Annotated in this window: 89 protein-coding genes (2 of these 89 running past the window's edge); 51 read left to right on the top strand and 38 right to left on the bottom strand. The window is 73.6% G+C overall.

Annotated elements, in window-relative coordinates:
- The 4 genes from FGE12_RS01220 to FGE12_RS01205 form a co-directional block, all read right to left on the bottom strand.
- Positions 1-375: the start of a sigma 54-interacting transcriptional regulator gene (locus FGE12_RS01220; protein ID WP_153864363.1), read on the bottom strand. Its footprint begins 1,554 nt before the window's first position; only the first 375 of its 1,929 coding nucleotides appear in the window; the start codon lies at positions 373-375; its stop codon lies beyond the left edge, outside the window.
- A gap of 19 nt (positions 376-394) precedes the next feature.
- A complete protein-coding gene (locus FGE12_RS01215) occupies positions 395-1,363 on the bottom strand; it encodes a hypothetical protein (RefSeq protein ID WP_153864362.1) in 969 nt (322 codons plus the stop codon).
- Positions 1,360-3,147, bottom strand: coding sequence for a serine/threonine-protein kinase (locus FGE12_RS01210; protein WP_153864361.1), 1,788 nt, complete (start codon positions 3,145-3,147; stop codon positions 1,360-1,362). Before FGE12_RS01210 ends, FGE12_RS01215 begins: the two co-directional genes overlap by 4 nt.
- A 270-nt stretch (positions 3,148-3,417) precedes the next feature.
- The gene (locus FGE12_RS01205; protein ID WP_153864360.1) at positions 3,418-3,897 is read right to left on the bottom strand and encodes a tetratricopeptide repeat protein; all 480 of its coding nucleotides are present in this window, start codon (positions 3,895-3,897) and stop codon (positions 3,418-3,420) included.
- Between the two features lie 125 nt (positions 3,898-4,022).
- Between FGE12_RS01205 and FGE12_RS01200 the strand changes: the two genes are divergently transcribed.
- Both FGE12_RS01200 and FGE12_RS30830 read left to right on the top strand, forming a co-directional pair.
- On the top strand, positions 4,023-5,273 hold the full coding sequence (locus FGE12_RS01200) for a putative DNA modification/repair radical SAM protein (RefSeq protein ID WP_153864809.1): 1,251 nt from the start codon (positions 4,023-4,025) through the stop codon (positions 5,271-5,273).
- Positions 5,270-6,682: a UdgX family uracil-DNA binding protein gene (locus FGE12_RS30830; protein ID WP_194797448.1), complete on the top strand. Its 1,413-nt coding sequence runs from the start codon at positions 5,270-5,272 to the stop codon at positions 6,680-6,682. Before FGE12_RS01200 ends, FGE12_RS30830 begins: the two co-directional genes overlap by 4 nt.
- A gap of 4 nt (positions 6,683-6,686) precedes the next feature.
- Here the strand turns inward: FGE12_RS30830 and FGE12_RS01190 are convergent, their stop codons facing one another.
- Positions 6,687-7,700 carry a glutaredoxin family protein gene (locus tag FGE12_RS01190; RefSeq protein ID WP_153864359.1) on the bottom strand — a complete coding sequence of 338 codons (1,014 nt, stop codon included), beginning with the start codon at positions 7,698-7,700 and terminating at the stop codon, positions 6,687-6,689.
- A 206-nt stretch (positions 7,701-7,906) separates the two neighbouring features.
- Between FGE12_RS01190 and FGE12_RS01185 the strand changes: the two genes are divergently transcribed.
- Genes FGE12_RS01185 through FGE12_RS01175 form a run of 3 tightly spaced genes read left to right on the top strand, consistent with a single transcriptional unit; the run spans position 7,907 to position 12,107 of the window.
- Positions 7,907-9,838, top strand: coding sequence for a VWA domain-containing protein (locus FGE12_RS01185; protein ID WP_153864358.1), 1,932 nt, complete (start codon positions 7,907-7,909; stop codon positions 9,836-9,838).
- Between the two features lie 18 nt (positions 9,839-9,856).
- Positions 9,857-11,677, top strand: coding sequence for a DNA primase (gene dnaG, locus FGE12_RS01180; protein ID WP_153864357.1), 1,821 nt, complete (start codon positions 9,857-9,859; stop codon positions 11,675-11,677).
- Positions 11,678-11,711: 34 nt separating this feature from the next.
- Positions 11,712-12,107 carry a RidA family protein gene (locus tag FGE12_RS01175; RefSeq protein WP_153864356.1) on the top strand — a complete coding sequence of 132 codons (396 nt, stop codon included), beginning with the start codon at positions 11,712-11,714 and terminating at the stop codon, positions 12,105-12,107.
- A 62-nt stretch (positions 12,108-12,169) separates the two neighbouring features.
- Here FGE12_RS01175 and lon read toward each other — a convergent pair whose 3' ends face one another.
- Positions 12,170-14,662: an endopeptidase La gene (lon, locus tag FGE12_RS01170; RefSeq protein WP_153864355.1), complete on the bottom strand. Its 2,493-nt coding sequence runs from the start codon at positions 14,660-14,662 to the stop codon at positions 12,170-12,172.
- Between the two features lie 353 nt (positions 14,663-15,015).
- Between lon and FGE12_RS01165 the strand changes: the two genes are divergently transcribed.
- The 10 genes from FGE12_RS01165 to FGE12_RS01120 all read left to right on the top strand — a co-directional run bounded on the left by FGE12_RS01165 (position 15,016) and on the right by FGE12_RS01120 (position 28,055).
- Positions 15,016-16,188: a VWA domain-containing protein gene (locus tag FGE12_RS01165; RefSeq protein WP_370458843.1), complete on the top strand. Its 1,173-nt coding sequence runs from the start codon at positions 15,016-15,018 to the stop codon at positions 16,186-16,188.
- A gap of 104 nt (positions 16,189-16,292) precedes the next feature.
- Entirely contained in the window at positions 16,293-17,162 is an 870-nt protein-coding gene (locus FGE12_RS01160; protein WP_153864353.1) for an ImuA family protein, read from the top strand.
- A gap of 3 nt (positions 17,163-17,165) precedes the next feature.
- Positions 17,166-18,674 carry a DNA polymerase Y family protein gene (locus tag FGE12_RS01155; RefSeq protein WP_153864352.1) on the top strand — a complete coding sequence of 503 codons (1,509 nt, stop codon included), beginning with the start codon at positions 17,166-17,168 and terminating at the stop codon, positions 18,672-18,674.
- A gap of 80 nt (positions 18,675-18,754) precedes the next feature.
- A complete protein-coding gene (locus FGE12_RS01150) occupies positions 18,755-19,690 on the top strand; it encodes a bestrophin family protein (RefSeq protein ID WP_153864351.1) in 936 nt (311 codons plus the stop codon).
- 166 nt (positions 19,691-19,856) lie between these two features.
- A complete protein-coding gene (locus FGE12_RS01145) occupies positions 19,857-21,524 on the top strand; it encodes a L,D-transpeptidase family protein (protein ID WP_228530495.1) in 1,668 nt (555 codons plus the stop codon).
- A 239-nt stretch (positions 21,525-21,763) separates the two neighbouring features.
- Positions 21,764-23,260 carry an ATP-binding cassette domain-containing protein gene (locus FGE12_RS01140; protein WP_153864350.1) on the top strand — a complete coding sequence of 499 codons (1,497 nt, stop codon included), beginning with the start codon at positions 21,764-21,766 and terminating at the stop codon, positions 23,258-23,260.
- A 100-nt stretch (positions 23,261-23,360) separates the two neighbouring features.
- Entirely contained in the window at positions 23,361-25,907 is a 2,547-nt protein-coding gene (locus FGE12_RS01135) for a spermidine synthase (RefSeq protein ID WP_153864349.1), read from the top strand.
- Positions 25,904-26,470 carry a DUF1697 domain-containing protein gene (locus FGE12_RS01130; RefSeq protein WP_153864348.1) on the top strand — a complete coding sequence of 189 codons (567 nt, stop codon included), beginning with the start codon at positions 25,904-25,906 and terminating at the stop codon, positions 26,468-26,470. The genes FGE12_RS01135 and FGE12_RS01130 overlap by 4 nt, the downstream gene beginning before the upstream one ends.
- Positions 26,471-26,478: 8 nt before the next feature.
- Positions 26,479-27,351 carry a DUF4922 domain-containing protein gene (locus FGE12_RS01125; RefSeq protein ID WP_153864347.1) on the top strand — a complete coding sequence of 291 codons (873 nt, stop codon included), beginning with the start codon at positions 26,479-26,481 and terminating at the stop codon, positions 27,349-27,351.
- A 44-nt stretch (positions 27,352-27,395) separates the two neighbouring features.
- On the top strand, positions 27,396-28,055 hold the full coding sequence (locus tag FGE12_RS01120) for an NADPH-dependent F420 reductase (protein ID WP_153864346.1): 660 nt from the start codon (positions 27,396-27,398) through the stop codon (positions 28,053-28,055).
- Between the two features lies 1 nt (position 28,056).
- Here the strand turns inward: FGE12_RS01120 and FGE12_RS01115 are convergent, their stop codons facing one another.
- Together FGE12_RS01115 and FGE12_RS01110 are read right to left on the bottom strand one after the other, a co-directional pair.
- The gene (locus FGE12_RS01115) at positions 28,057-28,596 is read right to left on the bottom strand and encodes a DoxX family protein (RefSeq protein WP_370458842.1); all 540 of its coding nucleotides are present in this window, start codon (positions 28,594-28,596) and stop codon (positions 28,057-28,059) included.
- Between the two features lie 140 nt (positions 28,597-28,736).
- Positions 28,737-29,309, bottom strand: coding sequence for a hypothetical protein (locus tag FGE12_RS01110; RefSeq protein WP_153864345.1), 573 nt, complete (start codon positions 29,307-29,309; stop codon positions 28,737-28,739).
- A gap of 143 nt (positions 29,310-29,452) precedes the next feature.
- On the opposite strand from FGE12_RS01110, the gene FGE12_RS01105 reads away from it, so the two are divergent.
- Together FGE12_RS01105 and FGE12_RS01100 are read left to right on the top strand one after the other, a co-directional pair.
- A complete protein-coding gene (locus FGE12_RS01105; protein WP_153864344.1) occupies positions 29,453-30,331 on the top strand; it encodes an NHL repeat-containing protein in 879 nt (292 codons plus the stop codon).
- 4 nt (positions 30,332-30,335) lie between these two features.
- Positions 30,336-30,632 carry a hypothetical protein gene (locus FGE12_RS01100; protein ID WP_153864343.1) on the top strand — a complete coding sequence of 99 codons (297 nt, stop codon included), beginning with the start codon at positions 30,336-30,338 and terminating at the stop codon, positions 30,630-30,632.
- On the opposite strand, the gene FGE12_RS01095 is transcribed toward FGE12_RS01100, so the two are convergent.
- From FGE12_RS01095 to FGE12_RS01075, 5 genes are read right to left on the bottom strand one after another with little or no spacing between them, the layout of a single operon-like run.
- Positions 30,625-31,110 carry a GNAT family N-acetyltransferase gene (locus tag FGE12_RS01095; RefSeq protein WP_153864342.1) on the bottom strand — a complete coding sequence of 162 codons (486 nt, stop codon included), beginning with the start codon at positions 31,108-31,110 and terminating at the stop codon, positions 30,625-30,627. The two genes, FGE12_RS01100 and FGE12_RS01095, sit on opposite strands and share 8 nt — an antisense overlap.
- Positions 31,111-31,121: 11 nt before the next feature.
- Positions 31,122-31,655, bottom strand: a complete 534-nt coding sequence (locus FGE12_RS01090) for a phage tail protein (RefSeq protein ID WP_153864341.1) — start codon at positions 31,653-31,655, stop codon at positions 31,122-31,124.
- Between the two features lie 9 nt (positions 31,656-31,664).
- The gene (locus FGE12_RS01085) at positions 31,665-32,165 is read right to left on the bottom strand and encodes a phage tail protein (RefSeq protein ID WP_153864340.1); all 501 of its coding nucleotides are present in this window, start codon (positions 32,163-32,165) and stop codon (positions 31,665-31,667) included.
- Between the two features lie 12 nt (positions 32,166-32,177).
- Positions 32,178-32,681 (bottom strand): phage tail protein, encoded by a 504-nt coding sequence (locus tag FGE12_RS01080; RefSeq protein WP_153864339.1) that lies wholly within the window; start codon positions 32,679-32,681, stop codon positions 32,178-32,180.
- A gap of 32 nt (positions 32,682-32,713) precedes the next feature.
- The gene (locus FGE12_RS01075; protein ID WP_153864338.1) at positions 32,714-39,571 is read right to left on the bottom strand and encodes a tandem-95 repeat protein; all 6,858 of its coding nucleotides are present in this window, start codon (positions 39,569-39,571) and stop codon (positions 32,714-32,716) included.
- Between the two features lie 358 nt (positions 39,572-39,929).
- Between FGE12_RS01075 and FGE12_RS30825 the strand changes: the two genes are divergently transcribed.
- Entirely contained in the window at positions 39,930-41,369 is a 1,440-nt protein-coding gene (locus FGE12_RS30825; protein ID WP_153864337.1) for an OmpA family protein, read from the top strand.
- Positions 41,370-41,451: 82 nt separating this feature from the next.
- Entirely contained in the window at positions 41,452-44,511 is a 3,060-nt protein-coding gene (locus tag FGE12_RS01065) for an error-prone DNA polymerase (protein ID WP_194797447.1), read from the top strand.
- 5 nt (positions 44,512-44,516) lie between these two features.
- Here the strand turns inward: FGE12_RS01065 and FGE12_RS01060 are convergent, their stop codons facing one another.
- From FGE12_RS01060 to FGE12_RS01050, 3 genes are all read right to left on the bottom strand, one after another.
- Positions 44,517-46,703: a molybdopterin oxidoreductase family protein gene (locus FGE12_RS01060; RefSeq protein ID WP_153864336.1), complete on the bottom strand. Its 2,187-nt coding sequence runs from the start codon at positions 46,701-46,703 to the stop codon at positions 44,517-44,519.
- Positions 46,704-46,725: 22 nt separating this feature from the next.
- Entirely contained in the window at positions 46,726-48,597 is a 1,872-nt protein-coding gene (locus tag FGE12_RS01055) for a diguanylate cyclase domain-containing protein (RefSeq protein ID WP_153864335.1), read from the bottom strand.
- Between the two features lie 100 nt (positions 48,598-48,697).
- Positions 48,698-50,152 (bottom strand): phospholipase D-like domain-containing protein, encoded by a 1,455-nt coding sequence (locus tag FGE12_RS01050; RefSeq protein ID WP_153864334.1) that lies wholly within the window; start codon positions 50,150-50,152, stop codon positions 48,698-48,700.
- 183 nt (positions 50,153-50,335) lie between these two features.
- On the opposite strand from FGE12_RS01050, the gene FGE12_RS01045 reads away from it, so the two are divergent.
- Positions 50,336-50,794 (top strand): DUF2267 domain-containing protein, encoded by a 459-nt coding sequence (locus tag FGE12_RS01045; RefSeq protein ID WP_194797446.1) that lies wholly within the window; start codon positions 50,336-50,338, stop codon positions 50,792-50,794.
- Here the strand turns inward: FGE12_RS01045 and FGE12_RS01040 are convergent.
- Positions 50,784-51,602, bottom strand: a complete 819-nt coding sequence (locus FGE12_RS01040; protein WP_153864332.1) for a phytanoyl-CoA dioxygenase family protein — start codon at positions 51,600-51,602, stop codon at positions 50,784-50,786. The genes FGE12_RS01045 and FGE12_RS01040 overlap by 11 nt on opposite strands.
- 95 nt (positions 51,603-51,697) lie before the next feature.
- Between FGE12_RS01040 and FGE12_RS01035 the strand changes: the two genes are divergently transcribed.
- On the top strand, positions 51,698-52,612 hold the full coding sequence (locus FGE12_RS01035; protein ID WP_153864331.1) for an alpha/beta fold hydrolase: 915 nt from the start codon (positions 51,698-51,700) through the stop codon (positions 52,610-52,612).
- A gap of 4 nt (positions 52,613-52,616) precedes the next feature.
- Here FGE12_RS01035 and FGE12_RS01030 read toward each other — a convergent pair whose 3' ends face one another.
- Positions 52,617-53,012 carry a hypothetical protein gene (locus FGE12_RS01030; protein ID WP_153864330.1) on the bottom strand — a complete coding sequence of 132 codons (396 nt, stop codon included), beginning with the start codon at positions 53,010-53,012 and terminating at the stop codon, positions 52,617-52,619.
- A gap of 197 nt (positions 53,013-53,209) precedes the next feature.
- Here FGE12_RS01030 and treZ point away from each other — a divergent pair, with 197 nt between their 5' ends.
- Complete coding sequence (gene treZ, locus FGE12_RS01025; protein WP_370458841.1) at positions 53,210-55,075, top strand: malto-oligosyltrehalose trehalohydrolase; 1,866 nt, start codon at positions 53,210-53,212, stop codon at positions 55,073-55,075.
- 99 nt (positions 55,076-55,174) lie between these two features.
- On the opposite strand, the gene FGE12_RS01020 is transcribed toward treZ, so the two are convergent.
- From FGE12_RS01020 to truD, 5 genes are all read right to left on the bottom strand, one after another.
- Positions 55,175-56,506: a (2Fe-2S)-binding protein gene (locus tag FGE12_RS01020; RefSeq protein WP_153864329.1), complete on the bottom strand. Its 1,332-nt coding sequence runs from the start codon at positions 56,504-56,506 to the stop codon at positions 55,175-55,177.
- Between the two features lie 173 nt (positions 56,507-56,679).
- Positions 56,680-58,125 carry a polymer-forming cytoskeletal protein gene (locus tag FGE12_RS01015; RefSeq protein WP_153864328.1) on the bottom strand — a complete coding sequence of 482 codons (1,446 nt, stop codon included), beginning with the start codon at positions 58,123-58,125 and terminating at the stop codon, positions 56,680-56,682.
- Between the two features lie 8 nt (positions 58,126-58,133).
- On the bottom strand, positions 58,134-58,643 hold the full coding sequence (locus FGE12_RS01010; RefSeq protein ID WP_153864327.1) for a hypothetical protein: 510 nt from the start codon (positions 58,641-58,643) through the stop codon (positions 58,134-58,136).
- Positions 58,640-59,221 carry a sigma-70 family RNA polymerase sigma factor gene (locus FGE12_RS01005; RefSeq protein ID WP_153864803.1) on the bottom strand — a complete coding sequence of 194 codons (582 nt, stop codon included), beginning with the start codon at positions 59,219-59,221 and terminating at the stop codon, positions 58,640-58,642. Before FGE12_RS01005 ends, FGE12_RS01010 begins: the two co-directional genes overlap by 4 nt.
- Before the next feature lie 97 nt (positions 59,222-59,318).
- Positions 59,319-60,896 (bottom strand): tRNA pseudouridine(13) synthase TruD, encoded by a 1,578-nt coding sequence (gene truD / locus FGE12_RS01000; RefSeq protein WP_194797445.1) that lies wholly within the window; start codon positions 60,894-60,896, stop codon positions 59,319-59,321.
- A 92-nt stretch (positions 60,897-60,988) separates the two neighbouring features.
- On the opposite strand from truD, the gene FGE12_RS00995 reads away from it, so the two are divergent.
- The 4 genes from FGE12_RS00995 (at position 60,989) to FGE12_RS00980 (ending at position 66,707) form a co-directional block, all read left to right on the top strand.
- Positions 60,989-61,921 (top strand): hypothetical protein, encoded by a 933-nt coding sequence (locus FGE12_RS00995; RefSeq protein WP_153864326.1) that lies wholly within the window; start codon positions 60,989-60,991, stop codon positions 61,919-61,921.
- An 89-nt stretch (positions 61,922-62,010) separates the two neighbouring features.
- Entirely contained in the window at positions 62,011-63,648 is a 1,638-nt protein-coding gene (locus tag FGE12_RS00990; RefSeq protein WP_153864325.1) for an adenylate/guanylate cyclase domain-containing protein, read from the top strand.
- The gene (locus FGE12_RS00985) at positions 63,645-65,702 is read left to right on the top strand and encodes a serine/threonine-protein kinase (protein WP_153864324.1); all 2,058 of its coding nucleotides are present in this window, start codon (positions 63,645-63,647) and stop codon (positions 65,700-65,702) included. The genes FGE12_RS00990 and FGE12_RS00985 overlap by 4 nt, the downstream gene beginning before the upstream one ends.
- A 159-nt stretch (positions 65,703-65,861) precedes the next feature.
- A complete protein-coding gene (locus FGE12_RS00980) occupies positions 65,862-66,707 on the top strand; it encodes a hypothetical protein (RefSeq protein WP_153864323.1) in 846 nt (281 codons plus the stop codon).
- Here FGE12_RS00980 and FGE12_RS00975 read toward each other — a convergent pair.
- Positions 66,704-67,021, bottom strand: a complete 318-nt coding sequence (locus FGE12_RS00975; RefSeq protein WP_153864322.1) for a hypothetical protein — start codon at positions 67,019-67,021, stop codon at positions 66,704-66,706. The genes FGE12_RS00980 and FGE12_RS00975 overlap by 4 nt on opposite strands.
- A 213-nt stretch (positions 67,022-67,234) precedes the next feature.
- On the opposite strand from FGE12_RS00975, the gene FGE12_RS00970 reads away from it, so the two are divergent.
- Positions 67,235-68,131 carry a dienelactone hydrolase gene (locus FGE12_RS00970; protein WP_194797444.1) on the top strand — a complete coding sequence of 299 codons (897 nt, stop codon included), beginning with the start codon at positions 67,235-67,237 and terminating at the stop codon, positions 68,129-68,131.
- A gap of 19 nt (positions 68,132-68,150) precedes the next feature.
- Here the strand turns inward: FGE12_RS00970 and FGE12_RS00965 are convergent, their stop codons facing one another.
- The 8 genes from FGE12_RS00965 to FGE12_RS00930 form a co-directional block, all read right to left on the bottom strand.
- A complete protein-coding gene (locus tag FGE12_RS00965; RefSeq protein ID WP_153864320.1) occupies positions 68,151-68,660 on the bottom strand; it encodes a YcxB family protein in 510 nt (169 codons plus the stop codon).
- A gap of 12 nt (positions 68,661-68,672) precedes the next feature.
- The gene (locus tag FGE12_RS00960; RefSeq protein ID WP_228530494.1) at positions 68,673-70,193 is read right to left on the bottom strand and encodes a sigma-54-dependent Fis family transcriptional regulator; all 1,521 of its coding nucleotides are present in this window, start codon (positions 70,191-70,193) and stop codon (positions 68,673-68,675) included.
- Positions 70,194-70,221: 28 nt separating this feature from the next.
- Positions 70,222-71,061 carry an MBL fold metallo-hydrolase gene (locus tag FGE12_RS00955; protein ID WP_304503080.1) on the bottom strand — a complete coding sequence of 280 codons (840 nt, stop codon included), beginning with the start codon at positions 71,059-71,061 and terminating at the stop codon, positions 70,222-70,224.
- 149 nt (positions 71,062-71,210) lie between these two features.
- Complete coding sequence (locus FGE12_RS00950; RefSeq protein ID WP_153864318.1) at positions 71,211-72,224, bottom strand: MlaD family protein; 1,014 nt, start codon at positions 72,222-72,224, stop codon at positions 71,211-71,213.
- A complete protein-coding gene (locus FGE12_RS00945; RefSeq protein WP_194797443.1) occupies positions 72,217-72,945 on the bottom strand; it encodes an ATP-binding cassette domain-containing protein in 729 nt (242 codons plus the stop codon). The genes FGE12_RS00950 and FGE12_RS00945 overlap by 8 nt, the downstream gene beginning before the upstream one ends.
- Complete coding sequence (locus tag FGE12_RS00940; protein ID WP_153864317.1) at positions 72,942-73,685, bottom strand: ABC transporter permease; 744 nt, start codon at positions 73,683-73,685, stop codon at positions 72,942-72,944. Before FGE12_RS00940 ends, FGE12_RS00945 begins: the two co-directional genes overlap by 4 nt.
- Positions 73,682-74,458 carry an MlaE family ABC transporter permease gene (locus FGE12_RS00935; protein WP_370458840.1) on the bottom strand — a complete coding sequence of 259 codons (777 nt, stop codon included), beginning with the start codon at positions 74,456-74,458 and terminating at the stop codon, positions 73,682-73,684. Before FGE12_RS00935 ends, FGE12_RS00940 begins: the two co-directional genes overlap by 4 nt.
- Complete coding sequence (locus FGE12_RS00930) at positions 74,455-75,150, bottom strand: ATP-binding cassette domain-containing protein (protein WP_153864316.1); 696 nt, start codon at positions 75,148-75,150, stop codon at positions 74,455-74,457. Before FGE12_RS00930 ends, FGE12_RS00935 begins: the two co-directional genes overlap by 4 nt.
- Positions 75,151-75,351: 201 nt before the next feature.
- Between FGE12_RS00930 and FGE12_RS00925 the strand changes: the two genes are divergently transcribed.
- The 4 genes from FGE12_RS00925 to FGE12_RS00910 all read left to right on the top strand — a co-directional run bounded on the left by FGE12_RS00925 (position 75,352) and on the right by FGE12_RS00910 (position 83,028).
- On the top strand, positions 75,352-76,698 hold the full coding sequence (locus tag FGE12_RS00925; protein ID WP_153864315.1) for a TolC family protein: 1,347 nt from the start codon (positions 75,352-75,354) through the stop codon (positions 76,696-76,698).
- Positions 76,699-76,702: 4 nt separating this feature from the next.
- On the top strand, positions 76,703-77,932 hold the full coding sequence (locus FGE12_RS00920; protein WP_153864314.1) for an efflux RND transporter periplasmic adaptor subunit: 1,230 nt from the start codon (positions 76,703-76,705) through the stop codon (positions 77,930-77,932).
- Complete coding sequence (locus FGE12_RS00915; RefSeq protein WP_153864313.1) at positions 77,929-81,018, top strand: efflux RND transporter permease subunit; 3,090 nt, start codon at positions 77,929-77,931, stop codon at positions 81,016-81,018. Before FGE12_RS00920 ends, FGE12_RS00915 begins: the two co-directional genes overlap by 4 nt.
- 180 nt (positions 81,019-81,198) lie before the next feature.
- Positions 81,199-83,028: a S8 family serine peptidase gene (locus FGE12_RS00910; protein ID WP_153864312.1), complete on the top strand. Its 1,830-nt coding sequence runs from the start codon at positions 81,199-81,201 to the stop codon at positions 83,026-83,028.
- 52 nt (positions 83,029-83,080) lie between these two features.
- Here the strand turns inward: FGE12_RS00910 and FGE12_RS00905 are convergent, their stop codons facing one another.
- On the bottom strand, positions 83,081-84,763 hold the full coding sequence (locus FGE12_RS00905; RefSeq protein WP_194797442.1) for an AarF/ABC1/UbiB kinase family protein: 1,683 nt from the start codon (positions 84,761-84,763) through the stop codon (positions 83,081-83,083).
- A gap of 58 nt (positions 84,764-84,821) precedes the next feature.
- Positions 84,822-86,156 carry a Na+/H+ antiporter NhaA gene (nhaA, locus tag FGE12_RS00900; RefSeq protein WP_153864310.1) on the bottom strand — a complete coding sequence of 445 codons (1,335 nt, stop codon included), beginning with the start codon at positions 86,154-86,156 and terminating at the stop codon, positions 84,822-84,824.
- A 135-nt stretch (positions 86,157-86,291) separates the two neighbouring features.
- Between nhaA and mutS the strand changes: the two genes are divergently transcribed.
- Together mutS and FGE12_RS00890 are read left to right on the top strand one after the other, a co-directional pair.
- Entirely contained in the window at positions 86,292-89,036 is a 2,745-nt protein-coding gene (gene mutS, locus FGE12_RS00895; protein ID WP_153864309.1) for a DNA mismatch repair protein MutS, read from the top strand.
- A 106-nt stretch (positions 89,037-89,142) separates the two neighbouring features.
- Positions 89,143-90,876: an N-acetylmuramoyl-L-alanine amidase gene (locus tag FGE12_RS00890; protein WP_194797441.1), complete on the top strand. Its 1,734-nt coding sequence runs from the start codon at positions 89,143-89,145 to the stop codon at positions 90,874-90,876.
- Between the two features lie 39 nt (positions 90,877-90,915).
- On the opposite strand, the gene FGE12_RS00885 is transcribed toward FGE12_RS00890, so the two are convergent.
- Positions 90,916-91,674, bottom strand: coding sequence for a TVP38/TMEM64 family protein (locus FGE12_RS00885; RefSeq protein ID WP_370458839.1), 759 nt, complete (start codon positions 91,672-91,674; stop codon positions 90,916-90,918).
- Positions 91,675-91,962: 288 nt separating this feature from the next.
- On the opposite strand from FGE12_RS00885, the gene FGE12_RS00880 reads away from it, so the two are divergent.
- From FGE12_RS00880 to xerD, 6 genes are all read left to right on the top strand, one after another.
- On the top strand, positions 91,963-92,388 hold the full coding sequence (locus tag FGE12_RS00880) for a general stress protein (RefSeq protein ID WP_153864307.1): 426 nt from the start codon (positions 91,963-91,965) through the stop codon (positions 92,386-92,388).
- A 40-nt stretch (positions 92,389-92,428) separates the two neighbouring features.
- A complete protein-coding gene (locus FGE12_RS00875) occupies positions 92,429-92,767 on the top strand; it encodes a hypothetical protein (RefSeq protein WP_194797440.1) in 339 nt (112 codons plus the stop codon).
- Between the two features lie 82 nt (positions 92,768-92,849).
- A complete protein-coding gene (locus tag FGE12_RS00870) occupies positions 92,850-94,064 on the top strand; it encodes a sodium:proton exchanger (RefSeq protein ID WP_194797439.1) in 1,215 nt (404 codons plus the stop codon).
- On the top strand, positions 94,061-95,359 hold the full coding sequence (locus FGE12_RS00865; RefSeq protein ID WP_194797438.1) for a cation:proton antiporter: 1,299 nt from the start codon (positions 94,061-94,063) through the stop codon (positions 95,357-95,359). The genes FGE12_RS00870 and FGE12_RS00865 overlap by 4 nt, the downstream gene beginning before the upstream one ends.
- A gap of 10 nt (positions 95,360-95,369) precedes the next feature.
- On the top strand, positions 95,370-95,978 hold the full coding sequence (locus FGE12_RS00860; protein WP_153864306.1) for an L-threonylcarbamoyladenylate synthase: 609 nt from the start codon (positions 95,370-95,372) through the stop codon (positions 95,976-95,978).
- 47 nt (positions 95,979-96,025) lie between these two features.
- Positions 96,026-96,916, top strand: a complete 891-nt coding sequence (xerD, locus tag FGE12_RS00855; RefSeq protein ID WP_153864305.1) for a site-specific tyrosine recombinase XerD — start codon at positions 96,026-96,028, stop codon at positions 96,914-96,916.
- Between the two features lie 49 nt (positions 96,917-96,965).
- On the opposite strand, the gene FGE12_RS00850 is transcribed toward xerD, so the two are convergent.
- Positions 96,966-98,129: a DUF4388 domain-containing protein gene (locus tag FGE12_RS00850; protein ID WP_153864304.1), complete on the bottom strand. Its 1,164-nt coding sequence runs from the start codon at positions 98,127-98,129 to the stop codon at positions 96,966-96,968.
- A 120-nt stretch (positions 98,130-98,249) separates the two neighbouring features.
- Here FGE12_RS00850 and trpS point away from each other — a divergent pair, with 120 nt between their 5' ends.
- From trpS to FGE12_RS00820, 6 genes are all read left to right on the top strand, one after another.
- Complete coding sequence (trpS, locus tag FGE12_RS00845; RefSeq protein ID WP_153864303.1) at positions 98,250-99,260, top strand: tryptophan--tRNA ligase; 1,011 nt, start codon at positions 98,250-98,252, stop codon at positions 99,258-99,260.
- 170 nt (positions 99,261-99,430) lie between these two features.
- Entirely contained in the window at positions 99,431-100,294 is an 864-nt protein-coding gene (locus FGE12_RS00840; protein WP_194797437.1) for a segregation/condensation protein A, read from the top strand.
- Positions 100,281-101,225 carry an SMC-Scp complex subunit ScpB gene (gene scpB, locus FGE12_RS00835; protein WP_194797436.1) on the top strand — a complete coding sequence of 315 codons (945 nt, stop codon included), beginning with the start codon at positions 100,281-100,283 and terminating at the stop codon, positions 101,223-101,225. The genes FGE12_RS00840 and scpB overlap by 14 nt, the downstream gene beginning before the upstream one ends.
- A 54-nt stretch (positions 101,226-101,279) precedes the next feature.
- Positions 101,280-103,337: a pseudouridine synthase gene (locus FGE12_RS00830; protein ID WP_153864301.1), complete on the top strand. Its 2,058-nt coding sequence runs from the start codon at positions 101,280-101,282 to the stop codon at positions 103,335-103,337.
- A gap of 81 nt (positions 103,338-103,418) precedes the next feature.
- Positions 103,419-105,539: a HEAT repeat domain-containing protein gene (locus tag FGE12_RS00825; RefSeq protein ID WP_153864300.1), complete on the top strand. Its 2,121-nt coding sequence runs from the start codon at positions 103,419-103,421 to the stop codon at positions 105,537-105,539.
- Positions 105,539-107,176: a cyclic nucleotide-binding domain-containing protein gene (locus tag FGE12_RS00820; RefSeq protein WP_153864299.1), complete on the top strand. Its 1,638-nt coding sequence runs from the start codon at positions 105,539-105,541 to the stop codon at positions 107,174-107,176. Before FGE12_RS00825 ends, FGE12_RS00820 begins: the two co-directional genes overlap by 1 nt.
- On the opposite strand, the gene FGE12_RS00815 is transcribed toward FGE12_RS00820, so the two are convergent.
- Positions 107,177-107,884 carry a general secretion pathway protein GspE gene (locus FGE12_RS00815; RefSeq protein ID WP_153864298.1) on the bottom strand — a complete coding sequence of 236 codons (708 nt, stop codon included), beginning with the start codon at positions 107,882-107,884 and terminating at the stop codon, positions 107,177-107,179.
- Between the two features lie 145 nt (positions 107,885-108,029).
- Between FGE12_RS00815 and FGE12_RS00810 the strand changes: the two genes are divergently transcribed.
- A complete protein-coding gene (locus FGE12_RS00810; RefSeq protein ID WP_194797435.1) occupies positions 108,030-108,926 on the top strand; it encodes a hypothetical protein in 897 nt (298 codons plus the stop codon).
- A 39-nt stretch (positions 108,927-108,965) separates the two neighbouring features.
- The gene (locus tag FGE12_RS00805) at positions 108,966-109,274 is read left to right on the top strand and encodes a hypothetical protein (protein WP_153864297.1); all 309 of its coding nucleotides are present in this window, start codon (positions 108,966-108,968) and stop codon (positions 109,272-109,274) included.
- A 21-nt stretch (positions 109,275-109,295) separates the two neighbouring features.
- Here FGE12_RS00805 and FGE12_RS00800 read toward each other — a convergent pair whose 3' ends face one another.
- Positions 109,296-110,543 (bottom strand): SLC13 family permease, encoded by a 1,248-nt coding sequence (locus tag FGE12_RS00800; protein ID WP_370458838.1) that lies wholly within the window; start codon positions 110,541-110,543, stop codon positions 109,296-109,298.
- Positions 110,544-110,607: 64 nt separating this feature from the next.
- Between FGE12_RS00800 and rtcA the strand changes: the two genes are divergently transcribed.
- The 4 genes from rtcA to FGE12_RS00780 form a co-directional block, all read left to right on the top strand.
- Complete coding sequence (gene rtcA / locus FGE12_RS00795; protein ID WP_153864295.1) at positions 110,608-111,708, top strand: RNA 3'-terminal phosphate cyclase; 1,101 nt, start codon at positions 110,608-110,610, stop codon at positions 111,706-111,708.
- An 88-nt stretch (positions 111,709-111,796) separates the two neighbouring features.
- A complete protein-coding gene (sppA, locus tag FGE12_RS00790; RefSeq protein WP_153864294.1) occupies positions 111,797-113,503 on the top strand; it encodes a signal peptide peptidase SppA in 1,707 nt (568 codons plus the stop codon).
- A 10-nt stretch (positions 113,504-113,513) separates the two neighbouring features.
- The gene (locus FGE12_RS00785) at positions 113,514-114,233 is read left to right on the top strand and encodes a zf-TFIIB domain-containing protein (RefSeq protein ID WP_194797551.1); all 720 of its coding nucleotides are present in this window, start codon (positions 113,514-113,516) and stop codon (positions 114,231-114,233) included.
- A 60-nt stretch (positions 114,234-114,293) separates the two neighbouring features.
- Positions 114,294-114,503, top strand: partial view of a hypothetical protein gene (locus FGE12_RS00780; protein ID WP_370458837.1) — the 5' end (the start) only. 408 nt of this gene lie beyond the right edge of the window; 210 of the gene's 618 nt are visible here — the first part of the coding sequence; it begins with the start codon at positions 114,294-114,296; the stop codon falls past the right edge of the window.

The raw sequence follows: 114,503 nt of genomic DNA, 5'->3' as shown, positions 1-114,503 counted from the left end.
GGTGTGCGAGTCCGGATCCACCGACGCGGAGTCGGACGCGGCGGCCGCCGGCGCCGCAGGGCGCAGCGGCGCGGGCGTGGCGCCGGGTGCATCGTCGCGCGAGAAGGTGAGCTCGGTGGCGCCCACGCGCACCACGTCCCCGCTGGAGAGCGGGTGGCGCTCCTTCTGCCTCTTGCCGTTCACCTGGAAGGCGGCGCCCAGGCTGCCCACCTCGTAGCGGCTGCCGTCCGAGGTGAGGTGCAGCGCGCTGTCGGGCACGGCGGGGTCGTCCAGGCGCACGTCGTTGTCGGCCCCGCGGCCCACCGAGGTGAGGCGCTTGAGCAGGCGCACGGTGCGGACCTGGCCGTCGGGAGTGCGGACGATGAGGCTGGCCATGACGTCTCGGAAGCTCGGGTTAGAAGCGCAGCGAGAGGGCGGCCCCGGCGCCGCCCTGCAGGGGGTAGATGCTCAGCCCGCCGGTGACGCCGGGCGCGGGGGCGGGGAGGGTCTCGATGCCGGTGCGCACCACCTCGTCCTGGTGGTGGTAGAGCGCGTCCGCCACGCCCGCCGCGTACATCGCGTAGAAGCCCACGGCGGCGCCGTACTTCACGCGGCGCCAGTTGTCGCGCTGCGCGGCCTTGCTGGTGGGGATGTAGCGCACGTGCACCTTCTGCTGGGTGTTGGTGCCCTTCAGGTCCGGCAGGGGCACCTCGCTCTCCTCGTAGAGACCCTCGTAGGCGAAGAAGGCGAGCGCGCTGCTCACCGCGAAGGCGCCCTCGGTGGCGGCGAAGATGACCCCCAGGGAGGTGCGGCCCTGCTGGAACTGGCCCGCGCCGAAGGGGACGAAGTTCACGAGGAAGCTGCGCTTCTCCACCGTGCGCACGGTCACCTGGCGCGAGAGCTCCTCCACGCGGCGGCGGCGCTCCTCGTTCGCCGCGCGCTCGCGCTCGCGCTGCGCGGCCTCGGCGCGCTCGCGCTCGGCGCGCAGGCGCTTCTCCTGGCGGATCAGGTCCAGCTCGGCGCGCAGCTCGCGGCGCAGCTCCTCGAAGTAGGCGATGGCGGGCGGCGGCACCACGAAGGGGTCCAGGCCGTAGTCCGGCTCCAGGCGCAGCAGCGCGCGCAGGTGCCGCCCCGCCTCGTCGCGCCGCCCGAGGTTGAAGGCCGCGAGCCCCGCGAGCTTGTGCAGCTCCACGAGGCTGGGCTCGTCCAGGTTGCCGCGGTCGATGCGGGCGGCCGCGCGCTCGAGCACCTCGGCGTACTTGCCGAACTCGAAGGCGGCGCGGATGCCGCCCAGCTCGCCCTCGTCCGGGGCCTGCGCGTGGGCGAGCGCGGGCGCGAGCAGCAGCAGCAGGAGCAGAAGCAGGGAGCGCAGGCGCGAGGTCATCGGGGCTCGAGCGCTCCGCGCAGCGTCTCGGCCTTGCCCGGCTCGACCATGGTGCTGCCCTGCTCGGTCGCGTAGCCGGGGCGGGAGATCTCGTAGTCCACCCGGTGCTGGAAGCTCGCGGGGCCGCGCGGCGAGCGCAGCTCGAAGGGGTGGGAGAGGCTGTCGTGGGCGGTGCGCTGCACGTCGCCAATCTTGACCACCGCGTCCGCCGGCTTCCAGTCGAAAGCGAGCGTGCTCGGCTTGAGCTGCGCGCGCAGGCGGAAGATGTTGTCCGCGCCCGCGCGCACCTCGATGGTCTCCACCACCGGCTCGCACCAGGTGCAGCTCACGCGCACCCGGTGGGGGCCGGGCAGGGCGCTCAGGTTGTGCTGCGCGAGCGCCTCCGCGCTGGGGGGCTCTTCGTCCAGCTGCACGACGCCATAGGGGCGCACCAGCACCGAGACGGGCACGCGCGCGAGCGGGCGCGGCGGCTCCGCGCGCACCGGAGGCGCCGCGGGGAGCGGGGAGGGCGGCGGCGCCGAGGCGAGGGGCGCAGACGCGGCCGGGCCCTCTGCAGCGGGCGTGGCGGAGGGAGGCGCCTCGGCCCGGGCCGGCGGCCTCGCTGCGACGTGGGCGGAGGGAGCGGGCGCGGCCGGGTGCCGTGTCCACAGGGCCCGGGCGCCCACCGTGAGCAGCAGCAGGGCGAGCAGCGCAGCGCCCACCCGCCCCGTGCGCGCGAGGCGGCGGCGCAGGCGGCGCGCGCGGTCCAGCCCCTCGAGGAGCGCGAGCGCGCGCGGCTGCTCGGGGTCGAGCGCGAGCACCTGGTTCAGGTCCGCGAGCGCGCGCGCGGGCCGCTCGCGCAGCAGCCGCTCGCTGCGCTCGAGCAGCTGCGCCACCAGGCGCTGGCGCAGCTGCCGGCGGTAGGTGGGTGGATCGGCGAAGAAGGCGCTCAGCTCCTCGCTGGGCCGGCCGAGCCCGAGGCGCCCGAGGTAGTCCGCGAGCGCGTCGCGCAGGCGCCCGGCGTGCGGGTAGCGATCCTGCGGCTGGCGCGCGAGGCAGGTGGTGATGATCTCCGCGAGCTCGTCCGAGATCGCAGGCGCGAGCTGGCGCGGGTCCTCGTAGTGCCCGTCCAGGATGCGCTTGAGGGTGGCGGTGGTGTTCGAGGCGCTGAAGGGCAGCTTCCCGGTGGCGAAGGCGTAGAGCATCGTGCCCAGCGAGAAGATGTCCGCCGCGGCGCCCGCCTCCTGCCCCTCGATGATCTCCGGCGCCATGTGGGCGGGCGAGCCCACCAGCGAGCCGGTGATGGTCATCCGCTCGTCGCGGTCCAGGATCTTCGCGATGCCGAAGTCCATGAGCTTGAGGACGCCGTCCTCGCGCACCATGACGTTCTCCGGCTTGAGGTCGCGGTGGATCACTCCGGCCTCGTGCGCGTGGGCGAGCGCCGCGGCGAGCTCGTGGATGATCAGCGCCGCGACCTCCGGCGGCTCGAAGCCCAGCGTCTCCATGCACACGCGCAGCGTCTGGCCGCGGATGTACTCGGTGACGATGTACGCCTCCTCGGCGCCCGCGGGCGAGAAGTCGAAGACCTCGAGGATGTTGGGGTGGTGCAGCTTGGCGACCGCCTTCGCCTCGCGCGCGAGCCGCCGGCGGCTCTCGTCCTTGCCGGCCAGGTGCGGGTGCAGCACCTTCACCGCCACCTCGCGGTCCAGTGCGGTGTCGAGCCCCTTGTAGACGACGCTCATGCCCCCCGAGCCCAGCTGCTCGAGGATGCGGTAGCGACCGATCTGCTGGCCCAGGTGGCTCATCGCGCGTGCACAGCCCCGGCGTCCCGCGGATCCGGGCTCCCGTCGGAGCACGCCCCGCCCCGCGCGATGCCAGTGGGAACGCCAGGTCGCAGGGGGGAGGGCATGGTCGGGCGTGACTGTCAGAGGGGGAGACGCAGCTATGACAGCCGCGTCGGGCCCCGGAGTGTAGAGGCCCCACCCAGAGGGCGCAATCACCACGACCGGGCTGACGAGCGTTTTCCCAGTTGTCCGGGATGGCGGGACCCGGAGGCCCGGCACGCCCGGAGCCTGCTAGGAGCGGGGCAGCCGCCGGCGAGCGGCGAGCCGGTCCAGCAGGGCCTCCAGCTTCGCCGCCGGCTCGCGCGGCAGCGCCTGGTCCGTGGGCGAGTGCTTGGGGGCGGCCTGCGCGAGGCGGAACAGCTCGAGCAGCCGCTCCTTGAGCAGCTCGCTGTCCGGGCGCTCGGCCAGGGCGCGCCGGTAGGCCGCCGCAGCGCCCGCGTAGTCGCCGAGCGCGAAGAGCCGCTCGCCCTCCTGGGCGGGCGTGGAGGGACGCCGGGCGTGGCCCGCGGGCTCGCGGAAGCTCGCCTTGGGGCTCTGCAGCTCCATGGGCTGCAGGCTCTCGCGCAGCTGCGCGAGCCGGCCTGCGAGCGCGGCGTCGGCGGGGAAGGCGGCCACGAGGGACTCGTAGAGGCTCACGGCCTCGGAGAGGTCGCCGCGGCGCAGGGCGCGCTCGGCGCGGGACTCGGTCTCGGCCCGGACGTCAGGGGTCATCGCGCGCGCGAGGCTAGCACGCGCCGCGCGCCGCGGAAGGTGTCAGGGCGGACCGGTAGAGTGCTGCGGCTGCGCGCGGCCCTGGGAGGGGGATCGGCGCGCGCCCGGGAGCCGTGGCCGTGGCGATGGACGTGCGCGCGAAGCTGGAGATCCTGGCGGACGCGGCGAAGTACGACGCCTCCTGCTCGAGCAGCGGGGCGAAGCGGCGCACGCCGAAGGGCGGCGTGGGCAACGCCGAGGGGATGGGCATCTGCCACAGCTACACGCCGGACGGGCGCTGCGTTTCGCTGCTGAAGATCCTCCTCACCAACCTCTGCATCTACGACTGCCAGTACTGCATCAACCGCATCTCGAGCGACGTGCCGCGTGCGCGCTTCACGCCCGAGGAGGTGGTGCAGCTCACCCTGGACTTCTACCGGCGCAACTACATCGAGGGGCTGTTCCTCAGCTCCGGGGTGATCAAGAGCCCCGACTTCACGATGGAGCAGCTGGTGCGCGTGGCGCAGCTCTTGCGCGAGGTGCACGGCTTCGGCGGCTACATCCACCTCAAGGCGGTGCCCGGGGCCTCGCCGGAGCTGCTCGCCCAGGCGGGGCGCTGGGCGGACCGGCTCAGCGCGAACATCGAGCTGCCCACGGATGGAGACCTGCAGAAGCTCGCGCCGCAGAAGAGCTTCGCCGAAACGGGCGCGACCATGGGGGCCATCCATGCGCGCGTGGCGCAGGCGAAGGCCGAGCGCGAGGAGAGCCCGCGCGCCCCCGTCTTCGCCCCCGCGGGACAGAGCACGCAGATGATCGTCGGGGCCACCCCCAGCCCGGATGCGGCCGTCCTCGACACGGCGAACCGCCTCTACCGCCGCTTCGCGCTCAAGCGCGTCTACTACTCGGCCTACAGCCCCATCCCCGCCGGCGACGTGCGCCTGCCCGCGAAGGCTCCGCCGCTGGTGCGCGAGCACCGGCTCTACCAGGCGGACTGGCTCATGCGCTTCTACGGCTTCGCGCCCGCGGAGCTCACCCCCGCCGAGGCGCCGCAGCTCTCGCTGGACCTCGACCCGAAGCTCGCCTGGGCGCTGCGCTCGCGGGCGCTGTTCCCCGTGGACGTGAACCGCGCCCCGCGCGAGCTGCTCCTGCGGGTGCCGGGGCTGGGCGCACGCACCGTGCAGCGGCTCCTGCGCATCCGGCGCTGGCACGCGGTGACGCTCGCGGACCTCGCGCGCCTCAAGGTGCCGCTCTCGCGGGTGCGCCCCTTCGTGGTGACCGCGGACCACCGTCCCACCCTGCTGCTGGATGACGCGCGGCTGGCCGAGCGGCTGCGCGCTCCGGCCTCCCAGCTCTCGCTCTTCGCGAGCGCGGAGGCGGCGCGCACGGGGGAGCTGTGAGGCGGGTCTGCGCGGGGCCCGGCTTCGCGGACTTCCGGCGCGAGGCGCGCGCGCTGCTCGCCGAGGACGTCCCGCCCGATGCAGTCGTGCTCGAGGACGCAGCCGTGGGGCAGGCGCCGCTCGCGGGCCTCTTCGCGGCGCCGCACGCGCCCGAGCAGCCGGCGCGCCCGACGCTCGCCGTGCCCAGCGCCTTCCTGCGCCTGGGCGAGCAGGTGGCGTGCCATCGCGACGGCGAGCGCTGGGGTCACCTGTACCGCGTGCTGTGGCGGCTCACCCACGGCGAGCGCCACCTGCTGGAGGTGGAGAGCGATCCGGACGTGCGCAGGTTGCAGTTGATGGCGAAGGCGGTGGAGCGCGACGTGCACAAGCTGCATGCGTTCGTGCGCTTCCGGCGCGTGGAGCAGGGCGGGCAGGAGCACTACGTCGCGTGGCACCGGCCGGACCACCTCATCGTCGAGCGCGCCGCGCCCTTCTTTGCCCGGCGCTTTCCCTCCATGCGCTGGAGCCTGCTCACGCCGGACGCGTGCGCGTACTGGGATCTCTCCGAGCTGCGCTTCGGCGAGGGGGTGCCGCGCTCGGCCGCCCCCGAGGGCGATGCGCTCGAGGCGCTGTGGCGCACCTACTACGCGGCGGTGTTCAACCCCGCGCGCCTCAACCCCCGCGCGATGCGCGCGCAGCTGCCCGTGCGGCACTGGGCCACGCTGCCCGAGGCGCCCCTCATCCGGGGCCTCGTGCGCAGCGCACCCACGCGGGTCGAGCGCATGGTGCGGCCCCCGAGCGCGCCCTCCGCCTCCGCGGCGCTGCTGCCACCGGCGCGCGACCTCGGCTCGCTCGCGGCCGCGGCGCGTGGCTGCACGGCGTGCCCGCTGCACGCGCGCGCCACCCAGACGGTGTTCGGCGAGGGGCCGGGCGAGCCGCGCCTCATGCTGGTGGGCGAGCAGCCCGGAGACACCGAGGACCGGGTGGGGCGCCCCTTCCAGGGACCGGCCGGCCAGCTCCTCGACGAGGTGCTCGCGCAGGTGGGAATCGCCCGCGAGCAGCTGTACGTCACCAACGCGGTGAAGCACTTCGGGTGGACCGGCGAGCCCACCCGCAGGCTCCACCAGAAGCCCGGGCGCGCAGAGGTGCTCGCGTGCCGCGGCTGGCTCGAGGCGGAGGTCGCGGCGGTGCGCCCCCGGATGATCCTCGCGCTCGGGGCCACGGCGGCGCAGTCCTTCCTCGGACCGGGCTTCAAGCTCACCCACAGCCGGGGCCAGGTGTTCGAGACGCCGTGGGCGCCGTGGTGGCTCGCCACGTACCACCCGTCCGCGCTCTTGCGGATGCCGGACCCGCGCACCCGCGCCCAGGCTCACGCCCACTTCGTGGAGGACCTGCAGCGCACCGCCGAGGCGCTGCGCCGGGTGGCGTGAGCCCTCAGCGCCGCTCGCTCTCCGTGCGCTCGGCCCGCTCACAGTCCGCCGCGTAGCCGGCCTCGGCGAGCGCGGTGCGCAGCTCGGCCGGGTCCAACCCGCGCAGCACGCGCTGGCCCACCACGGTCACCGGCACGCCGCGGCCGTCCAGCTCGGCCCACTCGGCCTCGGCGCGGGGCGAGTGGTCCACGTCCTTGTCCTCGAAGGGCACGTTCGCGCGCTGCAGGCAGGTGCGCAGCCGCGCGCATACCGGACACCAGTCCGTGCCGTAGACGATGACGTGGTCTGCGGGGTTGCCCCGCCGGGGATCATCGAGCGCGTGCAGGGTGCGGTCGCGAACGAGGAGCAGCGCCGCGCCGACGAGCAGCGCGAGCAGGGAAGGGTGCACGCGGCGCGCAGCGCGCGGTGCCGCGGGCAGGGGCACCAGCGTACCGCGCTCCACGTCCACCTCGCGGGCGCGCTGGCCGCTCAGCTGCTCCACGCGCTCGCGCAGGGAGGCGAAGGCAGCTGCGTCCGGGAGCGCCCGGCGGGGAAGGAGCAGGACCTGGCGGCCGTCATCGATGCGCACGGTGAGCAGCTGCGGGGAGAACAGCAGATCCTTCACGCGGGCCCATGCGACGTGCAATTCGCCGCTCGCGTTGCGCCGCACCAGCTGCGCCTCGGAGAGCTGGAGCGAGACGGGGCCGAAGGTGGAGCGGCGCGCCGCGGCGCGGGCCATCCGGCGGGCGTAGCGCGCGTCCAGGCGGCGCGAGCCGCGCACGTGCAGGAACAGCGGCCTCAGGACGTAGACCAGCGCGCCCATGCTCGCCATGCGCAGCCCGTAGTCCAGCGCGCCGCGCAGCGTCCACTCGAACCGGGGCTCCAGCAGCCGCACCACGGGGGCAAGCGCGAGGGCGAGGAGCACCGTCAGCACGGGGATCAGCAGCGGGAGGCGGATCAGCCGGTCTCGCCGCAGCGCGGTGAGCTGCAGCTGCGCGTCCGCCAGGTCCTGCTCCTCGAGTACGTAGGAGAGCTCCATGGGCGGCCACTCTAGCGCAGGCTCCTGTGTCGCCGCGCCGAGCGCTGCGAGCAGGCAGGCCGCGACCGCCTGCGCCGTGCCCACTCGCCGGACCCTGCCGCGGCATGACCGCGAGCGCCGCGCCCGGATTGGCCCGGACGCTCTCGTGCGGACGTCGTGAAGATGCCGTGAAGCTCCGGCCCGCCGGCGCATGAGACGGTGGATGCATGGTCCTCGCCCCGCTCTGCATTGCCGTGCTGCTCGCCGCCGCCCCTGCGCGGGTGGAGTCCTCGCCGGAGGTGCGCGCGACGCACTACACCGCCGAGGTGACGGTGGACGGCGGCCTCGCGACGCTGGCGGTGTCGCTCACGCTGCAGAACCAGGGGAGCAAGGCGACCGAGGTGGACGTCCTGCTCGAGCTGCCCAACGAGGGCAGCGCGAGCGAGTTCTACTTCACGCACCCCGGCTCGCGGACCTGGCAGTACGGCGCGATGATGGAGGAGGGCTTCGCCGAGCAGCGCTTTGCGCAGCTGCGCCAGCGCAACAAGGCCACGGCCTCACCCTCCGCGATGATGACCCACGTGGAGCCGGGCGTGGTGCGGCTGCGGATCCACCCCGCGCGCGTGGGCGTCCCGCTGCAGGTGCGCTTCCGGGTCCAGGCGCCGCTGCGCTACGAGGACGGCCACTGGGGCGTGAGCGCGGACTACCGCGGCGGCGAGGGGGCGCGGGACGGCGCGTACGCGTACACCTCGGTGACGCCGGGCATGCGGATGACGCTCGCATCCACCCAGGCGGGCGTGCAGGTGAGCGCCGACGGGCGCAGGCTCTGGCTGAAGGCGCCCGCTTTCGTCGGCGTGCAGGGACGCGAGGCCTCGACCGCGCTGCCCTCGGGAGGGTGGGCGCTGCGCGTGGGGCTGGGCGTCGCCCCGCAGCTCTCCGAGCTTCCCCATGCGGCCAGCGTCGTCTTCGTCCTCGACGCGTCGCGCAGCGAGGACGCCGAAGGGATCGAGGGACAGCTGCAGGTGCTGCGCCGCTACCTGCAGCGCGTGCCGGATGCGCAGGTGGAGCTCGTCGTCTTCCGCCGCCACGCGGAGCGGCTCTTCGGCGAGTGGGTCCCGGCGGCAGACGTCGAGGCGCGGCTCGCGCGGCTCGAGCGCGAGCGGCTCGCTCCAGGCAACGGCTCGGCGCTGGACGAGGCGCTCGCGCTGGCGGCCCGCGTGCTCGAGGGGCGCACCGGCACGCTGCGGGTGGTGGCCCTCACGGATGGCCTCGTCGCCTCGCGCGCCAGCACCACCGCGCCCGCGTGGCCCACGGGCAGCGTGCTCAACGTGGGCCTGATGCGCGTGAGCTGGTCGGTGCTCCCGGTGCGCTGGGGCTACGTGGACGGCCCGCAGCCGGCGCACGCGCTCGCGCCCCTCGCCGAGGCCACCGGCGGCAGGGTGCTCGCGCTCTCGCCCCCGGGAGAGGGTGCCGCGCCGCTCGGGGAGGAGCTGGTGCGTCCCACGCGCCTCGAGGCCCCGCGCCTGCTCGCCGCCGGGGTCCCGGTGCCCTGGCCCACCGCGCCGCCCTTCCTGGCCGAGGGCGCGGGCGTGAGTGACTGGCTGCGGCTCCCGGAGCGGCCGGAGGCGTTGGTGCTGGAGGGGCGGCTGTGGGCCCGCACCGTGCGCTGGCCGCTCGCATACGAGGCGCGGGTCTCCTCGGCGCTGCGCGCCCTGATGGGCAACGCGCCGCAGGGCGCGCCCCTCACCGATGCGGAGCGCGTCTGGGCGACGAAGGAGTCGCAGGTGGTGGGGCCGGAGCCGTACTCGCTCGCGCACGCGGGGAGCGTGGGGCCGCGGGTGGAGCTGGCCGGAGAGGGGGAGGTGCAGGGGGCTGTCGCGGGCGGCGCGATGGTGGACCCGCCCGACAGGCCGACGCCCGGGGCGGGCGCCTGGCTCGAAGCCCTGCTCGCCTCCGGTGCCCGGCGCTGCGGCGCGAGCGGGGCGACGGTGGAGCTGGAGACCACGTTTCACGAGATCGTGGACGTGCGGGTGACGCCGGCGAACTCCTGCCTCGAGGAGGCCGCGTGGGCGCTGCGGCTGGGGCGCCGCTTCACCCAGCAGCGCGGCCACTTCACGGTGCGCCCGGGAGAGGGGGCGCCGCGGGCCGGGCCGCGCTAGAGTGGCCGGTCCGAGCCCATGGCCCCGCGTTCCTTCTCCCCCCAGACCCTCGAGGAGCTGCGCCGCCGGGTGGACCTGGTGGGGCTGGTGGCGCGCCACGTGGAGCTGAAGCCCAGCGGCCGCGAGTTCCGCGGGCTCTGCCCCTTCCACGAGGAGCGCACGCCCTCGTTCTACGTGGTGCCGCTCAAGGGCTTCTACTTCTGCCACGGCTGCCGCGCGCGCGGCGACGCGGTGGACTTCGTGCAGCGCGTGCTGGGGCGCTCCTTCGTCGAGGCCGTGCAGGAGCTGGCCTCGGAGGTGGGCCTCGCACTCGAGCAGCCCGCAGGGCCCGTGCTCGAGGAGCGCCAGCGGCTGCGCGAGGTGACGCAGGCTGCGCACGAGCACTTCCAGGCCCTGCTCTGGGGCGAGGAGGGCGCGGAGGCGCGCGCCTACCTCGAGGGGCGCGGCATCACGGCGGAGACGGCGCAGCTGTTCGGGCTGGGCTGGGCCCCGGCGGGCTGGGACCGGCTCGCCGGGCGGCTCGCGCGCACGGCGCAGACGGAGGCAGGCGTCGCCGCGGGGCTCTTGCAGCCGCGCGCGAGGGGAGGGGGCTGCTTCGACTTCTTCCGCAGCCGCGTGGTGGTGCCCATCCGCACGCTGGACGGGCGCACGGTGGGCTTCGGGGGAAGGCTCGTGGGCAGCGCGGAGGGGCCCGAGTACCTCAACTCGAAGGAGAGCGCGCTCTTCCACAAGGGCGACCTGCTGTTCGGCATGGACCGCGCGCGCGAGGAGGTCCGCCGCCTGCGGCGCGCCGTGCTCGTGGAGGGCTACTTCGACTGCCTCGCGCTGCACCAGGTGGGCGTGCGCAACGCCGTGGCGCTGTGCTCCACGCACCTCGCGCCGGGGCACCTGCAGGCGCTCGCGCGTGCGGAGGCGCGGGAGCTGGTGCTGCTGCTGGACGGTGACGCCGCGGGGCTCGCGGCCGTGGAGCGGCTCGCCGGGACGCTGCTCGCGGCGGGCGCCTCGGCGCAGGTGGCGCAGCTGCCGGCGGGGGAGGATCCGGACACCTTCGCGCTGCGCGAGGGCGAGGCCGGTGTACGCCGCCTCCTCGCCGAGGCGCGCCCGCTCACCCTGCACCTCTTCTCCACCGTGCTGCCCGAGGGGCGCGAGGCCACCTTCGAGGCGAAGATGCTCGCGCTGGGGCGCCTGCGCGGCGTGGCGGCGCAGCTGCCCGAGGGGCTCACGCGCTCGGCCTTCTTCGAGGCGCTCGCCGCGCACGTGGGGCTGCCGGCGGCGCAGCTGGAGGCGGCGAGTGCGACGGCTGCATCCCGCGCTGCCGGTGCGGCCGGCACTGCCGCTGCGTCGAGTGCGGCCGCCGCTTCAGCCGCCGCCGACTCGCCGGGCGCGGCTGCTGCTCCGGGCGCACCGCCGCCCGCCCCGACCGCCGAGCGCAGCGTGGACGCGCTCGAGGCGCACGTGGTGGCGTGCGTGCTGCGTGCGCCCGAGCTCCGGGCGCACGATGCCTTCGGCGCGCTGGGCCACCTCTCCGAGGCGGGCCTGCGCGCGGCGCTGCACGTGGCTGCGGACCCGGGCTCGAGCGTCTCGGCGACGGGCGCGGTGGCGCGGGCGCTCGCGCGCGCGAGCCGGGCGCTGCCGGCGGACGAGGAGGCCCTGGGCGAGAGCTTCCGCGCGGCCTGCCTCGAGCTCACGCTGCGGCGCGTGGACGGGGCGCTCGAGGCCCTGGCGCAGGCGCTGGTGGGCGCCGGGGCGGGGGAGTCGCTCGCGCTGCAATCGCAGCGTACCGAACTGCTCGCGCTGCGCCGGCGCGTGGCGTCCGCCCGCGCGCTGCAGGAGGGCTAGACTCGGGGCCCACAGCACACGCTGGGAGGTCCGCATGAGCCTGGAGCGCAAGAATCCCGCGGGCGTGGCTCCGCCGCTGGGGCCCTACACGCACGTGACCGTGGTGCCCGCCGGCAGCGAGCTGCTGGTGTTCGCCGGGCAGGTGGGAATGGACCGCGAGGGCCGCCTGCCCACGGAGCCGGAGGAGCAGCTGCGCAACGCGCTCGCGAACGTGGCGGCGCTGCTCGCCTCCGAGGGGCTGGGCCCGCAGGACCTGGTGAAGGTGAACCTCTGGCTGAGCGAGCGCATGGACCGCGACCGGCTCCTCGCCATCTGGCACGACTTCCGCGGGGGCGCCGAGCCGCCGCCCACCACGCTGGTGTACGTGGCCGGGCTGGTGCGCCCCGAGTACTACGTGGAGGTGGAGGCCTGGGCCGCGCGCCGCAAATGACGACGGGCAGGCTCCGGTGAGGAGCCTGCCCGCCTGGGTGCTTCAGCGCTGAGCCGTGCGCCTTACGCGCGCACGGCGGCCGGGGTCTCCGCGGGCTTCGCGGGGATGCCGGCCTCGGTCTTGGGCTCACCGGCCGGCGGCGTGGCGCCGCCCGCCTTGAAGGGGCTCTCCTCGAGCGCCGCCTTGAGCACCTCGTCCATCTGGCTGACGAAGATGAACTCGATGTCGTTCTTGGCCTGATCCGGCACGTCGATCAGGTCCTTGCGGCAGCGCTCCGGCAGGATGACGCGCTTGATGCCGGCGCGGTGCGCCGCGAGCACCTTCTCCTTGATGCCGCCCACCGGCAGCACCAGGCCGCGCAGCGTGGCCTCGCCGGTCATCGCCGTGTCGCCGCGCACCCGGATGCCCGTCATCAGGCTGGTGAGCGCGGTGAGGATGGTGACGCCTGCGCTGGGGCCATCCTTGGGGATGGAGCCCGCGGGGAAGTGCAGGTGGATGTCCGTCTTCTCGAGGAAGGTGGGGCTGATGCCCAGCTGGTCCGCCTTGCTGCGCAGGTAGCTGAGGGCCGCAGTCGCGCTCTCCTTCATCACGTCACCCAGCTGGCCGGTGAGCGTCATGCCGCCCTTGCCGGCCATCTTGGTGGCCTCGATGAAGAGCAGGTCGCCGCCCGCCGCCGTCCAGGCGAGGCCGGTGGCCACGCCGGGCACCTCGGTGCGCTCGGCCACCTCGGAGTAGAAGATCTCGGGCCCGAGGATCTCCTTCACGCGCTCGGCGTTGACCTCCTGCTTCTCGGTCTTGCCGCCGGCGACCTCCACGGCGATGGCGCGGCACACGTCCGCGATCCGGCGCTCGAGGCTGCGCACGCCTGCCTCACGGGTGTAGGCCGTGGTGAGGGTGAGCAGCGCGTCGTCGGTGATGGAGATGTGATCCGGGCTGAGGCCGTGCTCCTTGAGCTGCTTCGGCACCAGGTGGATGCGGGCGATGTTCTGCTTCTCCTCGAAGGTGTAGCCGGACAGCTCGATGATCTCCATGCGGTCGCGCAGCGGCCCGGGGATGGGATCCAGCTGGTTCGCGGTCGCGATGAAGAGCACCTTGGAGAGGTCGAACGCCACGTCCAGGTAGTGGTCGCTGAAGGTGTTGTTCTGCTCGGGGTCGAGCACCTCCAGGAGCGCCGCGGACGGGTCGCCGCGGAAGTCCGCACCCAGCTTGTCGATCTCGTCCAGCATCATGACCGGGTTCTTCGTCCCGGCCTTCTTCATGCTCTGGATGAAGCGGCCCGGCAGCGCGCCCACGTAGGTGCGGCGGTGGCCGCGGATCTCGGCCTCGTCGCGCACGCCGCCCAAGCTGAGGCGCACGAACTTGCGGCCCACTGCCTTGGCAATGGACTGGCCGAGCGAGGTCTTGCCGACGCCGGGGGGACCGACGAGGCAGAGGATGGGCCCGCGCATGTCGTTCTTCAGCTTGCGCACGGCGAGGTACTCGAGGATGCGCTTCTTCACCTTCTTGATGCCGAAGTGATCCTTGTCCAGCTGCGTGCGGGCGTTCTCGATGTCGAGGTTGTCCTCGCTGAGCTTGGCCCACGGCAGGTCCGCGATCCAATCCAGGTAGGTGCGCGCGACGGTGTACTCGCTGCTCGCGGCGGGGATGGTCTTGAGCCGGTTGAGCTCCTTCTGCGCGACCTTCTCCACCTCGGGGGGCAGGGCGGCCTTCTTCAGGCGCTCCTGCAGCTCGTCGAGCTCCTCCTCCTCCTCGCCCATCTCGCCGAGCTCTTCCTTGATCGCCTTGAGCTGCTGGCGCAGGTAGTACTCGCGCTGGGTCTTCGACATCTCGCCCTTCACGGCGCTGTCGATCTTGTTGGAGAGCTTGAGGATCTCGCGCTTGCGGTTGAGCAGCTCGAGCACGAGCTTCATGCGCGCCTTGAGGTCCACGGTCTCCAGGACCGCCTGCTTCTCCTCGATGGGCACGTCCACGTTGGCGGCGATGAGGTCCGCGAGGTGGCCCGGGTGGGTGATGCTCTCCACCAGCTCGGTGGCGGCCGCGGGCAGCTCGGGCATCAGCTCGATGACCTCGCGCGCGAGCTTCTTGAGGTTGATGCCCAGCGCCTCGACCTCGACGTTCTCGGAGGCGGTGCGGTCCTCGACGGCCTCGACGCGGGCCTTGAGGTAGGGGGCCTCCTGCACCAGGTCCATCACGCGGAAGCGCGCGAGGCCCTGGACGACGAGGGAGTAGTTGTCCTCGCCCATCTTGAGCAGCTTCACGATGCGCGCGACGGTGCCCATGGAGTACAGGTCGCTGGCGCCCGGGTCCTCCTCTTCGGCGCGGCGCTGGGTGACCACGCCGATCACCTGGTCGTCGCGCACCGCGTCCTTGATGAGCGCGATGGTCTTCTGGCGCCCCACCGCGAGCGGCAGCACGCCGCCCGGGAAGAACACCGAGTTGCGCAGGGGCAGGATCGGCAGGACGGCGGGGATGTCGTCCTTGTTGATGAGGCCCGGAGGCGCCATCGCGGTAGGCAGCGCCGTCGCCGACTGACCCTTCTTCTTTTCGTCAGACATGAAGTTCGTGCCTCGTTCCCTCGGATGCCCGGTCCCACAGTGGAACCGGGTCGGTGAACACCTGTCCGTCTTCTGCGGCAGTTGACCCAACGTAACAACCAAAACGTACCTGGCAAACGCGCCCTGTACTTTTCCAGGACCCCGTCGAATGTCCGACGCTTCCTTCGCGTGCGGACCGTTGCTGGGGCATGCTGGGCGTGTTCTTCCCCGGCGCCGCGCGGCGCTTCCCGCCGCGTCCGCCGGGTGCCTTTGCCGGAGACACGCCGATGGCTTCACCGTTCGTTCGCCCCTACGTCCTCCTGGCCGCCCTGTGCGGCGCAGGTGCAGGGCTCTGGGCTGGCTGTAGCTCGCCCGTGGATGAGCCGGGCTCCACCGTGCCGGGCGTGTGCCAGGCCGAGGCGCCGGTGGTGGCGCCGCAGAAGACGGACATCCTCTTCGTCATCGACAACAGCGGCTCGATGCTGGAGGAACAGGGAGGTATAGCGAGGCAGCTGCCGGATTTCATCGCGCGCTTGCAGCAGGGCGTGGACGGGGTGGTGCAGGACTTCCGCGTGGGGGTCGTCACCACCAGCGTGTACGAGCGGGCGGACCGCAACGGGGACGGGGTGCCCGAGCCGACGACCCAGTACCCCAGCCAGGCGGGCCGGCTGCAGCCCGTGCGCCTGGCGGATGGCACGCAGACCGGCGAGCGCTTCCTGGAGGGGAGCGACCCGCAGCTGGTGGATAAGTTCGGGCGCCTGGTGGTCCAGGGCACCGACGGCAGCGGCCAGGAGACCCCCTTCGAGGCGGTGCGGCGCGCGGTGACCCCGCCGCTCTCGGACACGCCGCTCGCGCAGGGCGGCAACGGCGGCTTCCTGCGCGACGGCGCCCGGCTCCTGGTGGTGGTGGTGACGGACGAGGACGACTGCAGCTCCACCGAGGCCGAGCCCCCGGTGTTCGTCACGCCGCTCAACCCCCAGGCCCCGCGCGACGACTGCTCGGAGCAGGCCGCGAAGCTCACGCCCGTGTCGGACTACTTCCAGCGCTTCAACGCGCTGCGCGACTCGACGGGCGCCCGGCGCGAGGTGCTCTGGGCCACGATCGGCCCGGTGGGGCTCGCGGACAAGACGGCGCAGGCGGTGGTGGCGGACGGGCGCGTGAAGAACGTGGACTGCCCCAACTCCTACGGCCCCGGCCTGCGCCAGCGCGAGATGGCGAGCCTCTTCGACAGCCAGCTGGTGAACCTGGACTCCATCTGCCGGGTGGATGCGCAGGGCCAGCCCAGCTACGGCGAGGCGCTCACGCGCATCGCGAGCCTCGCGGTGACCTCGCAGAGCATCGAGGTGATGAACCTGCCGGACCCCGCGCTCGCGCAGGTGCGGCTCACGCGCGCAGACGGCCAGGTGCAGATCTGCACCACCTCGAGCGGCCAGCTCGCCTACGAGCCGTCCGCGGTGGGCCGCCCCGCACGCCTGTACTTCCAGGGCAGCTGCCTGCGGCGCGACACCGACAAGGGCGTGAGCGTGCGCCTGCTCTGCGCGGGCTAGCGCGCCCAGACCCGCGCGCCGGGCCGGCGCATTTCTGGCCCTTGTCAGATCCTCCTGCATACTGAACGTGCGTATAGCACTCGGTCCTGGAGGGGACGCGACACATGAGCGGCGTGGCGGAGCGGAGCCTGGGAGCCCAGGCAGCGGGAGCGGTGGGAGCGGGGACGGTGGAGCAGCTGCGCGAGCGCATCCGGCAGCTGCAGGCGGCGCCGCGCAGCTATCTGGCCACCCTGCGCACGGGGGTGGCCGCCTTCGATGCGCTGCTGCCCGCGGGGGGCCTGCCGCTGGGGCAGGCCGTGGAGCTGTGCGGCGAGGCGGCCAGCGGCCGTACGGGGCTCGCGCTGCGGGCGGTGGGCGCGGCGCACCGCGAGCGGCGGCTGTGCGCGTACGTGGACGGGCCGGGTGAGCTCTACCCGCCGGCGGCCGCCAGCATGGGGGTGGACCTCTCGCGGCTGCTCATCGCGCGGCCTCGGGAGCGCGCCCAGCTCGGGTGGACGGCGCTGCAGCTGGCGCGCAGCGGTGCCTTCGCGTGCGTGGTGCTGGATCTCACCCACACCGGGGTGCGCCTCTCGCTCGCGGAGGGCAAGAAGCTCGCGGACGCGGCCTTCCGCGGCGGCGGGCTGCTGCTCTTGCTCACCAGCCCGGAGGCCCCGGGCGAGGGCATGCTGCGGGTGCGCACCCGGGCGCGCGGCGCCGAGGGCTTCGCGGTGGAGCTCCTGCGCAGCCGCCAGGGCGGCATGGGGGTGCAGCGCTCCGTGCCCTGGGCGGCGCTCTATCCCGCGCTCGTGCAGGACCCGCTGCCGGGCGCCCGCGCGCGCGCCCTGCCGCCCCAGGCGCAGAGCGTGCCCAGCCTGCGCCGCGAGCGCGCGAGCGCGCGGCGCAACGGCCACGACGGCATCCTCGGGCAGCGCCCGGGACGCGATGCGCACATGCCCCGGCTGCACGCAGGCCTGGGCGTGTCCTCGCGGCACTGACGCATGCGCCGCGCCTACCTGCACCTGCCGCGCTTCGCCGCCCAGCGCCGCGTGCTGGAGCAGCCCGCCCTGGGCGGCCAGCCCTTCGCGCTCACCGAGGAGGTGCGCGGGCAGCGGCGCATCGCGTGCGCCTCGAGCGCGGCGCTGCGCGCCGGGGTGCAGCCGGGGATGACGCTCACGGCGGCGAGCGCGCTCTTGCCCACGCTGCAGCCCTTCACCCTGTGTGAGGAGGACGAGTGGCGGGCGCTGCGCGCGCTGGGCGAGGCGCTGCTGGTGCTGGCCCCGGGCTTCCAGCTGTGCCCGCCAGACGGAATGTGGCTGGACGCGAGCGCGGCGCCGCTCGCGGGCGGGGAGGCGGGGCTCGCCGAGCGCGTGCTGCAGCTGTGCGCGGAGCGCGGCTACCGCGGAGGGGTGGCGGTGGCCTCCGAGGCCTTCACCGCGCGTGCGCTCGCGCGCCACGGCGGGCGCGTGCAGACCGTGGAGGCGGGGCAGGGGGGAAGGGCACTCGCGCCGCTGCCGCTCTCGGCGCTGGAGGAGCACCCCGCGCGCGCCGCCTTCGTGGCGCTGGGGCTCAGCACGCTGGGCGAGGTGGCGGCGCTGCCCGCGGGCGCGGTGGCGGCGCGCGGCGGCGCCCAGGCCCTGCGCGCGCACGCGCTGTGCCGCGGCGCGGACGACACGCCCTTCGTCGCGGAGGCGCTGGAGGAGGTGGTGGAGGAGCGGCTCTCGCTGGACTTCCCGGCGGAGTCCTTCGAGCCGGTGCAGTTCGCGCTCAAGACGCTGTTGGATCGCCTGTGCGCGCGGCTGGGCGGGCGCCGGCGCGCGGCGGTGCGGCTGCGCTTCGAGCTGCTGCTGGACCCTTCCGGGCGCGCGGTGCTCCCGCTCACGCTCGCGCGCCCCAGCGCCCAGGCGCGCCTGCTGCTGGACCTGGCGCGCCACCGCTTCGAGAACCTGCGCCTGGAGCGCCCGGTGGCCGGGCTGGTGGCCCGGGTGGAGGAGGACTGCGAGGACCCGGGACAGCAGCTGTCCCTGGGGGATGGGCCGCAGGGCGACGCGGCGCTCGAGGTGGTGCTGTCCCGGCTCGCGAGCACGCTGGGCGAAGGGGCGCTGTTCTCCGCCGCGGTGCAGCCGGTGCACCGGCCCGAGCAGGCCTACTCGCCGTGCGCCTTCCGCCCGCCGCGCGCCGCGCGCGGGCTGCTCGCGGACCTGCTGCCCACGTCCCCTCTCCCCCTGGGAGAGGGTGGGGTGCAGGAGCGCCCGAGCCGGCTGGTGGCGAGCCCCACGCCGCTGGACGCGGAGCTGGGCCCGGACGGAGAGCTGCGCTCGGCGCGGCTGCAGGGAGCGCGAAGGCGCGTGGTGGCGCTCACCGGCCCCGAGCGCCTGAGCGGCGAGTGGTGGGCCCCCGCACCCTACAGCCGCGACTACTACCGGCTGCACCTCGAGGGGCTGGGGCCGGTGTGGGTGTTCCGCGATGCCGCCGATGGACGCTTCTATCTGCAGGGCTTCTTCGACTGAGGGCCGGTGCTCGGGCGGCGCTGGACAGCCCGCGACGTCCGTGAGCAGGAGGGCCGCGCGCACGCCGTCGCGCCCTCCCCATGATCGTCCGTCCCCGTCCCAGCCCCCTGAAGCTGCTCTTCGCCTGGCGCGGCACCATCCTGCCGCGCCTCCTTCCCCAGGTCCTGGGAGTGGCGGCCCTCTCCTGCTGCGTGGTGTGGGCCTTCCGGCACACGGGGCTGCAGATGCCCCACGCCTCGCCTCCGGCCATGTCGCTGCTGGGGATCGCGCTCTCCATCTTCCTCGGGTTCCGCAACAGCGCCTGCTACGACCGCTGGTGGGAGGCGCGCAAGCAGTGGGGGACGATGATCGTGGAGCTGCGCTCGTTCTCGCGCGATGCCATCGCCCTGCTGGACGACGGACGCGGGCCCCTCCCCGAGCTGGGGCGCGACGCCGCCCGCGCGCTGGTGCACCGCAACATCGCCTTCGGGCACGCGCTCGCCGCACACCTGCGCGGCCACGACGAGTCGGCGGACATGGCGCGCCTGCTCCCGGGCGACGAGTGCGCGCGGGTGCTGGCGAGCGCGCACCGGCCGGAGGCGCTGCTGCGCGAGCACGCGCTGGAGCTCGCGCGGCTGCGGCGCGCGGGCCAGCTCTCCGACTTCGCCTGGGGCGCGCTGGATGATCGGGTGAACGCCCTGTGCGCCGTGCTCACCGCCTGCGAGCGCCTGCGCTCGACGCCCTTGCCCTTCTCGTACACGGTGCTGCTGCACCGCACGGCGTACCTCTTCTGCCTGCTGCTGCCCTTCGGGCTCGCGGACTCGGTGGGCTGGTTCACCCCGGTGGTCGCGACGCTGGTGGCCTACACCTTCTTCGGGCTGGACCGCCTCGGCGACGAGCTGGAGGAGCCCTTCGGCACGGACCCGAACGATCTGCCGCTGCTCGCGCTCGCGCGCACCGCGGAGCGCAACCTCCTCGAGGCGCTCGGAGAGCCGATGCCCGAGCCGCTGCAGCCGCGCGGCTACGTGCTCTCGTGAGCGGGCCCGCCGCGCTCGCCAAGGCCCGCGCGGTGCGCTCACGCACAGAAGCGTTCCGCTGATCCTGCCATCCGCCGCTGGCGCGAGAAGCGCGCAGCGCCCTCAGGCGCCTGCGCACCTGCGCCGACGTTGAGCCCGCGCGGGCCCCGTCTCTAGACTCCCCGCGATGCGACGATGGTTCGTGCTGGGGCTGATGGCCCTCCCGCTGGGCTGCGGTGCCCCGACACCCGATGCGCCGAGCGCCGCTGCGCCGGCTCCGGACGCCGCCGTCGCGATGCTGCCAGCAGCGCCGCGCGCCCCTATGGCACCCGCGCGCCCTGCACCCGTGGTGCGCCGCGAGCCCACGCTCGCGATGGATCCGGCGCTGGAGGAGGAGTCCTCCGCGGAGAGCCACGTCTCCATGGAGCAGGAGGCACCGCTCACGGACGGAGAGCTCGCGGCGAGCGGGCTCTCGTCCGCCGTGGGGGCAGAGGGCGAGGAGGAGCCCGCCGAGGTGAGCGAGCCCGCGCCCGGGCAGCCGGCCGAGGCTCTCGCGCAGGACGGCGGCGCCGCGCCCGAGCTCCTGGCCGAAGCCCCCGCGCCAGACGGCGGCACGGCGCCCGAGGCGCTGCCGCTCGAGACGATCGAGCTCGAGCCCAACAGCCGCTCGCTGCGGGCGCGCCGCTCCATCGCCATCCGCGCCGAGCCGCGCGAGGACGCGGCGCCCATCGGCACGCTCGCGCAGGACGTGCGGGTGAGCTGGGTGCAGGCAGTGAAGGGCCCCGGCTGCGACGCGTGGGTGCAGATCGCGCCGCGCGGGTGGATCTGCGAGCGCTACCTGGAAGGCAACTTCCGCGAGCCGCGCGCCCGCGAGCTGCCGCGCCTCGCCCCCGGCGCCTTCACGCCTGGGCTCTACGCGCGCGTGGTGGGCAAGGGCGCGCGCGCCTACCCCAGCCTCGCCGCGGCGCGCCTGCACCAGAAGGGGCGCAAGCTGCAGGGCTCGCTCACCGTGCGCCTGCAGGTGGAGCGGCGCGTGGGCAAGCACCGCATCTGGCGCACCTCGGATGGCGAGTACATCGAGGCGCGCTTCCTGCGCCGCTACCGGCCGAGCCAGTTCGCCGGGCTGGATCGCACGCAGCTCGACGTGGCGCTGATGCCGCTCGCCTGGGCGCAGTCGCACGCGCACCCGCGCGCCCCGGTCACCGTGCGCAAGGCCGCCGCGGACGACGCGCCCAAGGCCCGCGCGCTGCCGCCGCGCAGCATCGTCTCGGTGCTGCAGACCTCGGCAGACGGGCGCTGGGCCCTGGTGGCCGACGGCCGTTGGGTGCTGCGCGAGGACCTGCACGTGGTGCAGCCCTCGCCGCCTCCGGCCGAGGCCGGGCCCACCGAGCGCTGGCTGGACGTGGACCTGCAGGAGCAGGTGCTGGTCGCCTACGAGGGCGCGCAGCCGGTGTACGCGACGCTCATCTCCTCGGGGGCGAGCGGACACGAGACGCCCGAGGGGCTCTACCGCATCTGGATCAAGTTCGGCGAGGTGGACATGAAGGGCCAGGCGGCAGGGCAGGGGCCCTACCGCGTGGCCACCGTGCCCTGGGTGATGTTCTTCGAGGGCGACTTCGCGCTGCACTCCTCCTACTGGCACGACCGCTTCGGCGAGCCGGTGAGCCACGGCTGCGTCAACCTCTCACCGCGCGATGCGCGCGCGCTCTACGCCTGGAGCGCGCCCGAGGTGCCCGCGGGCTGGTCCATGGCCTACGCGAGTGCGGAGCAGGCGGGCTCCCTCGTGCGCATCCACCGCGGCGCGGCGAGCGAGGCCCCCACGCCGCTCATCTCCAGCGCGGCCAGCGCGCCCTGAGCCGCTGAGCCAAGCCCCATGGGTAGGCGCAGGGAAGAGCGGCACACCCTTGCGCGTTGGCTCCCCCGGGGATAATTCTCCCGCCGTTCCCGAAGCGCCGCCTGGCAACCGGTGCGCTCCCTGAGGTGACCCTGCCTTGATGCTGAACGCCTGAATCGACGGCCCCTCTGCCCTCAACGTGCCGGTGTGCACGCGCCCTCTCGCGGCGCGAGCGCCTGGCCGGATTCAGGAGTTCCATCATGCCCTCCGTTCGCGCCCAAGGCGTGGCGTACGCCCATACTGACGCCGTTCCCCTGCTCACCGACGTGCACTTCCAGCTGGTCCCCGGGTGGACCGGGCTGGTGGGGGCCAACGGCGCGGGAAAGAGCACCCTCCTGCGCCTCATCGCGGGCGAGCTCCGCCCCACCGAGGGCTCGCTCGCGCTCGAGCCGCGCGCGCCCCTGCTGCGGCTGTGCCCGCAGCAGGTGGACGCACTGACCCCGGACGTAGAGGCCTTCGCCGAGGCGCAGGACGGCCTCTCGCGGCGGCTGCTCGGCCGGCTGCAGCTCAACCCCTGGGAGCTCACGCGCTGGCCCACGCTGTCCCCGGGCGAGCGCAAGCGCTGGCAGGTGGGGGCGGCGCTCGCGGCCGAGCCGGAGCTGCTGCTGCTCGACGAGCCCACGAACCACCTGGATGCCGAGGGGCGGGCGCTGCTCGTGGGGGCGCTGGAGCGCTTTCGCGGCGTGGGGCTGCTCGTCTCGCACGATCGCACGCTGTTGGACGCGCTCACCTCGCACACCTTGCGCGTGCACGGCGGCAGCGCGCGCTTGTGGAGCGGCGGCTACAGCCAGGCGCGCGCGGAGTGGGAGGCCGAGGCGCAGGGCGTGCTGCAGGCGCGCGCCCAGGCGAAGGAGGCGCACCGGCGCGCGGAGCAGCAGCTCGCACAGGCGCGTCGCGACCGCGAGGCGGCGAACCGCGCGCGCAGCGGGCGCCACCTCGACAAGCACGACAGCGACTCGCGCACGCTCGGGGCGAAGACGCTGGTGGCCTGGGCGGAGGCGGGCCTGGGCCGGCGCGTGGGCATCCTGCGGCGGCAGACGGAGCGCACGGCCGAGGCGCTCGAGTCGGTGGAGGTGGAGAAGAGCCTCGGCCGCTCCATCTTCGTGGACTACGCGCGCGCGCCCAAGCCCACGCTCTTCGCACTGGATGCGCCGGTGCTCGAGGCGGGCGGTGCGCCGCTGCTGCACGACGTGCACCTGTCGCTGGGCCGCGAGGACCGCGTGTGGCTGCGCGGGCCCAACGGCGCGGGCAAGAGCACGCTGCTGCAGGCGCTGCTCGCAGACGCGCGCGTGCCGCGGGAGCGGGTGCTCTATCTGCCGCAGGATCTCTCCCCGGAGGCGGCCGCGGAGGCGCTCGCGCGGGTGCGGGCGCTGCCCGAGACCGAGCGCGGCCGGGTGCTCTCCCTGGTGGCGGCGCTGGGGGTGGATCCCCAGCGGCTGCTCGCCTCCGAGCGCCCCTCGCCGGGCGAGGCGCGCAAGCTGCTGCTCGCGCTCGGGCTGGGCGAGCACGCGTGGGCGCTGGTGCTCGACGAGCCGACGAACCACCTGGACCTGCCCTCCATCGAGCGGCTGGAGGAGGCGCTGCAGGGCTTTCCCGGCACGCTGCTCCTGGTCACCCACGACGAGGCCTTCGCGCGCCGCTGCACCACCCTGACGTGGACCCTGCGGGAGGGGAGGATCGAACAGGCATCGGGCTGAGCCCTGCGACCGCTGTCCCATGGCCCGCCTGCGCTCTGCGCGCGCAGCCTCGGGGACGTGCCGCGGCCGGCTCGGGCCGCGGCACTTCCGGGAGAGTCCCATGCTCCAGCGCCGTCCCGAACCCGCCGTCGTCGTGCACGCCCCGCCCGCCGCTCCCGCACCGGTGTCCCGGGCGGGCAGCCGCCACGCGGGCATCTTCCTGCTCTCCTGCGCCACGCTGTTGCTGGAGCTGGGGCTCACGCGCGTCCTGTCGGTGTCGCTCTGGTACCACTTCGGCTTCCTGGTCATCTCCACCGCGCTGCTGGGCTTCGGGGCGGCCGGGGTGCTGCTCGCGCTCTGGCCCTGGCTGCGCGAGCGCGCGCCGCTCGCGCCGGCGCTCGCCCTCCTCTCGCTGGGCTTCGGAGCGGTGACGGTGGCGAGCTTCTGGGGGCTGCAGCGCGTGCCCTTCGATCCCTTCGCGCTGCTGGTGGACGGGCGCCAGTGGGCCTTCATGCCGCTGTACTACGTGACGATCGCAGCGCCCTTCTTCTGCGCGGGGCTCGCCGTGGCGCTGCTGCTCACGCGCGGGGGCGCGGACGTGAACCGGCTCTACGCCTTCGACCTCGCCGGAGCGGCGCTGGGTTGCGCGGCGATCGCCTGGGTGATTCCGAGGGTGGGCGGCTCGGGCACGGTGGTCGTGGCGGCCGGGGTGGGCTTCGCCGCGGCGGCGGCGTTCGCGTCCGGGGGACGGGGCCCCCGCACGGGCGCGCTCGCGCTCGCGGGCCTCACGCTCGCGCTGGTGGCCGGGGTGTTCGCCCCGCGGGCCGAGGCGCTGCTGCCGGTCGCCGTCACTCCGAACAAGGGCTGGCCGCCGCGCGTCCCCATCCTCGCCACCGGCTGGAACACCTTCTCCCGGGTGGACCTGGTGGAGGCTCCGGCGGACCCGAAGACGGGAGCGCCGTCGTCGCGGATCTTCATCATCGACTCCGGCACGGCCTCCACCGGCATCGACGACCTGCGGCCGGACGTGCAGCGCGCGCTGCAGGCCCATCCACCCGAGCCGGACCCCGCGGCCGCGGACCTCGCCTTCCTCGGCAAGCGGGGCGCGCGGGTGCTGGTGATCGGCTCGGGGGCGGGCAACGAGGTGGTGCAGGGCCTGCGCGCAGGGGCCTCCTCCATCACCGCGGTGGAGATCAACCCGCTCATCACCGCGATGCAGACCGGGCCGCGGGCCGACTTCTGGGGCGGGCTCTTCGACCAGCCTCAGGTGCACCTCGTCACGGACGAGGGGCGCAGCTTCGTGCGCCGCTCGACCGAGCACTACGACGCCATCCTCTCGCACCACACCATCAGCAACGCGGCCGTGGCCTCGGGGGCGCTCAGCCTCGCGGAGAACTACGTGCTGACGCTCGAGGCCTTCGAGGACTACCTGGACCACCTCGCACCGGACGGGACCCTGTTCTTCACCCGCCCGGAGGCGCAGCTGGGCCGGCTCCTCGCCACGGCGCGCGAGCTCTTCGAGCGGCGCGGGCTGGGCAGCCCCGCGCAGCACCTCGTGCTCTGGCGCATCGTGGGCGATGCGCGCCTTCCGCCCGGAGCGCCCGCCTTCGTCGCGGGCTTCCTGCTCAAGCGCTCGCCCTTCACGCCCGAGGAGCTGAAGGCGATCGAGGCACGCGCGACCCTCGCCGCGCCCGACGGCACACGCGGTGAGCTGCTCTACGCTCCGGACCACGTGCAGCCGGGCAGCCTCTACCAGCGGCTGCTCGAGGCGCCCGACGTGCGCGCCGTGTACGCGGCGGAGCCCGCGCAGCTGGCCCCGGCCACCGACGACCGCCCCTTCTTCAACCAGCGCTCGCGCTGGAGCAGCCTCGGGCCATCCACGCTGAAGGACCTGTTCGCCCAGAAGAGGGGAGACCGCCTCGCCCGGAGGCTCGCGCTCGAGAACAAGCCGGTGGCGGAGCTCACGCTGGCCGCGCTGCTCGTGCAGGCCTGCGTCGTCGCGGCGGTGCTCATCCTGCTGCCGCTGGTGCGCTGGCAGCGCGCCGGGCTGCGGGTGGCAGGGCGCGGAGCGCTCCTGGTGTACTTCGCCGGGCTGGGGCTCGGCTTCATCATGGTGGAGATCGCGCTGCTGCAGCGCTTCACGCTCTTCCTCGGGCAGCCCGTCTACACGCTGGCGGTGGTGCTCGCGAGCCTGCTGGCCTTCACCGGGGTGGGCTCGGCGCTCGCCGAGCGCGCGCTCGTGCGCAGTGGAGGAGATCCGCTGCGCACCCTGCGCACGGCGATCCCGGTGCTGCTCGCGCTGCTGCTGCTCACGGCCCTGGCCACGCCGCTCGTCTTCCGCGCCGCCCTGGGACTCGACCTGCCCTGGCGCGTGGTGCTCTCGGCGCTGATGGTGGCGCCGCTGGGCATCGCGCTCGGCGTGCCCTTCCCCACCGGCCTGCGCGAGGTGGCTGCGCGCGCCCCGGAGCTCATCCCCTGGGCCTGGGGCGTGAACGGCTTCTTCACCGTCATCGGCTCGGTGGCCGCGCTGATGCTGGGCATGGGGCTCGGCTTCCGGGTGGTGCTGGGGCTCGCGGCGGCCTGCTACGGGGGCGCGCTGCTCGCGCTCGCCTCCGGGCGCACGAAGGCTCCCTCCGGGGCAGGGACGGCGGTAGAACGCGGCGTATGAACCGGTACGTGGCGCTGCTGCGTGGCATCAATGTAGGAGGACACAAGAAGGTGCCCATGGCGCAGCTGCGCGCGCTGCTCGAGGCGCAGGGCTTCGAGGACGTGGTGACGCTGCTGCAGAGCGGAAATGCCGTGTTCGGCAGCAAGAAGAAGCTGCCGCCGGCGCGGCTCGAGCGCCAGCTGGAAGAGGCGCTCGAGGCGGCGCTGGGCTTCGAGGTCGAGGTGCTGGTGCGCACCCGCGACGAGCTGGCGGCGGCCATCGCGGCCAATCCGCTGCCGGGGGCGGACGAGGACCCGTCGCGCTTCGCCGTCACCTTCCTGTCCGCGGCGCCCGAGCCGAAGAGGCTCGCGGCGCTGGACCCTGCCGCCTACGCGCCGGACGAGTTCCGCGTCGTGGGCCGTGAGCTCTACGCCCGCTTTCCGCAGGGCATGGGGCGCTCGAAGCTGGCCGCGGTGCTGAGCAGCACGCGCCTCGGCGTCACCGCCACCGCGCGCAACTGGGGCACCGTGACGAAGCTGCTCGCGCTCGCGGACGCAGCCCCTGCCACCCAGGCCGACGACTGAGGACACAGATGGCCGAGACGCCGCAGCAGCAGTGGCCGCAGCTGGAGCCGGGGACCCTGTGGCGGCGGGCGCTCGAGGCCAACGCGCACGCGCTCGCCACCGGGGACCTCGAGCCGCTCACCACCGAGGCGCAGGGGGTGGAGCAGGGCGGCGTGGCCTACCAGCTGCGCGTGCTCGGCCGCATCCAGCGCAAGGTGCGCCGCAGCGGGGTGCTGAAGGGGGGAAGCCCCTTCCTCGCGCCGCCGCTGCCGCTGGTGGTGGGCACGCTCGGCCGCACGCACGCGCTGCTGCTCAACAAGTTCCCCGTGGTGCAGCCGCACCTGCTGATCGTCACCCGCGCCTTCGAGGAGCAGGAGGCGCTGCTCGGCGCCGCGGACTTCCACGCGCTCTCGCGCTGCCTCGGCGAGCTGGACGGGCTCGCCTTCTACAACGCGGGCCCCGGCGCGGGCGCGAGCCAGCGGCACAAGCACCTGCAGCTCATCGCGCCCCTGGGCCCCGGCGGGCTGCGGGCGCCCATCGAGCGCGTGCTGGGCCCGCTTGCCCCGTGGCGGGTGGCACGCGAGCCCGCGCTGCCCTTCGCCCACGCGGCCATGGGGCTGGGGCTGCCCAGCGGGAGCCTCGCGGTGGACGGGGTGGCGCTGCACGAAGCCTACGGGGCGCTGCGCCGGGCGCTGGGCTTCAGCGAGGCGCCACGGCCCTACAACCTTCTCGTCACCCGCCGCTGGATGATCCTGGTGCCGCGGCGCGCGGCAGCCTGGGAGGGGATCGAGCTCAACGCGATGGGCTTCGCAGGCTCGCTGCTCGTGCGTACCCATCAGCAGCTCGCCCGCGTGCGCGAGGCTGGCCCCGCCGCCGTGTTGCGCGCGGTGGCCGGGGACTGAGGCCGGACGCGCGCGCGGACGCTGCCACCCTGGGAGGCACTCGCATGCGGATCGGAATCATCGGCGCAGGGCACATCGGAGGCGCGCTCACCCGGCGCCTGCGCGCACTGGGACACGACGTGGCGGTGGCGAACTCGCGGGGGCCGCAGACGCTCTCGGCGCTCGCCGCGGAGACCGGGGCGCGCGCGGTGCCTGTCACCGAGGCGGCGCGCGGCGCCGAGCTGGTGGTGGTGACCATCCCGGAGAAGAACGTCCCGCAGCTGCCCGCCGGAGTCTTCGACGGGGCGGCGCCGGGGGCGGTCATCGTGGACACGGGCAACTACTACCCGAAGCAGCGCGACGGCCGCATCGCAGAGATCGAGGCCGGGATGACCGAGAGCCGCTGGGTGTCGCGCCAGCTGGGGCGGCCCGTCATCAAGGCCTTCAACAACATCTATGCCCAGCACCTGCAGGACAAGGGCAAGCCTCGCGGCAGCGCCGGACGCATCGCGCTGCCGGTGGCCGGCGACGACGCGGCCGCGAAGGCGGTGGTGATGCGGCTCGTGGACGAGCTGGGCTTCGACCCGGTGGACGCCGGCACGCTGGACGAGTCCTGGCGCCAGCAGCCGGACAGCCCCGTGTACGCGAAGGACTACGATGCGGCCGGCGTGAAGCGGGCGCTCGCGGAGGCAAAGCCCGAGCGCCCCGCCTCCTTCAAGGCCTGAGCTACTTCACGAGCTTCAGCGCCCGCAGCACCGGGCTGGGCCGCGCGCGCCTCAGCCAGCGCCGCGCCCCGCGCCCCTCGGCCAGGTGCTCGAGCCCCTCGTGCACCGAGAGCTTCCCGGGCCCGCGCAGCAGCAGCCCGAGTGCGATGGCCATGAGTGCGACGTTGTACTCGTAGCCGCCCTTCGTGACGTCGAAGCCCTTGGGCGCATGCACCTTGCTCACGGCCACGAGCTGGGTGGCGAGCACGGTGAGCGCCGCGAGCCGGGTGCCCACGCCCAGCAGCGAGAGCGCGCCGGCGAGCACCTCGGCCCAGCCGGTGACGCGGGCAAGCGCCTCGCCGGGCTTGATGCCCACCGCCTCGAAGAACTGCCCCGTCTGCGCGGGCCCCTCACCGCGCAGCTTCGAGGCGCCGTGGTAGACCAGCGCCCCGCCGAGCGCGAGGCGCGGCGGCAGCGCCGCGACGTCCGTCAGCAGCCCACCGGCGGCGGCACTGCGGGGCCTTCCCGGCCACATTCCTGCGACGTTTCCTGCGAGGTCCATCGGTCCTCCCTCTCGCGCCCTCGGCGCACACGGGGCCGGACGCCGGCCCGCGCTGAGGATCGGCACGGTGGAGGGCGCTGACAGCCGCCCCGCTCACGCCCGCACGGCCGCCGCTCGGCCCGGGAGGAGAGGGCCCGCCGTCATCGGCGCGTCGCCTTCTTCGCCGCCTTCGGGCGCGCCTTGACGGCAGGGCGCTTTGCCGCGGGACGCTTCGCAGCCGGGCGCTTGCTCGCGGCCTTGGCCGCACGCCCCCGCGCCGGAGCGTCCCAGACCTCGAGCGCGGCGCGCGCTTGGGCGGCCAGCGCCTTGCTGCCGAGCGCCTCGTGCAGCAGCGCGATGCCCTCCATCGCGTGGCGCACCTGCGCGTCCGAGAGCTCCTCGTGCTGGAAGAGGTTGCGGTAGGCCTTGGCGAGGCGCGCGAGCGCGACGAGCGGCTCGCTCACCGCGCCGCCGCCCGGTGCTCCGGCCTGGGGCGCGCGGAAGTGGCCGAGGCGGTAGCTGATGCTGCCCCAGTCCCAGCGGTCGCTCGCGCCGCGGACGGGGGAGGCCGCGCGGTCGCGCTCGAGCGAGGCCTGCCAGCCCGCGCCGAACTGGGCGACGAGCGCCTTCTCCAGGAAGCGCTGCAGGGCATCGCGCGCGCCGCTCAGGGCGGGGTCGAGCATGGCGCTCACGGCTGCGTTGCGGGTGCTGGCATTCGTCGGACGGGTGGCCACCGGTGGGTTCTCCTCCAGCGCAAGGAAGGCTGCGCGCGGGGAGCGTGTGTACAGGCGCGCTGCGCCCCGGGGCAACGCGGAACCCGCCCGAGCCGGGCGCCCCCTTCCCCTCGGAAGGCTTTGAGCAGTACAGTACATTTCCAATGTCACTGCCCCGCCGGAACTTCCTTCGCCTCTCGGCTTTTGGCGCCGTCTCGCTCGTCCTGCCGCTCGCCAGCGTGGGCTGCGGGTCGCCTGCCGTGGGCATCCTCCCGGACGTGCACGCGGGCGGCGACGCAGACCTGCTCTTCTTCGACACGCGCGGCCGCCGGGTGCAGCTGCAGCCGCTGGCGAACCGGGTGCTGGTGCACGCCGCCGAAGGGGGCGAGCCCGTGGTGCTGGGCCGCTTCGGGATGGGGGCGGGGCAGCTCAACGGCCCCACGTCGCTCGCGCTGGGGCCGGACGAGCGCGTCTACGTCGTCGACCGCGGCAACGCGCGGGTGCAGGTGTTCACGCGCTCGGGCGCATACCTCGGCCAGCTGGGCCGCTCCGGCACGGGGGAGGGCGAGCTGGCCTTCCCGTACGGCGTCGCCGTGGCCGCAGATGGGAGCGTCTGGGTGAGCGACACCCTGAACCACCGCCTGCAGCGCTTCGAGGCGGACGGGCGCGCGCTGGGCGCCTTCGCGCAGGGCCTCCTGGAGACCCCGCGCGGGCTGGCGATTGCGCCGGACGGCTACCTGCACGTGGTGGAGGGGGGCAGCGGCCGCATCGCCGTCGTCTCGCCGGAGGGCGTGGTGGTGAGCCGCTACGGAGGCCGCGAGGACGGGCTGCTCTCGCCCCGCAGCATCGTGGCGGCCGCGGATGGGTGCACCTACGTGACGGACGTGACGGCGGCGGTGATCTTCGCCTTCGCGGCGGACGGGCGGCTGCGCGAGCGCATCCAGCTCACGCGCGACGGGCTGCCGGCCGCGCCGGTGCACGCGGCGCTCACGCCCTCGGGCGTGCTCGAGGTTGCCACCGTGCCGGCCGCTGCGGCAGCGTAGGGCCATGCACCTGCCGCCCGAGCTGAGCCTGGAGAGCTTCGCGCCCCACGCGGGCACCGCCTTCCGCCTGCGCGCTCCCGGCGCGCCGGTGGCGCTCGAGCTGGTGAAGGCGGTGGCGCTGGGACACGGGCGCGTCGGCGCGCGCACACCTTTCTCGCTGCAGTTCCTCGGGCCGGAGGGGCACCGCATGGAGCAGGGCACCCGGACGCTCGAGCATCCCGCCATGGGCCCGCTGGACATCTTCCTCGTGCCGCTGGGCCCGCTGCAGGGCCGCATGCGCTACGAGGCGATCTTCAGCTGACGCCGGGTGACCACTCCATGCGCAGGTACACGCCGCCGTCGTCCGCGGCGACCTGGAAGCCGAGGCGCCGGTAGAGCGAGAGCGCGGGGTTGGTGCGCTCCACGTGGATGCTGAGGATGCGCCCGCCTGCACGCGCCTCCTCCTGCAGCTCCTGCAGCAGTGCGGTGCCGAGCCCCGTGCCGCGCTGCTCGGGCAGCAGCGAGATGTCCACGATGCGGATCTCGCTCGCACGGCGGTGCACGTAGAGGCGGCCCACGGGCTGCTCGCCGCGCATCACGACGTGGAACGCGGCGTCAGCGTAGTGCAGCTGGTAGTGCGCGTGCTGTGCCTCGAACTGCATCCGCAAGAAGGCGTCCTTCTGGGCCTGCGGCCACGGCACCTGCGCGAGCTCCTCGGTGCGCGTGCTCGCGTAGATGCGGCACAGCAGCTCCGCATCCTCGCGCGCGATGGGGCGCAGGCTGACGCCAGGGGGCGGCATGGAGGTGCGCGCTAGGTGCGGGGCGGGTAGACGCCCTGCAGCGCGATGCAGAAGTTCACGGTGAGGTAGGGCATCATGTTGTTGTGCGGCTGGTCGCCGCCCGCGGGCGTGAGGGCCTGCGGTGCGAGCGTCGTCGGCTGCACGGGGCCCGGGCTGCCCACGTTGTAGAGCGGCACGGCGCCGGGACTCGCGAGCACCACGCTGGGGCCGGGGTCGTTTCCCTCGCCCGGCAAGCTGCTCCCCATCAGGGCATGGGTATGCGCGGGGATCTCCGACTGCAGCAGGCTGACGGTCTGCGAGCCGCCCGTCTCGCCCAGGTTGTGCAGGCTCAGGCCGGGCCCCTGCCCGGGGTGCATGGGGACGTTGCCCTGCAGGTTGGGCAGCGCGAAGTTGCTCTTGCCGTCCCCACCGTAGGTGGTGCCCAGCAGGCTGAAGAGGGCGGTGTTCTGCGAGAGGGGCAGGATCTGCCCGTCACAGAAGGCCCAGCCCTTCGGGGCGAAGTTGAAGGGCATCATGCGGATCTCTGCGACGAAGGGATCAGCCATGGCGGGACCTCAGGTGGGAGACGGGAAGATCCCGAAGAGCGAGATGATGTAGTTGATGCAGAGGTAGGGCTGGAAGTTGGTGTGCGGCTGGCTGCCGCCCACCGGCGTCATCGAGGTGGCGTGCAGCGCGATGTTCGCGCTCGCCTGCACGTACACGTCCTCGTCTGCCTCCGCGAGCACGCCCCCCGCCGGGTAGGACGTCTCCGACGGCTGCGTGTCGGCGAGCAGCGCGTGGGTGTGCGCCGGGATCTGGCTCGTGGTGAGGGTGACCTGCTCGGCGCCGCCCGTCTCGGCGAGGATGAAGCCGTTGCCCTGGTGCAGAGGCACGCGGCCGCGCAGGTCCGGCAGCCAGAAAGTGTTCTGGCCGTCTCCGCCGTAGGTGGTCCCGATGAGGTTGAACAGCGTCTCGTACTCCGAGATGGGCAGCTCCTGCCCCTCACAGAACATCCAGCCGGCAGGGGCGAAGTTGCCGGCAAAGAGGCGGATCTCTCCGACGTAGGGTTGGGCCATGGGGCGGGCTCCTCAGGTCTGCGAGGGGAAGATGCCCTGCAGCGCGATGCAGAAGCTGAGGGTGAGGAAGGGCTGCATGTTCAGGTGCGCCTGGCTCCCGCCCACGTTGCTCACGGACGAGGGGTGCAGCGAGGTCAGCTGCTGGGGCGCCTTGAACAGCGGCACGCGCGGCCGGGCCAGCGCCTCGTTCGAAGCAGGCGAGGCCTGGTCCGCCGGAGCGTTGGACACCTGGAACTGGTGGGCGTGCGTGGGCATCTCGGACTGCGTCAGCGTGTGCGCCTGTTCGCCCGCGCGCTCGCCGAGCGTGTGCCCCGCGCCCATGTGGATGGGGACGCGGCCGCGGAAGTCCGGCAGCGCGAAGTTCGTCTGCCCGTTGCCGCCGTAGGTGGTGCCCAGGAGCGAGAAGAGCGCCTGGTTCTGGTTGATGGGCAAGAGCTGCCCGTTGCACAGCGCCCAGCCCACGGGGGCGAAGACGAAGGACATCAACCGGATTTCACTGAGGAAGGGTTCGGCCATGGGAGCAGTCTCTCAGAGCGGTGGAGGGCCTTCTAGGGCACGTTGCAGTTGGCGGTGGCCGCGGCGAAGGTGCCGGAGGCCGTGGGGAACGGAGACACCGTGGGGTTGTTGCCCGTCAGGTAGCTCTGCACGCCGGCGACGGTGGCCGTGGCGAGCCCCTGCACGGTGAAGCTGCCCGAGGTGGTCTGCTGGAACAGGGCTCCGAAGCTCGCCCCGTTGAGCGTGTTGCCGGTCACGGAGGTGCACAGCGTGCTGCCGGCGCCCGTGGCGCGCACCGCGAGCGCATTGCCGTTGGCCGGGTCCACCGCGCTGCGGGCGTCGATGTTGTTGTTGCGCACCAGCAGGTCCAGGCGGTTGTTGGCCGCGGAGCTGAGCGACTGGCGCACGGTGGCGTCGATGCCCGAGAGGCCCGTCATCTGGATGGTGTTGTTGGCGAGCAGCACGCGGCCGCTCAGGGCGGTGTTCGCAGGGTCCGGGTCCATCAGCACGCGGATGCCGTTGCCCAGCGAGCGGCTCGTCGCGGCGAAGGCCGTGTCGCCCACGATGGTGTTGCCATCCACCGTGGCGCGCAGGTCCACGGACTGATCGCCACCCTGGAGCAGCAGGCTGTGGCCCACCCAGTTGCGCATCGTGTTGCGCAGCACGTTGGCGGTGAGGGCGGCGCTGGCGCCGTCCGCGCTGAAGCGCATCGCGCTGTTGCCCAGCATGCTCGCGTTGTCGAAGTTGCTGTCCTGCACCGTCGCCGTGAGGATTGCCCGGCCGCCGTCGGTGGCCACGTCCAGGCCGTTGCTGCCCGAGGGCATGCCATTCACCTGGCAGCGGTCCACGAGCAGGGTCAGCTGCGGGAGTCCACCGTTGGTCGCGTCCGTGCGCACCAGGATGCCCGGGCCCGCGATCGTCCCCTTCACCAGCAGGCGCAGCAGGGTGAGCGAGAGCGTTCCGCTGCCGTTCTCGAGCAGGAGCCCGCCGCTGCCCCAGTTGGTCAGCGTGACGTCCGTCATGGACGAGGTGCCGTCCAGCTGCGCGTTGCGGCCCGCGGCCCCGCGCCCCAGGTTCAGGCCCCAGTTCGACAGGGTGGGAGCGGCGCTGCCGGTGTTGGTGAAGGTGCTGTCGCTGAGGATGAGGCCCGTCACCTTGGCGCCGTCGGGGATGCGCAGGCCGTCCCCGTTGGCGGTGCTCACCAGGATGCGGCGCAGGGTGACGCCGCTCGCGTTGCCCAGGGTGATGCCGGACAGGTACGTGTTCTGGATGTTCGCGCCCGCGCCCGCGACGCCCGTGGTGGGCGCGAGCGAGAGGGTGCCGCTGAAGCCGTCCACCACCAGGCCCTGCTGGCCGCCGGTGATGACGAGCTGCGGCAGCACGAGCGTGCCGGCGAAGGTCCTCACCAGCATGCCCTGCTGCGCACCTGCGCCCGCACCCACCGCGCTGCTGATGGAGATCGGCTGCTTCACCGTGAGCGAGCCCGTGGTGATGCCCTCCAGGTGCACGCCCTGTGCGAGGCTGTTCGTGGACTTCAGGCTGTTCACGCTCACGTCCGCGGTGCCGACGGTGACCAGCTCCAGCGCCGCGCCCTTCGTGGCGACGAGGTCCACGTTCCGCTGCGGGACGGTGACGCTGGAGAAGCCGGTGAGCGAGAGCGCCCGGCCGTTGGTGCTCGTCACCGGCACGGTGTCCAGCGTGGCCGCGCCGCTGCCGGACACCACCACGCCCTCGCTGGCCGCGGTGACGGGCACGTTGAGCAGGCTGAAGCCGCTCACGCCGGAGCCGACCAGGCCGTTGCCCGTGGAGCTCACGATGACGTTCTTCACCACCGTGCCCGAGGCCAGGGTCACCGACTGCCCGATGACTGGCATGTTGGCGGCGCTCGCCACGGCGGCCGGGATGGAGACGTTCGGGGCGAGGGTGAGACCCGTGGGCTCACCGAGCAGCTGCTGGTTCGGGTCCAGCGTCACGGCGGTGTAGGCCGCGCCGGCGTTCGCGCTGTTGCCGCGGTAGACGAAGATGATCGACGCCACGGAGGCGGACGAGGCGGTGCCGGCGGCCGTGAGGCTCTTGAAGGGCGACTGCGAGCGGCCATCCGCCACCGCGTTCGTGCTCGCGCTGTTCACGTACCAGACGACCGGGCCCACCACGCTCACCGTGACGGTGCCCACCACCGTCTGCGTGTTGTCGCTCTCCTTGGCGGTGTACGTGAACGTGTCGGTGCCGACGAAGCCCGCCTTGGGGCGGAAGAAGAAGGTGCCGTCCGCGTTCACCCCCACGTTGCCGCCCTGGGTGCTCGTCGCGGAGAAGGCGCTGACCACGAGCGTGGACTCGCGGTCGGAGTCGTTGGCGAGCACGCCGCTCGCCGCCGTGGAGACCAGCAGCTCGGTGTTGCCGACGGTGCTGTAGCTGTCCGCCCCCACCACCGGCAGCTTGTTCACCTTGTTCACCGTCACGGTGACGGTGAAGGTGGGGCTGCTGAGGCTGCCGTCGCTCACGGTGACCGGGACGCTCAGGGTGCCCCAGAAGTTCGAGACCGGCGTGATGCTGTTGCCCGAGCGGGTGTAGTTGGCTCCGTCACCCACGGTGAGCGTGAAGGTGCTGCTGTCCGGGTCCACGATGGTGAGATCGCTCACGGCGAGCGGCAGCGTCACGTCCTCGTTGATGGCGAGCGCGCGCTGGCTCGTCACCTTGGGCGCATCGTTCACCGGCGTCACGGTGATGCTCACGGAGAAGGGTGCGGAGCTCGCCACGCCGTCGCTCACGCGCACGGACACGGAGAGGGTGCCGTTGAAGTCCTGCGGGGGCGTGACGCTGTTGCCCGCGTGGGTGTAGCCCGCGCCGTCCTCCACGCTGAGCGTGAGGCTGCCGGGGTCGCTGTCCACGTCCGTCACGCTGACGGCGGAGAGGGGCAGCTCGAGCGAGCCGTCCTCGGGCATGGAGAGGGTGGCCACCTGGGTGGTGATGACCGGGGCGTCGTTCACCGGCGTGACGCTGACCTCGAAGTCGAAGGGCGCGCTGCTCGCCGTCCCGTCGCTCACGGTGACGCGCACCTTGAGCGCTCCGAAGAAGTCCTGCGCCGGCGTGACGCTGTTGCCCACGTGCGTGTAGCCCGTGCCGTCCTGCACCGCGAGCGTGAGCGTCTGCAGGGGCAGGTCCACGTCCGTGACGTCGACGTCGCCGAGCACCAGGGTGAGGGCCGTGTCCTCCGCGGTGAAGCGGGCGTTGTGCTGGCTCACGATGACCGGGGCGTCATTCACCGGGGTCACGGTGAGGTCCAGCTCGAAGGGCGCGCTCGAGGCCTCGCCGTCCGTCACCGCCACGCGCACCTTGAGCGCGCCGAAGAAGTCCTGCACCGGGGTGACGCTGTTGCCTGCGTGGCTGTAGCCCGCGCCATCGAGCACCACCAGGGTGAGCGCATCGCCGTCCGCGTCCGTCGCCACCACATCGGAGAGCACCAGGGTGGTCGCGATGTCCTCCGGCGTGGAGAGCGCGCGGGCCTGCTGGAGGATCTCCGGCGCGTTGTTCACCGAGATGACCGTCACCGCGAGCGCGAAGGGCGCGCTCTGTGCCGCGCCGTCCGAGACGGCCACGTCGACCGTGAGCGGGCCGTGGTAGTGCGACGCCGGGGTGATCTGCGTGCCGGACACCGTGTACTGGCTGCCCGGGAGCACCACGAGCGAGAAGGAGGCCGGGGGGCTGTCCACGTCCGCCGCGACCACGTCCGCGAGGGTGAGCGTGAGGGGCGCATCCTCCAGCGTCGAGAGGCCATGCGCCTGCGAGGCGATGACCGGCGCGTCGTTCACCGGGCGCACCGTCACGTCGAGCGCGAAGGGGAGGCTCGTGTCCGTGCCGTCGCTCACCGCCACGCGCACCTGCAGCGGTCCGTTCGCGTCCTGCGCGGGGGTCACGCTGTTGCCCACGTGGCTGTAGCCCTGGCCATCCAGCACCGAGAGCGAGAAGGAGGCGGGCGCGCTGTCCACGTCCGTGACCGTCACGTCGGTGAGCGCCACCGCGAACGCGGTGTCCTCGTCCGTGGCGAGGGGGCGCGCCTGGGAGACGATGACGGGCGCGTCGTTCACCGGGGTGACGCTCACCTGCAGCTGGAAGACGGCGCTCAGGTCGGTGCCGTCACTCACCCGCACACCCACCTGCAGGGCGCCGTTGCTGTCCTGCGCCGGCGTCACGGTGTTGCCCACGTGGCCGTAGCCGGGCCCGTCCTGCACCACGAGCGAGAGCTCGGCCTGGGTGTTGTCCGGGTCCACGACCGTCACGTCCGCGAGCGAGAGCGCGAAGGCGGTGTCCTCGGGCGTGCTCACGGCGCGCGCCTGGCGGGTGATGACCGGGGCGTCGTTGACCTCGCCCACCGTGACGGCGAGCTCGAAGACGGCGCTCTGGGCGGCGCCGTCGCTCACCACCACCGGCACCCGCAGCGTGCCGCTGAAGTTGCTCGGCGGCGTCACCGTGTTGCCCACGTGGCTGTAGCCCGGGTCGTCCTGCACCGCGAGCGTGAAGCTGCTGCTGTCCACGTCCGTGATGCTCACGTCGTCCACGCCGAGGGTGAGCGGCACGTCCTCCTGGGTGGAGAGTGCGTGGGCCTGGGAGACGATGACCGGCGCGTCGTTCACCGGGCGCACCGTGGCATCGAGGAGGAAGAGGGCGCTCTCGGCGGTCCCGTCGCTCACGCGCACCCCCACCTGGAGGGGGCCGCTCGCGTCGCGCACGGGCGTCACCACGTTGCCCGCGTGGGTGTAGCCCGCGCCGTCCTGCACCGCGAGCGTGAGGGGGCTGCCCTCGAGGTCGTTGGCGGAGACGTCCGCGAGCGACACGGTGAACGCCGTGTCCTCGTCCGTGGAGAGCGCCCGGGCCTGGGCGGTGATGACGGGCGGGTCGTTCACCGGCGTGACGCTGATGCTCAGCGAGAAGGGGGCCGAGTCCAGCTGCCCGTCGCTCACGCGCACCGACACGGACAGCGTGCCGTTGAAGTCCGCCGCGGGCGTGACTGTGTTGCCCACGTGTGAGTAGCCCGCCCCGTCCTGCACCGCGAGCGACAGCTCGGCCTGCGTGTTGTCCACGTCCGTGGCGCTCACGTCCGCGAGCGACAGCGAGAGCGCGGTGTCCTCCGCGGTGGAGAGCGCGTGCGCCTGGGAGGCGATGACCGGCGCGTCGTTCACCGGCGTCACGCTGACGGCGAGAGAGAAGGGCGCGCTCTGGGCTTGCCCGTCACTCACGGCCACCTGCACCGTGAGCGGGCCGTTCGCGTCCTGGGCGGGGGTGATCTGCGCCCCGGTGTGCGCGTAGCCCGCGCCATCCAGCACGACGAGGGAGAGCGCCGCAGGTGCGCTGTCCACGTCCGTGAGGTCCAGGTCCGCGAGGGAGAGGGTGAGGGCAGTGTCCTCGAGCGTGGACAGCGCGTGCGCCTGGGCGTCGATGACCGGCGCGTCGTTCACCGGCGTGACGCCGACCTGCAGGGCGAAGGTCGCGCTCTGGGCACTGCCATCGCGCACCGCCACCTGCACGGCGAGGGGCGCGGTGGCATCCTGCGCAGGCGTCACGGTGTTGCCCACGTGGCTGTAGCCCGCGCCATCGAGCACCACGAGCGAGAGCGCGCTCGCGGCGCTGTCCACGTCCGTGACGTTGAGGTCCGCGAGCACGAGCGTGATCGCGGTGTCCTCGGCCGTGGTGAGCGCGTGGGCCTGCCCCTGGATGACGGGCGCGTCGTTCACCGGGGTGACGGCGACCGAGAGGGTGAAGGCAGTGCTCTGGACACTTTCGTCCGAGACCGTCACCGGGACGAGCAGCGTGCCGTTGAAGTCCGGCTCGGGGATCAGCGTGTTGCCCTGCAGGCTGTAGTGGCTGCCCGGCGCGGCGGTGAGGGTGAAGGCGGCCGGGGCGCTGTCCACGTCCGTGACGGTGACGTCCGCGAGCGAGAGTGCGAGCGCGGTGTCCTCGGCCGTGGTGAGCAGAGCCGCCTGTGCGCGGATGACGGGCGCGTCGTTCACCGGCGCGAGCGTGACGGAGAGCGCGAAGGGGGCGCTCTGCACGCTGCCGTCCGAGACGGCCACCTGCACCGCGAGCGCGCCATTGAGGTCCTGCGCGGGCGTGACGGTGTTGCCCACGTGGGTGTAGCCCGGGCCGTCGAGCACCGAGAGCGAGAGCTCGGCCGCGGCGTTGTCCACGTCGCTCGCCACCACGTCCGCGAGGGACACGCTGAACGCCGAGTCCTCGGTGCCGGCGAGCGCGCCAGCTTGCGCCGAGATGACGGGCGCGTCGTTCACCGGCGTGACGGTGACGGAGAGGTGCACCGGCACCTGCGCCTTGCCGTCGCTCACCTGCGCGTCCAGCTCGAGCGTGCCGTGGAAGTCCTGCGCGGGCACGAGGCGCCCGCTGGAGAAGGTGTAGTTCGCCCCCGGGCTCACGCTCAGGGTGAGGCTCGAGAGGGCGTCGTCCACGTCGGCGGCGACCAGGTCCGCGGCGCTCAGCGCGAGCGCCGTGTCCTCCGGGGTGCTCAGCGCGGGCAGCGTGCCCTTGAGCACCGGCGCGTCGTTCACCGGGCTCACCGTGATCGTCACCTCGGCGGGAGGGAAGGTGCTCTCGCCGCGGCGCAGCTCCACGCTGAAGTGGTCCTCGCCGGCGAAGTCCTGCGCGGGCGTGTAGACGAAGGCGCCGTCCGCCTGCAGCGCCAGCGTGCCGTGCGAAGGCGCGCTCGTGGTGGCGAAGCTCAGCGCGCTGCTCCCGCCGGTGTCCGCGGGCCGCAGGTTGCCCCGCAGCACCGTGTCCTCGGGGGTGGTGAAGGACGCCGCGCTCATGGACGGCGTGAGGACGCGCAGCGCCGAGTCCCCACAGGCGCTGAGTGCGAGCGCAGCGGCGACGGCGAGGAGGGGGCGGCAGCTCGGGGGGAGGGACACCAGGGACTCCTCGGCCTGACGGGAAGCGCAGGCGGGGCAGCAGGGAAGGGAGCACCCGCGGCTTCCGCCCGGCGCAGGTGAGGAATATTTCACAGTCCGCAAAGAATTGTCGATAGGCTGTAATTGTGCGCTCAGGTGGTAGTTCCGCGGCTCCCCGCGCACGGTCGAGCACCGGACAGCGCAATCCCGCGTCCACGCGCCGCTTTTTGCCGGACTGCCCTTGTTCCCCTCCGCCGGCTCCCGCTACGGTGTGGAAAATTTCGCTCGTGTCGGACGCGAGTGAGGGGCTCTCGTGGATCGATTCGAGCGGACGTGGCGCAGGGCAGCGTGCGGGGTGTGGGCGGCAGCGGTGGGGGCCGTGGCCCTTCCCCTGGGGGCCTCGGCCCAGACGGCGACCCTGCCTGCGCTGAGCGTGGAGAGGCTGACCCTCAACCCCGGCGCGGCCGACTCGCTCGTCGCGGACGGCGCGGCCCTGCTGGCGCCGCGCGCGCTGCGGCTCGGTCTCACCGGGCACTACGAGCGCACGCCCATCGAGTACGCGCGCGACGGCGAGCTGCGCGGCGCCGTGCTGGGCAGCCGCTTCACCACGCACCTCACGGCGGCGTGGGCGGCGACCCCGTGGCTGGAGCTGGGTGCGCAGCTGCCGCTGGTGGTGCACCAGCAGGGCGATGCGCTGGAGGCCTTCGGGGTGGCGCAGCCGGCGGCCACGGCGGTGGGCGACCCGCGGCTGCAGGTGCGCGTGGCCGCGCTGCGCGAGGCGGCCGGTGCTCCGCTGGATCTCGCCGTGGGGCTCGGCGCGCAGCTGCCCCTGAGCAACCGCAGCGCGCTCACCCGCGAGAGCGAGCTGAGGCCCACGCTGAGCGTGGGGCGCACGCTCGGCTCGCTGCTGCGCGCGGGCGCCGAGGTGGGCTTCTCGCTGCGCCGCACCGTGGACTTCCAGGGCACCCCCATCACGCGCAGTGAGCTGGAGGCGGCGGCGCTCCTGCACACGCAGGGCGAGGGGCTGCGCGGGGAGCTCGCGCTGCGGGCCTCGCTGCCCACCGACGGCGCGCGCCTCTCGAGCGAGCTGCTGGGAGGCGCGCGCTACCGCTTCGCGCAGCGCGTGGAGGCCTACGCACTCGCGGGCGCGGGGCTCTCGCGCAGCTTCGGCACGCCCACCTTCCGCGGCCTCGCAGGGCTCGCGTTCACCCTGGACACGGCCACGGCCTCTTCCTCGCGCACTTCTGCGCCCGCTCCGTCGAGCCGTGCGCCCGAGGTGAGCGCCGACCGCGACGGCGACGGCGTCGCGGACGCCCGGGATGCGTGCCCCACCGAGCCCGGGCCCGCCCCGCAGGGCTGTCCCGCTCCGGCGCCGGCGCCTCAGGCCCCGGTCGCAGCGGCGCCGCAGGCGGAGGCGCAGCGGGCGCGCGCCGAGGCCGTGAAGCACGTCGAAGCCCAGGTGTGCCTCTTCGCCTGGAACAGCAGCGCGCTCTCGCAGGCCTGCCCCGCCACGCTCGATGACGTCGCCCGCACGCTGCAGGCGCACGAGGAGCTGGAGCTCGTGGTGGTGGAGGGCCACGCGGACAGCGAGGGCCCGCCCGCGTACAACCGCCGCCTCTCGCAGGCGCGCGCCGAGGCGGTGCGCCATTACCTCCTGCAGCGCGGTGTCGCGCCCGAGCGCCTGCAGACGCGCGGACGCGGCTCCGAGCAGCCGGAGGCCGCGGAGTCCACCCGCGCCGGCCGCCGGGCGAACCGCCGCGTGCGCCTCGTCGTCCAGGTGCAGCCCGGGGAGCAGACCTCGCAGTCCGAGGCGTACTGAGCGATGGGCGGCCCACACTTCGAGTGTGGGCAGGCGAACAAACGAGCGGTCATCTGAACGTGCGTGCAGTATATGGGCAGGCGTGCACGCCGAGCTCGTCTGCCGCTCCAGCTTCTCGTTCCTGCGGGGGGCCTCCCATCCCGAGGAGCTGGTGGCCGCAGCCCACGCCCTGGGGCTGAGTGCGCTCGCGCTCACGGACGGGGACGGGCTGTACGGCGCGGTGAAGGCGCACCTCGCGGCGAAGGAGGCGGGGCTGCGCTTCCTGCTCGCCAGCGAGCTCACGCTCACGGACGGGCCCCCGGTGGTGGTGTACGCCCAGGATGCCGCGGGCTACGCGCAGCTGTGCCGGCTGCTCAGCCGCAGCCGCCTGAGCCACCCCAAGGGGGAGGCGGGGCTCGCCTGGCGCGAGCTGGCGGAGGCCTCCGAGGGGCTCCTCGCGCTGCTGCCCGCGCCCGCGCCGCTCGCGCAGGTGGGGCGGCTCGCGGAGGCCTTCCCGGGGCGCTTCTACGTGGGCGTGTGCCGCACGCTGTCTGCTGGAGACGCGGCGCGCTGCGCCCAGGCGCAGGCGCTCGCGGCAGCGCTGCGAGCGCCCCTGCTCGCGCACAACGACGTGCACACCCACTCGCGCGCGCGCCAGCCGCTGCAGGACGTGCTCACCGCCATCCGCCACAAGACGCGCGTGGCGCAGGCCGGCGCGCGCCTCTTCCCCAACGCGGAGCGCACGCTCAAGGGGCCCGAGGAGATGCGGCGGCTCTTCGCGGACCTGCCGGACGCGCTCGCGCGCACGCAGGAGCTCGCGGGCCGCTGCAGCGCGAGCCTCGAGGATCTGCGCTACCACTTCTCCGAGGAGGACCTGCCGCCCGGCCACACCCCCATGAGCTACCTGCGCGAGCTCACGCGCGCGGGGCTGCACGGGCGCTACCCCGCGGGCGTCCCCGCGCCGGTGGCGAAGCAGGTGGAGCACGAGCTGAAGCTCATCGAGGCGCTGGACTTTCCCGGCTACTTCCTCGCGCTCTGGGACATCGTCCGCTTCGCGCGCGAGCGCGGCATCCTCTGCCAGGGCCGCGGCAGCGCCGCCAACTCCGCCGTCTGCTACGCGCTGCACCTCACGGCGATAGACCCCGTGCGCATGGGGCTGCTCTTCGAGCGCTTCCTCAGCATGGAGCGCCGGGAGCCGCCGGACATCGACGTGGACTTCGAGCACGAGCGGCGCGAGGAAGTGCTGCAGTACGTGTACGAGAAGCACGGGCGGCAGCGCGCCGGCATGGTGTGCGAGGTCATCTGCTACCGCGGCCGGCTCGCGCTGCGCGAGGTGGGCAAGGCGCTGGGGCTCTCGCTGGACCAGGTGGACCGGCTCGCGAAGGTGGCGGGCAGCCACGCGCACGAGAGCGTCACCCCGGAGCTGCTGGTGGAGGCGGGCCTCGACCCGCGCGATGGGCGCGTGCAGCAGACGGTGGCGCTCGCGGCGCAGCTGGAGGGCTTCCCGCGCCACCTCTCCATCCACGTGGGCGGCTTCGTCATCACCCGCGAGCCGCTCGTGGACCTCATCCCCGTGGAGAACGCGGCGATGAAGGGTCGCACCGTCATCCAGTGGGAGAAGGACGACATCAACGCGCTGGGCGTGCTCAAGGTGGACCTGCTGGGCCTGGGCATGCTCACCGTGCTCAGCAAGTGCATGGCACTGGTGCGCGAGCACTTCGGGAGGGCGCTCAGCCTCGCCACCATCCCGGCGGAGGACCCGCGCGTCTACGACATGCTGTGCGACGCGGACTCGGTGGGCGTGTTCCAGATCGAGAGCCGCGCGCAGATGAACATGCTGCCGCGGCTCAAGCCGCGCACCTTCTACGATCTCGTCATCGAGATCGCCCTCATCCGCCCCGGCCCCATCGTGGGGGACATGGTGCACCCCTACCTGCGCCGCCGCGAGGGGCTGGAGGTGCCCGACTACCCGTCCGAGGAGGTGCGCGCCATCCTGGAGAAGACGCTGGGCATCCCGCTCTTCCAGGAGCAGGCGATGAAGCTCGCCATGGTGGCCGCGGGCTTCAGCCCCGGCGAGGCGGACGGCCTGCGCCGCACCCTGGGCCACAAGCGCGCCGAGAGCCTGCTGGGGCCCTACCACCGCCGCTTCGTGGACGGGTGCGTCCAGCGCGGCTACCCGCGCGAGTTCGCGGAAGGCCTCTTCGAGCAGTTCCGCGGCTTCGCGCACTACGGCTTCCCGGAGAGCCACTCGGCCTCCTTCGCGCTCATCGCGTACGCCTCGGCCTGGCTCAAGTGCTACTACCCGCAGGCCTTCACTGCGGCGCTGCTCAACTCGCAGCCCATGGGCTTCTACGCGGCGCACACCCTGGTCTCGGACGCGCAGCGCCACGGGGTGCGCGTGCGCGCGGTGGACGCGAACGCGAGCGGCTGGGACTGCACGCTGGAGGAGGGCGGGGCGCTCAGGCTCGGCCTGCGGCTGGTGAAGGGGCTGCGCGAGGAGACGGGCCGGGCGCTGGAGCGCGCGCGCCTGCGCGGGGGGCCCTACCCGAGCATCGGGGAGCTGGCGCGCAGGGCCCGGGTGCCGCGCCACGAGCTCACCCGGCTCGCGCTCGCGGGGGCCCTGGGCTCGTTGGCCAGCGCGCGGCGCGAGGCGCTGTGGGAGATCCAGGCCCTGGGCCCGCTCGAGGAGGACGACCTCTTCTTCGGCCTGCCCATGGACTCGACGCGCGTGGCGCTGCCCGCCATGGGCGTCGCCGAGCGGGTGAGCCAGGACTACGACACGGTGGGGCTCTCGCTCGAGCGCCACCCGCTCGCGCTGCTGCGCCCGATGCTGCAGCGGCGCGGCGCGGTGACGGCCGAGGGGCTCGCGCGGGTGAGCGGCGGGCGGCGCGTGGCGGTGGGCGGCATGCTCATCTGCCGCCAGAAGCCCCCCACCGCGAAGGGCTTCTGCTTCCTCTCGCTCGAGGACGAGACGGGAATCGCCAACCTCGTCGTGCCGCCGGACCTCTACGAGCGCTACCGCCGCGACATCCACGGCGCGCTCTTCCTCGTGGGCGAGGGGCTGCTCGAGCGCAACGGGAAGGTGAGCAACGTGAAGGTGCAGCACCTGGAGCCGATCGCGCTCGGGGCGGAGCCCGCGCCGCAGCGCGCCCTCGCGCGCTGAGCCGCTCAGGCGGGCTGCACGTGGACGGGGACGCCGCTGAACGCGGCATTGCCGCTCAGGGCGTCCACGGCCTGGTCGTCGGTGAGATCGTTGACGCTCACCCCCGCGTGCTGCACGGCCACCCCGGCCTTCACGCCCGGGCGCGTGTGGCCGTAGCCGTGGGGCAGGCTCACCACGCCGCGCATCACCTCGTCCGTCACCTGCACCGGGACGGTGACCTCGCCCACGCGCGAGCGCACCCGGGCGAGCGCGCCCTCCGCGAGCCCGCGCGCCTGCGCATCCTTCGGGTGCAGCATGAGCGTGCAGCGCGCCTTGCCGCTCACCAGCTTGGGCACGTTGTGCATCCACGAGTTGTTGTCCCGCACGTGCCGCCGGCCGATGAGCAGCAGCTGTCCGTCCAGCGGGTCGCCGGCCGTCTCGGGGAAGGCCGCGCGCAGCCGCGCCACGTCCTGCAGGAAGGGCTCGGGGGCGAGCTGCACGCGGCGATCGCGCGTGGCGAGGCGGCCTGGAAGACAGGGCTGCAAGGGCCCGAGGTCCACGCCGTGCGGCGCCTTGCGCAGCGTGGAGAGGCCCAGGCCCCGCTTGAGCGGGTTGCGGCCGGCGCCGTAGGGCCCGAAGCGCAGCCCCACGGCGAGGATGCCCTCGGGCCCCAGCCGCCGCAGCGCGCGGTGCTTCGCCGCGCGCGCGAGGCTCCGGCCGTGGCGCAGCCGCTCGAGACGCTCCTGCAGGCCGAGCAGAATCTCCCAGTCGTGCATCGCCCCCGCGGGCTTCTCGAAGAGGGGCGGCGAGTACTTCGCCGTGTTGCGCACCGCGAGCGCGTGGAAGGCGATGTCGTAGTGGCCGCGCTCGAGCGGCGTCGTGGGCGGCAGGATGAGGTGCGCGTGGCGCGTGGTCTCGTTGAGGTACGGGTCCACGCTCACCATGAAGTCGAGCGCGCCCAGCGCCCGCTCCAGCTGGCCGCCGTTGGGCGTGGAGAGCACGGGGTTGCCCGCGAAGGTGAGGAGCGCACGGATTCGCCCCTCGCCCGGGGTGAGGACCTCCTCGGCGAGCGCCGCCACCGGCAGCTCTCCGCCGAACTCGGGCAGCCCCCGCACCCGGCTCTTCCAGCGCCCGAAGCCGCCGCGGCTGGAGGCGAGCGCGCGCGGGCCTCCGACGATGTCGAAGGCGGGCCGCGTGAACATCGCCCCGCCCGGGCGGTCCATGTTCCCGCTCACCACGTTGAGCGCGTTGATGAGCCAGTGGCAGAGGCTGCCGAACGCCTGGGTGGAGGTGCCCACGCGCCCATAGACCACGGCGCTGGGCGCGGCGAGCAGCTCGCTCGCGATGCGGCGCACCTGCTCGGGCGGGATGCCGGTGTACGGCGCCACGCGCTCGGGCGTGAACTCGCTCGCAGCTGCGCGCAGCGCGTCCAGCCCCACCACCGCGCCCTCCAGGTGGTGCAGGCGCGGGCCGCTCGCGAGCACCTCGCGCAGCAGCGCGAAGAGGAAGAGCGCGTCGGTGCCGGGGCGGATGAAGAGGTGCTCGTCCGCGGCGTGCGCCGTCTCGGTGCGCCGCGGGTCCACCACCACCACCTTGCCGCCGCGCGCCTGCACGCCGCGCAGCCGCCCCTTCACGTCCGGCGCCGTCATCAGGCTGCCGTTGGAGGCGAGCGGGTTTGCCCCGAGCGCGAGGAAGTAGTGGGTGCGGTCGATGTCCGGGATGGGGATGAGCAGCTGGTGGCCCAGCATCAGGTGCGCCGCGAGCATGTGCGGCAGCTGATCCACGGACGTCGCCGAGAAGCCGTTGCGGGTGCGCAGGGTGCGCAGGAGCAGCGGGCCGAAGAGCATGGCGCCGTGGTTGTGCACCGTGGGGTTGCCCAGGTAGGTGGCCACCGCGTCGCGGCCGTGCTGCTGCTGCACCGCGTGCAGGCGCGAGGCGGCCTCGTCGAGCGCCGCCTCCCAGCCGAGCTCCTCCCAGCCGGTGGCGGTGCGCCGCAGCGGGCGGTGCTGCCGGTCCGGGTCCTCGTGCAGGTCCTTGAGCGCCACGGCCTTGGGACAGATGTGCCCGCGGCTGAAGGGGTCCGCGTCGTCGCCGCGGATGGACTTCACGCGCTCGGCTCCGTCCACTTCCTCCACGTCGATGCGCACCCCGCACATCGCCTCGCAGAGGTTGCAGGTCCTGAAGTGCGTGCGCGCCGCGCGGGAAGGAGCCATGACGCGCACTATAACGGCGGGGCTAGCGCACGGTGTTGCCGCCCACGCTCTTCGCCTCGTAGAGGCGGGTGTCTGCGCGCAGCAGCAGGGCCTGCAGGTCGTCCTCCGGGCGCAGCTCGGCGAGGCCGGCCGAGAGCGTGAGCGGCGTCTCGGCCCCCACGTCCACGGCCGCCACGGCCGCCTGCAGCCGCTTCAGGAACTCGCGGCCACCCTGGAGCCCCACGCCGGGCAGGAGGGCGACGAACTCCTCGCCTCCCCAGCGGATGAGCACGTCCGTGTTGCGCGCGGTGCGCTTGAGCACGTCCGAGACTTCCTTGAGCGCGCGGTCTCCTGCGGAGCGCCCCAGCTGCTCGTTCACGCGCCTGAGGTGGTCCACGTCGAGCAGGGCGATGGCCAGGGGCGAGCCGTAACGCCGGGCGCGCGAGAACTCGCGCGCGAGCGCGTCCTCGGCGCCCGCACCGGCCCACAAGCCCGTGAGCGGATCCGTGGAGGCGAGCCGCGCATGCTCCTCCTGCAGGCGCCGCTCCACGGTGATGTCCGTGAAGATGGCGATCTGCCCGTCGCTGCCGTCCGGCAGCCGCACCGGCCGCGCCACCCAGCGCAGCGTGCGGCGCTCGGGGCGCAGCAGCTCGAGCTCGTCGCGCGCGGCGAAGGGCCCGCTGGGCAGGACATGCATGCGCCGGCGCAGGTCCGCAGGGTCCACGGCGAGAGCGGCGATCGTCTCCACCAGCCCCTCGCGCGTGAGCCCCGTGAGCCCCTGCGGCTCGGCGCCGATGAAGCGCCCCGCGGAGCGGTTCGCGAGGATGACCTGGCGGCGCCCGTCGTAGAGCACCATGCCCACGTCCAGCGCGTCGAACACCTCGCGCACGTAGGAGAGCGCCCCGGTGAGCGGCTCGCCCGCGCCGCTCGTGCGCAGCGCCTGCATCAGCGCGGCAAGTGTGCGATCCAGCGGGTCTGCGCCGGGCGAGCGCGAGCGCAGCTCCAGCTCGCCTCCGACGCGCCGGGCGATGCCCTGCAGCGCGTCCACCTGCTCGGCGCCGAGCGCGAGCGGGCGCTGGTCCAGCACGCACAGGGTGCCCAGCACCGCGCCGCTCGGAGTGACGAGCGGCGCGCCTGCGTAGGAGCGCACGCCGAAGTCGCGCACCAGCGGGTTGTCGCGGAACACCGGGCTCTGCGCCGCATCCGGCACCACCAGGGGCTCGGCCACGTCCGCGTCCACCACGTGGCGGCAGAAGGCCCACTCCACGGGCGTGCCGCGCTGCTCGGCGAGCGGCGCCGGCAGCCCGAAGTGCCCCTCGAAGTACTGGCGGTCTCGCGCCACGAGCGAGATGAGCGCCATGGAGGTGCCCATGGCGGCGGCCGTCTCGCGCAGGATCCGCTCGAGCCCCGCGTCCTGCGGCGCGCCGCTCATCAGGCCGGCCTCCTTCATTGCCACCTCGCGCCGCGGGTCCTGGCTCGCGCGGGGGGCCGTGGGAGGGGCAGGCGGCGAGGCCGGGGCGGCGGGGCGCACGCTCTTGGGGCGCACCAGCGCGCGCACGATCGCCTTGTTCACGCTGTCCGCCGGCGCGCTCTTGGCCAGCAGCTCCGAGATGCCGAGCTCCGTGCGGCGCTGGAAGGCGGCGTTGCGCAGCTCCAGGAAGGCGGACACCACCACGGCCGGGGCCTTGTCCTCGGGCGCGAGCTTGCGCAGCTCGGAGAGGAGCGCGAAGCCGTCACAGCGCGGGAGCGAGAGATCCGTCACCAGCAGCGCGGGCGCCCCGTGCTTGCGCAGGGCCAGGCGCGCGGCGTCTCCGTCGCGCACCAGCACGGGCTGCAACCCCTGCTGCTGCACGATTCCGGAGTAGAGCTCGAGGCGGCGGGGATCGGAGTCGGCGATGAGGGCGTAGGCGTCCATGGATGACCTTTGACCTACCCTATACGGCGTGGATCGCGCTTCGGGATCGGGCTTCGGCTTTCGGCCCCGAACCCGGGCAAAACGCGCAAAGCGCCCGCGCCTACAGATAGGGCGAGAGCAGCCGGGCGAGCCCGTCGCGCAGCTTGGCGGGCAGCGAGCGGGCGTCGACCTCGGCGAGCGTGAGCGGGCGCGCGGCGCGCAGCCGGGCGTCCACCATCGCGTCCAGCTCGCGGGCGAAGGCGGGATCGTAGAGCTCCACGTTGAACTCGAAGTTCAGCCGCAGGCTGCGCGGGTCCCAGTTCGCCGAGCCCACCAGGCCCCAGGTGGAGTCCACCACCATCAGCTTCGTGTGATCGAAGGGCGGCGGGCTGAGGAAGACGCGGCAGCCGGGCTCGAGCACCTGCCACAGCTGCGCGCGCGAGGCCCACTGCACCACCGGCAGGTTTCCCTTCTCCGGCAGGACGATCTCCACCCGCACGCCGCGCAGCGCCGCCACGTTGAGCGCGGTGTTGAGCGCGGCGTCCGGCAGGAAGTAGGGCGTCACGATGCGCACGCTCTCGCGCGCGCACGCGAGCGCGCCCAGCAGCAGCGTGCGCAGCGTCTCGAAGTCCTCGTCCGGCCCGTCGCTGATGCCGCGCGCGAGCATCGGGCCCACGGCCCCGAGCTGCGGGAACCAGGCCTCGCCCTCGAGCACCTCGCGGGTGGTGAAGGCCCAGTCCTCGGCGAAGGACTCCTGCAGGTGCGCCACCACCGGCCCCTCCATGCGGAAGTGCAGGTCGCGCCCGCGCGGCGGGCGGCCCGGCTGCGTGGTGAAGCTCGCCCGGATGTTCATCCCGCCGGTGAAGCCCACCCGGCCGTCCACCACCAGGATCTTGCGGTGGTTGCGCAGGTTGAGGAACGCGATGCGGAAGGAGAGCAGCGAGCGCAGGAACAGCCCGTGCCGAAGCCGCGCCCGCCGCAACTTCCACGCGATGGAGGGCCACGAGTAGCGCATTCCCACCGAGTCGATGAGGATGCGCACCTGCACGCCCCTCGCCTGGGCGCGCGCGAGGGCGTCCACGAAGCGCCGGCCCATGGCGTCGTTGTCGAAGATGTACGTGCACAGCGAAATGGACTGCTGGGCCTCCTCGATCGCCTGCAGCATCGCCCCGTACGCCGCATCCCCTCCATCCAGCGGCGTCATCCGGTTGCCGGGCAAGAGCGGGCGGCGCACCACGGCGCCCGCGAGCCGGGCGAGCGGCGCGAGGTGGGCCGCGGCCGGCACCGAGCGTGCGAGGTGCTCGGGCGCGCAGGCGCACACCGGGGGTGGGTGGGCGAGCGTGCCGCGCCCCAGGCCCAGCGTCTTGCCGCGCCGGCGGATGCGGTTCACCCCCAGCAGCACGTAGAGCAGCGCGCCCACCAGCGGGACGAGCCAGATGAGCCCCACCCAGCCCACCGCCGCGCGCGAGTCGCGCTTGTGCAGCACGGCGTGCCCGGAGCTCAGCAGGCTGCTGAGCACGGTGAGGCCGGCGAGCACGTGGGGCCAGAGCTCGGTGAGGACGGGGGGCAGCGACATGAGGGGGGCGCGGCAGGGGGCGCGACGGCGAGCGGAGGACCACCGTAGCCCGGGGCCGCGGCCGCGCGACCTCCCGTTACACCAGAGCGTCCAGCACGCGAAGGAAGGATCGCACGAGGGGCCGGTCGGGGACTGGCGCATGCCCCCGCGATGCCCATCGTTGCCCGCGGGCAGGAGAACGACATGCACCACGCTCCGGATCCGGCGTTCGCCGCGCAGCGAAAGCTGCAGCGCCACCTCTCGCACACCCGCTCCACGTACGCGCGCTTCCTCAAGCACGTGTGCGCCGTGGGCGAGCTTCCGCAAGCGCTCGCGGAGGCCGCCTCCATCTCCGTGCTCTGCGCGCTCGAGCGCCGCATCCTGCCCGGGCAGGCGCGCCACCTGGAGGCGCAGCTGCCGCGCCGGCTCGTCGCCTTCCTGCCCTCCGGGCGCGAGCTGTCCTCCGGCGAGCGCCGGCGCTACGGCCGCGAGGCCTTCCTGCAGAGCGTGGCGCAGGACCTGCGCCTGCCCCAGGACGAGGTGGAGCCCATCGTGCGCGCGGTGATCATGGCGCTGCGCGACCGCATCAGCGAGGGCGAGGCCGACGACGTGGCGAACAACCTCCCGGAGGACCTGCGCGCGCTCTGGCGACTCAGCCAGTAGGCGCGCGGAACACCGGGAAGAAGACGCGCGGGGCCTTCTTCGTGCGCAGGCAGCGCGTGCTCGCGCTCATGTAGCAGGCGCTGAAGGCGCGCCGCCGCTGCCCCGGGCGCCCGCGTCCCGAGCGGTGCCACACGTGGTTGTGCACGAGCAGCGCCTCGCCGGCCCGCACCGGTACCGCGACGGCCCGGGCCTCGGCGCGAGCCTCCTGCACGCGGTCCTCCGGGATGACGCCGCCGATGGGCGTCACCAGCCCCGCGCGGTGGCTGCCTGGCACCACCTCGAGGCAGCCGCCCCCCTCCGGCGCGTCGTCCAGCGCGGTCCAGATCTGCAGCTCCGGCTCTGCGCTCAGGCCCCACAGCTTCCCGCCGTCCTGGTGCCAGGGCAGGTTGCTGCCGCCCGACGCGCCCTTGGAGAAGACGATGGCGCGGTAGAGCACCGCGTCCCCCGCGATGCGCTCACGCACCACGCGCTCGAAGAGCGGGTTCTGCAGCCAGGCGAGGAAGAGCGGATCCTTCTCCAGCTTCTCGAGCTTGCGGTAGCCCAGCGAGGGCCCCTGGTAGCCGAGCCCCAGGGGCGCGTCCTCGTAGCGGCCACTCTCCGCGTCCAGCTGGAAGAAGAGGCCGGGGTAGCTCACCCGGCCGAGCATCAGGTCGTCCACGCGCGTGCGCAGCGCCTCGAGGCCCGCCTCGCTCAGCACCGGCCCCAGCCGCGCGTAGCCGTGCTCAGCGTAGTGGGCGAGCGGCGCGCGCAGATCCACTGCACCCGGGTCGACGCCGAGCAGGGCGGGAGGCGGGGAGGGGGAGGCCATGCGCCCCACTGTCCACGGCCAGCGCCTCCGCGTCCAGCGCCCCGAGAGCAGCGTTGCGCCCGGGCCCCTGCGCCCCCAAGCTTGGCCCACTCCCCATGCCCACCCGCAGCGCCCGCCACTACGTCCTCGCCCGCGACGGCACGCCGCTCGCCTCCCACATCCACCTGGGCGACGCCCCCGACCCGAGCGCGCTCGGCGCGCGGCGCACCGTGCTGCTGACCAACGGCATCGGCACCACGGAGAACTTCTGGCGCTTCATCGTCGGGGCGCTGCAGGAGGACTACCGGGTGGTGCACTGGGACTACCGCGGGCATGGCGCGAGCGGCGTCGCCGTGAGCGGCGCGTACGACGTGCCCACCCAGGTGGACGACCTGGCGCGCGTCACCGAGGACGCCATGCGCCGCTCGGATGGCCGCCCTCCGCACCACGTGGCCTTCTCGATGGGCGTGCGCGTGCTGCTCGAGCTGTTCCGCACGCGCCCCGAGCTGGTGCCCTCCATGACGCTCATCGCCGGCGCCCCCGGCATCCCCGGCTCCTGGAGCCGGGCGCCGCTGCGCCGCGGCGCCCGGGCGCTCACCCGCGGGGTGCTGCGCGCGCTCACGCCCCTGGTGCCGGTGGCCGCGCCGCTCGCGCAGGCGGCGCTCGCCTCGCCTGCGACCTACCCGGTGGGCCGCGCGCTCGGCGTGCTGCAGCCGGGCGCGCCGCGCGAGGACATCGACACCTTCATGCAGGCCCTCAAGCGCATGGACCCGCTCGCCTACTGGCAGACGCTGCGCGGGCTGCTGGAGGGCCACGCCTCGGACGTGCTGCCCCGGGTGAAGGTGCCCACGCAGATCATCGCCGCGGCCAACGATCGCTTCGTCCCGATGGCCGAGCTGGAGCGCATGCGCCAGGCGCTGCCCCACGCCCGCTGGCGGCGCATCGAGAACGCAGGCCACGCGGGGCTGCTCGAGGCAGGGCCCGAGCACGCGGCCGAGGTGAAGGACTTCGTGGACGGCCTTCCTGCCTGACGGGCTAGCGGGACGCGGACGCGAAGCCCCACTCGAACTGCATGGGGCGGGTGCTCGAGGTGCTGCTGCCGCTCGTCACGTGCGCGGAGCGGCAGCTGCGGCACCAGGACTGCGGGCGGCGCTGGCCGCGGATGACGCGGGTGCCGAAGTCCTCGTCCGTGCGGCCCATGAGGCCGCAGCGCGGGCAGCGGGTCATCGAGGGGACCGCCTCGTTGGCCTCCTGGCGCCCGTGGCCCACCACCAGGGCGAGCGCCGCCGCGAAGCCCACCTTCCAGCGCCCATCCACGTGGAGGGTGCGCTGCTCGGTGCGCTTGCCGCGGGTGATCTGCGTCACCAGATCAGCCCCACCGAGGAGGTTGCGCTGCTCGAGGACCCGGGTCGTGTGCGAGGAGTGGCTCACGGGAATCTTTATAAGCACCCCCTCTGACACTGAACGGGCGTGCCCCTCGGGCCCTCGGTCCACTGCCCGGTCCCCGACGGTGAGCGGAGCAGGCGAGCGCTCGGCCGGACGGCTCCTGGGCGTGGGCGGCCGGGCACGCAGCCCCGGGAAGGCTTAACTCCCTGAAAAGCTTCGACGAAATTCGGTCAGGAGGTCGGGTGCAGAAGGCGACGGCAGAGAGGGCGCGCGCGGCGGTGCCCGCGCTGGGCGGGTGGAGCGAGCCGGGGCGGCTGTGCTGGCGCGTGTGGGCGCCCGGGCACCAGAAGGTCGAGGTGGTGCTGCACGGGGCGGACGGCAAGGCAGTGCTGAAGCTGCCCATGCGGCCCGAAGGCACCAAAGACGCCGGAGCCGGGGCGGCCGGCTACTTCTACGCGGAGCTCGCCGGCGGACAGCCCGGGCAGCTGTACAAGCTGGAGGTGGACGGGCTGGGGCCCTTTCCGGACCCGTGGTCGCGCTCGCAGCCGATGGGGGTGCACGGCCCCTCCCAGGTGGTGACGGCGGACTTCGCGTGGACGGATGCGGGCTGGAAGGGGCTGCCGGCGGACGCGCTCGTCATCTACGAGGTGCACGTGGGCACCGCGACGCCCGAGGGCACCTTCCAGGCGCTCATCCCGCGGCTCGCGGCCCTGCGCTCGCTGGGCGTGAACACGCTCGAGCTGATGCCGCTCGCGAGCTTCCCGGGGAAGCACAACTGGGGCTACGACGGGGTGGAGCTCTTCGCGCCGCTCGCGGCGTACGGGGGGCCGGAGGGCCTGCGGAGGCTCGTGGATGCAGCGCACGCGGCGGGGCTCGCGGTGCTGATCGACGCCGTCTACAACCACTTCGGTCCGGACGGGAACTACCTCAGCTGCTACTCGCCGCACTACTTCACCGGGCGCCACCACACGCCGTGGGGCGACGCGGTGAACTACGACGGCGAGCAGAGCGCGCCGGTGCGCGAGCTCGTGCTGCGCAACGTGGAGATGTGGATCCGCGACTTCCATGCGGATGGGCTGCGGCTCGACGCCGCGCACGCGATCATCGACGACGGCAAGCCCCACCTGCTGGAGGAGATCGTCGAGCGCGCGCGCCGGGCAGGGGAGGGGCGCGAGGTGGTGATCATCGCGGAGGACGAGCGCAACGAGCAGCGGCTCGTCACCCCGCGCGAGCGCGGCGGCCTGGGGCTGGACGGAGTCTGGGCGGATGACTTCCACCACCAGATGCGCCGGCTCTTCGCGGGCGACAGCGAGGGCTACTACCAGGACTACACGGGCAGCACCGAGGACCTCGCGGCCACCCTGCGCAAGGGCTGGTTCTACGAGGGGCAGCAGTCGAAGAACCTGGGCCATGCGCGCGGCACGCCGGCCTCGGGGCTCGAGCCCTACCACTTCGTGCACTGCATCCAGAACCACGACCAGGTGGGCAACCGCGCGGACGGGGCGCGCCTCGGCGAGCACGTGTCGCCCGCGGCCTACCGCGCGATGAGCGGCGTGCTCCTGCTCAGCCCCTACACGCCCCTGCTCTTCATGGGGCAGGAGTGGAACGCGAGCACGCCCTTCCTCTACTTCACGGACCACAACGAGGAGCTGGGGCGGCTCGTCACCGAGGGGCGGCGCAAGGAGTTCGCGGGGTTCAAGAACTTCGTCGGGACCGAGGTGCCGGACCCGCAGTCGCTGGAGACCTTCCGCCGCTCGGTGCTGCGCTGGGACGAAGCGAAGGAGCCCCCGCACGCGGGCGTGCTCGCGCTCTACCGGGAGCTCTTGAGCCTGCGCGCCGAGGAGCCCGCGCTGCAGCGCCGCACGCGCGACAGCTTCGACGCGAAGGCGCTCGGCCCCACGGCCTTCCTGCTCGAGCGGCACGCGGGAGACGCGCGCCTCACGCTCGTCGTGAACGTGCGCGGGCCGCTCGACTGGGCGGCGCCCCCAGGCGCACGGCTCGTCCTGCACACGGAGGAGCCGCGCTTCGGAGGCACCACCGAGGCCTCACCCCTGCGCGACGGCCGCCTTCAGCTCGAAGGCCCCGCGGCCGTGCTCCTGCGAGGCTGAGCTCCCCGGGGAGGTGTGACGGAGGGGATGAGCCCCTCCGTCTTGCGTCCTGCTGCGCAGGTTGGATGGGGGAAGGCACCTTGGCGGCGGGCCGCTGCCTCAGCGCAGGTCCCGGAGAATACCCTCGGCTGCACGTTCGCCGCCGTGCGCTGCTTCGAGGGTGCTCACGCAACCCACCATGTCTCCGGCCACGCGCACGTCCGCGGCGGCAGTTCGTCCCTCGTCGTCCGCTTCGATGGCGCGTGGGCGCCCTTCGCCTTCGGAGCGCACGCGCGCCCCTCCCTGGACCGCGAGCTCGAGCGCGGGCAGGGGCGGCACCGCGACCCCGACGGTGCCGCACGGGAACCTCTGCCGACCCGCGCCCTCGGCCGTGAACGCGAAGGCTTCGACCGCCTCGGCGCCGAGCGCCTCCGGCTCGCGTCCGATGCGGGACCTGAAAGGAGCATCCGGTGGAGGCGGCCCGCGGAGGTCCACCACCGCGCGAACCTCGGTGCCGTGCTCGGCGCACAGCCGCGCCGCGCCGTAGAGCTCCGGCCCCCAGCCGACGAAGGCCGCGGTCTCGGGCACCAGTCCGTGCAGGCGCACGAGCCGGCTCAGCGCACGCGCCGCGTACACCCCGGGCAGCGTGCTCCCGGGGAAGTCGAGCCGCGCCGGCGGACCTCCCACCGCAAGCAGGAAGCGCTCCGCGTACACCTTCGTCACGCGCACCCCCATGGGCTCGAGCCCGAGCACCAGCAGGTAGCGCCCCGCCGCATCCTGCTGCAGCGCGAGCACCGCGGAGCTGCGCCGCAGGGCAGAGGTGGGCAGCTCTCCCGGGTCGATGATGCGGGGGGCCCCCGGCTCGGGCGGGCCGTGGCGAAGCCGGCCCCCCACGTGCGGCTCGCGCTCGAAGAGGAGGAAGGGGACGCCGTGCGCTCCCAGCACGGCCGCGGCGGCGAGCCCCGCTGCACCACCTCCGGCCACCGCCACGCGCGTGCGCAGTTCGCGCGCGGGCAGCAGCGGCGGAGGCTCGCGGTCGGGCCGCAACCCGAGGCTCGCGAGCTCCGTCACCACGCTGGCCAGCGCCGCGTCGGTGAGCGGCGCACCGGCGAGCAGCCCCTGCGGCATGAGCCAGTCAAAGGCACCGAGCAGCGCCTCGCGCGTCGGCGCGCACTGCAGCTGCCACTCCAGGCGCATCCCCAACCGCGCGGGGGTGCGGCAGGCGAAGACGTTCGGCACGCCATCCACCCGCAGGAGGCACTGCGCGCACGTCGCGCTGAAGCAGAAGGCGCCGCGGCGAGCTCCAGCACCGGGCCCACAGGTGAAGGCGCCTCGGCCGGCGGCGGCGAGCGCGCACGCCAGGGGTTCTCCCTCCACGGCGGGCACCGCCTCGCCCTCGAGCTCGAGGGTGATGGCCCGGCCCTGCACGGTGGCATCGGAGAGGCGGCGCATGGGTGACCGCGAACGTCCCGCAGCGCTCCCGAGCGGTCAAAGCCTGCGCGCGCAGTGCGCGCAACCTCCACGCCTCCCCGCTTCCGAAGCAACCCGCCGGGCACCCCCAAACGCAGCGAGGGCCGGCCCCACGCGGGAGCCGGCCCTCACGAAACTGCCCGCGTTCTCCTGCGCTACAGCGCGCTGGGCGAGGGGATGATGGGCTCCGGAATCCCGCGGCCTCCTCCGCGGTGGCCGAGCCGGGTGCGGATGACCGCGCCGGCCGAGATGAAGGCGACCAGGGCGAAGGCGATGGCGCCGAGCACCGGAATCTTGAAGAGCAGCATCATCGGCAGCAGCCCCAGGGCGAGCACCGCAGCCTGGGTCTTGCGGCCGCGCAGCACCGGGATGCGCAGGCCGATCTCGTTGGCGAAGGCGGTGACCCCCATGAGCAGCCCGAGGAAGGCGAGCACCCAGAGCGCGAAGGCGACCGGGATGCCGATGAGCGTGATGCACAGCACCACCGTCAGCGGGATGAGGGCGATGACCCCGAGCAGGCCGACGAGGCCGTTCTTCACCGGGTCGCGCTTGATCTCCGCCTCGATCTCCTTCATCCGCGCCGGGGCGAAGAGCATCAGGAGCAGGCCGAGCCCGAACATCACCGCGAAGGAGAGCAGGAAGCCGGCGAAGCTGCCCATCGGGTGGCGGTCCGAGTCGTGCTCCTCGTGCTCGTCGGAGTCCGCGTCGTCGTGCCGCTCGACCTTGTGGTCACCCAGCGCCTCCTTGATGCCGAGCGCCACCTCCTTGCCGATGCGGTTGCCGCCGAAGGACTCGCTGCTGCCGCCGACGTTGGCACCCTCGCTGCGCGTCACCGTGCCACCGAAGGAGGCCACGTCGCCGTCCACCGTGGCGCCCGGCTTGAGGATGATGTTGCCGCCGAAGGCCGTGGCATCGCCCTCGATGTGCCCGGTGACCTCCATGTTCCCGCCGAAGACGACCGCGTCGTCCTCCACGGTGCCGTCCACGGTGAGCGTGCCGTTGTAGACGACGGCGCTGTTGACCGCCTGGTCCTTGTTCACGGTGAGCGACTGACCGCGCGCCACCACGTCGTTGTCGTCGCGGCCGTGGCGGCGCACGCGCTTCGCCTGCTCGCGCACCCGCTCGCGCACCTCCTCGGGGCTGACCGCCTCGTCACCCACGTTGCCCGCCTCCGCAGTGGCCTCGGGCGGCTGCGGAGCCTTGGGCGCCTCGGGGGCCGCCGGCGCGGCCGGGGGCACGGGGGCGGCAGGGCGGGCGGCGATCTCCGCGTCCGTCATGGGACGCAGCGTGTAGATGCCCTCGTCCGCGTCCATCTTGAGGTTGTAGGCGCGGGCCACCGTGCGCAGCGCCTGCTCGGCGCTCACGTTCTTGAGGTGGACCTCGGCCGGGCGGTCCAGGTCCCCGGTGACGACCAGGTTGAGGCCGCCCGTCTCGGCGATCTTCTTGAGGGCATCGCGCAGCGAGCCCCGGAAGCTCACCTCGATCTTGGGGCTGGAGGCCGCGGCCGCCGCAGGGGCGGCCGGGGGCGGGGCGCTCTGGGCGAGCGCACCGGTGGAGGAGAGGACGAGAGCAGCAGAGAGGACGCGAGCTCGGATGTTCATGGCAGCACTCACGCTTCGGAAGTGGTGGGAAGGGGGCCCGCGAGGCGCTTCAGCCCGAGCAGGGGAAGGACGAGGACGAGGAAGGCGCCGATGGCGACCGGGACGGCGGCGGTGGCCCAGAGGGCATCCATGCCGGTGTTGAGCGCCCCGAGGAAGGTGCCGGCCTTCGTGAAGACGGCGGCGACGCTCACGCTCACCCGGGACAGCAGCGCGTCGTTGCTCAGGATGAGGCCGAGCCCGGCGACGAGCGTGACCAGCAGGATGGGCAGCGCCGTCCACAGCTCGCGGTGGACGGGGGCCGGCTCCTGCGCCACCCGGGCCATCACGTTCATCACGAGCGAGGGCGGGGGGAGCGGGTCTGCGAGCCGGTACAGGTCCTTCTCCAGCTGGCGGTGCTCCTCGAGCACCATGCGGCAGGCCTCGCAGCCGTAGGCGTGCTGCAGGGCGGGACCTTCTCCCTGCTCCAGCTCGGTGAACAGCTGCTCGAGCTCCGGGCACTGATCGAAGTCGTGGGTCATGACAGCTCCTCCGGAGTCATCTTCTTGCGCAGCTTCTCGCGGGCCCGGAAGAGCCGCGCCATGATGGTGCCGGGGGCAACGCCCAGCACCTGCGCGATCTCCTTCGTGGTGCGCTTCTGCACGTAGTAGAGGGCGAGCACCTCGCGGTCGTCCGCGGACAGCGTCGCCATGGCGCTCTCGAGCGAGCGGCGCTCCTCGCGGTCGATGGCGCCCTGCTCGAGCGAGGGCTCGCCGCTGCCGAGCACCTCCTTCATGGGCTCCAGCTCCTCGGTGCGCACCTTGGTGCGGCGGCGCAGCAGGTCGAGGCAGAGGTTGCGGACGATGGCCATGACCCAGAGATCGAAGGGCCGCGCATCGTCGTAGCGGTGCAGGTTCTGGTAGGCCCGCAGGAAGGCCTCCTGCGCCACCTCCGCCGCCTCGGCCTCGTTGCTCAGCAGCCGCAGCGCCAGGCCGTAGACCGGGCGCTGCACGCTGCGGACGAGGGACTCGAAGGCCGACGAGTCGCCCCGGCGCGCTGCCCGGACGTCTGCCTGCCAGGGGAGCGAGGGGGCAGCCTCAGACATGAGCATCCCCAGCATCGGGAAGGGCCCATCTCCAATCGCCGCGTTGAGGGTTAGAGCGTTCACGCCTCTGGATACGCGTCACTGTCCCCTCCATTGCTTCACGACAGCGCGCCTACTTTTTCCGGCGTGATTCCAGACGCTTGGCCGTCTCCTGCTGGGCCTGGCGCTTCGCCGCCTTCTTCGTCCGCATCACGTCCCGGAAGCCCTTGGGCTCCTCGCGGGCCGGCGTCTCGGCAGGCGCTGCGGGGGCCCGGGCCGCGAGCGCCGCGGTCTGGGCGCTGGCTGCGGCGCGGGGGGCGGCGGAGGTGCGGGAAGGTGCGCCCGAGCGCACGGAGGGCGCCGCCCCGCGGGTGGGAGAGAGGCGCGCGGAGCTCCCCCGTGCAGGGGCGCTGCGTCCGCCCTCGGCGGCGGCACGGGCCGCGGCGAAGGCGGCGGCCTCCTCGGGCGGGAGGAAGTCCTCGCGCTTCACGATGCCGCGCGAGGTGTTGCGGATCTCCTCCGGGGTGTCGTCGCGGTAGCCGAAGTGGAAGAGCCGCTTCACGACCAGCGTGGCGTAGGCGCCGGGGGGCAGGGTGAAGGCCACGTTGACCTTCGTCTGCCCGCGGTTCACCTCGTCCGCCTGGGGGCGGCCCAGCACCAGCTTGTGCGGGAAGGAGAGGATGGGGCGCTCCTCGTGCTTGAAGTACAGGAGCTTGGGCGCGTCCTTCACCACCAGGTCCTGCAGCTTGAGCTTCTCCTTGCCCAGGCTCCACTCCACCGCCTCGCGCATCTGCGGGCTGAGCTTGCTCAGGTCCGAGGTGGGCGAGAGCAGGGGGAAGGTCGCGTCGCGCAGCATGCGCAGCGTGTCCGCGTCCGCGTCGCGGTGGAAGAGCAGGGTGCCCGCCTGGTAGCGCAGGGGGAAGAGCTTCTCGCGCGGCAGGGTGAGCTGCAGCAGCCGGCGCACGCCCTCGTTCCAGAGGAAGCTCTGGTAGGTGAAGAGCAGCATCGCCCGGTACGCCGAGTCGATCTGCAGGAAGGCCTTGAGGTAGTCGTTGGGCTTGTCGCGCAGCGACTTGAGGACGCGGAAGTACTTGCCGCTGCCCTCGAAGGGCACGCGCGCCGTCCACTTGCCCCAGTTGTCGCGCCAGAACTGCTTCACCTTCGCGTCCTCGCTGCGGTCCAGCTCACTGGGCTTGGCGAGGTAGTTCTTGAGCGCCGTCTCGTAGTCGCCGCGGATGAGATCCTTGGCGATGAAGCCCTGGCCGTGCTTGAGCGAGCCGAAGCGCTGGCTGTCGAAGTAGTTCACCACGCCCAGGCGGTTGACCTCGGCGGCCGCCACGTTGAGCGGGCCCAGGTCCTCGGGGGACAGGTCGCGCACGGTGACGGAGAAGCGGTTGGACGTGATGTTGCGCGCGCTGAGGGCGGCGTCGGTGCGGCCCAGGTACTTCAGGCGCAGATCCGGCTCCTGGATGTCCACGTCCGCGCCGTCCACGGCGATGAGCTGCTCGGTGCGCCCCTGCTTGTCCTTGAGGCCGCAGTAGCTGATGACGCCCGGCTTGAGCCCGAAGCGCTCGCGGATGCGGTCCGCCGCATCGAAGGTGGACAGCTTCTGCTTGTCCATGAGGTAGACGCGGAAGCGGCCGCCGGCCACCTCGTCGAAACGGTAGGACTCCTTGACGCTGAAGTCCTCGGGCTTTTGCTTGATTCGCACGGATGCTCCCTTACCAGCGCGGGCCCCTCCGATAAAGGCGCGAATCCACTTTGCCTGACAGCTCCCCCGGCGAGCGCATAGTCTGGGAAGACATGCTCTCCCCGCGTCTGCCTCTCCTCGTCCTGCTCACCCTCGCCTCCGGCTGCGCGAGCACCCTCTCCACCCTGCAGACCGCCGTCCCGCTCGAGCGGGGGCAGGTGCAGGTGAGCGCGGGCCTCGGCGCCTACGCGCCGCTGGGCACCATCCTGGACGTGGGCAAGCTGGGCAAGGACCAGGCGCGCCGCATCAAGGACCACCTGGTGAACGGCGAGGACTACAGCCTCACCGAGGAGGACCAGCAGGCGCTGCTCGGCGCGGGCATCGCGCTCGCCGTGGAGCCGCCCGGCGTGAACTACGAGTTCATGGCCCGCACCGGTGTCGCCCGCAACCTGGACGCGGGCATCCGCTACAGCAGCACCAGCCTGCGCCTGGACGCGAAGTACCGCCTGCTGCACGGCGGGGAAGAGTCCCCGGAGCTGAACCGGCTCGCGCGCACCTCGAAGGACCTGGCCATCGGGCTCGCGGTCTCGAAGCAGGTCTTCAGCGGCCCGCTCGTGGAGGCGCTCTCCTTCGTGCACCTGGACGACTTCTCCCGCTGGGACGTGGAGGTGCCGGTGTACGCGAGCTTCGACGTGGGGGACGCGTTCAAGGTCTACGCCGCGCCCAAGTACGTCTACAGCCACACCACCATCGAGCAGACGCTGCAGCAGGCCGAGGAGCAGGCGGGGAAGATCGTGAACCTGCCTGGCACCGTCCCCTCGAAGGTGACGGGGCACTTTTGGGGCTCCACCTTCGGCGTCGCGGTGGGCTACCGGTACGTGCACCTCTTCGCGGAGCTCACCGGCGGCTACACCTCGTCGAAGGCGAACGTGCTCGGCCGCGAGCGCAACCTGGGCGGCGTGACGCTGTACCCGGCGTTCGGCCTGGCCATCAAGACCGACCCGCCGAGCGTGCGCGCCGCCCCGGCGGCGGCCCCCGGGACCTAGAGCCCGCCTGCCCCCTGGTGGGGCGGGCGCCGCCACTCCCCGCTCCAGGGGGGCTCTGCTAGTCTCCCGCCGGTGAGGTCTCCCACCTGATGCCGCAGCCTGCCAGCACTCCCGCAGACCGCGGCGCCCCTGCGTCCGGACCCCGGCTCACGGGCACCTTCGCGGACGGACAGCGCGGCGACTTCGCGCTGGATCAGCCCCGGGTGACGCTGGGGCGCCACCCGTCCAACACCCTGCGCCTGGTGGACCGCGAGGTCTCCAAGGAGCACGCGCTCATCGAGCGCGAGGGCGCGGACTTCGTGCTGCGCGACCTGAACTCCTCCAACGGCACCTTCGTCAACGGCCGGCGCGTGGTGCGCGAGCTGCGGCTGCGCGACGGAGACGAGATCTCCCTGGGCAGCTGCCGGCTCGTGTTCCGCGCCGGCGAGGAGCGCCCCGGGCGCGCCGCCCCCGGCGTCACGGTGGTGGCCTCGGCCGCGAGCGCGCCCGCCTTCCTCGCGCAGATGGACCCGGTGCCGCAGAACTTCCGCCCCGCCGAGGAGCTGACGGACGTGGCGGCGCTGCGGCGCGACTACGAGAAGCTGCGCATCGCGCACGAGTTCCACCGCCAGGTGAGCCTGCGCGGCAAGCAGGACGATCTCTTCGAGCAGATCCTCGCCGTGGCCTTCCAGCTGCTCGCCGCGGACAACGGCGTCATCTTCACCCTGGAAGGGGCGGAGGGCGAGCCGCGCTTCCGCCCCGTGGTGGCGCGCAACCGCCAGGGCGGCCAGGCCGAGGTGGTGCTCAGCGACACCGTGCTGCGGCGCGTGGCGGAGAGCCGCCGCGCGGTGCTCACCGCGGACGCCATCCTGGACGAGCGCTTCAGCGCCGCCGAGAGCATCGTCGCGCAGGGCATCCGCTCCGCCATGGCGGTGCCGCTGCTGTCGAACGGCAGCGTGAAGGCGGTGCTCTTCCTCGACACGCGCCAGCGCATCAACGCCTTCAGCGAGAAGGACCTCGCCATCCTCTCGGGCATCGCCGCGCAGGCGGGCATCGCGCTGGAGAATACGGCGCTCGCCGAGCAGGTGCGCGCCGAGGCGCTCACCCGCGCCGAGCTCAGCCGCTTCCTCTCGCGCGCGGTCGCGGACGCGGTCATCCAGGGGAAGATCGAGGACCTGCGCCAGAGCCGGCTCGCGGAGGTGAGCTGCCTCTTCGCGGACATCCGCAGCTTCACCACGCTCGCGGAGGACGAGTCGCCCCAGGACACGGTGGAGATGCTCAACGACTTCTTCACCGCCATGGCCCAGGTGGTGTTCCGCCACGAGGGCAACCTGGACAAGTTCATCGGCGACTGCGTGATGGCCGTGTGGGGGCCGCCCTCGAGCCACCCGGACGACGCCTCGCGCGCGCTGCGCGCCGCGCTGGAGATGCAGGACGCGGTGGAGGAGCTGAACCAGCGCCGCGTGGCCCAGGGCAAGAAGCCCATCGGCGTGGGTATCGGCGTGAACACCGGTCAGGCGGTCGTGGGCTACATGGGTAGCGCCGAGCGCCACGAGTTCACGGCCATTGGCGACACCGTCAACACCGCGAGCCGCCTGTGCGGGCTCGCCGCCGCGGGCGAGGTGCTCGCGGCCGAGTCCACCGTGGACAGGGCCGGCGCGGGCTTCCGGACCGAGGCGCTGCCGGTGCTGCAGGTGAAGGGCAAGGGCAGGGGCGTCCCCACCTTCCGCATCCGCGGGCTCGCATGAGCACCCAGGCCTGCCCGCACTGTCAGGCGCCGCACGACGTGGCGCACGCGCCTCGCGGCCAGCGCCTGCTGTGCAGCTGCGGGACGGCCTTCGAGGTGAGCTCCGCGAGCACGAATGAACGGGCTCCGCGCAACGTGGTGCGGGCCGCCGTGAGCACGGTGCACGATCGCAACACGGTGGTGCCCGAGGGCAGCGTCGCCCGCGCGCCCCGCGTGACGCCCCGGCCCGTGGGCCCGGCTCCGGGGCCCGCGGCTGCGGCGGCGGTGCACGGGGTGGACGGCGCCTCGTTCGACGGCACCTTCGTGCCGGGCAGTGCGCCGGTGCTCCCCGGCTACCAGCTGCTCCAGGTGCTGGGGCGCGGCGGGATGGGCGAGGTGTGGCTCGCGCGCCAGGAGTCGCTCGGGCGCACGGTGGCGGTGAAGCTCCTGCCGCCCAAGCTCGCGCAGGACCCCGAGTTCGTCACCCGCTTCGACAAGGAGGCCACGGCGCTCGCGGCGCTCAGCCACCCGCACATCGTGCAGATCATCGACCGCGGCCGCGCGGGCGAGCACTACTACTTCGTCATGGAGTACGTGGAGGGCCGCTCGCTGCGCGAGGTGATGGGCCGGCTCGCTCCGCTCGAGGCGCTGCGCATCGTGCTGCAGGTGGCGCGCGCGGTGCAGTGCGCGCACGAGGAGGGGATCGTCCACCGCGACCTCAAGCCGGAGAACATCCTCCTCGACTCGCGCGGCCACGCGAAGGTGGCGGACTTCGGGCTCGCCGGCATCCAGCTGCCCGGCGCGCGCCTGCAGGTCACCGCGACCTCGGTGGCCATGGGCACGCTCAACTACATGGCGCCCGAGCAGCGCCGCGACGCGAAGCACGTGGACGGGCGCGCGGACCTGTTCTCGCTCGGCGTGGTGCTCTACGAGCTGCTCACCGGGGAGCTCCCCGTGGGCCGCTTCCGCCTGCCCTCCGAGCGCAACCCCGAGCTGGACCCGCGCGTGGACGCGGTGGTCGCGCGCATGCTCGAGAACGAGCCCGAGGCGCGCTACCCGAGCGCTGCCGAGGCCTGCGCCGCGCTGGAGGTCCTCACGGGGAGCAGCCCCTCCGGCGCGGTGGTGCTGCATGTGGCCAGCGGCGCGGCCGTTCCTGCCGCGGGCTCCTCCGTCGCCGCGGGGCTTCGCGTGGGCTGGCGCGGGGTGCGGCGCGGCCTCTCGGTCGTCGGTGGGCTCGTGGTGCTCGGGCTCATCGTGCGCGCGGTGGTCGGGCCGGTCAGCCTCCACGTGGATGGCAAGGACGGCAAGCAGGTGGTCATCGGGGCGCAGGGCGTGCACGTGAAGCCCGGCCCCAAGGGCTTTCCCCCCAACACCAACGCCGAGCTCTTCGTCGCGGCGGACGCGAAGGCGCTCGAGGCGGGGCGCTCGCAGCTGGGCCTGCGCTTCGATGCGCAGGGCACCGAGGAGCTCAACCTCTGGGCGGGCAGCTGGAAGGTGCAGGGCGGGCAGCTCAGCGTGCAGCAGGCGGGCAGCGAGAGCGACGGCGGGCGCCTGGTGCCGCGCGCCTACCTCGCGCACCGCTACTACAGCAGCGACGACTTCAGCGCCCAGGTGCTGATGGACGTGCAGCCCCTGGGGCCCCAGTTCGCGGTCGAGGAGGATGCCCAGCACTTCGGCGAGCTGGCCTTCCGCATCAAGGATCTGCAGGTCTCCGCCTTCGCCATCCCCGGCGTGGGCATGCGCCTGTCGTGGCGCTACCTCGGCCCGGACGGCGAGGAGATCGTGGGCAACAGCGCGCAGGATCTCGAGGACCTCGTCGAGGACGAGATGCCCGTGCCTCGCGAGGGGCCCTACCTCGTGCGCCTGCAGCTCGAGCGGCGCAAGAACGGGGTCGAGGCCCAGGCCTTCCTCAACAACCAGCGCTACGCCCGCAAGTTCCTCCCCGGGCTCCAGGGGCGCGTGGCGAAGGTCGCGCTGGGCTGCCGCAACCAGGCCTGCACCTTCGACGATCTACAGATCAAGGGAACCGAGCTTCCCCGCCCGCGGAAGAAGATCTCCGACGCGCCCGCGGAGTGAGCGCTGCGCGACACTGCGCGCCGGCTCGCCGCGCGCGGCACTCTGCTTGCATCACCCGACCCGCGTCCCCACCTTGACGGGGACTGGCGGGAGGGGGAGCGGATGGGGGCAGCGGCAGCGGGAGTACCGGCGTTCGCAGCGGGGCTGGCAGGCCTGGGGATGACGGCGTACTGGCTCGCGCGCCGCCAGGCGTGGATGCCCTCGGCGCTGGCGCCGCGCCTCACGTTCGCGCTCTTCGCGCTGGGCTGCCTGTGCTGTGCGACGAGCCTGGGGCCCGTCCCTCTCTCCCTGGAGCCCATTCTCGGCCCGCTCCTGAGCGCCGTGCTGCTGGCGGTGGCGGCGCAGTTCGTGGTGCGCGGCCTGCGCGAACACCGCCGCGCCGAGGCCCTGCGTGCGCTTGCGCCCCGGGACGTGGACGAGGCGGTGGGGGAGGCGCTGCGCGGCGAGAGGGGCGTGGGCGTGTTCCGCGGGCGCCTCGGCGCGCGCGGCACGGTGACCTCGCCCGCGGGCCTGGTGTGCGCCTTCTACGAGTCCGAGCTGCGCGCGAACGAAGAGGGTGGGAGCGACGGCGGGCGCGGCGCGCTGCTCACCCAGGAGCGGGGCCACGCGTCGTTGGTGACGCTGCGGGGCGAGCGCCACGAGGTGGCGGTGACCTTCGCGCCCTCGCAGGTGATTGCTCCGCTGGAGCCGCGCCGTTGCCGCGCGGGCGTCTCGGTGGCCTCGCTGGACCCGCGGCTGCCGGCAGGCCCGGAGCCCGTGGAGGCCGCGATGTCCTGGGAGCGGGTGGGGCGCATCGGGGAGCCCTGCCTCGTGGTGGGCGCGCTGGTGCGCGGCGCGGTGCCCGGGCGCTGCGCGCTCAAGGGGTTGCAGGGCGGACCCGCGCTGCTGGTGCTGGGCAGCGACGGGGAAGCGGCCGGAGCGCAGCTGCTGCGCCGCGCGTGGACGCTGCTCGGATCGGCGGCGGCGCTGGTGGTCTGCGCGGCCTTCGTCCTCTCCCGCCTCTAGCGCGCCTCCGGCTCGCCCGCGGGCGCGTACCAGTCCTCATGCGGCGAGAACTCGTGGCAGCGCAGGCACTGCGTGTTCTGCCACTGGTAGTCGCACTGCGGGCAGCGGCCGCGGGTGTCGAAGGTGTTCCAGGAGTGCCCGCAGCGGCAGCCCCAGCGATCCGAGGCCCGCGGCTTCCAGCGGCAGCGCGGGCAGCGGATGCGGCCCCCGTCGCCGCCCCCGAGCTCGCGCAGCAGACGCTGGCGCAGCTGCTCCTTCACGGGCAGAGGCGGCGGGGCGTCGTGCTTCGCGCGGTGGCTGGGGAGGGGCACCATGGCGCGCGCGATGATAGCGCCCAGCGGCTCTCGACTGGGGACCTCGCGCCGAGGAGGGGCTCGCCCTGCGGTCGTAGCCACCTGCGGTAGAGCGGTGACGGTGGCATGGTGCCGCGCATGCTCGCCACCCGGCTGACTGCGTGCCTCATCCTATGCCTGACGCTGTGCGCTGCGCCCGCGAGCGCGGCAGGCGCAGGGTTTCGTGCCCTCTCCGTGAAGGATCCCGTGGGCGGCGGCGAGATGAAGGCCATCGCCTTCTATCCTGCTGCGACCGCGGGGCCTCCCACGGCCCTGGGCCCCTACCGGGTGGACGCCTCCGACGGTGCGCCCATCGCGCCTGGGCGCTTCGCCCTCGTGGTCCTCTCGCACGGTCATGGCGGCACGCGGCTCGGTCACCACGATCTCGCAACCGCGCTCGCCTCACACGGCTTCGTCGTGGCCTCGTTGGATCACCCGCTGGACAACGCGCAGGACACCTCGGGCGCCGGCTCTGATGCCGTGCTGCTCGGCCGGCCCCTCCAGATGTCGGCACTGGTGGACGCCGTGCTCGCGGCCCCGGGGCTCGGCGAGCACGTGGACCCGCGGCGCATCGGCGCCGCCGGCTTCTCCGCGGGCGGCTACACCACCCTCGTCCTGGGAGGCGCGCGGCCCGACTTTCGCCTGTGGCAGCGCTACTGCCGCGCCCACCCCACCGACGCCGAGCTGTGTGGGGGAGGGCGCTTCGAGCTTCGGGTACTGCATCCGAAGCTACGGGCGCGCGCCGACCCGCGCGTGCGGGCGCTCGCCGTCATGGCCCCGCTGGCGCTCCCCTTCGACCGGGCCGCCTTGAAGGGCGTGAAGGTGCCGGTGCGGCTCTACGCCGCCGGAAAGGACGAGGTGCTCCCCCTCGCGGACAATGCCGAGCGGGTGCGCGGCGGACTGCCCCGCCCGCCCGAGTACCGGCTGTTCCCGGAGGCCGGCCACTACGTCTTCCTCGCTCCCTGTGGGCCGGAGCAACGCCAGCGGGTTCCGATGATCTGCGAGGACCCGCCCGGAGTGGACCGCGGGGCCCTGCACCGCGAGCTCGCCGACGAGCTCGTCGCCTTCTTCGGCCGCACGCTCGCGCCCTGAGCGCGCCCGCGCAGCCGCCTCAGGCGACGCGGCTGCGCACGCGCACGAACAGGTCCGTGGGCGCCACGTCCGGAGGAAGGGCACGACGCGGCACGGCGACGAGATCCTCCCGGCCGGTGAGCACGAGCACCAGGGTCTCGGTCGCGATCACCTGCTGCACCCGCTCCCAACCCCAGCTGCGGTCGGCGCCCGGGCTGCGCAGGCGGAGGCCCTGCGGCGTGATGCTCAGGCTGCAGGCGCCGAGGCGTCCCTCGCGGTCCGCCTGACGCAGCTGGCTCGCTGCGTGCCGCTCGGCGCGCCGGCGGATCTCTTCCGGGTAACGCCACCAGAAGAGCGCGGGGACGGCCGCCACCGCGAGCCAGGCGGGGAGGGGCGCCTCGAGCCCGATGGCGAGCGAGGCGCCCATGAGCGCGAGCCAGGCGCTGCCCGCCCAGCGGTGCAGCCGCTGCCTGCGCGCGAGCTCGGGCCCCTGGTACCAGCCGAGCAGCGCCTTCAGGTCCTCGAGGGTGAACTCGTAGTGGATCTCCATGCGCGCGCGATCCTACTCCTCCCCGAGCCCATACTCCTTGAGCTTGCGGCCAAGTGTGTTGCGTCCAATGTCCAGGGTTCGTGCGGCGGCGGTGCGATTTCCGCCTACCGCCTCGAGCACCCGCAGGATGTGCCGGCGCTCCACCTCGGCGAGCGGGAGCAGCACATCCCCGCCCTCGGCCGCGGGCGCCCCACGCGGCGCGGGCGAGGGCAGGGGCAGGTGCTCGGCCTGGATCTCCCCCTCGGAGAGCACGGCGGCGCTCTCGATGCAGTTCTCCAGCTCGCGCACGTTGCCGGGCCAGCGGTAGGCCTTGAGCCGCTCGAGCGCGGCGGCCGAGAGCCGCGGCGCGGGCCGCAGGCGGTGGCGGCGGGTGGCCTCGGCGAGGAAGTGGCGCGCGAGCCGCTCGATGTCTTCCGGGCCACGCTCGCGCAGCGGTGGCAAGAGCAGCTCCACCACCTTGATGCGGTAATAGAGGTCCTCCCGGAAGCTGCCCTCGGCCACCTTGCGTGGGAGATCCTGGTGCGTCGCCGCCACGATGCGCACGTCCACGCGCACCGTCTGCGTGCCGCCCACACGCTCGAACTCGCGGTCCTGCAGCACGCGAAGCAGCTTTCCCTGCACCGCGAGCGGCAGCTCTCCGAGCTCGTCGAGGAAGACGGTGCCGCCCTGGGCCGCCTCGAACTTGCCCTCCACGCGGCCGTCCGCACCGGTGAAGGCCCCCTTCTCGTGGCCGAACAGCTCGTTCTCGATCAGCGCCGCGGGCAGCGCCGCGCAGTCCACCTTCACGAAGGGGCGCTCGCGCCGCGGGCCGTTCACGTGCACCGCGCGCGCGAACAGCTCCTTGCCGCAGCCGCTCTCTCCGCGGATGAGCACCGTCGCGTCCGTGGGCGCGGCTTTCTGCACCACCCGGTAGAGCGCCCGCAGCGCGGGCGATTCACCGATGATGCGGTTGTAGAAGTAGGCGACCGGGGCACCCGGCTGTTCGCGCGCCCGCTGCAGCTCCCGGTAGAGGCTGGTGTGCTGCAGCGCCGCGCCCAGCTGCGCGGCGATCGCCTCGAGCCGCGCCTGGTCCTCCGCGTCGAAGCGCTCCGCGCCGCGGCGGTTGAGCACCTGCAGGACGCCGTAGAGCTGCGCGCCCTCGTCGCGCAGCGGCACCGCGAGCAGGCTCGTGGTGCGGTAGCCCGTCATGCGGTCGATGTCCGGGAAGAAGCGGCGCTCGCCCTGGGGGTCGGGCACGTTCACCGCTTCGCCCGTCTGCGCCACGTGCCCGGCCACGCCCTGGCCCAGCTTGAGGCGCAGCTGGGAGACCTCGGGCAGGTGCGCGGCGCGCGTGAAGAGCTCGCCGCGCGCCGGGTCCAGGAGCCAGAGCGTGCCGCGGTCCGCCTGCAGCGTGGTGGCGATGCGGTCCACCAGCGTCTGCAGCACCGCGTCCAGGTCCACCTCTTGCCCCAGCAGGCTTCCGACGGAGAGGAGCACCTGGGCGGCATCGGGAGAGCGGGTCATGGCGGAGAGCAGCGGAGTATACCAGTCCATCGCCGAGTCCATCGTCGCGGCACGCGGCTCAGGCGCCCAGGCGCAGCACCTTGCCCTCGCGCGCGGGCTCCGCCGCGGCGAAGTGGGTGCGCGCGGCCTCCGCCATCTCCTCGGCCTGCTCGTCCGTGCGGGCGGGGTCGTGGTGGAAGAGCAGCAGCCGCTGCGCCTGCACGTGCGCGGCGATCTGCGCGGCATCCATCATGGTGCTGTGCCCCCAGCCGCGGCGCGCAGGGCCGCTGCGGCCCGCGTACTCGTCCGGGGTGTACTGCGCATCGAGGCAGAGCACGTCCGCGCCCTCCATCCAGCGCCCGAGCGCGGGCGTTACCCCAGCGCGCGAGAGCTCCACGTCCGTCGCGTAGACGAAGGCGCGGCCCCCCTCCTCGATGCGGTAGCCGAGGCAGCCCTGCGGGTGCGGCAGCGCGAAGGGCGTGATGCGGAAGGGCCCCACCTCCAGCGGCACCCCGGAGAGCGCCTCGCAGAAACGCATGCGCGCGCGCATGGCCGAGAGGGGCACCGGGAAGCTGGGCGCCTGCATCTGTGAGGAGAGCACGCGCTCGAGCGCCACGTCGCCGCCCGGGCCGGGCCCGTACAGGGTGAGCTGCGTGGTGGGCGCGTACGCAGGGGCGAAGAAGGGAAAGCCCTGCACGTGATCCCAGTGCAGATGGCTGAAGAGCAGGGTGGCCTTCTGGGGGCCGCTCTCCTGTATCAGCCGCTCGCCCAGCGCGCGCACGCCCGTGCCCGCATCGAGCACGAGCCGGTGCCCTGCGCTCGTCACCTCGACGCAGGCGGTGTTGCCGCCGATGCGCGCCGCGTGCGCACCGGACACCGCCACACTGCCGCGCACTCCCAGGAATCGAAGCTCCATCATGGCCCTGCCTCCGTCGGGCGCCCCGGTGGGGGCGCTCCGGCAGGGGGGCAGAGCAACCACGGTGCCGCGCGCAAGGGCGCGGATTCAGGCCCGGCGCTCCGGGAGGTGATCCGAAGTGGCGCGGGACGGCTGCTCCGAAATGGTGCGCCTCAGTCCTTCCAGAGCACCTTCCACGGGTGCTTGCGCAGATCCGTGACCAGGGCCTTGAGCTCCTCGTAGAGCTGCGGATCCTTCTGCAGGGCGCCCAGCGTCCCCTCGCCGGCCTCCATGCGCGCGAGGAGGCGATCGGCGCGGGCCGCCACCTGCTCCAGGTGTGCCCCGGCGGCCGTGTAGCTCTGGAGGGCGGCGCGCACGCGCTCGCCGTCCTCGGGCGTGAGGCCCCCGGTGATGTTGGCGAGCCCGTTGAGCGTGCGGCCAGCGGACGCGGAGATGCCAGGCAGGTCGCGCTTGGCCACGCTCGCGACCGCGGCCGCGTCGTCGAGGAGGCGCGCCCCGGAGCCGCCCGGGTGCATCGCCACGCGCGCGTCGTGGGCGAGCACGCGCAGGTCCTTGGAGGCGGCGGACAGCTCGCTCACCAGGGTGCGCACGTCCGCGTCGTTCTGGCCCAGCATCTCGTTGAGGCGCCGCGCCAGGTTGCTCACGTTGCTCGCGAGCCCCATCAGCCCCTCGGGATCCTTGGCGAGGGCGCTGCTCGCGGCGTCCAGGAAGGAGGAGAGCTGCAGCGCCACCACGTCCAGGCGCGGCGCGTCCGTGCCGCGCACCACGGCCTCCGCCGGAAGGGGCGCGGCGCGCGCGGAGCCCGGGGTGAGCTCGAGGTAGGGCTCGCCCAGCAGGCCCACCGTGGCCACCGTCACGCGCACGTCCGAGCGCAGCGCGGCGAGGGCCTCGGGAGAGACGCTGAGGGCCATCTGTACGGGCAGAGGGTTGCCTGCAGGGTCGCGGCGGTCCGGCAGCAGGCGGATCTCCTCCACGCGCCCCACCGCCACGCCGCCCAGCTTCACCGGCGCCCCCTTCACCACGTTGCCCGTGTGCGAGAAGTCCACCTTGAGCGCGCCGCCCGAGGACAGGGACAGCTCGCCCATCAGGTACAGCAGCCCGAACACGCCGGCGAGCGCCGCGACCACCAGCGCGCCCACCTTGATCTCCAACCGACGCTCATCCATCTGCTGCCGTCTCCAGATAGGGCGCGGTCAGGGCGCGCACCTCGGGAAGGGAAGATGCCAGGAACTCGGCGGGCGTGCCGCTGAACGCATTGCGGCCTTCGGCCACCACCAGCACGCGGTCGGCGAGCGCCGTGAGCAGCCGGTAGTCGTGCGACACCACCAGCGCCCCCAGCCCCGAGCGCTTGAGGCCGTGCAGCACCTCCTCCACCTGGGCGGTGGCCACCCGGTCCAGCCCCGTGGTGGGCTCGTCCATCAGCAGGTACTCGGGCGCGAGCACCAGCGCCCGCGCGATCGCCGTGCGCTTCTTGGCGCCCGGGCCCACCTGCGAGGGCAGCCGGTCTCCGAGCTCCCGCAGCCCCACGCGCCCGAGCGCCTCCTGCACGCGCTCGGGGCTCGCGCGGCGGTCCGCCAGCGCCGCGTTCTCGCTCAGCGTGCGCCAGTCCAGCAGCGCCGGGCCCTGCACGAGGTAGGGCGCGCGCTGGCGCAGCCGGCGCAGCGCGCGCTCGGGCAGCCGGTGCACGGGCTCACCGAACAGCTCCACCTCGCCGGCGTCCGGGCGCAAGAGCCCCGCCGCGAGCCGGCACAGCACGCTCTTGCCCGAGCCGCTCGCGCCCGCCACGAAGGTGACGTCGCGGGTGGACACGTCCGCGCTGAGCCCGCTGAGCACGGGGCGCCCGGGGACGAAGGCCTTGGTGACGCCGCGAAAGAGCAGGGCGCTCACACGCCCCCCAGCAGGAACGCGAGCGCCACGCCGAAGTCGATGAAGAGGCACCCGATGCACGCGGCCACCACCGCGCGCGTGGTGGCCTCGCCCACCGCCTCCACGCCGCCGCGCGCGCGCAGCCCCGCGCTCGCCGCCGCCACCGGGATGAAGAGCCCGCAGCCCACCGACTTGAGCAGCGCCGCGAGCACGTCCCACCCGTCCACGAAGCGCGGGTCCACGAAGGCCATCCCGTCCACGCCGAAGGCCCAGGTGGCCGTGAGCACCGCCGAGGTGCACGCGGCCATGGTCCCCACGATGCACAGCAGCGGCACCCCCAGCGCGCCCGCGATGGCGCGCGGCGCCACCAGGTCCGCGAGCGGATCTCCCGCGGACATCTCCAGCGCCTCCACCTGCTCCTGGATGCTCATGGTGGAGAGCTCCGCCCCGTGCGAGGCGCCCGCGCGCGCCGCCGTGAGCAGCGCGGACACCACGGGGCCGAACTCGCGCACCATCAGCTCGAAGTACGCGGGGCCGAGGATGACGAGGTTGCCGGTGAAGCGGCGCGCCTGGCCGTTGGCGATGGTGATGAGCACCGCGCCGAAGAAGGCCATGCCGCTCACCACCAGCCACGCGCTGCGGCTGCCCACCTCGTGCAGCTGGCGCAGGCACTCGCGCGCGGACACGCCCTCGCGCGCGGCGGCCCGCACGGTGCGCAGCAGCAGCAGGGCAGGGGAGCCCGCCTGGCGCAGGAGGTTCATCCCGCGAGCCCCGCCAGCGCGAGCGTGAGGAGGAAGTCGAGCAGGAAGATGGCCGCGCAGCTGAGCACCACCGCGCTCGCCGCGGCCTGGCCCACCGCGCGCGCCCCGCCGCGCGCGCGCAGCCCCACCGCGGTGGACACCAGCGCGATCGCGAGCCCGAAGCTCGCCGCCTTCAGCACCCCGCCCAGCAGGTCCACCGGGCGCAGCATGTCCGCGAAGCTCTGGAAGAAGCTGCGCAGGGGCAGCCCCAGCAGCAGCCGGGCCGCCATCGACTCGAAGAGCACCGAGACCAGGAAGGCCAGCGCGCTGAGCGCCGTCACGCTCACCCCCATGGCGACGACGCGCGGGGCCACCAGCAGCGCGAAGGGATCCAGCGAGATGCCGCGCAGGCCCTCCAGCTGCCCGCCGGTGGAGAGCGACGCGAGCTCCGCCGCGTTGCGTGCCCCCAGCCGCGCCGCCATCAGCAGCCCCAGCAGCAGCGGGCCGAACTCCCAGAGCACCGCGTAGCCCGCGGCCCACCCGAGGATGCTGCGGGTGCCGAAGCGCTGCACGTACAGCCCCGTCTGGGCCACCACCGTGGCCCCCGCGATGGCCGCCGTCACCAGCGTGAGCCCCAGCGAGCCGTGGCCGAAGTCCACGAGCCCCCGCGCGAGCTCGCGGCGCTCGAGGCGCGGCAGCGCGAGCACCGTGCGCGCCGCCACCACCGCGAGCGCTCCCGCGGCCTGCGCGCCCAGCAGCGCCTGCGTGCCCACCCTGCCCAGCGCGCGCCTCACGGTTCTGCCTCCACTTCCTCGAGCCGGGCCGGCGCCGGTGGGCCGTCGTGTACCAGCTCTCCGCCGCGCAGCACCAGCCAGCGCTCGAAGGGCAGCTCCGGCGGAGGCTCGGGCGCGGCCACCAGCAGGGTGCTGCTGCCCGCGACCTCGAGCAGCACGGAGGCGACCTGGCGCGCAGTGCCCGGGTCCAGCCCGGCGAAGGGATCGTCCGCGAGCAGCACCGAGGGGCTCGCCGCGAGCGCGCGCGCGAGCCCCGCGCGCTTGCGCATGCCGCCCGAGAGCAGCTCCGGCAGCGTCTGCGCCGCGTGCGACAGGCGCACCGCCTCGAGCACCTGCAGCCCGCGCGCGAGCGCCTGCGCCTCGGGGACGCGGCGGCGGCGCAGGGGCAGCAGCACGTTGTCCAGCACGCTCATCGAGTCGAAGAGCGCGTCCGTCTGGAACACGAAGCCGAAGCCCGCCTGGCGCTCACGCCGCTCGGCCGGCCCCATCTGCGCCACGTCTGCGCCGTCCCAGCGCACCGCCCCGCGCGAGGGGCGCACCAGGCCCGCCAGCGCCTTCAGCAGCAGCGTCTTGCCCGCGCCCGCGCGCCCCAGCACCAGCGCCCGGCTCCCCGGGGCGAAGGCCGTGCTCACGCCGGCGAGCGAACGTCGCCCCGCGTGTAGGACCTCCACCTCTGTCGCGCGCAGATCCATGGCCCTAGGCCCCGCCTGTGCGGAATAAATCCATCGGGCTCGCATTCTGGGGCGCCCGGCGTCGCCGTGCTGCGACTTTTTCACCTTGAGCCCGATACGGGGACCGGCGCCGCGCTGTTGCTGGTAATGCGGTAGCCCAGCACCTCTGACCCGTCTATATGGCGCGCCGGGCGCCGCCCCGCCGTGACCCTGCCTCTGCCCATGCTCCATCCCTCCCGTCTGCCCTCCGCCCTCGCGCTGGCCTGCGCCCTCGCGGGCTCCGCCGGTGCGCTCGCCCAGGAGGCCCGCGCGGCCGCGCCCGGCGCCCCGCTCACGCTCGAGCAGGCGGTGTCGCTCGCGCAGGAGCGCAACGAGCGCTCCCTCGCCGCGGGCGAGCGGGCGCAGGCCGCGGGCGCCCGGGTGAGCCGCGCCCGCGCCTTCTTCTTCCCCGAGCTCGCGCTCACCGGCACCTACACGCGCCGCCTGCGCGAGACCACCCGCGTGGTGAACGGCGAGCCGCAGGTGACCCAGGCCGCGAGCGCCCTCTCCAGCGCCGCCAGCGCCCGGATGACCCTGTTCGATGCGCGCGGCTTTCCCCTCTACCGCGCGGCGAAGCTGGACAGCCGCGCGGCGGACCTCGAGGCGCGCGAGGCCCGCAGGCTCATCGGCTTCGAGGCCGCGGATGCCTTCCTCGCCACCCTCAATGCGCAGCAGGTGCAGGGCGCCGCGCAGCAGCGGCTCACCTTCGCGCAGAAGAGCCTCGCGGACGCGCGCGCCCGCGCGGAAGGCGGCCTGGCGAGCACCAACGACGTCACCCGGGCGGAGCTCGAGGTGGCCAGCGCCGAGGTGGAGGCCGCGGACGCCGGGGGCTCCGCGGACCAGAGCGTGCTCGAGCTGGGCTACCTGCTCGTCGCGCCGCCGCAGGGCGCGCTTGCCGAGCCGGTGGCGCTGCTCGAGGCCGCGCAGGCCGCTCCCGCGGGCGCAGACGTGGCTGGGCAGGTGCAGGACGCGGTGGACCGGCGGCCGGATCTCGCGGCGCTGCGCTGGCGCATGGAGGCGCTGAAGGCCAACGCGCAGGAGCCGCTCGCGCGCCTGCTGCCCTCGCTCGGCTTCTCCGGGCAGTACCGCTGGTCCGAGGACGCCATCGGCGGCAACGCGGCGCACACCGACGGCTTCGTCAGCCTGGATCTCACCTGGACGCTCTTCGACGGGGGCGAGCGCTACGCCGAGCGCCGCGAGCGCGCGGCCCTCGCGCGCGCGAGCCGCCTGGAGCTCGATGCGAGCCTGCGGCGCGTGAAGGTGGATCTCTCGCAGGCGCAGGTCGGGCTCACCCGGGCGCGCGCGAGCCTGAAGCAGGGCGAGCTCGCGGCGAAGGTGGCGCGGCGCAACGTGGACGAGACGGGAGAGCTGTACCGCCAGGGGCTGGCCTCGGCGCTCGCGGTGTCGGATGCGAACCTGCGGCTCTTCGAGGCGGAGGTCGCGCTTGCGCGGGCGCGCTTCGGGCTGGGGCTCGCGCTGCTGGATCTGCGGGCGGCGCAGGGGCTGGATGCGTTGGGCAAGGAGCCTTGAAGAGATGAGACCGGTGAAGGCAGTCCTGTGGGTGGCCCTCTCGCTCGGCGCCGTGGGTGCGCTGGGTGCCTGCAACAAGGGGCAGGAGGAGGGCGCAGGCCCTGCCGCCGGCAAGGGCAAGGGCGGCGGGGGCCCCGGCGGTGGCCGCGGCGCGATGCAGTTCCCGGTCGAGGTCGCGCCGGTGCAGGCGCAGGACGTGGAGTACGCGATCCACGCGGTGGGCGCGGTGGAGGCCTTCGAGCGCGTGCAGATCACCGCGCGGGTGGCGGGCGCGCTGGACCGGGTGCGCTTTCGCGAGGGCGAGGACGTGAAGAAGGGCACGGTGCTCGCCGAGATCGAGCCCAGCCGCTATGCGCTCGCCGTCACCTCCGCGAAGGCCGCGGTGGAGCGCGCGCGCGCCGAGCAGGCGGACGCGGAGGCGGGCTTCGCGCGCCGCGAGGCGGTGAACCAGAAGAGCCCGGGCCTCCTGCCGGCCGAGGAGATCGAGAGCTTCCGCACCCGCGCGCGCTCGGCCGCGGCCCAGGTGAGCGCCGCGAAGGCCGCGCTCGACCAGGCCGAGCTCAACCTGCGCGACGCCTACGTGCGCGCGCCCATGGACGGCACCCTGCAGAGCCGCAACGTGCAGACCGGCCAGTACGTGCAGCCCGGCACGGTGCTCGCCACGCTCCTGCAGCGAGACCCGCTGCTCTTGCGCTTCACCGTGCCGGAGGGCGAGGCCGCGCGGCTCAAGCCCGGCCTCACCGCGCGCTTCACCACGCGCGACGCGGCCGACACCTTCAGCGCGAAGCTCACCTACGTGGCGGCGAGCGCGGACCCGAACAGCCGCATGGTGGCGGTGACGGGCGAGGTGACGGGCGAGGGCGCGCGGCAGCTTCGCCCCGGCGCCTTCGCCACGGTGACGGTGCCGGTGGGCAGCGCGAGCAACGCGCCCGTCATCCCGCAGACCGCGGTGCGCCCCAGCGAGCGCGGCTTCCTCGCCTACGTGGTGGAGGGGGGCAAGGCGCACGAGCGCGTGGTGGAGCTGGGCCTGCGCACCACGGGAGGCCTGGTGGAGGTGCGCCAGGGCCTGAAGGTGGGCGAGCAGCTGGTGGTGCGTGGCGCGGAGGCGCTGCGCGAGGGGGCGCCGGTGCGCATCAGCGCCGCCCCGAAGACGCCCGTGCGCGGCGAGCCGGGCACGGAGCCGGAGGCGCAGGGCGCCGGCGGCCGGGATGCCGGAGGAGGCGCAGCGCGATGAACATCACCGAGACCTGCATCAAGCGCCCGGTCTTCGCCTGGATGCTGATGGGCGCGACCATCGTCTTCGGACTGGTGGCCGCCCAGCGCATCGGCATCAGCCAGTTCCCGGACATCGACTTCCCCACCATCAACATCAGCGTCAGCTGGGAGGGCGCCTCGCCGGAGGCGGTGGAGAACGATCTCGTCGAGCAGATCGAGGAGGCCGTGGTGCAGGTGGAGGGCGTGAAGAGCATCACGTCCTCCGCGCGCCAGGGCTCCGGCTCCATCACGGTGGAGCTGGATCTCTCGCGCAACGTGGACCTCGCGCTGCAGGACGTGCAGGCCAAGGTGAGCCAGGTGCAGCGCCGGCTCCCGCAGGACGCGGACCCGCCCGTCATCTCCAAGAGCAATCCCGAGGACCAGCCCATCATGTGGCTGGGCGTCAACGGCCCCTTCAGCCAGCAGGTGATCGCGGACTTCACCCGCTACCGGGTGAAGGAGAAGCTGCAGACGGTGCCCGGGGTGGGGGAGATCCAGCTGGGCGGCTCGCTCGAGCGCAACGTGCGCATCTGGGTGGACGCGCAGAAGCTGGACGCCAAGGCGCTCACCGTCACGGACGTGACGCAGGCGCTGCAGCGCGAGCACGTGGAGCTCCCGGCGGGCCGCATCGAGACGGAAGGGCGCGAGGTCAACGTGCGCGTGATGGGCGAGGCGCTGGACCTCGGCACCCTGCGCAACATCGTCATCCGCAACGTGGACGGGCAGCCCGTGTACCTCTCGGACGTGGCCCTGGTGGAGGACGGCTTCGAGGACCAGCGCCGCATCTCGCGCGCCAACGGGCAGCCGGCGCAGGGCCTGGGCGTGAAGAAGCAGCGCGGGGCGAACGCGGTGGCCGTGGCCGAGGGCATCAAGGCGCAGATTGCCGAGCTGCAGAAGACGGCGCCCGAGGGGATGGAGATCGGCATCAACTTCGACTCCACCCAGTTCATCAAGGAGAGCGTGCACGAGATCGAGTTCGAGCTGCTGCTCGCCTGTCTCCTCACGGCGCTCGTGTGCTGGCTGTTCCTGGGTTCCTTCTCCAGCACGCTCAACGTGGTGCTCGCCATCCCCATGTCGCTCCTGGGCACGGTGGCGGTCATCTACTTCCTCGGCTTCACCCTCAACACGTTCACGCTCTTGGGGCTCGCGCTCGCCGTGGGCATCGTCGTGGACGACGCCATCATGGTGCTGGAGAACATCTACCGGCACTCGGAGATGGGGAAGGACCGCGTGCGCGCGGCGCGCGAGGGTACGGGCGAGATCACCTTCGCGGCGCTCGCCGCCACGCTCGCCGTGTGCGCCATCTTCCTGCCCGTCGTCTTCATGAAGGGGGTCATCGGCAAGTTCTTCCTCCAGTTCGGCGTCACGCTGTGCGTGGCGGTGCTCCTGAGCTACCTGGAGGCCATCACGCTGGCGCCGGCGCGCTGCGCCCAGCTGGTGAAGACCTCGCGCGAGCACCGCGGCCGGGTGGGGCTCGCGGTGGACCGCGGCTTCGAGCGCCTGGAGCGCACCTACGCGCGCGCTCTCGCCTGGGGCCTCGCGCGCCCCTGGCGCGTGCTCGCGGCGGGCCTCGTGCTCACGCTCGCCGCGGGGCTCGCGTTCAAGGCGCTGCCCAGCGAGTTCGTGCCCAGCCAGGACCAGAGCCGGCTCACCGTGCGCCTGCAGACCGCCGTGGGCTCGAGCCTCGAGGAGACGGACGCGCTGATGCGCCGCGCGGACGCCTTCATCGCGAGCCGCCCCGAGGTGGCGCGCACCTTCGCCGTCACGGGCGGCGGCGGAGGCGGCGGCGTGAACGGCGGCTTCATCATGATGACGCTGGTGCCGCCCGAGCAGCGCATGAGCCAGGCGGAGTTCCAGCAGCTCCTGCGCAAGGAGCTCAACAGCTACCCGGGCCTGCGCGCCTCGGTGCAGGACCCCTCGCAGAGCGGCTTCACCGCGCAGCGCGGCTACCCGGTGGAGTTCAGCGTGCGCGGCGCGGACTGGCCGGGGCTGGTGGAGGCCAGCACCGAGCTCAAGAGCAAGCTGCAGCAGAGCGGCAAGGTGGTGGACGTGGACTCCGACTACCAGATCGGCATGCCCGAGCTGCGCATCACCCCGGACCGCGCGCGCGCCGCCGACCTGGGCATCTCCGTGGAGACGGTGGCCACCACCATCAACGCCCTCGTCGGCGGCATCCGGGTGGGCAAGTACAGCACCGGCGGGCGCCGCATCGACGTGCGCATGCGCCTGCTCGCCGGCCAGCGCTCGCGGCCCGAGGACCTGGCCGCGCTCAAGGTCCGCGCGCGCGACGGCAGCCTGGTGCCGCTCAGCGCCCTGGTGACGCAGGAGGAGCGCCCCGCGCTGCAGGCGATCACGCGCATGGACCGCGAGCGCGCGATCAGCATCTTCGCCAACGTGGCGCCGGGAGCGAACCAGGCCGAGGCCCTGGCCTCCGTGGAGGCGCTGGGCAAGGATCTCCCCGAGGGCACCCGCCTGGTGCTGGGCGGCGCGAGCGTGGCCTTCCGCGAGTCCATGAGCAGCCTGCTCTTCGCGCTGGGCCTCGGCATCCTCGTCGCCTACATGGTGCTCGCCTCGCAGTTCAACTCGTTCCTCCACCCCGTCACGGTGCTCACCATCCTGCCGCTCTCGGTGGCCGGTGCGGGCTTCGCGCTGTGGGCCACCGGCACCTCGCTCAACATCTTCAGCATGATCGGCCTGCTGCTCTTGATGGGCATCGTGAAGAAGAACTCGATCATCCTCGTGGACTACGCCACCCAGGCGCGCGAGGAGGGGCTCGATGCGCACGGCGCGATGCTGCGCGCCGGCCCCACGCGCCTGCGCCCCATCATGATGACGTCGGTCGCCACCATGATGGCCGCCGTGCCCGCGGCGCTGGGCCTGGGCGCCGGCAGCGAGACGCGCGCGCCCATGGCGGTCGCGGTGCTCGGCGGGCTCTCGGTCTCCACCGTGCTCAGCCTGCTGGTGGTGCCTGCCTTCTACGTCGTGGCGGATCGGGCGAAGACCCGGCTCGCCACCCGCGCCGCGCGCAAGGGCGGTACGGAGGCCGCGCACCCTGCAGAGGGCTAGGGCGCGGGTGCTAGGGCATTTCGGACACCCCGCGGCCGCCTGGTCCCCGAGGAGACAGCACCGCGCGGAAGGGGTGGGCTCGGGGGGGCGCGCCGTGCTTGAATGCCCGCACTGCGCGCGCCCGGCGGGTGGTCCCGGAAGGACGGAGCTACGGGCGGAGCCACAACGGAGATCCGACGAATGAAGCGACTGGCGCTGTGTGCGGTGCTGACGCTGGTGGGCTGCAACAACAACGAGGCGAGCGCACCGGACGCGGGCTCTTGCGTGGACTTCAGCGCCAGCGTGGGCAGCGCCCAGCAGCAGCTGCGGTCCACCCGGCCCTCGGACGAGGAGGGCCGCGAGCCGGTGCTGGTGCGCTTCAAGGAGGGCCGGGCCGCGGACGCGAGCAAGGTCACGGCCCTGGGCGGCAAGGTGAAGCTCACCTTCCCCCGGCTGCGCACGGTGGCCGCGCGCCTCACGCCCGCCGAGCTCGCCGCGCTCGCGCGCAACCCGGACGTGGAGCAGATCTCTCCGGACCGCAAGGTCTACGCCCTCGGCTGGAACGCGCTGCCGCCCGTGTCCGTGCTCAAGGCGGCGCCGGCGTCCGCCGGCAGCGCGGGCGAGGAGACGCGCGGGGTCCGGATGGTGCAGGCCTCGGACGTGTGGGACGCGAACGGCGACGGCATCCTGGACGTGGGCGCCCCCACCGGCGCGGGCATCAAGGTCTGCGTCATCGACAGCGGCATCGATCGCACCCACCCGGAGCTGACCATCCCCTACCTCAAGGGGGCGGACTTCGTGGATCGCCTGCCGGACGCGGGGCCCAGTGACGACCCCAGCGACGAGACCAACGGGAACGTCGGCGGCGGCCACGGCACGCACGTGGCCGGCACCATCGCGGCGCAGTTCGCCAACGGCGCCAAGGTGAACCCCCGGGATGCGACGCTGGACCCCAACGGGGTGATCGGCGTGGCGCCGGGCGTGCAGCTGCTCATCGCGCGCGCCCTCGGCATCGACGGCTCGGGCAGCACCTCGGACGTGATCGACGCGGTGAACTGGTGCACGAAGGAGGGCGCGCAGATCATCAGCCTCTCGCTCGGCTCCGACGCAGCGATCGACGAGGAGCGCACGGCCTTCAACGACGCGCGGGACGCGGGCGTGCTCGCCTTCGCCGCCTCGGGCAACTCGGGCGCCGACAAGCTGCTGGGCTACCCGGCGGGCTACAGCTCGGTGAACGCGGTGGGCGCCGTGCTCCCGGACGGCGGCGTGGCGAGCTTCTCGCAGCACTTCCCGACCAACGACGGCGGCACCGTCATCATCAAGGCGGGCAGCTTCATGGCGCCGGGCACCGGCGTGCAGTCCACGATGATCCGCGGGCGCGGCACCGTCTTCACCGAGCAGTTCACCGTGGGCGGCCAGAACTTCGAAGGGGAGGGCGTGGAGCTCGCCCCGCTCGGCAGCTACAGCGGCCAGCTCGTCAACTGCGGCCTCGGCGGCACGGACACCTCGTGCGGCGATCGCGCCACCTGCTCGGGCTTCGTGGCCTACATGGACCGCGGCGGGGACGTCACCTTCGAGACGAAGGCGGAGAACGCCATCAAGCAGGGCGCCAAGGCGATCATCTTCGGCAACAGCAAGCCCGAGGACGACAACGCGCTCGCGTTCACGCTCAACACCGAGCGCTCGCAGTGGGTGCCCAGCGTCGCCGTCACCACGGTGGCCGCCGCGGACATCAAGACGCGCTTCGGCCGCGACGTGACGCTCGCCGTCGCCGGCTCCGACTACGCCGTGCAGCAGGGCACCTCCATGGCCACCCCGCACGCCTCCGCCGTGGCCGCGCTGGTGTGGAGCGCGCGCCCCAGCCTCAAGGCGGACCAGGTGCGCTGCCTCATGCAGCGCACCGCGAAGGACCTCGGGGACGACGGCTACGACTCCACCTACGGCTACGGCCTGGTGCAGGCGAAGGCGGCCATCGACGCGCTCAACGCGAACGGCACCATCGCGCAGGCGTGCAACATCCCCCCTCCGTAGCGGGGGCTCCGGGCTCGCCGCGCCGCCTGAGGGCGCGTGCGGCGAGCCCCTTTCAGCGCCGGGGTTTGAGGAAGCGGCTCACCCGCACCTTGCCGAAGCGCGCGCCGAACAGGTACCAGGTGAAGGCGGCGCCGAAGAGCATCGCCGCGAGCGCGATCGCCACCACGCCCAGCACCGGCACCCCGCCGTAGAGCCAGGGCTTCTGGGCGAAGGAGATGAACGCGCCCACGATGAAGCCGCACGCGCACAGCCCCAGGAAGGCGATGACCGCGGCGGCGCGCAGGTTCGCGTTGAGCTTGTCGAACTGGTCCGCGCGCACCGTGACGCTGAACTTGCCGGACTCCATGTCCAGCAGGATCTGGGACAGCTGCGTGGGCAGGTCGCTCGCGAGCGACTGGAAGCGCAAGAGCGTCTTCATCAGCCCGCCCTGCAGCTGCCCCATGTCGTAGCGGCCCGCGAGCAGCTCCTTCGCGTACGGCAGCGCCACCGCCTGGATGTCCAGCTCCGGGTAGAGCGTGCGCAGCATGCCCTCGGTGGCCACCGAGGCGCGGCTGAGCAGCGCGTACTCCTTGGGGATGCGGATGCGGTACTTCACCGCGAGATCCAGCAGGTCGCGCATCAGCGTCTGCGCGTCCACCTCGGCGAGCGTGCGGGGCAGATGCGAGTTGAGCAGCCCGTCGATGTCGTTGCGGAAGCCCACCAGGTTCGCGCGCCCGTCCGGCACGCCCACCCGGTAGAGGATGCGCGCCACGGAGTCGCTGTCCTTGAGCGCCACCGCCATGCACAGCATCACCAGGGTGTCCTGCATGGGCTTGGACAGCCGCCCCACCACGCCGTAGTCGAGCAGGGCGAGCACGCCGCCCTCCATCACCAGGATGTTTCCCGGGTGGGGGTCTCCGTGGAACAGCCCGTCCTCGAAGAGCTGGCGGAAGCTCGCGTCCACGATGTTCTTGGCCAGCTGCTCGCGCTGCTCGGGGGCGAGCTGCGCCTGGCTGAACTTGGTGCCGCGCAGGAACTCCAGCGTGAGCACCGTGCGGCTGCTGAGCTCCGCGTGCACCTGCGGCACGCGCAGGTAGGGGCGCTCGCGGTGGTTCTCGTAGAAGGCGCGGGTGTTGGCCGCCTCGTTGAGGAAGTCCAGCTCCTCGTGGATGGCCCGGTCGAACTCCTCCACGATGCCCGAGGGGCTGTAGATGCCCGTCTCCTCCACCGTCGCCTCGAGCAGGCGCGCCAGCGTGCGCAGCACCCCGAGGTCGCTGCGGATCTGCTCCCCGATGCCCGGGCGCTGCACCTTCACCGCCACCTCCACGCCCTCGCGCGTGACGGCGCGGTGCACCTGGGCGATGGAGGCCGCGGCCAGGGGGGTCGGGTCGATCTCGGCGAAGAACTCCTGCACCTCTCCGCCCAGCGAGCTGCGGATCTGCTCGTGCACCTGCGCGAGCGGGAAGGGCTCCACGGCATCCTGCAGGTGCGCGAGCTCCTCCACGAACTCCGCGGGCAGCAGGTCCGCGCGGGTGGAGAGGATCTGCCCCAGCTTCACGAAGGTGGGGCCGAGGTCGTTGAGCAACATCCGGAAGCGGCGCGCAGTGGAGGCGCGCTGGGCGTCCGCGCTCACCTCCACGCGCTCGCGCTTGCCCAACATCCGCCACACCCCGGCGCGCTCGGTCAGCTCCCCGAAGCCATGGCGCGCGGCAATCACGCCGATCTGCCGCACCCGGTTGAGTTCCTGGAGGTTCACGCCGCCCACCCTCCCACGGGAGGGGGGCAGGGGCAAAGGGCCTGCAGGCGCGCGGGCCTCAGGAGTGGGCGCGTCCCGGGCCGACCAGGCGCAGCACCGCGTAGCCCACCAGCGCCGAGAGCAGGGAGCCGAGCAGGATGCCCAGCTTCGCCTCCCGCAGCAGCGCGGGCTCGCCCCCGAAGGCGAGCCCGGCGACGAACAGCGCCACCGTGAAGCCGATGCCCGCCACGATTGCGACCCCGTGGATCTGCACCTGGCGCGAGCCGCTGGGGGCAGGGGAGATGCGCAGCTTCACCGCGCCCCAGGTGAAGAGCGCGATGCCCAGCTGCTTGCCCACGAAGAGCCCGGCGATGACCCCGAGCGTGAGCGGAGAGAACAGCTCCGCGAGCCCCATGCCCGCGAGCGAGATGCCCGAGTTGGCGAGCGCGAAGAGGGGGACGATGCCGAAGGCTACGTAGCCGTGCCACAGGTGCAGGAAGCGGTTGAGCGGCGGCTCCACGTCCTCGAGCCGCTCCTCGATGTAGAGGATCTGCTCGTTGCGCACGTCCTCGTCCTGCGACTCGTGGAGGCACTGGTCGAGGTAGCGGCGCAGGTCGCCGAGCACGTCGCGCCCGGTGCGCGTGGGCAGCGTGGGCACCATCATCCCCAGCACCACGCCCGCGATGGTGGCGTGAACGCCGCCGTGGTGCATGCAGTACCAGAGCGCCGCGCCCAGCAGCGCGTAGACCATGCCGTTGCGCACGTAGAGGCGGTTGGCCGCGAAGAGCAGCGCCACCACACCCAGCGCGCCCAGGAGCCAGGCCGCGTGCAGCCCGGTGCCGTAGAAGAGCGCGATCACCAGGATGCCGCCGATGTCGTCGAAGATGGCGAGCGCCGTGAGGAACACCACCAGCGGGTGGCCCACGCGCCCCTTGAGCAGCGCGAGGCACCCGATGCTGAACGCGATGTCCGTGGCCATGGGGATGGCCCAGCCGCGCGCCGCCGGCGTGCCCGCGTTGAAGAGCAGGTAGATGGCGGCGGGAAAGAGCATCCCGCCCAGCGCGGCGATGAGCGGCAGCAGCGCCCGGCTCAGCGTGCGCAGCTCGCCCACCACGAGCTCGCGCTTGATCTCCAGCCCCACCAGGAAGAAGAACAGCGTCATCAGCCCGTCGTTGACGAGCTCGCGGAAGGTGAAGCCCACCGCGTGGCCGTACACCCCCAGCGAGAGCGGCGCGTCGAAGAGCAGCCCGTAGCTCCCGGCCCAGGGCGAGTTCGCCCAGAGCATCGCCACCAGCGCACAGGCGGCGAGCAGGATGCCGCTCGCCGCCTCGAGCTGGAAGAAGGCCTTGAGCGGCACGATCACCGCCCGGAACAGGGGAGGCAGCGGCGTGGGCGTGCGGGTGGGGAGCGCCATCCCCCGAAAGTGCACGCGGGGTGGCGGTGTGCCAAGCGAAACCGGACGGGGCGTGTCGGAGGGGGACGGTAATTTCGCCCGGGGGCACGGCGGGCGCGTTGATCCGGGCGCGGCGCGCGTGCGAGAAGGGCGGGGATGGGCGTGACGCAGGCGAAGGCAGCAGAGGCAGCGGAAGCGGGCGGGCCCGAGGCGCTGGAGGTGGGCGCGGAGGGCGCGAATGCCCTCGCAGTGCCGCGCGACGTGGCGGCGCTCACCCCGATGATGCGCCAGTACCTGGAGCTCAAGGCGCTGCACCCGGACGCGGTGCTCTTCTTCCGGCTCGGGGACTTCTACGAGATGTTCTTCGAGGACGCCGTGCGCGCCTCGGAGCTGCTGCAGATCACCCTCACCGCGCGCGCCAAGGGCGACAACAAGGTGCCCATGTGCGGGGTGCCCTACCACTCGGCGCGCCGCTACATCGCCCGGCTCATCGAGCACGGCCTGCGCGTGGCCATCTGCGAGCAGGTGGAGGAGCCGGGCAGCGGGCCGGGCATCGTGCGCCGCGAGGTGACGCGCGTCATCACCCCCGGCATGGTGCTGGACGAGGAGGTGCTGGAGCCCGGCGCCCCCAACTTCCTCGCCGCCCTGCACTGGACGGCGAGCGGCTTCGGCGCGGCCCTGCTCGAGGCCTCGACCGGCGAGTTCCTCACCACCGAGGCCGCCAGCGCCCTGGAGCTCGCGGAGGTGCTCGCCCGCTACGAACCGCGCGAGCTGCTGGTGCCCGAGGGCTGCCGCGCCGCGCCCGAGCTCGCCCAGGTGCTCGGGCGGCTGCCGCGCGCTCCGGCCGTGGCCGAGCAGGAGCCCGCCGCCTTCGAGCCCGCGCGCGCCGCCGCCTACCTGCGCGCCCACTTCGCCGTCGCCTCGCTCGAGGCCTTCGGGCTGGAGGGCAGCGCGCTCGCGCGCGGCGCCGCGGGGGCCGCGCTGCGCTACCTCAAGGAGACCCAGCGCACCGCCGCCTCCCACGTGGACCGGCTCAGCCGCCTCGAGCGCGCGGACTGCCTCCTCATGGACGAGGCCTCGCGCGCGAACCTCGAGGTGCTGCGCACGCTGCGCGACGGCGCGCGCAAGGGCTCGCTGCTGGGCGTGCTGGATCGCACCTGCACCAGCCTCGGCGCGCGCCGCGTCGCGCGCTGGCTCTCCGCACCCCTGTGCGCCCTGCCCGAGGTGCACGCGCGCCTGGACGCCGTCGAGGAGCTCTCCGGCAAGAGCGTGTGGCGCGAGGAGCTCGCGAACCTCCTGAAGGAGGTGGGAGACCTCGAGCGGCTGTGCGGCCGGCTCTCGCTGGGCGCGGGCAACGCGCGGGACCTGCGCGCGCTGGGGCTCGGCCTCGCGCAGCTGCCGCGGCTCGCAGCGGCGCTCGCGCGCTGCCAGGCACCGCTCCTGCGCTCGCTGTGCGGCCCGCTCGGCGCGCTGCCCGAGCTGGGGGAGCTGCTCGCGCGCGCCGTGGCCGACGAGCCACCCGTCACCCTGAAGGAGGGCGGGCTCATCCGCGCCGGCTTCCACGCGGAGCTGGACCGGCTGGTGGCGCTCTCCACCTCGGGCAAGGACCTGCTGCTGCAGATCGAGCAGCGCGAGCGCGAGCGCACCGGCATCTCCTCGCTCAAGGTCCGCTACAACAAGGTCTTCGGCTACTACCTCGAGGTCACCCGCAGCAACCTGGACCGGGTGCCCGCGGACTACATCCGCAAGCAGACCACGGTGGGCGCCGAGCGCTTCGTCACCCCCGAGCTCAAGGAGTACGAGGAGCAGGTGCTCACGGCGGAGGAGCGCCGCTGCGCGCTCGAGCTGCAGCTCTTCGAGGAGCTGCGGGCCCAGGTCATCTCCGCCGCGCCGCGCCTGCGCTCGGCCGCGGAGGCCGTGGCCACCTGTGACGCGCTCCTCTCCTTCGCGCGCTGCGCCGCCGAGTACGGCTACAGCCGCCCGGAGGTGGACGACTCGGAGGTGATCGAGATCGTCGGGGGGCGCCACCCGGTGGTGGAGCGCATGCTCGGGCCGGGCGAGGCCTTCGTGCCCAACGATCTGCACCTGGACCGCACCGAGGCGCAGCTCGTGGTCATCACCGGCCCCAACATGGCCGGCAAGAGCACGGTGATGCGGCAGGTGGCGCTCACCGCCCTGATGGCCCAGGCCGGCTGCTTCGTGCCGGCGCGCCGGGCGCGCATCGGGCTGTGCGACCGGATCTTCACCCGCGTCGGGGCCGCAGACAACCTCGCGCGCGGCCAGTCCACCTTCATGGTGGAGATGACCGAGACCAGCCACATCCTGCACCACGCCACCCGCAGGAGCCTCGTCATCCTGGACGAGATCGGCCGCGGCACCTCCACCTTCGACGGCCTGTCCATCGCCTGGGCCGTGGCCGAGCACCTGCACGACCGGCTCGGCGCGCGCACGCTCTTCGCCACGCACTACCACGAGCTGGTGGACCTCGCGCGCGAGAAGCCCCGGGTGAAGAACCTGTGCGTGGCGGTGAAGGAGCAGGGCGGCAAGGTGCTGTTCCTGCGCAAGCTGGTGCCCGGCGGCGCAAACCGCTCCTATGGCATCGAGGTGGCGCGGCTCGCGGGCCTTCCGCCCGAGGTGGTGGGGCGTGCGCGGGACATCCTGCAGAACCTCGAGTCGGGAGAGCTGGACGAGGCAGGCCACCCGCGCCTCACCCGGCGCACCCGCCCGGCGGCCCCGACTGCGCAGCTGGGGCTCTTCGTCGCCGAGGCCCCGCCGGCCCTCTCGCCCGCAGCGCAGCGGGCGCTGGAGGCCCTCAAGAGCGTCGCGGTGGATCAGACCACGCCGCTGGAGGCGCTGAACCTGCTCGCGCGGCTGCAGAAGGAGCTGAACGGGAAGGCCTGAGCGAACACTCCACGCCCACGCACCCACACCGCACGCGGGCTGAAAATTTGCCGGGTCCGGGGGTGCGTGCCACACCTCTGTAGTCCCCGAACCCGGAGGCTCCCTGGTGTCGACGCGCCTCGTGCTGCTGCTCATCCCCCTGCTGTGCGCCTCGGCGGCCGCGGCCAAGCGCGAGACGGCGGACCATGCCTACGAAGGGGCGCGCCGCGCGTACTACACGCTGAAGGCGGACCCCGCGCGCCGCAAGCTGCGCCACCACTGGCTCAACGTGGCCGAGAAGTTCAGCCAGGTGGCCAAGGACTACCCGAAGAGCGACCGCGCCCCCGAGGCGCTGTTCACCGCCGGAGAGCTGCTCAACGAGCTGAGCCGCATCTCGCTCGTGGACGACGATCTGCAGGGCGCCATCCACGCCTACGAGCGGCTGGTGCAGGCGCACCCGCGCCACCGGCTCGCGGACGACGCCGCGCTCGCGCTCGCGCGCATCCAGCTGGATCGCCTGGAGCGCCCCGAGGCCGCCCGCAAGCTCGCCACCGACGCGCTCGCCCAGGCCCCGCGCGGAGACCAGGCCCACGCCCTGCGCGCGCTCCTCGCCTCGCTCCCTGCCGCCCCGGCGCCCACCCACCGCGAGCGCGCGGTGGCCGAGGCGAAGCCCGCGCCCCACGCCCCCGCGGAGGCCAAGGTGGCCTCGAAGGCGAAGGTGTCGAGCGCGGCCAAGGTGATCGAGGTCAAGCTCTCCGAGTCCAAGCCGTCCGCTCCGAAGGCTTCCGAGACGCAGGTCGCGGAGGCGCGCGCTGCGGACACGAAGAGCGCTGACGCGAAGGCCATTGATGCGAAGCCCGCCGACGCGAAGCCCGCCGAGGCCGTTCCGGAGCTCGAGGTGGCCAACGTGAGCGACGCCCGCGCGGGCACCGGCGTCATCGAAGCGATCAGCCGGCTCGCGCGCGACCCCGTGCTCGCGCCGCCCAGCGCCTCGCGCGCCCCCGCGGAGGCGCCGGCGCCGCGCGCCCAGCCCGTGGTGCTGCAGGCCAAGCCCGCGGCGCAGGCCCCCGCGCCGCTCGCGGCGGTGGACGGCGCCACGGCGCGCGCGCGCCTCAAGGCGGTGGCGCGCAACTCGCGCGAGGCGGAGCTCACCCTGGCCGAGCAGCTCGGCCTCAAGGTGCGCCGGGTCGTCATCGACGCCGGGCACGGCGGCCACGACACGGGCGCCATCGGCAAGGGTGGCACGCGCGAGAAGGACGTCTCGCTCGCGGTGGCGCAGCGGCTCGCGGCGGTGCTCACCGAGCGCGGCCTCGAGGTCATCCTCACCCGCGACGGCGACCGCTTCGTGCGGCTCGAGGATCGCGCGCGCTTCGCCAACGAGGCGAAGGGCGACCTGTTCATCTCCGTGCACTGCAACTCGGCGGTGAACCGCAAGCTGCGCGGGGTGGAGACCTACACGCTCAACACCTCGGCGGACCGCTACTCCATCCGGCTCGCCGCGCGCGAGAACGCCTCGAGCGAGAAGAGCATCTCGGACCTCCAGTTCATCCTCGCGGACCTCGCCACCAAGGCGAACACCGAGGAGTCCACCCGCCTGGCCACCCAGGTGCAGAAGAGCCTGGTGGGGCAGCTCGCGCAGCGGCACGCGGGCATCAAGGACCTGGGGCACAAGGAGGCGCTGTTCTACGTGCTGCTGGGCGTGAAGATGCCCGCCATCCTGGTGGAGACCTCGTTCCTCTCGCACCCCGAGGAGGAGAAGCTGCTCGCCTCGCCGGCGTACCAGCAGGAGGTGGCGCTCGCGATCGCGCGCGGCGTCGAGGGCTTCCTCAACAATCGCAACGAGCTGGCGAAGGTGGACTGAGGCCCGCGGCCGCCCCGGAGCTGTGCGGCCTGCGGCGGCCTACGTCGCGGGCGGCGCAGCGCAGGGGGCGAGCGGTGCAGGCTCCTCGGCGCCGTGGTCCGCCGCCGCGCCTTCCGGGGGAGCGGGCTCGGGCGGAGCGCCCTCCTGCAGCTCCCGGTACACCTGGCGGCCGAACACCACGCCGAACACCAGCGAGAGCACCATGCCGGCGCCCGAGACCACGGTCATCACCGTGCGGCCCTGGGCGAGCCCGCTGCCGAACTGGGCGGTGAGGAAGGTGCCCGGCAGGGTGCCGAGCATCACCCCGGCCACGGTGGGCAGGAAGCGGGCCCCCGAGCAGGCGGCCGCGACCAGCATCACGTCGGTGGGCAGCAGCGGGTTGATGCAGGTGAGCAGCGCGAACTTGAAGTCGTGGCGCTTGGCCACCCGCTTCAGGTTGCCGTAGCTCGGCCCCGCGACCCGCTTCATCAGCCGCGTGCCGAAGCGCTTGGAGACCAGGAAGAGCAGGGCGGCGGAGAGGAAGCTGCCGACCAGCGAGTAGACGCTCGCCATGAGCGAGCCGAACACCATGCCGCCCACCGCGGTGAAGATCTGCCCCGGCAGCAGCAGCAGGGGACGCACGGCGAGGAAGGCCACGAAGGCGAGCGGCGCCCAGCGGCCGAGCGGGGCGATCAGCTCGTGCAGGTCGCGCTGGCTCATGATGTCCGGACCGAGCAGGCGCAGCGCCACCAGGCCGCCGATCGACGCGAAGACGGGGGTGAGCACCTTGATCCAGAACTTCGCGCCGCGACCCTTCACGCAACCTCCCTTTTGTACCCGAGGGAAGGTGGGCGCCCGGGACCCCCAGCGCAACGCAACCCCGCCTCTACCCCGTTAAGCGGCAGGCAGGCAGCCGAGCGCTGGAACGCTTGTCGTGGACAAGTAGCGCTCTAACCCCGCGTGCCGCCTTGCCTTTTGGGCGGAAGGGGTCAGCTGCGGACGTCTGGCGGTGTAAGGGGCTTGCTTGCATTGGGGCGCTCCGGATCCATCTTTCACCCAAGGCGCACGAACAACGAGGGGGAGGGTGCGAACGTGAAGGGAGACGACATGTCGGACAAGGACAACAAGGGCAGCATGACCGTTGCCGAGGCGGGTCGTAAGGGCGGGGAGACCGTTCGCAACGAGCGTGGCCGCGAGTTCTACGAGACGATCGGCCGCAAGGGCGGCGCCACCGTGAAGGCCGAGCGCGGCCGCTCCTTCTACGAGGAGATCGGGCGCAAGGGCGGCGAGACGGTCAAGGCCGAGCGTGGCGCCAAGTTCTACGAGGAGATCGGCAAGAAGGGCGGCGACCGCGTGAAGGCGACGCGTGGCCCCAACTTCTACGAGGAGATCGGCCGCAAGGGCGGGCAGAAGGTCAAGAAGCTGATCGAAGAGGGCAAGCGCGCGGCGCGCGCGGCCATGACCAAGGATGAGAATGCCGCTCCGGTCGACGCGAGCGGGGCGTCCAGCCCGGCACCGGATCGCACCGAGTAGCGTGGCGGAAGGCGCGCGGACCCGCTAAGACGGCGGGTCCGTGTACCTCTTCCTCACCTTCCTGGAGCAAGCCGAGCAGCCGGAGCGGGCGATCCGCCGGCTGCGCGAGTTCGGCATCCCCGAGCCGCTGGTGGTGCGCGCGCGCAGCGCCGCCGCCGCGCTCTCCGCCGAGGTGCCCGTGTTCGCCGGCCTGCGCAGCCTGGCGCTGGGCGCGGACGAGGATCGCCTCATCCTGGTCAGCCTGCTGCCGGACTTCCCCCGCGAGGAGGTCGAGCGGCTGGTGAGCCGCGTGCAGCTGGAGATGGACGCGGACGAGCCGCCCATGGGGCGCATCGTGGCGCTGCCCGTGATGGGCGCGCCCTTGCACGGGCGCAGCTGAAAGCCGGCCCGCTCCCGGGCACCCGACAGGGGCAAGACTGCGGGGGTGACGCGCTGAGCCGAGCGGTGTAAGCACCCGGCCCGTGCAAGCGCTGCTCGTCTTTCTCGCCGTCGCGGCGCTCTCCATGCTCGCCTCGAGCCGCACGGTGCTCGATCCCGCGCGCTTCCCCGCGCTCGCGCAGCTCGCGGCGAGCGGCCTGCTCTTCCTGGTCTTCGGCGCCCTGCTGGGCCCGGGCCTCGCCGGCGTCCTCACCCGCCAGGATCTCGAGGCCCTGCGGCCCGTGGTCGCGCTGGGGCTGGGGCTCGCCGGCGTGATCGTGGGGCTGAACCTGGACCCGCGCCTGCTGCGGCTGCTGCCCTTGCCGGTGGTGGGCGCGGGGGCGGCCCACGCGGCCATTGCCTTCCTGTTCGTGGCGGCCCCCTTCTCGCTGCCCCTGATCCTCAGCTCCTCGCTCCCGCCCACGGGCGCCGCGGGCGCCGCGGCGCTGCTGGGGGCGGCGGCCAGCCTCTCCTCGGGGCACTTCGCCGTGTTCGGCTACCGCAGCGGACGGCTCTCGCGGCTGCGGGGGCTGTCCATCGCGCTGCTCACCACCCTGGATGACGTGGTGGGCCTCGGCGTCCTCGCGCTCGCGCTCGCGCTGGGCGCGGCCCGCACGGCAGGCGAGGGGCTCACCCTCGTCGCGGTCGCGCTGGTGACGGGGCTCGCCTGCGGCGCGCTGCTCGCCTACCTCACGCGGCGCACCCGGGATCCGGCGGAGCTCGCGGCCACGCTGCTGGGCGGGGTGGCGCTGGTGTCCGGCGCGGCCGCGTACCTGCGCATCTCGGCGCTGCTCGCGGGGGTGGCCTGCGGCGCCACGCTCACCCTGATGAGCGCCCGCACGGTGGGGCAGGTGGCGCGTGCGCTGGGGCGCTTCGAGCGGCCCGCCTACCTCATCCTGGTGTTCCTCGCCGGCAGCTTCCTGGACCTGCGCGACACGGTGGCCTGGCTGCTGGTGCCGGTGTTCCTCGGCCTGCGCTTCCTCGGCAAGCTGGTGGGAGGCGCGGCGGCGGCGCGGCTCGCCGGGCCCCGCCTCTCGCTCCCCCCGAAGCTCGGCTACGCGCTGATCGCGCAGGGGGGGCTCGCGGTGTGCCTCGTGCTCGAGTACCTGCAGCTGGTGCCCGGGCGCAGCTCGCAGCACCTCTTCGACGTGGCGGTGCTGGGGGCGCTGGTGAACGAGCTGCTGGCGCAGCGGGCGTTCCGGGCGCTGCTCGGTGAAGCCGCGCATCCGGCATCCCCGCCCCCGCAGGAGGCCGCGTGAAGGGGGCGCTGCTGCGGCTCGGCTTCCTCATCGGGCTGCTCGCGATCATCGTGCGCGCGCAGGTGTGGCGCGCGGACAGCGGCACCCCGGTGACGCTCGCGGCCGGGGCGCTGCTGCTGTGCGGGCTCTTCGCGGGCAAGGTGGCCAAGGGGGTAGGGCTGCCGCGGCTCACCGGCTACCTGCTGATCGGCGTCGTGGTGGGGCCCTACGCCCTGGGCTTCATCCCCAAGGAGGGGGTGGCCGGGCTCGAGCTGGTGAAGGGGCTCGCGGTGAGCCTCATCGCGCTGGTGGCGGGCACCGAGATGCGGCTCGGGCTGCTGCGGCGCGTGGGCGTGCGCGTCTCCGTGCTCTGCGCCTCGGTGTGCGGGCTCACCTTCATCAGCACGGGCATCGCGCTCTTCCTGCTCAGGCCCCTGCTGCCCTTCCTCGCGGTGCTCACCCTGCCGCAGGCGCTCGCGGTGAGCGCGCTGACGGCCACCGTCGTGGTGTCCTTCTCGCCCACGGTCACCATCGCGATCGTCCAGGAGACGCAGGCGCGCGGCACCTTCACCGAGTTCCTGATGGCGCTGGTCATCATCGGAGACCTCTTCGTGATGGTGGCCTTCGCGGTGGCGGCGGGCCTCGCGCGGGCGAGCTTCGGCGCGGGCTTCGACGTGGTGGGCCTGCTGGGCGGGGTGGGGTGGGAGCTGTTCGGCTCCGTGGGGCTGGGGGCGCTGCTCGCGCTGGTGCTGCTGCTCTACATGCGCCGGGTGAAGGCGGAGCTGCCGCTGTTCATCGTGGGGCTGGGCTTCGCGTCCGCGGAGGCCGGCGCGCACCTGCACCTGTCCCCGCTGCTCGTGGCGCTCTCGGCCGGCGCGCTCATCGCGAACCTCGACGAGCGCTCGGGTGAGCGACTGCACCAGGCCATCCAGCGCGCGAGCCTCCCGGTGTTCGCGCTCTTCTTCGCGGCGGCCGGGGCGGGCCTGCACCTGAACACCCTGCGCGAGGTGGGGCCGGCAGCGCTGCTGCTCGTGGGCGTGCGCGCGCTCACCATCTTCGTGAGCTGCCGCCGCTTCGCGCCGCGGGAGGACCCGCGGCTGCGCAGCTACCTGTGGCTGGGGCTCATCTCGCAGGCGGGCGTCACCTTCGGCCTGGCCTCGCTCATCGCGCGCACCTTCCCGGAGTTCGGCGCCGCGGTGGAGGTGCTCATCGTGGCCATGGTGACGGCGCACGAGCTGGTGGGCCCGGTGCTCACCCGCCGCGCGCTGCAGCGCAGCGGGGAAATCCGCGGGGACGCCGCGGGAGAAACGGTGTAGGAGCCCGCGAATGCCCGCGCCCATCCTCGAGGTCGATCCCGTCCACCCGCAGCCGCGCCACGTGGAGCGCGCCGTGGAGCTGCTGGGCAAGGGCGGCGTGATCGCCTACCCCACGGACACCTACTACGGGCTGGGGTGTGATCTCCTCTCGAAGAAGGCGATCGAGAAGCTCTACGTGCTCAAGGAGCGCAACCGCAAGAAGCCGCTCTCCTTCCTCGTGCCGGATCTCTCGGACGTGGCGAAGTACGCGCTGGTGTCGAACTTCGCGTACCGCACCATGAAGAGCCTCACCCCCGGGCCCTTCACGTTCATCCTCCCGGCCACCCGCCAGGTGCCGGAGATGATGATGACGAAGCAGAAGCAGGTGGGCATCCGGGTGCCGGACGCGCCGCTCGCACGCGCGCTCGCCGCGGGGCTGGGACACCCGCTGGTGACGACCTCGGCCACGAACCGCGAGGGCGAGCCGCTCATCGATCCGAAGGAGATCAAGGAGCTGCTGGGCCACGGCCTGGATCTGATCCTCGACGGCGGCGTCACCGTGGCCGAGCCCTCCACGGTGCTCTCGCTCATCGGCGACGAGCTCGAGGTGCTGCGCGAGGGCAAGGGCAAGCTCGAGTAGGGCGGAAGCTTGCCCGCGGGCCGGGCTCCGCTACCCTGTGCGGCGTCATGGAAGGCCATCTCGATGCGTTCGTCGCCTTCATCCGCTCCGAGCGGGGGCTCTCCGGCAAGACGGTGGACGCCTACGCGGCGGACCTGACCGCGTACTTCGCCGATCTGCGCAAGGGCGGCGTCTCGGAGCTCACCCGGGTGAAGGGCGAGGACGTCTCCGCGCACCTCGCGGCACTCGGGCGCCGGGGGCTGAGCAAGCGCAGCCAGGCGCGCCACCTCGCGGCCGTGCGCCAGCTGCATCGCTTCCTCGTGGCCGAGCGGCTCGCCGAGCGGGACCCCACCGAGGACCTGGACACCCCGCGCTCCCCGCGCAAGCTCCCCGTGTTCCTCACGCTGGACGAGGTGGAGGCACTGCTCGCCGCGCCGGACGCGCGCACCGCGGCGGGCGCGCGCGACCTGGCGATGCTCGAGCTGCTCTACGCCACGGGCCTTCGCGTGAGCGAGCTGGTGGGGCTCTCCATCAACGACGTGCAGCTGGGCGCGGGCTACCTCGTGGCCAAGGGCAAGGGATCCAAGGAGCGCATCGTGCCGGTGGGCAGCGTGGCGGTGGAGCGCGTGCAGGCCTACCTCGCGGGCCCGCGGGCTGCGCTGCTGGGCAAGCGCGCGGCGAGGGCGCTCTTCGTCACCCCGCGCGGCGCGGGCCTCACCCGGCAGGGCTTCTGGAAGCTGCTCAAGCGCTATGCGCTCAAGGCGGGCATTCAGAAGCAGATCTCCCCGCACAAGCTGCGCCACTCCTTCGCCACGCACCTGGTGGAGCGCGGCGCGGACCTGCGCGCCGTGCAGGCCATGCTCGGCCACGCGGACCTCGCCACCACGCAGATCTACACGCATGTGAACGGCGCGCGGCTGCGCTCGGTCTACGACAAGCACCACCCGCGCAGCGGCTGAGCTGCGGTTCGCCCGCTGCAGCGCTCCCACGCGGCGGGGAGCGCCCGGCTCAGCGCAGGGCCGGAATCCCGTACGGATCCGTGCGCCGGCGCGCCTGTGGCCCCGCGCCCTCCGGCGCGAGCCGCACGAGGCCCGCCGCCATCAGCCGCCTCAGGGCGCGCGAGGCCGCGAGCTCGCCCATCGCCGCGCTGCGCAGCGTCTGCGTGACGGAGCGGCCGCCGCGCAGCTTCGCGAAGAGGTAGAGGTCGTCCGCGGTGAGCTGCGCCGGCGCCGAGCGGGGCAGGGGCTCGAAGTGCAGCCGCCCTTCCAGCGCTCGCAGCTCCTCGGCGAGCGAGGCCGCGAGCCGCGCCTCCGCCTCCCGGTAGAGCGCCTGGGCCTCGGGCACCGGGGCGCGCTCCAGCGCCTGGGCGGCGAGCGCCACGGCGCTCTCGAAGCGCCCGGCGGCGAGGTGCCGGCGCGCGAGCGCGAGCAGCTCGGCGAGCGCCGCGGCCTCGCCCACGCGGCTTCCTGCATCCGTGCGCGGGGTGAGCGCGCCGCGGCGGTAGAGCTGCACCAGCCGCCGCGCGCAGAAGAGGGGTCCCTCGGCCGGGGCGGCGAGCAGCTCGTCCAGCGCGGCGCCCGCCTCGGCGAGCGCGAGCAGCCGCTCCTCCTCCTCACCCACGCCCTCCACCGCGAACTGGCGGTAGACGCGAAAGCGCGTGTCCGGGGCAGGGAAGAGCGCGCGGAAGACCCGCCACTCGCGCAGGCGCGCCACCGCGTCCCGGTGCAGCGAGCCCAGCGGGAGCCGCAGCTCCACGCCGCGCGCGAGCGCAGGCGCTCCGGGCGTGAACTCCAGCTCCCCGGACTGCCAGCCGTAGCTGTCGAAGAGGGCCTCGCGCGCCTTGTGCTCCAGCGCCTCCAGGAGCCGCGGCTGCTCCACGAAGCCGCGCTCGACGAGGAAGGCCCCGAAGGGCTGCCCCAGCGCCTCGGCGGCCTCGAAGGCGGCCGCCGCGCGCGCCGGCGCCAGCACGCCCAGGCGCACCAGCACCTGCGACAGGTGCTCCGTGGGGTCGCTCGAGCTCGACGCCACCAGCGCGCCCTCGCGGAAGTAGAAGCGCCGCACCGTGCCCCCGCGCTCCACGCGCAGGATGCCGTCCGTGAGCGTGCGCTCGAAGAGCGCGGGCACCAGCAGCTGCAGCCCGTAGCTCGCGAGGCTTCCCTTGAAGTGCTCCATGCAAGGCCGAAGGGTAGCCAACCCGGCGAGCGGTCTCAAGGAGCTGATCTTCCTACATATTTGCGCTCTTGCCGGAAGCGCCGTCGTGCGGGGTCCCTTTCGGTTAGGGTTGGCTGACCTATGCGGATCCTCTCCGGCGTCCAATCCTCGGGCCGACTGCACCTGGGCAACTACTACGGCGCCATCCGGCAGTTCGTGGAGCTGCAGCAGGAGGGCGAGGCCCTCTACTTCATCGCCAACCTCCACGCGCTCAACACCGTGCGCGACCCCCGGCTCGCCTCGGAGCTCACCCGCGAGACGGCGCTCGCCTTCCTCTCGCTCGGGGTGGACCCGAACAAGTCGCTGCTCTTCCGCCAGAGCGACGTGCCCGAGGTGACCGAGCTGTACTGGATCCTCGGCACCGTGGTGCCGCAGTCGCACCTGGAGCGCGCCCACAGCTACAAGGACAAGGTCGCGCGCGGCATCTCCCCGGACTTCGGGCTCTTCGCCTACCCGGTGCTGATGGCCGCGGACATCCTGCTCTACGGCTCGGACCTGGTGCCGGTGGGCAAGGACCAGGTGCAGCACATCGAGTTCGCGCGCGACTGGGCGACCAAGTTCAACGTCACCTACGTGCCCGGCTACGACCCGGCGGACCCCGAGGGGCGCAAGAGCAAGGCGCCCGGCATCCTCAAGCTGCCGGCCCCGCGCATCCAGGAGAACACCGCCATCATCCCCGGCGTGGACGGACAGAAAATGTCCAAGTCCTACGGCAACACCATCGAGATGTTCGGGGAGGAGAAGGAGGTCAAGAAGCGCATCATGGGCATCAAGACGGACTCCACCCCCGTGGAGGCGCCCAAGCCCACCCAGGACGCGCCCCTCTACCAGCTGCTGCAGGTGATGCTCCCGCCCTCCGAGTTCAAGGAGGTGGACGCCTCCTGGCGCGCGGGCGGCAAGGGCTACGGCGAGTACAAGAAGAAGCTGCTCGAGGCCTTCCACACCACCTTCGACGGGCCCCGCGCCCGCCGCGCCGAGCTGGTGGGAGACCCCGCCGAGCTCGAGCGCATCCTGCAGGCGGGCGCCGAGCGCGCGCGCGCCCTCGCGGCCCCCATCGTGGACCAGGTGCGCCGCGCAGTCGGCCTGCGCTGAAGCCTCGCGCTGACGGGCAGGCAGGCGCGGCAGGGGGCTGAACATTTGACCCCCCGGGGGGCCGCTGCTAGACACCCCCGCTTGGTGCGCGCAGGGGCCGGAAAATCGGGCCTTTGCGCGCACGTTCACCCCCAACCCGCTGCTTGCCGGGAGCCTGAGGACGTCACGGAGTGAGTGAAGGCCGTCGCGCTGCACCGCCCGACGAGGCGCTCAGCGAAGGAGACGCGCCGGCGTTGTCGCCGGCCGCCGCCTTCCGCGTTGCGCTGCCCAACTTCGAGGGGCCGCTCGATCTCCTGCTGCACCTCATCCGCGAGCACCGGGTCGACATCTTCGACATCCCGATCGCGCTGATCACCGAGAAGTACCTCGAGCAGCTCGAGCGGATGCGCGAGATCGATCTCGACATCGCGGGCGAGTTCCTGGTGATGGCCGCGACGCTCGGCCACATCAAGAGCCGCCTGCTCCTGCCGCGCCAGGAGGCCGCCCAGGCCGCGGAGAGCGTGGAGGCGCTCGAGGAGCAGCGCGACCCGCGCGCCGAGCTCGTGCGCCGCCTGCTCGACTACCAGAAGTACAAGGACGCGGCCGAGATGCTCGCGAAGCAGGACATCCTCGACCGCGACGTCTTCGCCCGGAAGGTCCCGGTCGAGGCCGTGCCCATCCCCGAGGAGGAGGTGGGCCTGCAGGAGTTCAGCGTCCTCAAGCTCATCGAGGCGCTCGACCGCGTCCTCGAGCGCCTGACGCCCAAGCTGCAGCACGAGGTCGTGCGCGAGACCTTCAGCATCAGCGAGGCCATCCTCAAGGTGGCGGAGAAGGTGCTCGCAGGTGGCAACCAGGCGAGCTTCGAGAGCCTCTTCGAGGACGTGCGCACCCGCCACCAGATCGTGGTGACCTTCCTGGCCATCCTCGAGATGTGCAAGCGCCGCCTGCTGCGCGTCTCCCAGGCCGAGGCGGGCCAGGACATCATCCTCACACCCAACGGCGACGCCCTGGAGCGCCTGGTGCCCACGGAGGTGGACGAGAGTGACTACCGGTAAGGATCCCGAGGGCGGCACCGGCGGCCCCAGCCCCTTCTCCGAGGAGGAGATCGCGGCCGTCACCGGCCCCGGCGGCGAGTCGGACCTGGACGACGTGGAGGCGGCCGCCATCGAGGAGGGCGGCCCCGACTTCGAGACCCCCTTCGAGAAGCTCGTCCAGAAGAGCCGCAAGCTCAGCGCGGAGCGCGTGCGCACCGTGGTGGAGAGCCTGCTCTTCGTCTCGGACAAGCCGCTCACGCTCGACCAGCTCTTCGAGAGCTCGGGCATCGACCGCGAGCTCATCACCAAGGCGCTGGATCAGCTCGGCGGCATCCACCGCGAGGGCATCAGCGGCATCGTGCTCTACGAGGTCGCGGGCGGCTGGCAGTTCCGCACCGATCCGCACTCCGCCGAGTACGTGCGCCGCTTCCTCCAGGTGAAGCCGCAGCGCCTCACGCGCGCCGCCGTGGAGACGCTCGCGATCATCGCCTACCGCCAGCCCGTCACCCGCCCCGAGGTGGAGGACATCCGCGGCGTGGACTGCGGCGCGGTCCTCAAGGCGCTCCTGGATCGCAAGCTGGTGAAGATCCTCGGCAAGAAGGAGGAGGTGGGCCGCCCCATCCTCTACGGCACCACCCGCGAGTTCCTCGAGTTCTTCGCGCTCAAGGACCTGAGCAGCCTGCCCACCCTGCGCGAGTTCCACGAGCTCACCCAGGAGCACCAGGACATTGTAGAGAAGGAGAGCGGACCCCGTCCTACTGCCGCGGGCACCGTGGAGACCCTTGCGGACCCGGAGTTCCAGGCCCGCATGGAGAAGAGCACCCAGGCGAGCGAGGCCGCCCTCGAGATCCTCGAGGAGGCGCTCGCCGCCGCAGAGAAGACCCAGAAGGCGAGTGCCTCCGCGCTCGCCGCCCAGACTCCGGCCGAACCGCCGGAACCCAAGCCCGAGTAGAAGGGCCGCAATGCCCCCGCGAGAGCGGGCGCCCAGAGAGAAGAGCGCAACATCATGGCCGAAAGACTGCAGAAGTACCTCGCCCGCGCGGGCGTCGCCTCCCGTCGTCACGCCGAGGAGCTGATCACCGCGGGCCGCGTGAAGGTGAACAACCAGACCATCACCGAGCTCGGCAGCCGTGTGGAGCCCGGCACCGACCTCGTCTCCGTGGACGGCAAGCTCGTGCAGCCGCCCGAGAAGTCCTCGTACTACCTGCTCTACAAGCCCACCGGCGTGGTCACCACGCTCTCGGACCCGCAGGGCCGGCCCACCGTCGCGGACTACATCGCGGATACGGACAAGCGCCTCTTCCCCGTCGGCCGCCTCGACTACGACGCCGAGGGCGCGCTGCTCTTCACGGACGACGGTGCGCTCGCGCACAAGCTCACCCACCCGAGCTTCCAGGTGCCGCGCACCTACCTCACCAAGGTGAAGGGCGTGCCGGATACGGCCACGCTCGAGAAGCTGCGCGGCGGCGTGCGGCTCGAGGACGGCATGGCCACGCCCGTCTCGGTCGACGTGCACGAGAAGGCGGAGGCCAACACCTGGCTGCGGATCGTGGTCGCCGAGGGGCGGCCCCACCTCATCAAGCGCCTGTGCGCCGCGGTCGGTCACCCCGTGCTTCGCCTCTACCGCCCCAACTACGCCGGCGTGAACGTGGAGGGGCTGCGCCCCGGGCAGCTGCGCACGCTCACCGGCCAGGAGATCCGCCTCCTCAACGAGGTGGCCGAGGGCCGCGCCGAGGCGCCCAACCCCAAGAGCTTCAAGCTGCCGCCGCGCCGCCATGGCCGCGCGGCGCCGGGCTTCGAGACCTTCGATGGGGATGACGGCGCCGAGGACGGTGACGAGGCCGCGCCGCCGCCTGCGCGCCGGCCCGCCGCGGGTGCACCCGCCAGGGGCCGCGCGGAGGGTGGCAGTCGTCCGGCCTTCAGCGCGGGGCGCCGCGGGCTCGAGAGCGAGGCGCCCGTGCGCAAGAGCACCGGCGAGCGCGCGGCCGAGGCGCTCGGCCGCGGCATGGAGGAGGAGGCCCGGCCGGCGCGCAAGAGCTTCGGCGGCGGCGAGCGGCCCGCGCGCAAGGGCTTTGGGGCAGGCGGCGATCGCCCCGCTCGCGGTGGGTTCGGCGGTGGCTCGGAGCGCCCGGCGCGCAAGAGCTTCGGGGGAGACGAGCGCCCGTCTCGCGGTGGCTTCGGCGGCGGCTCGGAGCGCCCTGCGCGCAAGAGCTTCGGTGGAGACGAGCGCCCGGCGCGCAAGAGCTTCGGGGGCGACGAGCGTCCGGCTCGCAAGAGCTTCGGGGGCAATGAGCGTCCATCGCGCGGCGGCTTCGGGGGCTCCGAGCGCAAGAGCTTCGGTGGCGGCTCCGAGCGTCCGGCGCGTGGTGGCTTCGGTGGCGGCGCGGAGCGCAAGAGCTTCGGTGGCTCCGAGCGTCCGTCTCGCGGCGGTGACGAGCGGCCCGGCCGTCGGGGCTTCGAGGGTGGCTCGGAGCGGCCCGCCCGCAAGAGCTTCGGCGGTGGCGACGAGCGGCCCGCCCGCAAGAGCTTCGGCGCTGGCGACGAGCGGCCTGCGCGCAAGAGCTTCGGCGGTGGCGACGAGCGGCCCACGCGCCGTGCCTTCGCGGGCGACGATCGGCCCGCGCGCGGCGGCGCTGAGCGGCCCACGCGCCGTGCCTTCGCGGGCGATGACCGGCCCGCGCGCGGCGGCGACGACCGTCCGGCGCGCAAGCCCTTCGGCGGCGGGGCAGGGCGCGGGGGCTTCGGTTCCGAGGACCGTCCTGCGCGCCGCAGCTTCGGCGGTGCCCCGGAGCGCGCGCCGCGCGGCGGCGGTGAGCGGGGCGAGCGTCCTGCGCGGGGCGGCTCCGGCGGGGGCGAGCGGCCTCAGCGCGGTGGCGCGGGCGGCAGCGAGCGCCCTGCGCGCAAGGGCTTCGGCGCGGCGGGCGGGCGGGCCGAGGGCGGAGATCGCCCGGGTTTCACCGACTGGCGCGAGCGCAAGTCCCAGGGCCCCGCGCGCTGGACGACGGACCGGCCGCGGCCGGGTGGCAACCGCCCCCGTCCCGGCGGCCCGCGCAAGCCCCGCTGAGGCGGGCGCGCGGCATGCGCTGAGCAGCGACGCATTGATATAACCCGGGGGCTGCGAGAAGCCCCCAACCACCGGTGACCGATGCGAACCCGCGCGTGCTCCACTCTCGTCCTGGCCCTGCTCCTCTGCGCCAGCTGCGGCCGGGGGCGGGACCAGCTCCTCGCGGACCTGCAGAGCCCGCGTCCCGAGACGCGCGCGCAGGCCGTGAAGGAGCTCGCGAAGCAGGGGCGCGCCGAGGATCTCGCGCTCTTCACGCAGGCCGCGAAGGACCTCACCCCGGTGGTGCGCAGCGAGGCCGCCGTGGCGCTGGGCAGCAGCCAGGACCCGCGCGTCGTGGACCTGCTCGGCGAGCTGCTCGAGGACCCCGACGAGGAGGTGCAGAGCCGCGCCGCCATGTCGCTCTCCGAGGTGAAGGGGGACAAGGCGAAGGCCTACCTCACGCTGCAGTACGCGCGGCGCGGCCCGCGCACGCGCCAGGCCATCGTCCAGGCGCTCCGCGCAGCCAGCGTGCCCAACCCCATGACCACGGCCGTCGCGGCCGAGTCGCACGCCATCTGGGATCGCAACCTGCTCACCCTGAACGAGGGCTCGCTCGCCGAGCGCGTGGGGGCTGCCGAGGAGCTGGGCAAGAGCGGCAAGCCCGAGGCCGTGGACCGCCTCCTCACGCTGGTGCGTGATCCGCAGGTGGTGCTCGCGGCTGCGGCGGTGCGGGGATTGGGCGAGGCCGACGATGCCCGCGCGGTGGGCCAGATCGCTGTCCTCCTGGACGAGAGCTTCCCGGAGCTGCGCACCGCCGCGAGCGCCGCGCTGCTCAAGCTGCAGGACCCCGTCGTCGTGCAGAAGCTGGCGGCCGTCGCGCTCGAGCGCAGCAGCGCGAGCGCCGGTGCGCTGGCGGCGATCGCCGGCCTGCCGCGCTCGCCCGAGTCCGACGCGGCCCTGTGCCGTATCGCCCTCGATGGAGCTCCCACAGATGCGCTGGATGCAGGGCGTGCGATGCGCGCGCGGGGCGGCTGCCCCATCGAGCCCGTGGTCGAGCGGCTCGGCAAGCCCGCCACCCAGGAGTCCGCGCTGCGCACCCTCGCAGGCCTCGGCCCCACGGCCGCCGCGGCGCTGCCGCGCGTGCTGCCGCTGATCTCCCAGACGGACACGGATCTGCGCGTGCGCGCCATCGAGGCCGCGGCAGCGCTCGGAGACGCGGCCGCCGCCGGCCCGGTGCTGCTCAAGGCCTACGCGGAAGAGGTCGCGGCGGTGCAGCCGCTGCAGGCGGACTGGGTCTCTTCGCCGCTCCCGCTTCGCTACGGCGCGGGCTTCGACCCCGCCGCGCCCGCGCCGAGCGCGCACCCGGAGGACTCGCACAGCGCGAAGCAGGCAGCGCTCTTCGACCGGCTCAAGACGCTCAACGCCGCGCGCGCCCGGGCCCGCGGCCAGGCACCCGCGAGCGAGCCCCTGCCGCCGACGGAGTTGGTGGACGACGTGCCGGAGAGCAAGCTGCGCGTGCTCTCGGCGCTGCTGCGCAGCCTCGGCGCGCTTCGCGTGGACGGGGCGCTCGCGGCCCTGAAGCCGCATGCGCAGGACCCGAGCCCCGCGCTGCGCACCGCCGCGCTCGTCGGCCTCGCGCGGCTGGGCGGGGAGGGCACTGGCATCGCCGCGAAGGCGCTGCTCGAGCCCGACCGCGAGGTCCAGAAGGAGCTGGCCCTGGCGCTGTCGGAGCAGGGAGAGGCGGGCCGCAAGGCGCTGGTCTCGGCGCTGCCGCAGCTGGGCCCCGAGAAGGTCATCGTGCTCGAGGCGCTCTACCGCACCAGCGTCCCGGCGGACGCAGCCCCCGCACTCGCGGAGGTCGTGAAGGCGGGCGGAACCGAGGCGGGCATCGCGGCCCTGCTGCTCGGGCGCCTCAAGGCCCGCGACGCCGTGCCCACCCTGGTGGCCGCGCTCGCGGACCCGACGGCGGCCGCGCGCCGCGAGCTGCTGACTGCGCTCGGGGAGATCGGCGAGCGCTCCGCGGCGGAGGCCGTCGCGCGAGACCTCTACAGCGACACGCCGGACGTGCGCGCCGCCGCGGCAGGAGCGCTGACCACCCTGGGCTCGGGGGCGCAGGTGGAGGCGCTCGACGCGCTCAAGAGCGACTACTACCGCGAGGTGCGCCTGGCTGCGGAGCGGGCGCTGGCGCGCATCAACTCCGGCGCCGCGGAGGCCACCCGCTGATGGACCTGCGCAAGGTGAAGGATCAGGCCGCGGACGCGTTCACCCGCGGGCGCTTCGGGAAGGCGGCGGAGCTCTGGGCCCAGTACTGCGCGGGCGACCCGCGCGACCACCAGGCGCGGCTGCGCCTGGGAGACTCCTGGCTCAAGGCAGGGGAGCGCGAGCGCGCGGTGGCGTCCTACCAGGCCGCCGCCGAGGGCTTCGCGCGCGACGGCTTCCTGCCCCGCGCCATCGCCGCGAGCAAGCTGGTGCTCGAGCAGGAGCCGGCCCACCAGGGCGTGCAGCGGATGCTCGCGGACCTGTACGCCGCGCGCGGGACGCCCGCCGATGCCGCCCGCGCCGCGCGTGCCGCGTCTCCGCCGCGCCCGGCCGTCGCGCCCGTGCAGGTCGCAGCGGCGCAGCCCGTGGCAGCAGCGCCCGTGCGCGAGCCGGCGCTCGCGGCGGAGGCCGGTCCCGTGGATCTCTCGGACCCGCTGCCCCCGGAGCTCGCCCTCCACCCGGCGGGCGCGCCCGAGGGGGAGCCGCCTGCCGGTGAGGCTCCTGCACCTTCCAGCGCCGTGCCTCCGGGGCTGCGCCCCCGGCGCAGCAACGCCCTCGCGGAGCCGTCGCCCGAGCTGGAGCCCGCGCCGCGCGAGGCCCTGGAGCCGCAGATGCCCGCGGGGGGCTTCACGGAGCTCGAGCTCGACTCGGACTCCATCCTCCAGGCGGTGGAGGGTGCGGCCCGGGCGGCCGCGGCCCCCGCAGCCGAGGAGGACGAGGAGACGGTGTTCAGCCTCACCGAGGAGATGGTGAGCGACACGCCCGTCCCCGGTGCGCTGCCGCACATCCCGCTCTTCTCGGACCTTCCCTCCGAGGCCTTCATCGCGCTCTTCGAGCGCTGCCCGCTGCGGCGCTTCGCCTCCGGCACCCGCGTGCTCGAGCAGGGCAGCGTGGGCAGCGCGTTCTACGTGGTGTGCGAGGGCCAGGTGCGCGTGCTGCGCGAAGCGGCGGGCGAGGTGCGCGAGCTCGCGCTGCTGCGCGAGGGTGCGTTCTTCGGCGAGATGGCCCTGCTCTCGGGCGCGCCGCGCGCAGCCTCGGTCGTCAGCGCCTCGGATGAGACGCAGCTGCTCGAGATCCCCGCGGCCGTGCTCTCCGAGCTGGCCGGCGCGCACCCGCAGGTGGCGCGCGCGCTCAAGAAGTTCTGCCGCGAGCGCCTGCTGTCCAACGTGATGGGCAGCGCGGCGCTGTTCCAGCTCTTCGATCGCAAGGACCGGCGCGTGCTCGTCGAGCGCTTCCGCGCCCGCGAGGTGCCGCGCGGCGAGGTGCTCGTGCGCGAGGGCGAGCGCAGCGACGGCCTCTACGTCGTGCTCTCGGGCGAGGTCGAGGTGCGCAAGCAGGACCAGGCCCTGGCGCGGCTGCGCGAGGGCGAGCTCTTCGGCGAGATGTCCCTGCTGCACAAGGCGCCGGCCACCGCGAGCGTGGTGGCCGCGCGCCGCACCTCGCTGCTCCGGCTGCCGCGCGAGGACTTCGACGCGCTCATCCTCAGCCACCCCCAGATCCTGGTGCACGTGGCCGAGCTCACCGACGATCGGCGCCGCCACACCGAGGCCCTGCTCGCAGGCGTGGTGGCCTCGGGTGAGGAAGGGCTGATGCTGGTGTAGCTACTTCGGGTTGCGCACGCGCGAGAGGTACTCCTCGCGCCGCACGACGCCGGTGTCCACCAGCAGCTCCATCAGTGCCCGCAGCGCGCGCACCTGGCCGGCCACGGCCTGCTCCAGCGCGCCCACGCGCTCGGTGAGCGCCTCGATGCGGCGCTGCTGCTCGGCATCCACGGCCGGGGCAGCCGGGGCGCCGGCGGGGGCGGGCGCCGCGCGCGGGGCGGCCATCCGCGGCGCCTGGGGCTCGAAGGTCATCTCCTGGCGGCCGTAGCTGTCGGGCGAGGCGGTCTTGGAGGCGACGGTGTTCTCGCCGTAGTAGTAGCGGCGGATGGCGCGGTCGATCCCCGAGGCGCTGCTCACCGACTGCTGGATGCGCATCCCGATCTGGAAGGAGAGCTCCTGCAGCGCTTCCATGTTCGTGGGATCCGAGCTCGCCACGTGGAGCAGCTTGTTCGCGGGGTTGCCCCCGAGCGGGAAGATGCCGTAGCGCTCGGCCACGTCGATGCGCAAGAGCTGCACCACGTCCGGCGGCAGGCGCAGGGAGTCCAGGTCCACCACCGGGATGTTGAGCTGACGCGAGAGCGCGTGGGCCATGGAGTCCTCGTCCACGAAGCCCATCTCCACGAGCGTGCGGCCCAGCTTGCCGCCCCACTTGCGCTGCTCGGAGAGCGCGGCCTTCAGCTGCAGCTCCGTGAGCAGCCCCGCATCCATCAGGATCTCACCCAGCCGGCGTTTACGAACTGGAGGGGGCGTGAGGCTCACGGAGGCGGATCCTTCCCGGTGGGGTGCGAGGACCTCGTACCGCGAATGCGGGCCCGGGGTCCAGACGGGCAGGCCTACATGGTATGACAGCGGAATGGTCCGCATCCTCTGGGTCACCCTTGCCTCCGTCTGCGCGCTCTCGGGCTGTGTCTCCCACCAGGTCTCCGGTGCGAGCCTCGAGCGGGTGAGCCACCCCGCCTTCATCTCCCGCATCGAGGAGGCGGCGGGCCCGCGCTCGGACGTCTTCCGCGAGGACGACACCTACGAGCCCACCCTGCGCCGGCTCGACCCGAAGGAGGCGGACCGCCGGCTCGCGGTGAAGCTGGGGCAGACGATGAGCCGCTTCGAGCTCTCGGAGCGGCTGCGGGTGACCACGCTCTCGCGGCTGCCCGCCGAGGCGCCCTGGACTCACGCCCTGGACCCCGCGCGCGTCGCCTCCGCCCTGGACAGCTTCCTCGTGGAGGAGGTGCCCGCGAATGCGCCCGACTACGAGCTGCTGCGGCCGCTCGGCGCGGATGCCGTCGTGGAGCTCGTCATCCAGGAGTACGGGATGCACAGCGAGGACGGCCACGCGGGCGCCTACGTGCAGGGCTACGGCCGGCTCTTCGAGCTGAAGGGGGGCGCAGAGCTGTGGCGGCGCACCTTCCGCGCAGATCAGCGCGACAAGGGCGGCGCTGCGCTGGACCCCTACCGCGTGGCGAAGCAGCCGGAGCTGTTCCGCGACGCCCTCACCGCGCTGCTGGACGGGGTGGCTGCGGAGCTCGCGCAGGGGCTCACGCCGAAGGACCACGCCGCGCGCCCGCCCACCCCTGCCCCGGCCGCACCCGCGCAGCCTGCGCCCGCCCCCTCGCCGGCGCTGCCGCCGGGCGAGCTGCCGGAGCCCGCGCCCGAGACGGCGCCGCCCGAGCCCCCGGTCGAGGCCCCCGGCGACGCAACCCCGGAGCCTCCCGCCTCCAACCCCCGCGTGCGCGAGCCCGGCACGCTGCCCTGAGGGCTCCCGGCAGGGCGGGGCAGGGCTTAGCGTTGGCGCATGGCCCTGCGTCCGCGAAACCCCGGGAGCGTGCTGCACGTCGAGCTGGAGCTGGCCAAGGAGAAGGCCGGGGGCCTGCGCCGCGTGGGCGAGAAGCTGGAGGCGCTGCTCTCGGAGCTGCGCCGGCTCGAGCACGAGCTTCCGCACCTGCACGGCGCCGCGCGCACGTCCGCGCTCGAGCGGCACGCGACGCTGCGCGCGGACGCGCTGCAGCAGCGCTACTTCCTGCACGTCCAGCGCGAGGCGATGGGCCTGCGCCAGCACGGCGACCTGGACGCGCTCTACCCCATCCCGGACGCGCGGCACTGAGGCGTGCGCCCGGTGCTCCGGTCAGAACAGCGCGTGCTCCAGCAGCAGCGTCGCGAGCCCCACCGCGAAGCTCACCAGGGTGACGGGCAGCCCCACGCGCAGGTAGCCCCAGAAGGAGATCTCCGCCTTGCCGCGCGCCGCCTCGAAGACGATGAGGTTCGCCACGCTGCCCACCAGCGTGAGGTTGCCGGCGAGCGTGGAGCCCAGCGCGAGCACGTGCCAGCCCACCACGGGCTGCTGCAGCGCAGGCACCCAGGTGCGCGCGAGCATCACGAAGGGCACGTTGCTGAAGAGGTTGGAGGCGAAGAGCGTGAGCGACGCGAAGCCCAGCGTCTGGCGCAGGGGCCCGCCGGACATCAGCGGCGCGAAGGCGGTGCGGATGTGCTCCGCCCAGCCGCCCTTGTTCACGCCGTACACCACCACGAAGAGGCTCGCGAAGAAGAGCAGCAGCACGTAGTCCACGCGCTCGAGCGCCTCGCGCGGCGGCCAGCGCGAGACGACCATCACCGCGGCCGCGCCGGTGAGCGCGCTCCAGCCCATGGGCAGCCCGAGGAAGAAGGCCACCACCACGGCGGCGAGCGCGGTGAGGCTCACCCCGAGCAGCGGCCGGTCCACGGGAGGCGGCGGGCGCTGGGTGTCGAAGCGGCGGTTGGGCAGCTCGGCGCGGAAGAACCAGAGCAGCGCGAGGATGACGACCGCGGTCGCGAGCAGCGCGGGCAGCGCCATGTACGCCGCGAAGCCCGCGTAGCTCAGCCCCGAGGCGCCCTGGATGAGCATGTTCTGGGGGTTGCCGGTGAAGGTGGCCACCGAGCCCGCGTTGGAGGCCATACACACCGCGAGCAGGTAGGGGATGGGCGGCAGGCGCGCGTCCTCCACCACCGCGAGCACCAGCGGGGTGAGCATGAGGCACACCGTGTCGTTGACGAGGAACGCGGAGAGCACCGCGCTCACGACGCCCACGATGACGAGCAGCCAGCGCGGCGAGTGCGCGAGGCGCACCGCGTGGTAGCCCGCGGCCCGGAAGAAGGAGGCCTGCGAGAGGTACGCCGCGAGCAGCATCATCCCGAGCAGCAGGATGATCGTGTCCGCGTCCACCGCGTGGCGCCCCGGGTCCGCGCTGTGCCCGAACACCTCGGCGGGGGTGACCTGGCCGAGCACCACCATGAGCACTGCGCCCACCAGGGCGCCGCCCGGACGGTCGAGCCGCGAGAAGGGCAGGCGCGCCCCGGCGATGAAGACATACGTCAGCAGGAAGATGAGCAGGGCCACGAGGAGCGCGACAGTAGCCGAGCCACTCCTGCTAGGGTGACGCAACTTCCCCTTCGAGAGGGCCATGCGCGGCAGTGACGCAACCCAGAGTCCGGTGGTGCTGGACGGAAGTGAAGGGGAGGGCGGAGGGCAGATCCTCCGCTCGGCCCTGTCGCTCTCGCTCATCACCGGGCGCCCCCTGCACCTGCACCACCTGCGGGCGAACCGGCGGCCCGGGGGGCTGCGGCCGCAGCACCTCGCCTGCGTGCGCGGCGCCGAGGCGCTCAGCGGGGGCACCAGCGAGGGCGCCGAGGTCGGCGCCTCGGAGATCCGCTTCACCCCCCGGCCGGTCGTCCCCGGCGACTACCTGCTCGAGGTGGGCACCGCGGGCAGCACGCCGCTGCTGCTGCAGTGCCTCTTCTACCCGCTCGCGCTCGCAGGAGGCGGCACCCTCACGCTGCGCGGCGGCACCCACCTGCCCAAGAGCCCCAGCTTCCACTACCTGCAGGAGGTGTGGCTGCCGGTGATGCGGGCCTACGGCCTGCCGGCCAGCCTCTCGCTCACCCACGCGGGCTTCTACCCGGAGGGGGCCGGCGAGCTGCGCGCCCAGGTGCAGCCGCCCTCCGAGCCCCCGCGGCTCGTGGACCTGCCCTCGCGCGGCACGCTGCAGGAGATGACGGTGCGCTCCTTCGCCGCGGGGCTTCCGTTCAGCATCGCCGAGCGCCAGTCGCGCGCCGCGGTGGCCGCGCTGCGCGAGCGGGGCATCCTCAGCCATGCGGAGAACCGCCCCCTCCCGGTGGCCGGCTCGCGCGGCAGCGTCACCTTCGTGCTCGCGCAGTTCGAGAACACCATCGCCGGCTTCACCGCGCTGGGCGAGCGTGGGCGGCCCGCGGAGGAGGTGGGGCGCGAGGCGGCCGAGGTGGTGGCGGCGTTCATGGCGCGCGGCGGCGCCATCGACGAGCACCTCGCGGACCAGATCCTCCTGCCCGCGGCGCTGCTCGCCGCGGGGCACCTCGGGCCCTCCGCGCCGGGCACCACGCGCTACACCACGGCCGAGGTGACCGAGCACCTCACCACCCACGCCCGCGTCCTGCAGCAGTTCCTGGACGTGCACATCGACGTGGACGCGGCCGCCGGCGCCGTCGAGGTGCGCCCGCGGACTCCCTCCGGGAGCGGGGCGGGGTAGGGGAAGAGGGGCCCACTGCGAGACAGCGGGCCGCGCATCCCGCCACGCGGAGCGGCGCCGGCGCCCTGGCTGCGGTTACAACGCCCCCATGCGCCTGATTGCCGTCCTCCTCGTCAACCTCTGGCTGCTCCTGCGCGCGCTCGTGGCCGCTCCCTTCCGGCTGATGCGCGCGCGCCGGCGCCCCACCTGGGTGCGCTTCCGGGTGGCGGGAGATCCGCCCTACCGCGTGCCGCGCAAGCGCCGCTGGCGCCCCGGCCAGCGCACGCCCGAGCCCGCCACGGTGCTCTCGCTGGACTCGCTGCGCGAGGCCCTGGAGCGGCTCGCGCGCGACCCGGCGCTGAAGGGCATCCTCCTCGAGCTCGAGGGCGCGCACCTGCCGCCCGCGAAGCGCGACGCCCTCGCGCAGCTGCTCGCCACGTTCCGCGCCGCGGGCAAGCGGGTGGTGGGCTGGGCGGTGAGCGTGGACAACGCGGGCTACGAGCTGCTGTGCGCCTGCGACGAGGTGCTGCTCGCCCCGGCGGGCCGGGTGGACCTGCTGGGCTTCGCGGCCGAGGCCACGGCGCTCGGAGAGGGGCTGGGGCGCCTCGGCATCCAGGCGCACTTCGTGCGGCGCGGCGACTACAAGACCGCCCCCGAGCTCTTCACCCACGCCGAGGTCTCGGACATCCAGCGCCAGACGCTGGAGGGCTTCCTGGACGAGCGCTACGCGGCGCTGGTGGACGCCGTGGTGCGCGGCCGCCGGCGCACGCCGGAGCAGGTGCGCGCGCTCGTCGACGAGGGCCCCTACAGCGCGCGGCGTGCGCTCGGTGCGGGGCTGGTGGACGCGCTGTGCAGCGAGGCGGACCTCGGCGCACGGCTGCTGGGCGAGGGGACGAAGGACGACGAGGCGCGGGGCGTGGAGTCCTACGCGGCCTACCTCGCGCACCTGCCGTGGCCCCCGGTGCGCTGGAGGCCGCTGCGCCTGCCTCCGCGGCTCGCGCTGGTGTCGGTGTCGGGGATGATCGTGTCGGGCAAGGGGACGCGGGGCGTGGGCCCGCAGGCCGCGGGCTCGGAGGCGGTGGTGAAGGCGGTGCGGGCCGCCGCGCGGGACCCGCGCTCGCGCGCTCTGCTGCTCTACATCGACAGCCCGGGCGGCTCCGCGCTCGCCTCCGAGCTCATCCTCGAGGCGGTGCAGCGCGCGGGTCAGCGCAAGCCCATCATCGCGTTCGTGGACCGGGTGGCGGCGAGTGGCGGCTACATGGCCGCGCTCGGGGCGCGCGAGCTGTGGAGCGCGCCCCATGCGATCGTCGGCTCCATCGGCGTCTTCGCGGGCAAGTTCGATGCGTCCGCGCTGCTCGAGCGCCTGGGCATCGGGCGCACGCTCATCACGCGCGGCGAGAACGCGGGGCTGCACTCCTCCTCGCGCGGCTTCACCCCGCACGAGCGCGCGTCGCTCGAGGCGGAGGTGGAGGAGACCTACCAGGCCTTCCTGGGGATGGTGGCGCAGGCGCGCCGCACCACGCCCGAGCAGGTGCACCAGCGCGCCGAGGGCCGCGTGTACTCGGGGACGCGCGCGCTCGAGGCGGGGCTCGTGGACCGCGTGGGCGGCTTCGAGGACGCGTGCCGACGCGCGCTCGAGCTGGCGGAGGTGGCCCCGGGGCCCTTCGAGCTCGCGCACTTCGGCGCCCGCGAGCAGCCGCTCTCGCTCCTGCGGCTGCTGGCAGGAGCGGCCCGCGCCCAGCTGTACGCGCTGTGCCCCCTGGCACTCGGGGTGGTGGGCCTCGGGGACCTGCCTGCGCAGGAGCGCTTCGACTAGGATGGCCCGCATGCCGCGCGCCTGTCCCATCTGCAGCGAACAGCCCCTCGTCCCCCTCGCGGCCCGGGACGTGGAGGTGGACAGCTGCCCGCGCTGCCAGGGGCTGTGGTTCGACCGGGGCGAGCTCGAGCTCTTTCCGGATCGCCCGTCGGTGCGCCAGTTCCTCGCCGCCGCGCGCCAGGCGGCGTCGCGCTGCCGGCGCCTCGGGCACCTGGTGCCTCGCGCGGAGGTGGCCTGCGCCACCTGCCACAGCGCACCGGTGGCCTGCCCCGCATGCGGCGGGCGGCTCTCGCTGGTGGTGACGGCCACCTGCACCGTGGACGTGTGCGTGCCCTGCGAGGGCGTGTGGCTGGACCGCGGCGAGCTGGAGCTGCTCGAGCGCGTGCCCGCGCGCCCCAGGCCTCCCACCCCAGGGGCCTGGGAGATCCCCGCCGCGGCGGCTCCCGTGACGGACCCCTGGAGTGCCCCGGGCGCGACCCGCGCGCTCGCGAATGGGCACGCGGTGCGGATCAACTCGCACACGGCACTCGAGTGCTCCGCCTGTTCGGCGCTGCTCACGGTGCGCGAGGCCCACGCGCTCGATGGTGACGTGTACTGCGGTGCCTGCCGCCCGGCGGGGGCGGTGTCCGGCGCCACGCTGCCCCCGGACGTGGAGCACGCGGAGCCCTGTGCGAAGCGCGGCGGGGGCTGGGGCAGCATCGTCGCCTTCCTCCTGGACGCGCTGCGCTGAGCGGCCGGCCTACACCGAATGCTTGGGCCTGGCGCGCCGGGTGGTAGCGTCATCGGGGTCGTGACGCCTCCCTCCCGCCCGCCCTCGCGCCGCCTCCTCGCCCCGCTCGTGCTGCTGTGCGCTTGCGCCGGGCGCCCCGGCCCGGGCGACGTCGCCGAGCGCTACGCGCGCGCGCTGCGCGAGGGGCACGTGGAAGACGCGCTCGCGCTCACGGCGGAGCCCGAGGCCGGCGCGGAGGCCTTTCGTGCCCGCTACGCGAGCGCCGAGGCC

Source organism: Aggregicoccus sp. 17bor-14 (assembly GCF_009659535.1).
Classification (GTDB): domain Bacteria; phylum Myxococcota; class Myxococcia; order Myxococcales; family Myxococcaceae; genus Aggregicoccus.
Note: the sequence above shows the minus strand (reverse complement) of the source record. Positions and strands in the feature narration are given on the sequence as shown.

Bases quoted from the DNA above. Each gene is read 5' to 3' on its own strand.
- FGE12_RS01215 (WP_153864362.1), bottom strand. From the start codon at position 1,363: ATGACCTCGCGCCTGCGCTCCCTGCTTCTGCTCCTGCTGCTGCTGCTC.
- FGE12_RS01210 (WP_153864361.1), bottom strand. From the start codon at position 3,147: ATGAGCCACCTGGGCCAGCAGATCGGTCGCTACCGCATCCTCGAGCAG.
- FGE12_RS01205 (WP_153864360.1), bottom strand. From the start codon at position 3,897: ATGACCCCTGACGTCCGGGCCGAGACCGAGTCCCGCGCCGAGCGCGCC.
- FGE12_RS01200 (WP_153864809.1), top strand. From the start codon at position 4,023: ATGGACGTGCGCGCGAAGCTGGAGATCCTGGCGGACGCGGCGAAGTAC.
- FGE12_RS01190 (WP_153864359.1), bottom strand. From the start codon at position 7,700: ATGGAGCTCTCCTACGTACTCGAGGAGCAGGACCTGGCGGACGCGCAG.
- FGE12_RS01185 (WP_153864358.1), top strand. From the start codon at position 7,907: ATGGTCCTCGCCCCGCTCTGCATTGCCGTGCTGCTCGCCGCCGCCCCT.
- dnaG (WP_153864357.1), top strand. From the start codon at position 9,857: ATGGCCCCGCGTTCCTTCTCCCCCCAGACCCTCGAGGAGCTGCGCCGC.
- FGE12_RS01175 (WP_153864356.1), top strand. From the start codon at position 11,712: ATGAGCCTGGAGCGCAAGAATCCCGCGGGCGTGGCTCCGCCGCTGGGG.
- lon (WP_153864355.1), bottom strand. From the start codon at position 14,662: ATGTCTGACGAAAAGAAGAAGGGTCAGTCGGCGACGGCGCTGCCTACC.
- FGE12_RS01160 (WP_153864353.1), top strand. From the start codon at position 16,293: ATGAGCGGCGTGGCGGAGCGGAGCCTGGGAGCCCAGGCAGCGGGAGCG.
- FGE12_RS01155 (WP_153864352.1), top strand. From the start codon at position 17,166: ATGCGCCGCGCCTACCTGCACCTGCCGCGCTTCGCCGCCCAGCGCCGC.
- FGE12_RS01150 (WP_153864351.1), top strand. From the start codon at position 18,755: ATGATCGTCCGTCCCCGTCCCAGCCCCCTGAAGCTGCTCTTCGCCTGG.
- FGE12_RS01145 (WP_228530495.1), top strand. From the start codon at position 19,857: ATGCGACGATGGTTCGTGCTGGGGCTGATGGCCCTCCCGCTGGGCTGC.
- FGE12_RS01140 (WP_153864350.1), top strand. From the start codon at position 21,764: ATGCCCTCCGTTCGCGCCCAAGGCGTGGCGTACGCCCATACTGACGCC.
- FGE12_RS01135 (WP_153864349.1), top strand. From the start codon at position 23,361: ATGCTCCAGCGCCGTCCCGAACCCGCCGTCGTCGTGCACGCCCCGCCC.
- FGE12_RS01130 (WP_153864348.1), top strand. From the start codon at position 25,904: ATGAACCGGTACGTGGCGCTGCTGCGTGGCATCAATGTAGGAGGACAC.
- FGE12_RS01125 (WP_153864347.1), top strand. From the start codon at position 26,479: ATGGCCGAGACGCCGCAGCAGCAGTGGCCGCAGCTGGAGCCGGGGACC.
- FGE12_RS01120 (WP_153864346.1), top strand. From the start codon at position 27,396: ATGCGGATCGGAATCATCGGCGCAGGGCACATCGGAGGCGCGCTCACC.
- FGE12_RS01115 (WP_370458842.1), bottom strand. From the start codon at position 28,596: ATGGACCTCGCAGGAAACGTCGCAGGAATGTGGCCGGGAAGGCCCCGC.
- FGE12_RS01105 (WP_153864344.1), top strand. From the start codon at position 29,453: ATGTCACTGCCCCGCCGGAACTTCCTTCGCCTCTCGGCTTTTGGCGCC.
- FGE12_RS01100 (WP_153864343.1), top strand. From the start codon at position 30,336: ATGCACCTGCCGCCCGAGCTGAGCCTGGAGAGCTTCGCGCCCCACGCG.
- FGE12_RS01095 (WP_153864342.1), bottom strand. From the start codon at position 31,110: ATGCCGCCCCCTGGCGTCAGCCTGCGCCCCATCGCGCGCGAGGATGCG.
- FGE12_RS01090 (WP_153864341.1), bottom strand. From the start codon at position 31,655: ATGGCTGATCCCTTCGTCGCAGAGATCCGCATGATGCCCTTCAACTTC.
- FGE12_RS01085 (WP_153864340.1), bottom strand. From the start codon at position 32,165: ATGGCCCAACCCTACGTCGGAGAGATCCGCCTCTTTGCCGGCAACTTC.
- FGE12_RS01080 (WP_153864339.1), bottom strand. From the start codon at position 32,681: ATGGCCGAACCCTTCCTCAGTGAAATCCGGTTGATGTCCTTCGTCTTC.
- FGE12_RS01060 (WP_153864336.1), bottom strand. From the start codon at position 46,703: ATGGCTCCTTCCCGCGCGGCGCGCACGCACTTCAGGACCTGCAACCTC.
- FGE12_RS01055 (WP_153864335.1), bottom strand. From the start codon at position 48,597: ATGGACGCCTACGCCCTCATCGCCGACTCCGATCCCCGCCGCCTCGAG.
- FGE12_RS01050 (WP_153864334.1), bottom strand. From the start codon at position 50,152: ATGTCGCTGCCCCCCGTCCTCACCGAGCTCTGGCCCCACGTGCTCGCC.
- FGE12_RS01045 (WP_194797446.1), top strand. From the start codon at position 50,336: ATGCACCACGCTCCGGATCCGGCGTTCGCCGCGCAGCGAAAGCTGCAG.
- FGE12_RS01040 (WP_153864332.1), bottom strand. From the start codon at position 51,602: ATGGCCTCCCCCTCCCCGCCTCCCGCCCTGCTCGGCGTCGACCCGGGT.
- FGE12_RS01035 (WP_153864331.1), top strand. From the start codon at position 51,698: ATGCCCACCCGCAGCGCCCGCCACTACGTCCTCGCCCGCGACGGCACG.
- FGE12_RS01020 (WP_153864329.1), bottom strand. From the start codon at position 56,506: ATGCGCCGCCTCTCCGATGCCACCGTGCAGGGCCGGGCCATCACCCTC.
- FGE12_RS01015 (WP_153864328.1), bottom strand. From the start codon at position 58,125: ATGAACATCCGAGCTCGCGTCCTCTCTGCTGCTCTCGTCCTCTCCTCC.
- FGE12_RS01010 (WP_153864327.1), bottom strand. From the start codon at position 58,643: ATGACCCACGACTTCGATCAGTGCCCGGAGCTCGAGCAGCTGTTCACC.
- FGE12_RS01005 (WP_153864803.1), bottom strand. From the start codon at position 59,221: ATGCTGGGGATGCTCATGTCTGAGGCTGCCCCCTCGCTCCCCTGGCAG.
- FGE12_RS00995 (WP_153864326.1), top strand. From the start codon at position 60,989: ATGCTCTCCCCGCGTCTGCCTCTCCTCGTCCTGCTCACCCTCGCCTCC.
- FGE12_RS00990 (WP_153864325.1), top strand. From the start codon at position 62,011: ATGCCGCAGCCTGCCAGCACTCCCGCAGACCGCGGCGCCCCTGCGTCC.
- FGE12_RS00985 (WP_153864324.1), top strand. From the start codon at position 63,645: ATGAGCACCCAGGCCTGCCCGCACTGTCAGGCGCCGCACGACGTGGCG.
- FGE12_RS00980 (WP_153864323.1), top strand. From the start codon at position 65,862: ATGACGGCGTACTGGCTCGCGCGCCGCCAGGCGTGGATGCCCTCGGCG.
- FGE12_RS00975 (WP_153864322.1), bottom strand. From the start codon at position 67,021: ATGGTGCCCCTCCCCAGCCACCGCGCGAAGCACGACGCCCCGCCGCCT.
- FGE12_RS00965 (WP_153864320.1), bottom strand. From the start codon at position 68,660: ATGGAGATCCACTACGAGTTCACCCTCGAGGACCTGAAGGCGCTGCTC.
- FGE12_RS00960 (WP_228530494.1), bottom strand. From the start codon at position 70,193: ATGGACTGGTATACTCCGCTGCTCTCCGCCATGACCCGCTCTCCCGAT.
- FGE12_RS00955 (WP_304503080.1), bottom strand. From the start codon at position 71,061: ATGATGGAGCTTCGATTCCTGGGAGTGCGCGGCAGTGTGGCGGTGTCC.
- FGE12_RS00950 (WP_153864318.1), bottom strand. From the start codon at position 72,224: ATGGATGAGCGTCGGTTGGAGATCAAGGTGGGCGCGCTGGTGGTCGCG.
- FGE12_RS00940 (WP_153864317.1), bottom strand. From the start codon at position 73,685: ATGAACCTCCTGCGCCAGGCGGGCTCCCCTGCCCTGCTGCTGCTGCGC.
- FGE12_RS00930 (WP_153864316.1), bottom strand. From the start codon at position 75,150: ATGGATCTGCGCGCGACAGAGGTGGAGGTCCTACACGCGGGGCGACGT.
- FGE12_RS00925 (WP_153864315.1), top strand. From the start codon at position 75,352: ATGCTCCATCCCTCCCGTCTGCCCTCCGCCCTCGCGCTGGCCTGCGCC.
- FGE12_RS00920 (WP_153864314.1), top strand. From the start codon at position 76,703: ATGAGACCGGTGAAGGCAGTCCTGTGGGTGGCCCTCTCGCTCGGCGCC.
- FGE12_RS00915 (WP_153864313.1), top strand. From the start codon at position 77,929: ATGAACATCACCGAGACCTGCATCAAGCGCCCGGTCTTCGCCTGGATG.
- FGE12_RS00910 (WP_153864312.1), top strand. From the start codon at position 81,199: ATGAAGCGACTGGCGCTGTGTGCGGTGCTGACGCTGGTGGGCTGCAAC.
- nhaA (WP_153864310.1), bottom strand. From the start codon at position 86,156: ATGGCGCTCCCCACCCGCACGCCCACGCCGCTGCCTCCCCTGTTCCGG.
- mutS (WP_153864309.1), top strand. From the start codon at position 86,292: ATGGGCGTGACGCAGGCGAAGGCAGCAGAGGCAGCGGAAGCGGGCGGG.
- FGE12_RS00880 (WP_153864307.1), top strand. From the start codon at position 91,963: ATGTCGGACAAGGACAACAAGGGCAGCATGACCGTTGCCGAGGCGGGT.
- FGE12_RS00860 (WP_153864306.1), top strand. From the start codon at position 95,370: ATGCCCGCGCCCATCCTCGAGGTCGATCCCGTCCACCCGCAGCCGCGC.
- xerD (WP_153864305.1), top strand. From the start codon at position 96,026: ATGGAAGGCCATCTCGATGCGTTCGTCGCCTTCATCCGCTCCGAGCGG.
- FGE12_RS00850 (WP_153864304.1), bottom strand. From the start codon at position 98,129: ATGGAGCACTTCAAGGGAAGCCTCGCGAGCTACGGGCTGCAGCTGCTG.
- trpS (WP_153864303.1), top strand. From the start codon at position 98,250: ATGCGGATCCTCTCCGGCGTCCAATCCTCGGGCCGACTGCACCTGGGC.
- FGE12_RS00830 (WP_153864301.1), top strand. From the start codon at position 101,280: ATGGCCGAAAGACTGCAGAAGTACCTCGCCCGCGCGGGCGTCGCCTCC.
- FGE12_RS00825 (WP_153864300.1), top strand. From the start codon at position 103,419: ATGCGAACCCGCGCGTGCTCCACTCTCGTCCTGGCCCTGCTCCTCTGC.
- FGE12_RS00820 (WP_153864299.1), top strand. From the start codon at position 105,539: ATGGACCTGCGCAAGGTGAAGGATCAGGCCGCGGACGCGTTCACCCGC.
- FGE12_RS00815 (WP_153864298.1), bottom strand. From the start codon at position 107,884: ATGGATGCGGGGCTGCTCACGGAGCTGCAGCTGAAGGCCGCGCTCTCC.
- FGE12_RS00810 (WP_194797435.1), top strand. From the start codon at position 108,030: ATGGTCCGCATCCTCTGGGTCACCCTTGCCTCCGTCTGCGCGCTCTCG.
- FGE12_RS00805 (WP_153864297.1), top strand. From the start codon at position 108,966: ATGGCCCTGCGTCCGCGAAACCCCGGGAGCGTGCTGCACGTCGAGCTG.
- rtcA (WP_153864295.1), top strand. From the start codon at position 110,608: ATGCGCGGCAGTGACGCAACCCAGAGTCCGGTGGTGCTGGACGGAAGT.
- sppA (WP_153864294.1), top strand. From the start codon at position 111,797: ATGCGCCTGATTGCCGTCCTCCTCGTCAACCTCTGGCTGCTCCTGCGC.
- FGE12_RS00785 (WP_194797551.1), top strand. From the start codon at position 113,514: ATGCCGCGCGCCTGTCCCATCTGCAGCGAACAGCCCCTCGTCCCCCTC.